Here is a 115,343-nt window from a genome sequence, read left to right as displayed (position 1 = left end):
CTGACGGAAAGCGGCGTGACATTACCTCAGGTGCCGGATACCGGTCATACTGTGGCATGCGTTGCGGTTGACGGCAAATATGCGGGAATGATAGCCCTTTCCGACAGCATAAAAGAGAGTGCGGCAGACGTTCTTAAATATCTGAGCGGAAAAGGCATTAAGGCTGTCATAATAACCGGCGACAACAGGTCTGCGGCTGAAAAACTGGTGGAAAAGCTCGGCATAAAAGGTCTTGAGTTCGTATCAGACGTCACACCTTTTCAAAAAGCGGATATAGTTAAGCACTATCAGAAAGATAACAAAATATGCGTTATGGTGGGAGACGGTATAAACGATGCCCCTGCCCTCACAACGGCAGACGTGGGAGTTGCCATCGGTCAGGGAACGGATATAGCCATTGAAAGCTCAGACATTGTGCTTATGCGTGATGAGCTTGGGCTTCTGACCACACTGCATCAAACATCGGTTAAAACATTGCGGGTAATAAAAGAAAACCTGTTCTGGGCATTTTCGTATAATATAATCATGGTTCCTCTGGCAATGGCGGGGATGATACACCCTGTGACCAGTGCCGCACTTATGAGCATCAGCAGTCTTCTGGTGGTGTTCAATTCCCTGCGCATAGGAAAATAGCTACATTCTGAATCCCGACCAGATGAAAAAGACTCCCATAACAATCATTATAACCAGTGAAAGTGCATTGAAAAAGCCACGGCGAGCCATGAGGAAGTTACCGAATATTGCCGCTGTGAGCATTGCTCCCATCGTACCTATGCCGTAAAACATCATTGAGAGAAGCCCTCTGAGAGCATCTGCGGAGGATGCAGAGGCAATTATGACCCCGTAAAGAGGGCCGCAGGGAAGCAGTCCCAGAACAACGCCTGTCAGATAAGGGGTTTTCGGCTGAAACCGCTTAAGCTGTTCGCCCACATCAACCCGCCCTATCCTGCTCTCCAGCTTGTTCATGAAATTATAACCGGAAAAAGCAAAGACACCGTAAAGCACCAGAAATACTCCGGCAATGACCGCCGCCGCCTTCTGTATGCCCATAAGGTTGCCGAAAACCTGTACAACACTTCCTGCAAGTCCGGCTATAAGTCCAAGAATGCTGTAAGTTGTTATTCTGCCGAGATTATATTTGAGATGAGGAAGAAACAGGGGCACATAGCCCTTTTTGCCTTTAACGAAACGGCCTGAGATATACAGAACAAACGGATGGCACATTGCCAGACAGTGCCCAAACCCCACGGAGAAGCCAAGGGTAAGAAACCCTATATAGGAAAGCTCCTCCACATTAATCCTTCATGTTAAAGAGAAAGACTTTTTCTATCTGTGCGCCTTCATGACCGAAGGAGAGTTTACCGTACCAGGTTTTGCCGCCCATTATGCATTTTGGGAGGGTAGCTTTCGCTGTGTAGCCTGTGCTTGCCTTCTGCAAAGGGGATTTATAAAGCCCCATATCCATGGACATATTAAACAGAACACTGCCCTGAGAAATGTTCACAGGCTTTCCGTCCTTGTCGATATGAACACGCAGAACAAGCTCCTCAAAAGGCTTTGCAGGGCGGTTCATATCTATTTTGATCAGATAGCCGTCCTGAGAAATAGTAACGGGATTTTCAGTCAGATCCAGTTTCTTATCATAATTTATAACAAACTTTTCGGCTGCAAAGCTGGGGGCAGTAAGACAGAATACGGCAAGAAGGAAAGAAATCACCCCAACAGCCATTCTTAAACGATTCATGGGATTCACCTCTGAAATATCATACCACAAAGGTATTAATAGTCAAAATCATTAGTTTTTCAATACTATAATTTCTTAAGGAGGGGTAAATTTTACAATTGCACAGCTAACGTCATATGATAATTGCCCAATAGAGTCACGGGGAAAGAGAATCTTAGTATCCAATAACAAGTCATTCTGAGTGAAACGAAGAATCTCTGTATTGTTGAGACTCTTCGCTGACACTCACTAGCCGAAGGCTGTATGAGTCAACTTTCAACTAATTGTCAAATAGAGTGACTATATTTGTACAGTCAGCATTCATGTACAGTGACAGGAAAGGAGAATGAAAAACAAAAAAAGCCCCGCACAAACGGCGGGGCTCCCTTTTTAACGATAGAACGATTAAACTATATCCGGAACGTTCCAGTCTTTGATCTTCATTGTGCCGTGTTTTGCAAGGTTCATCTGCATTTTGAAGCATCTGTCGAACAGCTGAGGTTCGTGGCCGATGCCTTTGCTCAGGCACTCTTTCTTAGCCATGTCGAAGTATTCCTGCATGATCGGCTTGTACTCGGGGTGTACGCACTTGTCGATGAGCATTTGTGCTCTGTCTTTGGGTGCGAGACCTCTGAGGTCGGCAAGACCCTGCTCTGTAACGAGAACGTCAAGGTCGTGCTCTGTATGGTCGATGTGGGGCGCTTTGGGAACCACACAAGTGATACCGTGGGGGTCTGTCTTGCTGGGACGGGTTGAGGGAGTGTGCATGATAGACAGGAAAGCGTTTCTCAGGAAGTCGCCGGAACCGCCCAGACCGTTGATCATTCTTGTACCGCCAACCAGTGTTGAGTTAGCGTGTGCATAGATGTCAAACTCAACGGGAGTGTTCATAGCTATACAGCCTAAGCGGCGGATAGGCTCGGGAGCGTTTGAGATTGACAGGGGACGAAGAGTGATCTTCGGAGCATATTTTTCGAAGTTAGCGAAAAATCTGGGGAAGCCGGGGTTCTCTGAAAGTGACAGAGAGCAAGAAGAAGCGGCATCCAGTTTACCGGAGTCGAACAGGTCAAGCATTGTGTCCTGAAGAACTTCAGTGTAAACGGTAAGGTTGCTGAAGGGGCCTTTTGCAAGTCCGCCCACAACTGCGTTAGCGATTGAACCAACGCCGGACTGGATGGGGAGCAGGTTTTTGGGAAGTCTGCCGCATTTAACTTCATACTGGAAGAAATCCATGATGTGGTTTGCGATAGCTTCTGAAGTGTCATCCTGCTCAGCGAACGCACGGCCTTTGTCGAGGTGTTTAGACTCAACGATGGCGATGATTTTATTGGGGTCGCAAGGGCAGTAAGTTGTACCGATGCGGCTGTCAGCTTTAGTGATGTTGAAAACCTGTCTGTTGGGGGGTGTTCCGGGAACGATGATGTCGTGCATGCCTTCGAAAGAGGGCTGGCCGGTGTTAACCTCAACGATAACCTTGTCGCAGATCATAAGGATTTCAGGGATAACACCGCAAGAAGAAGTGGGAACGAGTCCGCCGTCTTCAGTGATAGCTGAAACTTCGATGATAGCGAGGTCAAGTTTTCCTGTGGGAGTGTCTTTAGTATAGAATCCGTATCCGAGGTCCTGAGCGAAGAGAGAAAGGTGTTTGTCGCCCATGCGGATGCGGCCTTCGTTGATTCCTTTTGCGATGTCTTTACCTGTCTGATAGGGCCATCTGCGGTCTATCATGTCAAGCTGAGCCCATCTGTTTTCAGTTTCCGCACCGACGGATGCGCCGATGAAGAGGTTGAATCTCAGTTTGCCCTGAAGGTTGTTCTTTTCAACGTGATCAGCCAGAGCTATCGGAACAGCCTTGGGGTAGCCTGCGGGGGTGAAGCCTGACCAGCCGAGGTTCATTCCGTCTTTAAAATACTGGATAGTTTCCTCAACTTTAACAACTTTGCTGAGAAGACTTTTACATCTGATGCGTGACTCTAATTCGGACATTTCTTCCTCCATATTTGAGTAGTATCAACCGTTATTACATTTTAACCGAAAAACTCCCTGGCATCATAGAAACTGGGAATTTTTGTTCTAACATCCTCAACTATATTTTTATCTGCATAGGCACAAAATATTCCTTCTTCCGCAACGGGTTCAAACAGCGGTTCACCCCATGGGTCGAATGCAGCGGAAAAACCGCACGGCATATCTTTTTTCCCCTGCATCACGCTGGTGTTTGCTCCTGCCACATAGCACTGGTTTTCAATTGCCCGTGCGCGCATAAGCGTGAGCCAGTGTTCCTTTTTCATCTGAGGCCAGATTGCTGGCACGGCTATTATATCCGCTCCGGCAAACGCCGTCATACGAAACATCTCGGGGAATCTGACTTCATAACATAAGAGCAGGCCGATCTTCGATCCTTTAAAGTCGAAGACCGTAACCCCCCTGCCCCTATCTATGTATTCATCCTCCCTGGTGGGAGAAAAAAGGAAGTTCTTTCTGTAGGTTGCGGCGATTCCGTTTTTTGTCACCGCATACACAGCATTAAAAACCTTGTTTTGATTTCTTTCAGGTAGCGATGAGATTACAAGCGTATTATCATTTATGATACCTTGTATCTCCTCAACTACAGAGAGTGTTCTTTCGGAAATTTCAACCAGTCTGCCATAGTCGAAACCGCATGCCCACATCTCAGGCAGGATGATAATAGAATCTTCATTATCAACCACTTGCGATATGCCTTCTTTAAATCTCCGAAGGTTTTCATCGACCCTTGAAAGGCTTACAGGAAGCTGGAGCGAAATTATCTTCATACGACTCCCCTAAGTCTTCGGGATTTTAAAACATAATTTGTACCATGTCAAGACAGTAAATGTTCATTATTGGGATATAAAAGAGCGTGTGGTGTGAAAGTTTAGGAATGGTAAGGGGTGCGGGTGTCTTATCAATTATAAAACACCCGCAGAAAATTTTTATTTGCAGATATAATTGGCAGGGATGTAGTCGCAGAAGGGTTCTTCCGCCATGTAGTCACCGGAAACGGCATAGGCTCTCGCACGGCATCCGCCGCAAACGCCGAGGTGTTTGCAGACGCCGCATTTGCCTTCGTATTCCTTAAAGTTTCTCATGTCGTTCATGAGTTTTGAACCGTCCCAAATCTCCTTGAAGGGGGTTTCGAAAACGTTGCCCGCCGTAACAGGGAAATATGAGCAGGGAAGCACGTCGCCTTTGGAGTTGACCAGTGCGATTGTCTGGCCGGCGATACAGCCTTTTCCGCCGCCTGTTCCGAAGCTGAGGTTTCTGCGCTCTTTGTCCAGCCCAGCCTCTTTGCTGCGGTCGGCCCATATTCTGTAATACTGAGGTGCACAGGTGGGACGAACCATGATCTCGTCCTCTCCCCTCTCCATTTCATAGTGCCAGTTAAGGATCTCTTCGTAGTCCTCTTTGCTGATAAGCTCTTTCATCAGCTCTTCGCCTCTGCCTGTGGGTACGATAAGGAACATGTACCATGCCGTGGGCTTAAGTGATTTTGCCAGCCTGTATGTTGCCACTATGTCGTGCTGGTTTCTTTTAGCGAATGACGAGTTGATTATAAATTTGATATCGTGCTTGCGGAAGTATGCCGCTGCGTCCATAACCGCCTGAAAAGAGCCTTCCTGCTGACGGAAGTCATCGTGAACCGCAGGAGTGGAACCGTCGAGGCTGAGCGATACTATGCGTATCCCTGCCGCTTTGATCTTTTCGCAGGTCTCATCATTAACAAGGGTTCCGTTGGTGGCCATAGCCATGCGCAATCCCTTTTCTGTGCCGTATGCGGCGATGTCGAAGACATCCTCACGCATAAGAGGCTCTCCGCCAGTGAGCACCACCACAGGCTTGGCGAACTCTGTCAGTTCGTCGACAAATTTTTTCGCCTTCTCAAGGGTGAAGTCACCCACAGCGGAATGTATGCCTGAGGATGAACGGCAGTGCACACATTTCAGGTTGCATTTGGAGGTTATCTCCCATGCCATCCATTTCAGGTCCCAGATCTTTTCAGCCATATTTTTAAGCTCCGTAATTCATTAATAAAATCATGTATAACACAATACATTAACAGCCCCAAAGGATTTTTCAACGTTAAAGATGTTAAACGGCTATTTTTTTCTCAAAGAGGCTTTCAGTTCGGAATTTTCCTCTTGATTTGTCTGTTTTTTAGGTTATTCTTTGACCATCACATTAAATGACCTTATGCGGTCAAAGGGTTGTATATGAACATTTATGTAGGTAACATCAGCTATCAGACAAAAGAAGAGGATCTGGTAGAGCTTTTCTCCACTGCCGGAGCGGTGGACTCAGCACGCATCATCAAAGACAGAGAAACCGGACGTTCAAAAGGTTTCGGCTTTGTTGAAATGCCCAACAACGAAGAAGCTAAGGCGGCTATCGAAAAATTCAACGGAACCGAATTTTTAAGCAGAAACATAACTGTCAACGAAGCCAAGCCTAAAGAGGAAAGACCCGCAGGACGCGGACCCAGAGGCGGCGGCTTCGGCGGCGGCGGAAACAGAAGATATTAATTCTCTGATAAAAGAGTCTTTAAAGCGGGTCATTTCGACCCGCTTTTTTATTTTATTGATATTTTTTTATTTTCCCCTTGCTATTTATTTTTTACTCTGTATAGTAAGCACTGTCAGACCGAAACATCGGTTGCAGGTTGTTCGCAAATTTAAACCGGATTTTTGAACCGGACCCTGATCAGTATGCCGCTTTCTATTGATCCTTCAATATTTATCGTCAGAATTGTTCACCATCCCGTTTCTAAGTACGATGAAAGTCTTTGCACACCATTCCCGTTTACAGTTTTGACAAAATAAATATTTTAGAGGGTTCAAAATGAACATTTATGTAGGAAACCTTAGCTACAACACAACAGAAGACGATCTCACATCACTTTTCAGCAAAGCAGGCAGCGTTGACACAGCACGCATCGTTACTGACAGAGAAACCGGCCGTTCAAAAGGCTTCGGCTTCGTAGAAATGTCTAACAACGACGAAGCTAAAGCAGCTATCGAAAAATTCAACGGCGTTGAGTTTGACAACAGAAGCATCACAGTTAACGAAGCTAAACCCCGTGAAGAGGGTGGCAGAAGCGGCGGCTTCAACAGAGGCGGCGGCAGCAGCAGAGGCGGCTTCGGCGGCGGAAACAGCAGAGGCGGTTTCGGCGGCAAAAGATACTAACAACAACTAAGCGGGTCTAACGACCCGCTTTTTTTTGCCCAAATTCACGGGCATATTGATAATGTTAATTTTTCTATTGCTATTTATTTTTTAAGATGTATAGTTAGTATGTCAGACCGATATTTTGGTTGATGGTTGTTTGCAAATTGACCCGGATTTTGAACCGGACCCTGATCAGTTTTAGTGCCGTTGTCTATTGAGTTCTCAATATTAACCCGCATAATTGTTCATAAGTTCCGTTGATCTGTGAAACGTCCGTTTTGCACACCCCCAGAGAAAGTTTTGACAAATAATATTTTTGAGGAATTTAATATGAACATTTATGTAGGAAACCTTAGCTACGGAACAACTGAAGACGATCTTACGGCTCTTTTCGGCGGCGTTGGCAGCGTTGACTCCGCTCGCATCATCACAGACAGAGAGACTGGCCGTTCTAAAGGCTTCGGTTTCGTAGAAATGTCAAACAACGACGAAGCTAAAGCAGCTATCGAGCAGTTCAACGGCGCTGATTTCGGCGGCAGAAACATCACTGTTAACGAAGCTAAACCCCGTGAAGAGGGTGGCAACAGAGGCGGCGGTTTCGGCGGCAACAGAGGCGGCGGCAGAGGCGGCTTCGGCGGAAAAAGATATTAATCAGGTTTTTACAAACCTTTTTGAAAGCCGGACACACAATGTCCGGCTTTTTTATTTCAAAAACTACAAAAATATAGGTATAATTGCTCTATGACAGAGCAATACAGGAATATCAAAAACACCACTTTATTAAGGCTGGCGGTAACACTTGTATTCCTTCTCGCCGCATTCATATTCGCTTCATACCTTGGTTTCAAAGAGAAACTGGAAAATAAACTCTCCCACGAAACCGACCACCTGCGCTCCTTTTACAATTCCGAACTGAGCAGTCTGAACGTTCTCAACTTCACCCGCATATACAACCTCCTGGACAACACAGAGGTCATAGACGCCATCGAGTCCGGAGACCGCATAAAGCTTTACACGCTGGTAAAAAGAAACTTTGACCTTTTCGCAAGCGAAAGCAGTTTTTTTAAGAACATGCATTTCCATACGGAAAAGAACATCACTCTTCTGCGGGTTCACCTGCCTGAGGAATACGGAGACGATCTCACAAAAACACGGCCTCTCATCGCCAGAACAAACAGGGAAAAGATACCCCAGAGCGGACTGGAATCGGGATTCCACGGAATATACTACCGTATCGTTCAGCCAGTTTTCAACGGAAAGGGCAAGCATATCGGCTCTGTGGAATTCGGAATAGACCCTACATATTTCACTCACCTGCTGGGAAGCCAGCACGGAGACAAGAAACTGGCATTTGTTTTCACAGCCTCTTCTCTGAAAAATCTTGAGGAGAAGGATGAGCTGATAAAATTCGGAAACGGTTACCTCTTATCCGATTACAATAATTTTTTCAGGAAAGCCCTGCCCGAAATGCAGGACAAAAAATTCGGAACATACAAAGAGGACGGGCGCAATTATATGATAGCCCCTGTTCTCAAACTGAACAGCTATGAAGGAAAGAATATTGCCACACTGGTTGCCGCAATCGACATTACGTCCGATGTGGATGAGATCCGCTATGACATATTAATACTTATCATTTTCAGTATTCTGGCAGCCGCTGTGATACTTCTGATCACAAATATGGGCTTCAACATATACATACGGAAGCTGGATAAGACCAACGAAACCCTGAAACAGGCGATCGACGAACTTACATATACCCATAATATTATCGATCAGTATGTGATATATTCAGAAGCTGACGCAAACGGAACACTTACGGGTGTCAGCACTGCATTCTGCGATATCTCCGGCTACACCAGAGATGAGCTGATCGGAGCTGCACACACTATCATAAAACATCCGGATATCGACCAGAACCAGTCCCGACAGATATGGAACGCCGTTGTCAGCGGAAACTCATGGAACGGCGACATAAAGAACATTAAAAAGGACGGAACTGTCTTCTGGGTCAATGCCAATATTATCCCCAGAATGGACGATAAGGGCAATTTCATCGGCTATTCATCCATCATAACAGATATAACCGACAGAAAACGGGTCGAGGAACTGACTATCACAGACGAACACACTACCCTTTTCAACAAAAGCCACTTCAACAGGCTCCTTGAAAACGAGGTTCGCAGAGCACAGCGCAACAGGTCATTCCTGACTCTGGCCATAATCGACGTTGACTACTTCAAGGATTATAACGACACCTACGGCCACCTTAAGGGGGATAAAGTCCTCAGAAGAGTTGCAATGACGCTGAAAATGCTCCTGAAACGTGCGGGGGATCATGCATTCCGCATAGGCGGCGAGGAGTTTGCCGTCATATGCATCGACATGTCACCGAAGGAATCGTTTGAATTTTTTGAAACAATAAGAGAGCATATCTATAATCTCAAGATTGAACATGCGGCAAGCGGAGCTGATGAATATCTGACAATATCGGCAGGTGTTTACAGCGCTGTCCCTTCGCCGGATGACACGGCTAACAGCACCTTTTCAAAGGCGGATGCCGCTCTGTATATCTCAAAGCAGCAAGGCAGAAACAGGGTCACACTTCACGAAGACAGCGAAGTCTAAGAGATTATGCTGTTGGCTATTGCGATCGCCACCGCATGCTGGCGGTTTGTGGCGTTCAGTTTTCTCTTAATATTCTTTATGTGGAAGTTGACCGTATTTTCGCTGATATCAAGAATTTTTGATATTTCCCATGATGTTTTGCCTGCCTTAAGCCATCTCAGAACATCCATCTCACGCCCGCTGATCAGTCCGGGGTCGATATCGTTCATTTCGCTGAGTCTGTAATAGGCGTTTGCAAGGTGGGGATATATATAGTAGAGGAGTTCCTCTGTTCTTTCGTTTTTAAAAAACTCTCTGCCGCCGAACGAGATGACCGCTGTTCTGGATTTATCCGGAGCCACTTTGCTGAAACTGTAGCCGCAAAGGTTAGGTAGGCTGCTTTCAGTGCCCACAGCAGTAGTTATGGCCGGAGGAAGCTCCTCCCACCACATCATTGTCTTTCCGGCACTCACCATGTGATAGACCGGATCGTTGGGTGCGTGGCTGGTTGAATACTGATAGGGCGACCATTCCTTCATAACGTTCAGGTTGGTGTAGAAGGTCTGCATTTTCCATTCTTCCGAAAAATACACGGCGCCGATGTGGACAAAGTCGAATTCGAAAAGCCCCTTAAGCCCCATCACAGTGGACGTGAATCCGGAATATGTGCGCAGGTTGAGCAGTTCGAGAGAAAAATCCAGTATGGATGTCAGCTCTTTACGTTTAAGCATATATAAAATTTCCGTTTAATGTGATAAGGCATAAAAAAATGCCGTTGGAAGCAAAGCCCGGAAAATGTTGCCACCAACGGCCAATTGCGGGACACGGTTTGCACCGTGTATGACTTTTGCAAAAACTTGGTTTTGGTGAAGTTTTAGCTAACATTGGTATACTCCGTTTAACAACATTTTGATACTACCAGAAGTAGTGGCAAACTTTTGCTATCCTCGGAAAAGATTATACACAAAATGCGTTCGGATTGCCACAAGTATATGACATATATAAAAAATCATTAACTTATAACTACTTATTCATTCGGACAAAAAAAGAGGGAGCTTTCGCTCCCCCAAATTATTTTTTTGCTGCCGAACAGCTGCTTGAACAACCGCTGCATGCACATGTCATCGACTTGTCGCTTCTGGCCTGTTTATAAGCCTGCCAGACCTTATATCCGGCATAGCCAGCCGCCCATGCAACTATCACGAGCAGTATTATGTTAGATACCATATCTCACCTCCGTGAGGTTACGACAGAATCTGGAACGCTGCTATCGACGCTATGAACGCCACCAGTGTATACACCACCAGCGAGAACATCGCCCACTTGGTTGAGCCTGTCTCCTTGCGTATTGCAACAACAGTTACAAAACACGGAGAGTACAGCATTGTGAACACCAGAAGAGATATCGCATTGGCGGTTGTCCAGCCGGATTTAACCAGCTTGTCTGCCAGCGAATCTGTCTCTTCGGGGTCAACCTCTCCCAGTGAGTATGCGGTTCCGAGAGACGCAACCACGACCTCTTTTGCGGCAATACCCGCTATAAGAGCAATATTGGTTCTCCAGTCAAATCCTGCAAACTGAGTTACAGGTTCGAAAGATTTTCCGAGACGTCCGGCAAGAGAGTTCGCCAGTCCGTCTCCGGCTTCCCTTGCGTCAACCTCTGCGATAAGGTCTCGATATTCCTGAGCAGGGGCAGACACTTCCTCAGCATCGGAGCTGCCCTCTTCCACAACTGCGGGGTCGAGCTGTGCGGCGATCTCCTGACGCTGGTTCTCATATACTTCAAGCTGTTTTTCTGAAAGCTGGGGAAAGGTCATCATTGCCCAAAGAAGGATAGAGATGGCAAGGATAACTGTACCCGCCTTTCTGACGTACATCCAGCATCTTTCCCATGCATGGATGGTAAGGCCTTTCAGAGTGGGCATTCTGTAGGGAGGAAGCTCCATTACGAACGCCGAATCGGGTTCTTTAACAAAGAACGTTCCGAGGATCCTTGCTATACTGAGAGCAAGAAGCCAGCTGAGAAGAGTTATGCCGAGCATTGCTCCGGCTTCGTTCTCAGGGAAGAAAGCTTTTATAAGCAGTGCATAAACGGGAAGTTTTGCGCCGCAAGGCATGAAAGGTGCCGTAAGAATTGTTATAAGCCGTTCTTTTTCGCCTTTGATGGTTCTGGCCGCCATAACACCGGGAACTGCACATCCTCCTGCGATACCGCCGGAAACGATGTATGAAACAACCGAGTTCCCCTGAAGACCGAAAATACGGAACACCCTGTCAAGCATATAGGCAGTTCTTGCCATATAGCCTGAGTCCTCAAGGAACGCTATCGCAAAGAACATGAAGAGGATCAGAGGCGCAAAGCCCAGAACCCCGCCCACACCGTCGATGATACCGGAGGTTACAAGGGATTTAAGCAGCCCTTCGGACATGCCTGCATCTGCAACACCGCCGAGCCAGCCGAACAGGCTTTCAAGCCACATAACGGGATATTCGCTCGCCCAGAATGTGAACTCATATATAAGGTAAAGGAAACCGAGCATGATCATGGGGCCGAGCACCTTGTTGGTGAGCACCTGATCTATGCGGTCGCTGAGGTAAAGCCTGTCAAGGGGTGAATCCTCATGGCTAACCACAGACTTGAGGATTGAGCTGATATAGCCGTATCTGTAGTCGGCAATAAGGTTTTCAGCCGTTGTCTTCTGAGTGGTTTTGATGTGGCTGTTCAGTTTTTCTGCCATTGCGGAAAGCTCATGGTGAACGCCGCCAGTCTCCGCACCCTCGGAAACGATCTGCTCATCGTTCTCAAGGTATTTCAGAGCAACCCATCTGGGAAGGTATTTCGCAGTCATGAAGCCTGCATCTTTGATCTTGGTCTCCATTTTAACGAGAACTTCGTCGATGTCGGGACCGTAGGATATATCAAGGGGAGATGATTTCTTCTGGCTTGCGCCGAACTTGGCAACCTCATCCAGAAGCTCTTTCGTACCCTTGTTCTCACGGGCAACTGTCTCTATCACCGGAACGTTCAGTTTTTCGCCCAGTGCTTTGATATCGATGTTAATCTTTCTGAGTTTCGCAACGTCCACCATGTTCAGAGCGGCCATAACGGGTGCGCCCATCTCCATGAACTGAACGAACATATAAAGGTTTCTTTCTAGGTTTGAAGCATCCAGAACGTTTATGATTACGTCCGGTTTTTCGTTCACCACATAGTCTCTGGCTACTTTTTCTTCCAGAGAATAAGGGCTGAGGCTGTAGGTTCCGGGAAGATCCACAATAACGAACTCTTCGCCGTTATGTTTGATCTTCGCTTCCTTTTTCTCAACCGTCACACCGGGATAGTTTGCAACGTGGTAGTTAGCTCCGGTGATGTTGTTAAAGAGGGATGTTTTCCCGCAGTTCGGGTTGCCCGCAATTGCAACGCTTTTCATTAATCAATAACCTCCACTTCAATATGATCCGCTTCGTTGTTCCGCAGGGTGATGGTGAATCCCCTTATTTTGAGAGCAACAGGGTCAAAAAGCGGTGCACGGCCGATAACTTTAAACTCTGCTCCTGAGGTCAGACCCATGTCGTTGATCCGCTGACGAAGTTCGCCTTCGCAGTTGACCTTGACAATCCTGCCCTTTTGATTGTCCTTCATCTTTCTCATGGAAATAATCATTTCGATCTCCCTCATCTATTATAAAATTAAAAACACACTAAGTATGATGAAAACAATTATCATTATCACGACAGTGCGTCAAGGGAAAATGATATTCATTATCATTCAACTGTAGAATATGTTCAAAAAATTAATAATTCTTTGACCTGCATCAATAAGATAAAAATTCAGCTGATAAACGAAAAAAAGGCAGTTTTCTGCAAAACTGCCTTCATGAAAGCACCCGCAGGTGCCTTATATGCGGATTTAAAACGGATGGGATCCGTTAAAGGTTATATGTACCTTTTGAGAGCGTCTTCGTATACGCCTTTGGGCTGAACACCGATGAACTGTTCAACGACTTTGCCGTCTTTGAAAACCATAACTGTGGGTATGCTCATGATGCCGTATTTGGCTGCAAGCTGCTGATTTTCGTCAACGTTGACCTTAGCAACTTTGACTTTGCCTGCGTATTCTGAAGCGAGAGATTCTATTGTGGGAGTCAGCATTCTGCAAGGTCCGCACCAAACAGCCCAGAAATCCACAAGAACAGGCATGCCTGAATCAATCACTTCAGTTTGAAAACTAGCTTCGTTAAGTTCTGCTGCCATCGCAATCCTCCATAAGATACGTTCAAGTTTTATACTATACTTTTTTCATGCTTTGTCAATGCATGAGAGCACATTTTAAATGACTATATATCAATCTTTGAATACACATCCGGCGTTATGACCGCATGTTCCGCAAGCTATACTGCTCAGATACTTACAGCCGGAAACTATCCCCAGACGGGTGAGAGCAAAGTCATATTTTGCAGGGTCTTCGGGGTTCATATTCCTGAAAAAAGCACTCACTTTTTCCAGATTTGCCCTCGTTGCCGAGTCGTTAGTTAAAATTCCGTTGTTCTTCGCAAACCGCAGAATGTGGGTATCTATTATCATCATAAGTTCAGACGAGCTGAATTTTGTCCAGAGTCCGAAGTCCACCTCGTCCTTGCGTATCATCCAGCGCAGAAACATCCTCAGACGCTTTGAACCGGATGTCACCGGATTAGGGAACAGGAAATGGAAACCGGAGTCAGCATCCGCCGCATACTTCTTTATAAGCTCATGGAAAAGGAGGATCCCCTCCTCCAGCGTGTCCCTGTATGCGAAAATATTCTCGATGGAGCCGTATTCGCCGTAAAGCCTGCGCATAAGCTCCGCATAATACTCGATGTCGTTCTTCTTCTGAAACCTGTAATACAGACCGCCGGAGGGTTTTGCCGCCGCCAGAGGGTCTGTGCCGTAATAGTCCAGATATGACCTTATGAAGCCCTTTATGGCCTTTACGTTGCCGTAGGCGAACACTGCCGCCGTCAGTGCAACGTATTCTCTGTTTCCCTCATATGCATGAGGAAAGAACACAGGATCGGTGTCGATATATTTTATATTATTGTATTTTTGATAGATCTCTTCCAGAAATGCCTTATATATCGGTTCCGACCGCATCGTCCCCCTCTTTCGGCACCAGATACACGTTTCTGCGGACTATATCAACCGCCGGACGCTCATAGCCGAGGCTTTCGAAATATTCGAAACAGTTGAAGTTGCCCGTGGTTTCGGTTTTAAACACAACGTAGTCTTCACCCATGTGCGCAACGAAATCTTTGGAGTCCATCACCTTCGGCAGACCCTTCTTGTTGAGTTTATCATATTTTGCTTCGCCCGCTTCAAATTTTGCACGGAAGATGTCCATAAACTCCTTTCCGAAGCCGAAACGGACGTATACGTCAAAATGTCTGGGGTTCACAGGGAACTCCGTCATACTCTTTATGCGCACCCATCTGGGTAGAATATCATTCAGTTTATCTATCGCCGCCTGAACGTCGTCGATCTTTTCAGACTCGAATATCAGCACCTCGTTCAGCCCCTCAAGACCTGTTGAAGCCGCCTGAACGTAGCTGAGTTTCGGCTGGGGATTGAATCCCTGAGTGAATTTCAGCCCGAACTTTGAAATGGTCAGAACGTGAGTGAACAGCCTCTGGGTTTCGATAGCCGACAGAAGGCTCAGCCTCTCAGTCTTGGAAAACACCATGGCATATCTGGTGAATTTCTGATCATCCGTCTCCTGTGCAGGTTCGAACACTCGTTCGGACTTATCCGCAAAGGTGTTCTTTATCTCTTTGAAATCGCATACACCGCACATGTGGCACTGGCCGTCCGTACAGTCGGAGGTCAGCTCCAGAGACTGTGATTTCAGATACTCATCCCACAGGAAATCGTTCGTAACACCGGAATCGATATTCTCCCAGGGGAGTCTCTCCGTGCGCTTGTATGAGCGCTGGGCGAAGTCGGCAACGGTAAAGCCAAACTTGGCGAAAGCCTCCTCCCAGATGGAGAAGTTGAAGAACTCCGTCCATGCATCGAACATAGCACCCTTTTCAGAGGCGTATTCAATGACATCACAAAGCTCTTTTGAGCCTCTGGCGAACGCTCCCTCAAGAACGCTTGTTTTGATGCCGTGGAAGGCATGGGGAATCTTGTACTTTAACAGAAGTTCTTTGAGCTTCTGGCGTTTTTCATAAAATTCGTCGCCGCTGTTCTGTCCCCACCACTGATAAGGAGTATGGGGTTTCGGAACGAAGTTGGACACAGAGACCTTTATTGCGAACCTGCCCTTTCGCAGATATTTCGCTTTTCTGGCAAGCTCTGCAATGGCCAGAACGTCCTCAAGTGTCTCACCGGGAAGTCCCATCATAAAATAGAGCTTTGCACCGTTCCATCCGGCATCGGATGCCTTATGAACAGCTTCCAGAATGGTCTCCTCGGTCAGTCCTTTGTTAATGGAATCACGCATACGCTGCGAGCCGGCCTCGGGGGCTATTGTAAATCCCGCCTTGCGCACCTTTGAAAGCTCACGGAAGATATATTCCTTTATTCTGTCCGCACGGATTGAGGGCAGAGCCAGAGAGACCTTGCGCTCCTGAGTAAGCTGCGCCATGGTCACCAGCAGCTCTTCCAGCCTGCTGTAGTCAGAGGCGGAAAGGGACAGAAGGGACGTTTCCAGATATCCGGTCTTATCCAACTGATAGAGAGCATCGCAGGCGACGCTGTCCACACTGCGCTCACGGTTGGGGCGATAGATTATTCCCGCCTGACAGAACCTGCACCCTCTGGTGCACCCTCTGGATATTTCAACCGCCACCCTGTCCTGAACGGCAGGGATTGCGGGAACTATAAGATCCTTTATGGTGTAGTCGTCCGAAAAGCCTGTGTGTATGGAACGCTTCACATGCTTGTCGGGGTCTATTTCAGGCACATATGTGAAAGGAAGAGTATTCAGATAGGCTATCTTTTCAGCCCTCGTTGCACCCTTCATGCCGTGGATAGCCTTCATGGCTTCGGGCAGTGTCACTTCGGATTCGCCGACAAAAAACACGTCAACAAAAGCCGAAATGGGCATGGGGTTGACCACGCAGGGGCCGCCTGCGATTATTATAGGGTCGGACTCGCCTCTGTTCGCACTGCGCACGGCGATATCAGCCATTTTAAGGGTTTTGAGCATGTTGGTGTATGCAAGCTCATACTGGAAGCTGAAACCCACCGCATCGAAGTCTTTCAGATCTGTTGTGGATTCAAGGCTGACGAACATCTCCTTTCCATATTCGGTGATGGCGTCCGGCCAGGGCATAAAAAACCGCTCGCAGACAATCTCATCGCAGAGATTCAGCCTTTCATAGAGCATTTTAAAGCCGATATGGCTTATACCGACCTCATAAACATCGGGAAAGACAAGACAAAATGATGTCCTGCCCTCGTGCGTCTTATGGATTGAGTTGATTTCGCCGTTGATGTATCTGGCGGGTCTGGAAATTTTAAGGAGCTTTTTGTAATCTTTCATTATTCCTCACTGGGACTGTCAAAACGCCTCATGGCAACACTGTTCACTATTCCCAAGATAGCCATGAATGTAACAAGGGACGAACCTCCGTAGCTGACCATAGGCATGGGGATACCCACAACAGGCATCATGCCCACCGTCATAGCCATATTCACGAAAAACTGGAAGAAGAAGAGCGATGCAGCCGCAACACAGACCAGCTTTCCCGCTGACTCCTTGGAGTTCACCCCGATATAGATTATTCTGAAGACCAGACCGGAGAATATGAGTATCACCACACATCCTCCGACAAAGCCGAACTCCTCGGCAATAACGGCGAAAATAAAGTCTGTATGGCGTTCGGGGATGAACTTAAGGTGCGACTGGGTTCCGTTCATGAAACCCTTGCCGAAAAGTCCGCCCGAACCTATGGCGATCTTTGACTGAATAACGTGATATCCCGAACCGAAAGGATCGGCCTCGGGATTAAGAAATGTTTCAACCCTCTGCTTCTGATAGGGCTTCATGTGAGTCCAGAGAAGCGGAGCGGCAAAAACGAGGCTTGCGAGGATGATCATCAGCGTCACCCTTTTGATGCCTATGAAAAGCAGGACGATACCCCACACAGCCAGATAGGTTCCGCCCGTGCCAAGGTCGGGCTGGAGGAAAACCAGCAGGAAAGGAGGCATGGACATGAACAGTTTCTTTATTATGTCAAGCATGCCGTATTTGTTCATGGTGAAGTCGATATAGAGCCTCGCCAGAACTATTACCCAGATGAATTTGAAGAACTCCGAAGGCTGAATACGTATTCCCGCAACGGATATCCAGCGAACCGCACCCTTCCCTTCGTGCCCCATCAAAAGCACTGCGACCAGAATTAGAATCCCGAAAAAATATAATACATACGAATATTTTACAAGCCTTTTATAGCCGATTGCGCTGAAACCGAAAAAGAGAACGTATCCCAGAATCAGGAAATAGAACTGCTTCAGGTAAAATGTGCGCACCTTACCGTCAACAGGATCGAAACCTGCGCTGTAGATGGCAAAAATGCCCATGGTCGTAATTATAAAGAGAAGTACGAGCAGGACTACATCGAAATTTTCAATGTGTTTCCTGTCCAGTTTCACGCTTAACATAGCCCAGATCCGCCATTTTATTTACTAATGCGCCAACTATGGGCGCCGCACCTTTACTGCCCGCTCCGCCGTGTTCTATCATCGCCACGGCAACGTATTTCGGGTTGTCCGCAGGGAAGACCGCCGCAAACCACGAGTGGTCTCTGTAATGCTCGGGGATATCGTCCTCATTCATATCCTCGGTACGCTTAAGGCTCACCACCTGCGCAGTACCGGTTTTTCCGCCTATTGTCACGCCGGGAACCTTAGCACGGTAGCCGGTTGCTCTGTCGCCGTCCACAACCTTCACCATACCCTTCATGGCTACACCCGCCGCCCATTTGTCGATATGCACTTTCTGAACCGGATCATGCTCCGGCACTCTGGTATGCCCTGTGGCGGGATTTTCAAGATATCTCACCAGATTAGGGGTATAGATGTTTCCGCCGTTGAAGATACCGCCGAGCATGACGGCAATCTGGATCGGAGTGGTTGCTATATAGCCCTGACCGATGGATGTGATGATGGTTTCGCCGGGATACCAGCCCTCTTTCCGCACATCCCTCTTCCACTGTCTGCTGGGAAAAAATCCTGCTTTTTCGTTGGGCAGTGCTATTCCCGTCTTGTGTCCCAGAGAGAGCTTGTTGGAATAGTCGTAAATGGTGTCTATACCAAGTATGAGACCGAGATTATAGAAGTACACGTCGCATGATTCCTCAATGGCCTGCACGAGGTTGATTGTTCCGTGTCCGTCCTTTTTCCAGCATTTATATTTGAAGTTACCGTACTGCATTTCGCCTGTGCAGGTGAATCTGCTGTCCGGATTGATCTTTTTCTCCATAAGCCCCATGACGGCCATAAGAATCTTATAGACCGAACCGGGGGGATAGCGTCCCTCAATGGCTCTGTTGAGCAGGGGTTTTGTGGGATCTTTTATGATGGAAAGCCTCTCCTGAGAGGTCGCAAAGGGAGTGAACGACATAAGGTTGAACGTGGGGGCTGAATAGAGTGAAAGGACATCGAAGTTGTTGACATCCATGACCACCACAGCACCTTTTTTGCCATCCATAAGCCTGTGCAGAAAGGTCTGTATTTCATAATCTATTGTAAGGGTGATGTTTTCGCCCGGAATGCTTTGCTTTTCGGAGAGGATCTCCACAGGGCGGCCGTAGGAATCGACCTCCACCTGCTTCGCACCGTCAACACCTCTCAGCTGCTTCTCATATACCTTTTCAACTCCGGTCTTGCCTATCATATCGCCGGAGCGATAATAGTCGCTTCCCTGAAGCTCCTGCTCGTTCACTTCGGACATATAGCCCAGAACGTGGCTGAAAGCGTCGCTGTCCATGTAGCTTCTCACAGCCTCAAGACCTATCTCCACCCCCGCATAGTCGTCGGAGTGTTCCAGTATCTCGGCCACCTGATTAAAGGAAAGCCCTCTCAGGATAACCGCCGGCTCGTACAGATACGATTTCTCAACCTGCTTGATGGCGTATTTCTTATCGATGGGCAGAACCTTTTCCAGCTTATCCAGAATAGCGTTCAGATCCTGCACGTCCTCTTTCACTATCTTCAGCTCGTAGCTGGGGGAGTTTTTGACCAGAAGACGTCCCTTTATGTCCTTTATGAAGCCTCTGTCGGCCTTAGTGCGGACGATACGGATACGGTTGTTCTCGGAGAGCTGCTTGAACTTTTCATAGCTCACCACCTGCATATAGAAAAGACGCAGGGCAAGGAAGGCGAAGAAAAGCCCCAGAAAAACATAGCCGAACATTGCACGCTTTTTAAAATATTCAAGAATTTCGTCTTTAAGCGTTCTTAAAAGCACGTCTGTACTCCATGAACTTCACAATTCCTATGATTATAAGGACGTTGAGGATTGTCCTGCTGACAGCCATTATTGCTGTTGAGTCCGCATCATATCCCGAAAGTCCGGCATTGAAAACACAGTAGACCAGCGAAATGGCCGTATAAAGAAGAACCTTTGAGTTGAACTTGGTCATATCCATAACTATATCCGCTTTGAATCTGGCTATGGAAAACAGCAGAAACAGCATTACCCCGGGGCCGAAAAAACCGTTTCTGGCATAGTCGGTATAGATTCCGAAGAGCACCGAAAGCCAGATGTAGTTATCATCGTCTATCATTTCATAGATAAGCAGGAAGAGCACAACCAGAAAGTCGAATCTGGAAAATACAAGATCCGCCACCAGAGAAAGCACATGAAAAAGGATTATGATCAGAAAAAGGATCAGGTATGTGTACTTAAACCCTTTCATTGCTGTCTGATCACCAGAACATTCTCAAGTTTTTCAAACCTGACCTTCGAACTGATGGTCATGATCTTGAAAAGTCCGGTTTCCGCAGTTTTAACGTTGTCAACGTAGCCCACCACAAGCCCTTTGGGATATACCCCGCCCAGACCGGATGTTACCATTGTGTCGCCTTTTTTAACTCCGTCAAGCCTGTCGTAAAAATCCACCGTCATTCCGCCGTGGCCGTTTCCGCGAACCATACCCACAGTGCGGGTTCTGTTGTTCATAACGGATACGTTGCTGGCGGGGCTGAGCACAACCTCAACCTCGGCACTGTCCGGATATACCTCACGAACCATGCCCACCAGACCGTTGAAGCTGATGACCGGATCCTGACGTTTGATCCCGTCACGGCTGCCCCTGTCTATGACTATGAACTTGAGATAACCTTTAACGTTACGTCCGATGACTGTTGTGGGAACAAAGTCAAGATCTGAATAGTCTTTGAACTTGAGGAGTCTGGCTATGCGTCCGTGCTCCTTCACCTGCTCACGCAGAAGTGAATTTTCGAGCATGAGCTGACCGTTGGCCTCTTTCAGCCTGTCGTTCTGCCTGCGCACGTCCACCAGATTGATATACCCGCTCCATATATCGCTGAAAAAGCTGAAGCTCTTTTCAGTGTAATATACGAGGGGATTGACAAAATTGCCTATTATGCCCCTGAAAGGTCCTTTTATCTCAGGATTTCTCGCCTGAATGATAACAAGGATCAGCAGGGCGATAAAAGCAATAAGGGATTTTTTCCAAAGTTTCATCTGCCCCGCTGCCGATTACCCTAGTCTATTGTTACTTTTTTCAGAAGCTCGATGTTGTCAAGCACTTTTCCTGCGCCGATAGCAACGGCCAGAAGCGGATCGTCAGCCACTATGATGGGCAGTCCGGTTTCATGGGAAAGACGTTTGTCGAGTCCTTTAAGCAAAGCTCCGCCACCTGTCAGTACGATACCTCTGTCAACTATGTCCGCTGAAAGCTCAGGCGGAGTTTTCTCCAGAGCGATACGCACGGCATCAATAATTTTTGATACTGCTTCGTCCAGAGCTTCTCTGACTTCGGCATCTGTAATGTCAATAGTCTTAGGTATGCCCGTAACAAGATCCCGACCTTTTATCTTAATACTCATTTCGTTTTCCATGGGAAAACATGAGCCTATCTTCATCTTAATCTGTTCTGCCGTTCCGTTACCGATAAGCAGGTTATACTTTCGCTTCACGTAGCTGACAATTGAATCATCCATCTCATCCCCGCCCACACGAACGGAGTTAGAATAAACAATCCCTGAAAGAGAGATTACGGCAACTTCTGTGGTACCGCCGCCGATATCGACAACCATGTTGCCTGACGGATCTTCAATGGGAAGTCCCGCACCGATGGCCGCAGCCATAGGCTCTTCAACCAGATAAACCTCACGGGCGCCCGCCTGAATGGCTGAATCTTTAACTGCACGTTTCTCAACCTGTGTAACGCCTGAGGGAACGCATATTACTATTCTGGGTCTGACCAGTGATTTTCTGTTGTGAACTTTCTGAATGAGGTTCTTAAGCATGCGCTCTGTGACCTCAAAGTTTGCGATAACACCGTCTTTCATAGGGCGGATGGCAACTATGTTTGCGGGAGTACGTCCCAGCATGCTTTTTGCCTCGCTGCCCACAGCAAGAACCTCATTGTTAATGTTGTTGATGGCAACAACACTGGGTTCGGAACAGACAACCCCTTTGCCCTTTACATATATAAGAGTATTGGCTGTGCCAAGATCAATTGCTAAGTCATTGGAAAAAATGTCGAAAAGCCCCATTAGATTTAACACCCCCGATGTTTGGGTTTATTTGTTTATTCGAACACGATAATCTAGACTATACGCAGACAGATTTCAAGAGAATTAATAAGTCCGGCGCAAGAATTTATGTGTCGGTTTAGATTAGTAATTTTTAAATACTGTGTCAAATAAATAAAAGCATATTTGATGCATTTTTTAATTGCACAATCAGCCCATATATAGTTATTGTATAATCAGTCAAAACAAATCAACTTATCAGGAGACTATCGATTCAATGGAACAGCACCGTCTTGATAAAATGCAGAAGCTGAAAGAGCTTTCTGAGCAGCCGTTTGTCAATTATCATAAAGTTGAGCATGATATAGCCGAAGTGACTGCAAAATATGCCGAAACCGAAAAAGAAAACCTCCCCGCACAGGACGTATGGTTCGACGTTGCAGGAAGGATCATGGCTCTGCGCCCCTTCGGAAAAGCGGCTTTCATCACCATAAAGGACCGCACCGACATCATTCAGGTATATGTTAAAAAAGGAGAGATATCCGACGAGCAGTACGCTGTGTTCGATCTCACCGACGTCGGCGATATAGTCGGCATCAAAGGCTTCCTTTTCAAAACAAAAACAGGCGAACTGACCATCTGCGCAAAGGAATTCCGCCTGCTTACCAAAGCTCTGCGCGACCTGCCCGAAAAATGGCACGGTCTCAAAGACATTGAGACCCGCTACCGCCAGAGATATGTCGACCTTATAGTTAATGAGGACGTTAAAGAAACTTTCAAAAAAAGAAGCTTAATTGTTAACGAGGTCAGAAAATTCTTCCTGAACAGGGATTTCTTTGAAGTGGAAACGCCAATGATGCACCCCATTGTGGGCGGCGCAACGGCCAAACCCTTCATAACACACCACAATGCACTCGACATGCCCCTCTATCTGCGCATCGCTCCGGAGCTTTATCTTAAGCGTCTGGTGGTGGGCGGATTCGAGAGAATTTTTGAAATAAACCGAAATTTTAGAAATGAAGGATTATCAACACGACATAATCCTGAATTTACCATGATTGAGTGGTATAATGCTTACAATGACTATCACGGTCTTATGGACATGATTCAGGAAATGTGCCAGGGAATAGCTGAAAAGCTCTATGGCAAAAAAGAGATAACCTTTAACGGAAACGTGATAGACTTAAGCGGTAACTGGCCGAGACTCACAATGCAGGAGGCCATCGTCAAAGGCAGCAACATCACTGATGATATGCTGAAAGACAGGGCTTCTGCCGAAGCTGCTGCGGCCAAAATTGGTGTCAAAGTTCAGAAGGAATGGGGCAAAGGCAAGATAATAATGGAGATTTTTGAGGAACTGATTGAGCACACCCTCATCAACCCTACATTCATTATAGACTATCCCAAAGAGGTCTCCCCGCTGGCGAAGTCCAAAAAGGATGATCCTGAAACCACTGAAAGGTTCGAACTTTTCATGGGCGGATTTGAGCTTGCCAACGGCTTCAACGAACTTAACGACCCCATCGACCAGTACGAAAGATTTGCAAAACAGGTTGCGGCGAAAGAAGCCGGAGACGAGGAAGCCTGTATGATGGATACCGACTATATCCGTGCCCTTGAGTACGGTCTGCCCCCCACAGCGGGCGCAGGTCTGGGTATCGACAGGCTCGTTATGCTCTTCACCGACAGCCAGTCAATAAGGGACGTTGTATTATTTCCCCATATGAGGCCAGAGGATGCCGAATAACACAAAAGTAGTTGCAAGAGCCAAAACAGAGAGCATTAAGACTTATATTGAAAATATCTTTCCTCTGGCGGACTTTAAGTCCGTCAGAGAGATTGAGGATCTGAACAGGGAGATAGTTGTCTTCGAACTGAACGGCGAAGACAGCGCAGACTCCATCAAAGAACTGCTGAAAACCAACAACTTTTTTCTGTTCATTTCCGATATGCTCCACGATGAGCTTCTTCTGGAACTTTCCAGAGAGTACTACTTTGTTTTCTGTCTGAAAGAAGACCCCATGACCGAAATAGAGATACGATTCAACACCCTGCTTCAGCACAGAAGCATAAAGCTGGAACTGGAGACCAAATCGGAAGAACTGGAATCCACGATATTCGAACTGGCTTTCGCATCCACAAACGTTCTGGAACAGAACGAGTTCCTTGAGCAGATGGCCAAGAAAGACGGCCTCACCCTTCTCTATAACCATTCATATTTCAAAGACAAACTGAAAGACGAACTCCTGCGCTCGGAAAGGTACAACAACCATTTCTGCCTTGCGCTTCTTGATATCGACTTCTTCAAAAAGGTTAACGATAACTACGGACACCTCAAAGGTGACGAGGTTCTCAAGTCTTTTGCGGCAACCATTAAGGACTCCATCCGCACAACCGACCTTGCGTCACGCTACGGCGGCGAGGAGTTTGCGATAATCTTCACCGAAACCGACCTTGAACACGCAATAATGGCCATCGAAAGGATACGCACAAAACTTGCGGCCACCTATTTTGAAAGCGGCGGCGAAAAATTCAAAATAACCTTCAGCGCAGGCATAACGCCCTTTCACAAATGCTATCATGATGTTGAGTTTATGGTAGGAGTGGCGGACAAAGCTCTCTATCTGAGCAAATCCACCGGAAGGAACAAGTTTACCGTACTTACAGGCGAGGACGTCTGCGGCTAGGAGCCGATGAACTTAAGGTAGACCTTTCTCTGTCTGGGGCCGTCGAACTCGCAGAAATATATCCCCTGCCACGTTCCCAGCAACATCTTCCCATTCTCGACAATAATTGTCTCCGATGCACCCACCAGCGACGATTTTATATGACTGTCCGAATTACCTTCATAGTGACGAAATTCTTTAGCAGCAGGAATAAGTTTTGACAAAAATGCGTTCATATCCGTCTGAACGTCCGGATCTGCATTCTCATTTATGGTGATTGCTGATGTGGTGTGTGGAGTGAAGACGACCAGTATACCGTCGGACAGCCCGTGGGCTGCCAGTCTGCTTTCGATATCACGGGTGATATCCACAAACTGGCAGCGGGCCGATGTATTGATATTCAGTGTAAGCATTAAAGGGTGACGGTTTTTGCTTCTATCATACCGTCAAGTGCGAGTATCTCTTTGACAACATCTGCGGGGATCTTGTTGTCCACACGGACAAAGCCCACAGCCGTACCATCGTCTACTCTGGAAAGCTCGAAGTCGGCAATGTTTATGCTGTTGTTGCCGAGTATGGTTCCCAGTTTGCCTATCATGCCGGGTCTGTCCATGTTTTTGAAGTACAGGAAAGTACCTTCGCCGATAAGGTCGAGATAGTAGTTGTCGTATGTAAGAATGCGTCCTATGCCGTCATTGAAGACAGTACCGCCGAGGGTTTTTTCTTCTTTGTCGGTTTTGACCTTGATAACCACGAGGTCGTTGAACTTGCCATAGGAATGAGTTTTTGTTTCAAGCACGTCGATGCTGCGCTCTTTGGCAACATAGGGTGCGTTGATGAAAGACACGTTCTCTTTCACAGCCACTTCCATGAAGCCTTTCAGACCTGCAATTGAGAAGGGCTGGAAGTTGAAGGGGGTGTCGAAGGTTCTTTCGCCGAAATCCTCTTCAAACTTGGGGCCCACCATTGTAAATTCGATGCTTTCGGGTCTGCCTTTAACAACCTGCGCAGCAAGATGTCCCATGCTCTCCATCAGCTCGAAATATTTCTGCATCTCTTCGGGAAGCTGAGATTTCATGAAGGGGATATTCACTGCATTGCGGTATGAACGTCCGTGGAGGGCGTTTTTGACCTGCTCTGCGATAATAACGGCAACGCCGTACTGACCTTCGTGAGTGTTCGCTCCTATATGGGGTGTAACATAGATGTTGTCCACATCGAAGAAAGGATGGTTAACGGGGGGTTCTGTAACGAAAACGTCCAGACCTGCCGCCGCAACCTTGCCGGACTTACATGCTTCAACGAGGTCAAGCTCGTTTACTATGCCGCCCCTTGCGCAGTTGATTATTACAACTCCGTCCTTCATCTTGGCGATCTCTTTGGAAGTTATGAGGTTCTTCGTCTCATCAGTCAGGGGAGTGTGGAATGTGATAACATCCGCCTGAGCGATAGCCTCTTCCAGAGTGTCGCAAAGCTCAACGCCGAGAGATTCGGCTCTTGATTTTTTGATATAGGGGTCAAACGCAACAACTTTCATTTCGAAAGCTCTGCATCTTTTTGCCACGTTTCCGCCGATACGGCCGAGACCGATGACAGCGAGGGTCTTCTTGTAGAGCTGGATGCCCATGAACCTCTTTCTGTCCCATTCGCCGGCTTTTGTGATCTGGTTTGCGGTGGGTATCTTGCGCACCACGGAAAGCATCATACCCATTGTCAGCTCGCAGGCGGCAAGAGTGTTGCCGGTGGGAGCGTTCATAACGATAATGCCCTTCATGCTGGCGGCTTCGATGTCTACGTTGTCAAGCCCGACACCCGCACGGCCGATAATCTTCAGTTTCCCCGGATTTTCAATAAGTTCAGCGTCAACGGTTGTGCCGCTTCTCGTGATTATTGCGTCATATTCGCCGATTATCTTCTTGAGTTCGGCGTTTTTGATTCCCGCCATTATATCGACCTGAATATCACTGTCCGCTCTCAAAATGTCTATACCGTCCTGTGAGATGTGGTCGGTAACCAGAACTTTGAATTTAGCCATCATATCCCTCTATATGAAGATTTAGGAAAATGATAATACCAAAGGGCGGTGGATTACGCAACAATAACATACTAATTTTCTAGGAATCTTTTCCTTTTTAGGGGTTAATATTGTAAAAGAACTTGACAGTGAACGGTAATTAAGGAATCTATATACTATCATAAATATGGAGCAAAAGATGGCTTTCAACGATTTATTACTCAGAACTCTCAACGGCGAAAAAACGGACAGACCCCCTGTGTGGTTCATGCGTCAGGCAGGCCGATATATGAAAGAATACAGAGAGGTGCGCAGCAAAGTGACCTTTCTGGAACTCTGCAAATCACCCGAGCTCTGCACAGAAGTTACGCTGCAGCCCATCAGAGCTTTCGGGTTTGACAACGCCATTCTTTTTTCAGACATTCTGATTCCCGTGGAACCTATGGGAATAGAGCTGGATTTCAACCCCGCACCCTTAATAGCGAACCCCGTCCGCACACTGGCGGATGCAGATAAACTCCGTGAGATCGACCCTGCGAAGGACGTTCCCTTTGTTCTTGAAACAGTGAAAATGCTGGTCAAGGCTCTGGACGTTCCGCTCATCGGTTTCTCCGGCGCACCCTTCACCCTCGCATGCTATATGGTCGAGGGCAAAGGTTCCAAAAACTTCGAGCATATTAAAATAATGATGCACACAGAGCCTAAGGCATACGCTGTGCTTATGGAAAAACTTACCAACTCAACCCTGAAATACCTTCAGGCACAGGTTGACGCAGGCGCACACGTTGTTCAGATGTTCGACACATGGGCAGGCATTCTGTCGCCCTACGACTATGAAAAATTCGTGTTCCCCTACGTTAAATATATCGTGGACAACATCAAAGGCGCACCCATGATCTACTTCGCAAAAGACAGCTACAGCTTCTCCGACACCATGGGCAAGCTGAACTGTGCAGGAATGGGCGTTGACTGGAAAACAAAACTGGTCGATGCGGATGCGAAACTCGGCGCAGGAAAATACGTTCTTCAGGGTAACTTTGACCCGGTTCTGCTCTTCGGCACAAAAGAGGCCATAAAAGAGCAGGCTGACCAGATCCTTGCCGAAGGCAAAACCCTTAAAGGGCATATATTCAACCTCGGCCACGGAATCCTCCCCACAACACCCGTTGAAAACGTGGACTACCTCGTTAAACTGGTGAAAGGTCAGGCATGAAGAAAGACCTGCTCTATATAATGTATATGGGCGGGCCGGACAGCATTGAGGGCATAGAGGAGTTTCTTTATAACCTCTTTTCCGACCGCACGATAATAGACTTTCATGTGGGCGGGATGCTGCAGAATTTCATTGCGAAAAAAATAGCGAAAAAACGCTCCAAAAAGGTAGCACCGGAATATATGAAGCTGGGCGGGCAATCCCCCCAGCTTCCTCATTTAAAGTCACTACTTGAGAAGATACGCCCCGAATATCAGCGCATCACAGGCAGAGAGCTTGAGACCTCCATCGGCATGTGCTACTACCATCCGTACATAAAAGACTCGCTGAAGGAACTGGAAGGGCGTGAGTTTGAAAATATCTACGTCACAACCATGTATCCCCAGTATTCATACACCACCACAGGCGCATGCTTCGACAGATTTAACCCGCTTCCTAAGCCACGCGGAAACATGGTCATTAAAAAATTCTGGCACATGAACGAAAAATATAACAAATGCATAACCGACAGGATTTTCAAAGCGGCTGAAAAGCTTGGCAAACCTCTGTCCGAGTGCCATATTCTGTTCTCAGCGCACTCCCTGCCGGAATACACCGTGAAAAAGGGTGACGAATATACCATGCATATCAGGGAGCAGGCGAATTATCTCATATCAAAGACCAATCCGAGGTCATCCGGACTGGCATACCAGAGCCGCACGGGGCCTGTCAAATGGGTATCCCCCTACACCGATCAGGAGCTTGTCAGGCTGGCACAGGAGAAGGTGGACAACGTCATCGTTGTGCCTATCTCTTTCGTTTCAGACCACATAGAGACCCTTATCGAGCTGGACGAGCAGTACATCCCCGAATACGAAAAGAGCGGTCTGAACATTGTCCGCATAGAAAGCCTCAACGACAGCGACGATTTCGCAGAGGCCATACTGGATATAATACTAAACTAGTCTTCCTCCCTCCTTTAATAAAGGAGGGTCGGGGTGGATTTTCTTCAACGGTCAATGTAAATCCCCCTTAATCCCCCTTTGTAAAAGGGGGAAAAAGATGTTTCGGAGTAACGCAGTTGGAAAAATTAAAAACTTTCTTAAGCATGATAAAGGTTGAACACACCCTGTTCGCCCTGCCCTTCGCCTTCACTGGCATGTTTCTGGCGGCGGACGGACTGCCCGACCTGCGCACTGTGGGTCTGATAGCTCTTGCCGTTCTGGGAGCCAGAAGCGGCGCAATGGGTTTCAACCGCATAGCTGATGCAAAGATAGACGCACGCAACCCACGCACCGAAAAAAGAGATATCCCCGCCGGAAAAATTTCCGTTGTTGAGGCATCGCTTTACACTGTTCTCTCTTTCGCACTCTATTTCCTTGCGGCATACCTGCTTAATCCCCTGTGTTTCTACCTTTCCCCCGTACCGTTCATCGTTTTCATACTCTATTCATACACTAAGAGATTCACATTCCTCTGCCATATAGTATTGGGCGTTGCTTTGGGGATTGCCCCCATAGGCGCATGGGCAGCTGTCACTGGTGATATAAACCTCGGAATCAGCCTTCTGGGGCTTGCAGTTCTCTTCTGGGTCTCCGGATTCGATATAGTTTACGCATGTCAGGACATTGAGTTCGACAAAAGTGAAGGACTGTTCAGCATCCCCCGTTTTCTGGGGCTTTCAAGATCCCTGATGCTCGCCAGACTGTTCCACCTCACGGCCTTCGGACTGTTCTTCTACACATGGCACTATTTTCAGATGGGCTTCATCTATCTGGCGGGAATACTCCTTTCGGGCGGATTCATGGTCTATCAGCACGCAATAATAAAACCGTCCGACCTCTCCAGACTCGGCATGGCGTTTTTCAATCTCAACGCATATATTAGCGTTACCATCTGTATCTTTACTTTTGTGGACATCATGGTCAAGAGGATGATATGAGACGTGTTTTTCTGGGTGTTACGGGAGCAAGCGGTGCGGTTTATGCAAAAGACCTCATTACCCGTCTGCCCGAACACGACTGCGAACTGCATCTGTGCATCACCCCCGATGCACTGACCAACATAAACCTTGAACTGAAAAAGGAATACCTGACTCCTCAGCAGTTTATAAACGATATCGATGCAAAAGCTGTTCTGCACGATTATAAAAACTTTGCGGCTCCCGTTTCCAGCGGTTCCTTTATGGTTGATTCATACATAATCGCACCCGCATCCATGGGTTTTGTCGGAAGAGCGGCAGGCGGAATAAGCTCGAACCTAATAGAAAGATGCGCCGACGTGGCACTGAAAGAGCGCAGAAAACTTCTGATTCTGTTCCGTGAGATGCCGCTGAACCTCATCCATCTGGAAAATCTGACCCTGCTGACCCGTGCCGGAGCGGTAATTTTACCCGCCGCCCCCGGTTTTTATCACAATCCGTCGGGAATTGATGAACTTATCTCTTTCGTAACCGGAAAAATATTTGATATAATAGGAATAGAGCATAATTTATATAAGAGATGGGGCGATGAGCCCCAAAGCGTGTAAAGGGGGAAACCATGCCCACGAGCTGGCTGAAAGAGACTTTTGAAAAGGGTGTCGAAGAGATTCAGAAACTGGCAAAGACCGGAAGCATCAAGATCGACATCACAAACCTGAAGAAGAAGCGGGACGAGCGTGTTAAGCTCATCGGCAACAAGGTGCTGGAGATGATCCGCACCGGAGAGCTGAAAGCAGAAACTTTCGAACCCGATTATTCATACATCCTTGAGATGGACAAAAAGATCGAACTGAAAGAGCGTGAACTCACAGACGGCGACACCGCCGTATACCACGAAGAGAGACCTGCTCAAACAGCGTCCGCACAGCCCGCAGACCCCGCAAAGGAGCATACTCAGCTGCCAGCCCCTGCCGCTGTTGTCAGACAGGATAACGAAGACGACGACAAAGACCCCCACGAGGACTACATCAACCGACCGGGCTGATAAGGAGCCTGATATGAAAAAATATTTCCTGTTCCTGACGCTTTCCGCCGTGCTTCTTCTCTCAGGGTGCATAGACACCTCAATGAAGTACCGCCCGACATCCGACCTCATGGCTAAATATGACAACTATGTCAAAGACGACTATCTCACAGTCTATTATGAGCTGAAGGAAGGACCTGACGGCAAGCTTCTGATGATGAGTGTAAAGAACACCGGCAGCATCTTTATGCGGAATCTCAGCATTGTTTTTGACGAGGCGCAGGTAATGCGCACCGCCGGATATAACTACAAAAGTCTGGGCAGCCTGAAAAACAGAAGCGTGAAAGAGCTTTCTATCGCACTGCCGAAAGAGAACTTCCAGTCCCTTAAACTGGAATACAACTTCGTCCCCGTTCTTGAGGACGGATTCCTCAACCGTGACGTTCCTGTGGGACACGTCGATGTGGAACCCATAACGGGAACTATAACACTGTATTTTGATAAATAATCAATGAGGCAGGCCGAAAGGTCTGCCTTTCTTTTTACAATCAATATGCTATTATAAGACTATGTTCACTAACGTTAAATTTTTATTTGATTTTATGGGTACTTTCCGAAATAATGTTATATTCGAAAGATACCGCCGGAGTCCAGAATGAGCAAGATAGTTGAAAAACTTAAACATAATTTTTCCCATTATATCCGCTCGGAAATAACAGAACACGAGCTTAAACGTATCGAGTCCTTCAAAGATCATGCAGAAATGTACGATTATCTGGGCAGCCGCTTCCTTATCTGGGAAGACAAATTCAAGCAGTCTGTAACCCCTGATCTGACAGGTGGATACACCTTTTTCAAAGGCGGAAGGCTCTGCCCCCTGAAAAATATCCTCATCAAACACCTCAAAACCAACGCCAAGAACAAAGCGGCTATAATATGGGTCGGCAGCGACGGAACCCAGAGTGTCTATACATACCAGTCGCTCTACTCCGAAGTGGTCAAGTGCTCCGCCGCACTCATAAAGCTGGGCATAAAAAAAGGCGACAGGGTGCTCATCCACCTGCCCAACACACCGGAACTCATAATTCTTATGCTTGCCTGCTCCAGCATCGGCGCAGTTCACGTTCTCTACCATGCCAGCTACTCTGCGGAATCACTGGCCGGAAGGATCGCCAACTGCAAGCCTTCAATAGTGGTGACATCGGACGAATCCGTCACAGGCGGCCACGTCAACATGAAAGAAAAGCTGGACAACGCCCTTCACAAAAGCGAACACAACCCGAAATACTGCATAATAGTCAGCCGCACGGGAAAACGTGTCCACATGAAACCCCTGCGTGACCTCTGGTATCACGACCTTATTTCAGACGAAGTGCACACCGACGCATCCGAGCTGAAGCTGGAGCCTATGAACGCTGACGACACAATGTTCATGCTCTACACCTCAACAGCAATGGGCGAACCTCATGCCCTGACCTATTCCTACGGCGGATTTCTGCTCTGGGCATATATGTCTTACCTTATGATGTTCGACAAAAAGGAGACCGACACCTACTGGTGTACGGCAGATATCTCTTGGGTTACAGGCCATTCATACATAGTTTACGGGCCTCTCATGTCCGGCCAGACGGTTCTGGTTTTCGAAGACACCGTAAATATTGAGAATGCAAAAGATTTCTTCGATATATGCAGAAAATACAGCGTTAATAAGCTCTATACAACGCCTTCCGCTCTCCGGTCGCTCATGAACGCCAGCCAGAAGAAAAACATCTTCCTCGATCTGCCCGCTATTGAGATGGTTGCATCCGGCGGAGAGAAAATGCCCGCCGAAGTTTTAGAGTGGACGTCAGCAAAACTCTGTTCCAACAGAGCGGTCATTTTCGACATATATTCTTTAACAGAAGCGGGAGGAGCAATTTTCTCTTCACTGGCAGGATATTCCGACATCGAATATGGAACCGTCGGAAAACATTTACCGGGAGTGCCTGCGGTTTTACTGGACAAAACTTCAAAACATGTTATAGATACTATCAATACTCAAGGTGAAATAGTATTAAATGCCCCTTTCGCACCCCTTGCGAAATCTGTCCACGGACAGCCGGGCTTATTCGAAAAAATCTATTGGAAAAAAAATGCTCACTCAAAACCCTACTTCAGTACGGGTGACGGGGGGGCAGTACGACAACAATTATAATATGGTTCTAACAGGCCGTCTCGATGATGTTATGCATATCGGAGGGAAAAGAATGAGCCTGGTGGAAATCGAAGAAGCAGTCAGAACATATCCTAAGATAAAGGATTTTGCCCTGATCAACGTCACAGACGAAAAACGGGGAGAAAAACTGATAGCCTTCTGCGTTCTTAAAGACAAAAAGGACGAAAGCTACCACGACCAGATTATAAGAGAAATCAAAGAAACAATACTGAACGAAATAGGCGAAATCGCAATGCCCAGCGATATCAGGTTCACCAGAACCATCCCCAAGTCTCCGGACGGGGTCATTCTGCGTGACCTTCTGAAAGAGATCGCCATGCAGATGTAGCATAGGAGTGAGAATGAAAGTTCGTGACATTATGGCGACTAACATAGTCACCGCAGGTCCTGACGAGACCATTAAGGAAGTTATATTAAGAATACGCAGAAAAAATATCTCAGGACTGCCTGTTGTCGATAAAAACAACAAGGTTCTGGGAACTTTCAGCGAAGCGGATATCGCAAAGGCACTGCCGGATATCCTGAACGAAGCGCAGTTTATCCCCCTGATAGACGTGCGTGAGCTTACTGCGGAACCTGTTAAAAGGGTTATGCATATGCCCGCTGTAACCATCTCTCCCGATGCCACGGTTGAGGAAGCGGCAACAGTCGTTCTCGAAAAATACCGCCACAGACTCCCCGTTGTGGACGAAACAGGAAAGTTGGTGGGGCTTGTGTCTCTCGGCGACATTCTGAAAGCACTGCTGAACAAATTATAAAACCAAGGGGCTGAAAAGCCCCTTTTTTTATGTATTTTCAGTCACGTCATTCTACGAGACTCTTCGTTGCACTCAGAGTGACAGGAATATATATCCTTTCTCATTTTCTCAGAAAATATTTGTACACTACGAATACGTCATAAAAGTCATTTTGAACGAAGTGAAGAATCTCAGAAATGGTTATTCGTCTTTGCGAACCTCGAAGAGGTGAAGCAAGCTTCCAAACACAGACGAACTAAGGCGATATGATATCTAAAGTTGGAAGACTGCCACGGGCTAAAGCCCTCGCAGTGACGAAAAATATATGCCTATGGGTGATAAAAAAACTTGGTTTTTAGATACAATCAGAACAAGGAAGAAATGCGATGCGTTATAAACGATAAAAAAAGGGGTGCCTTGCGGGCACCCCTTTAAGATTATATGGAAAGAACTTCCTTAACTTCAGGAATCATGTCTTTCAGTCTTGCCTCAACACCGTGTTTCAGTGTCATGGTGCTGAAGGGGCAGGAGCCGCAAGCGCCTGTCAGCTGAACTTTTACTACGCCGTCTTCTGAAACGTCAAGCAGAGTGATATCTCCGCCGTCAGCCTGAAGGGTGGGTCTAACCTGATCCAGAACTTCTTCTACTCTTTCTCTAAGGCTCATTTTGTATCCTCCGTTAATTCTCTTTCTTTATTTTTGCTTTCATCTCTTCAATAATCGCAGGATCCTGACCCTTTGATATGAAGTAGTTTTTAAGTGCGTCTTCGATGGCCTCTTCAGCCATTACAGAACAGTGTATCTTAGCGGGGGGCAGTCCGTCAAGGGCATCTACGATGGCCTGATTTGTCAGGGCGAGCAGTTCCTCAACTTTTTTGCCTTTCATAAGCTCTGTTGCCATGGAGCTGGATGCGATAGCCGCGCCGCAGCCGAAAGTTTTGAATTTAACATCCTCAACTATCTGGTCGTCATTTATCTTAAGGAAGATCTTCATGACGTCGCCGCATGCGGGGTTGCCGACTTCCCCTACTCCGTTTGCTCCCTCTATTTCGCCCATGTTTCTGGGGTTCATGAAATGATCCATAACTTTATCGCTGTAAGGTCCTTTAGCCATTGTTCTCTCCTCCTGTAATTAGGAAAACTACTTTCTGTTGTACATAGGCGACATTTCGCACAGTCTCTGAACCGTTTCCGGCATAACTTTCAGGACGTTTTCGATGTCGTCTTGAGTATTATATTTCGACATAGACATACCGAGCGAACCTGCGCAGATGTCGTTGGGAACGCCTACCGCTGTAAGAACGTATGATGCGGCGAGATCTTCCTCGTCCTCCGCCAGAATGTTGGAGGAGCAGGCAGATCCGCTGGCGCATGCGAAGCCTTTAAGCGACAGCCACATGAGCAGTGATTCGCCTTCGATATACTCAATCCAGAAGCTGACGTGTCCGGGTCTGCGTCTGTCCTTGTTTCCTGTGAAGTGCAGGAAGTCGAACATTCCGCCCAGCCCGTCCCAGAGTTTTTTCTGGAGGCTTACAAGCTCGGGAACCCAAACGCCCATTTCGGCCTTTGCGATGCGAGCCGCCTCACCCATTCCAACTATAGCTGGAACGTTCTCTGTTCCGCTTCTGTAGCCTCTTTCCTGATGTCCGCCGTCAAGCAGTCCGCTGAGTTTGATGCCGTCTCTTATGTAGAGTGCGCCCGCACCTTTGGGTCCGTAGAAATTCTGCGATGCAATGGAGAGCATATCGCAGTTAAGCGCTTTGACATCCAGCTCAGAAAAACCCGCAGCCGCAACTGCGTCAACATGGAAAGCAACGTTGTTCTCCCGGCATATTGCGCCCAGAGCGTCTGTGTACTGAACAGTACCGATCTCAGGGTTCGTATGCTGAATGGAAACCAGCACAGTATCTTTTCTGAGGGCTTTTTTCAGGTCGTCAGGGTTAACAAGGCCTGTGTTGTCGACTCTGAGCTTGGTTATCTCATAGCCGTCATTTATAAGCTTTGTTACAGCCGAATCAACTGAAAAATGCTCTATCTCACTGATGATAATGTGTTTGCCCGTGTTCTTGGGGTTCTTGAGAAATCCCTTGATAGCGAGGTTATTAGATTCCGTTCCGCAGGAGGTGAAAACTATCTCCTCCGTTTTCGCATTTATAAAAGAGGCAACCTCTCCTCTTGCCGCTTCCATAGCCTCGAAAGCCTCTCTGCCGATGGGGTAGAAATGCGCTGACGGGTTTCCGTAGTGCTCGGTATAAAAAGGAAGCATTTTCTCAACCACTCTCTGGTCGGGCTTAGTTCCCGCAACATTGTCGAGATATATCATTTTCATTCTCCAATGATGTCTTTAAACGAATCCGTTATCTGTGCGCAGATGACGTTTATATAGTCTCCGGCTATGCTGATCCTGTTTTTTGACCGGAACACTGTGACAGGGCGCTTTCTGGAACACACGTCTGCCATCGTGGGGACAAATCCTACTGATTCAGTAATATATCCGAAGTCCTTATTTACATCTTTTTTAAAATATAAGTCAAGAACAAATCCGGTGGAAATCGCTCCCATTCTAATGTCGATATCCAGACCGGTGTCGGCTTTGAGCTTTTGTCTGAAACCCGCCAGCAGACCTGTTTCCATGTCGGAGAAAAACATATTGAACGCCAGACGCTCTTCAAAGACCTTAGTCTCTGTGTTTGTGAAAGCGAAAAGCTCTCTGGTCTGGTTTATCATGTCGTCAACACCACTCTTGCCGAAAACAGCCGCCGGAAGAAAAGCCGCAGCCTCCATGTCTTCCTTGTTAACCTGAACAGCGTTTACAAGGTAAGCAATGGGCTCTTCTATCTTATATACATCTTTTGCGGTAAAGGTTCCGGTAAAGTCGACTATGTCTCCTTCATATTCTTTCAGGGCTTCCATGTCGTCTTTGGGGTCAGAAAGAACGAGCAGAATGTCCTCGTCGTCTATCATTCCTGCCGGAAGAACGTCATATTCGTTTGTGGCTGTAGTCAGAGTGCTGTTCGCAAGACTGTTACCAAACACCTTGATACTTATAAGTGGGAATTCATTCTCCAGTTTCTCAAGAACCTCTGAGAGAATGAGATTTTCATTCGCATACACGGCCGCAGAAAATTGACGCATAAAAACACCTTTCTTGTCTTAATAGGATAGGATGATGTCGGATTATTTCAAGACTTATTTTACAATACTGTACTTAAGTGAACCTGTTTCGTTGGGTTCAAACTTAAGACCTTTCGCCGGCTGCTTATAGCCTCCGAGTCCTGAAATTACCTTACCGTTGAATGTCACAGAAGCCACAGCGGCGTTGCCCACGTCGAGCACAAAATATTTTTTGAACGCAATTTCTCTTTTGTTGCCTCTGCTGGCTATGAAATCAAGCTCTTCGCCTGTATCGGATTTAACGTGAACCCAGCAGACGTCGGCGAAGTTGAGGATCGCAACGTTGCCTGTGGGGAGCGCTTTCTTATCTTTTTCTTCTTTCAGCTTATCAGCTTCGATGGCCGTTTTGTCGGGTCTTATCACCCCGTCCTGAACAACCATTTTGTCAGCTTCTCCGGGCTTGGCCTCGCCCTCTGCGGCGGGAGTTGTGCCTTCGCCTGTCTGTTCTGCCGCAGTCACCTCTTCAATGGTCTTTTCAACTGTTTTAGGGTCGACAGTATTGAATGTGGTGTCCTCCTGCTGGGGGGCGGCGGGAGCTGGGGCCTGAGGCTGAACCTGTTCGGCTACAGGTGCGGTTTCAACCTTATTATTGCCTTTCAGAGCGAAGAACAGCTTTGTGCCCGCAAATATCACCAGAATGATAACCACAGTGGGGATGATATATTTCATTACAGGGACAGGCTCGCTTGCGGCTATCTCCTGCAGGGGTTCATTTGAGAAAACAATGGCAGTGTCACGGGTGAAGTCCGATCTGGTGCATTCCTCCGCAAGCATGGCGTTGACCTCTTCAATGTCCAGTCCGAGGTATTCCGCATAGTTCTTAACAAAGTTCTTAACGTGGTTATATGACGGGAGTGCCGCAAAACCGCCCTCTTCAAGCTGTTTTACGATGTCCTCGCTGAGTCTCGTTTCCTGTGTTACCTTTTCGATGGAAAGCCCTTGTGCCTCTCTGGCTTCTTTCAGAAATGTTCCGAGTCTGCTCATTTTAACCGCCGCTAATTAAAAATTTAATAGTTAAATATTCTTTTCGTATATGATCTTAAGACCCTCAAGGGTCAGGTTTGGTTCATACCTTTTGATGTATTTGCTCTCTTCTGCAAACACGCTTCCAAGTCCCCCCGTGGAAATGACGGGGATATTTTCGCCGTCGAACTCCTCTTCAAGGATGCGCCTGATGATACCGTCCACCATCTCCAGATATCCGTAATAGATTCCGGACTGGATGGAGTGGATGGTGTTTTTGCCGATGATGGTGTCCACACGTTCAATCTCCACCTCGGGCAGTTTTGCCGTGTTCGAGTGGAGGATCTGAGCTGAAAGCTTTATACCTGGCGAAATAACGCCTCCGATGTAGTCCCCGTTGCGGCTGATGACATCGAATGTCGTTGCGGTTCCGAAATCCACCACTATGGCCGGATATCCGTGTTTAACCTTAACGGCAACAGCGTTGACGATTCTGTCTGCGCCTACCTCTTTGGGGTTCTCCATCTTTATGGGTATACCTGTTTTAACGCCGGGTGCTATCACCAGTGCGTCCTTGTCCAGATATTTTCTCGCAAACTTGGTAAAGGTAAAGATAAGTCTGGGAACAACACTTGCAATAATAACACCGGAGATGTCGGAAGGTTTTACCCCTTCGCTCTCCATCAGTCGCATTATGATTGCGGCGTATTCGTCTGTTGTTCTGCTTGTGCTGGACTGCACCCTGAAGTTGCATACAATGTTATTGCTGCCCTTTTCGAAAATTCCGATCACAACGTTTGTGTTGCCAATGTCAACGGCAAAAATCATATCCGATGTCTCCGGTTACGATGGTTTCAGGTCTTCCGTACGCATTCTCCGCCAAAAGGCAGCCGAAAGCGTCGATACCCCTTTCAGTGTATTCTGTTTTCACACCATCTTTATGTAAAGAAATCTTTTTGTCAAGAAAAGCGGAATAAAACGGCCATAAATTTATCAAATTTATCCGACCTGTTATAAAATCATCATATTTTTCTTCCAGATTATTCATAAAAGAGGCTAAAATTTCTTCTCTGATGAAATTTCTACCTGAAATCTTTTTGAGAGAAGTTGCCATCCATGCGATATCTTCGGGAAAATCCTCTATATTGACGTTAAGGCCTATGCCCAGTACCGCCTTTTCCAGTTTTCCTCCGGAAAAGGACGTTTCCATGAGTATTCCCGCCAGTTTTTTTCCTTCGGCGATGATATCGTTCGGCCACTTTATCTTAACGTCGGCGATATCTTTCAGCGTGTCTGCAAGAATATAGCCCGCAAAAATGTTCATGGGGAGCAGTTTCTGAGGCTCGATATCGTTTAGAACTATAGAAAAATAGAGGTTAAGCCCCTCTGCGCTGTGCCATTTTCTCCCGCTTCTCCCACGCCCTGCGGTCTGGGATTCTGCGGTTACCACGGCAAAAGGCGGCAGATCGTTTGAAACTGCGTACGCATTGGTGGAATCAACCGTTTCAAGTGCAACTATCGTGCTGTGTTTTCCTCTGAAGCCTTCATAAAGCTTTGTGTCAAACATTGGCCAGTTCGGTAACCTTGCCGATAAGCTCCTCGATTCCGCCTGACTTGTGAACCACGGCGTTATATTTAACCCCGATGCGTTCTTTAAGTCTTTCTGCGTTTCCGGTGTATATGATAACGGGGACAGAGGGTGCCTGATTCTGAAGTTTCAGGGCTACTTCCTCCCCGCTGAGTTTGGGCATTTCAAGGTCGAGGACAACGACATCGATGTTCTGTTCGTTAAAGGCTACCAGACCTTCTTCTCCGTCTATTGCTGTAACGACATTATAACCAAGGTCGCAAAATTCATCACGCAGTATCAGCCTTATATCTTCATCGTCATCCACAACTAGTAACGTTTTCAAAATTACCTCCTGTCTAAACACTTGTATATTTCATTTTTAATGAAAAACTGAACAATGTCAATATCCAGAACGTTTCTTTCCGCTTCCTCAATCAGTATAGCACATGCTTTTTCCACGGGCATGGCTTTTTTGTAGGGTCTGTCCTGAGCTGTGAGGGCGTCATAAATATCTGCTATGGCCATTATGCGGCCGGGAATTACAACCTCTTCCCCTTTGAGACCAAATGGATAGCCGTTTCCGCTTATTCTTTCGTGATGCATTGCGGCAACCTCCGGAACCTGCTTCAACTCCTTTGTCCACGGGATCTTCTTAAGAAACTCATAAGTATGACGCACATGACTCATTATGACATCCCTTTCGGAATCTGTTAGCGAACCCCTTTTTATGCTGAGATATGAATATTCCTTTTCGGTGAGCAGTTGGTGTGTGTGCCCTTCCGTATCCTCGAAAAAATAGTGGAGGCATCTGTCCAGTCCTTCGGAGGTATCCGCATCCAGAACCGTCGGGATGTTGGCCATATAAACCTTTTCAAGCAGAGTGTTCAACTCGTCTGTTACACTCTGGGGTTTGCCTTCGGCTTTTGCAACAGCCTTTGCCATTGCAAACCTGTATTTTATAACATCCATCATGCCCGGATAGAGTTTATCAGCCTTCTGGAGTACGTTTTCGCTGATGACGAGTTTTCCGAAGTCGTGGAGCATGCATGAATATTTAAGGGAGCGAAGCTGTGCAGGGGTGAGGACGAAATCGGGAAATGTTTCATCATCATCGCTCATGGCTTCTGCTATTGCCATAGTAAGACTGGTGACACGTTCGCTGTGACCGCCTGTCACAGGGTCGCGGGAGTCTATCGCCGTCATGCAGGCCTGAATGAATCCCTCCCACATTGCCTCGATACTGTCGTAAAGCAGTGCGTTCTCCAGCGCCATGCCTATTATGCCGCTGAGAGAGTGGGCTGTGTGGGCATCCTCAACTGTGAAAACACCGACAGCCTCATCAGCAGTATCCTTATTTACAGGAACGTTCTTTTTGCGTTTGTTTATAAGCTGAAGCACACCGATAAGTCCGCCGCTGATATCCGTAATGGGGAAAACGAGCATGGATCTGGTGCAGTAGCCGGACATATCGTCGAAACTCTGATTAAAGCGGAACGGAAATTTGGGATCGAGGTCGTAAACGTCGTCAAGCCTGAGTATCTCCTTCCGCACTGCGCAGAAGCCCGCAATACTCTGCTCGTTGGCCTTCATCCTGAATTTTTTGAAGGGCAGATCCAGTGAGTCGTTCTGGGTGTAGCTGAATATCAGTTCGTCGTTCTCTTCGTCGTAAATAAATATGCTTCCGGCATCCGCAGAGAGCATGTTTCTGATACTTCCGAGCACAGTGTCGAGCAACTCATCCAGATTGCGTATTCTGACAAAAGTATACGCCAACTCAATAAAAGAGTTATCACTAATCATAAAGAATTCCCGTTAATTATTTATACGCATTATACCAGTTTTTACACTCTACTAAAATAAAAAAAATATCATGTATTTTGGTTTTCAATAATCCTTGATATATTACCTTAACTTTGCTAGTTATTAACTCTTAACAGTCGGAGGCTTTTGATGAAATATAATCCCGCAGAGACAGAAGAGAAATGGCAGAAGATATGGGAGGACAGAAAACTCTTTAAAGTTGCGACAGATAACAGCAAAGAGAAGTTCTACTGCCTTGAGATGTTCCCCTATCCGTCAGGAAAGATACACATGGGGCACGTCCGCAACTATGCCATCGGTGACGTTATCTCACGTTACAAATTCATGCAGGGATTCAACGTTCTTCACCCCATGGGGTGGGATGCCTTCGGTCTGCCCGCAGAAAACGCCGCAATAGAGAACTCAACACACCCCGCAGTTTGGACAAAGAACAACATTAGCTACATGAAGGCACAGCTTAAAAAGCTCGGCCTCTCCTACGACTGGGACAGGGAAGTGGCGACCTGCGATCCAGAATACTATAAATGGGAACAGATGGTCTTCATTCAGATGTATGAAAAAGGCCTTGTTTATAAAAAGAAATCACTGCTTAACTGGTGCGACGACTGCAACACGGTTCTTGCAAACGAACAGGTTGAGGACGGCGCATGCTGGAGATGCGGACACGAAGTGCGCATTAAGGAGCTTGACGGCTGGTATCTGAAGATAACCGATTATGCCGATGAGCTTCTGGATTTCACCGAAAAGCTGGACGGATGGCCTTCGAAGGTTCTCACAATGCAGCAGAACTGGATAGGCAAATCCTACGGCGCAGAGATAGACTTCGCCCTTACCCATTCAGACGAAAAAATAAAGGTATTCACCACCAGACCCGACACTCTGTTCGGAGCAACTTTCATGTCCCTTGCGCCCGAGCACCCCATGGCAAAGGCACTGCTGAAAGGCACAGAGCAGGAGAAAGAGGGGCTTGAGTTCATAGATGCCATCCTTAAAGACGACAAGGTCAACAGAATGGCTGACGACAAAGAGAAGAAAGGCGTGTTCACAGGCAGATATGCCATCAACCCCGTAACTGGATACCAGATGCCCATCTTCCTTGCCAACTTTGTTCTGATGGACTACGGAACAGGAGCGGTTATGGCTGTTCCCGCCCACGACCAGAGGGACTTTGAATTTGCTAAAAAATACGGCTGTGAACTGAAAATAGTCATAATGCCCAAAGAAGGTCTTGAGCTTGAAACAATGACCGAGGCCTACACAGGCGCAGGCACGCTGGTGAACTCCGGAGTTTTTGACGGCACAGACAACGAATCCGCCAAAAAAGCGATAGTGGACTACCTCGACACCCACAACCTCGGTAAGAGTACGGTAAACTACCGTCTGCGTGACTGGCAGATCTCCCGCCAGAGATACTGGGGCGCACCCATCCCCTTCATCCAGTGCGACTGCTGCGGAAGCGTTCCGGTTCCCTTCGATCAGCTTCCGGTTCAGCTTCCCGATGTTGATTTCAACCCCGAAATGCGAGGCAACCCGCTGGACAAGGTCGAATCCTTCGTGAACACCACATGCCCCAAATGCGGCAAACCCGCAAGACGTGAAACCGATACCATGGATACCTTCATGGAATCCTCATGGTATTTCTTAAGGTATACATCCCCGCAGTGCGACACTGCCCCGTTTAACAAAGATGATGCGAACTACTGGATGAACGTTGACCAGTACATTGGCGGAATCGAGCATGCGATCCTTCACCTGCTCTATGCACGCTTCTATACGAAAGTAATGCGTGACCTCGGCTACGTCTCTGTTGACGAGCCGTTCAAGAGACTGCTCACTCAGGGTATGGTCTGCAAAGAGACCTACAAATGCCCCGTTGACGGCTGGCTCTTCCCCGAGGAGTCCAAAGAGGGCAAATGCGCCAAATGCGGCGGCGACGTTGTTATCGGACGTGTTGAGAAGATGTCCAAATCCAAAAAGAACGTTATCGACCCCAATAAACTTATACAGACATACGGAGCTGACACGGCAAGGCTGTTCATCCTCTTCGCAAGCCCCCCCGAAAGAGAGCTTGAGTGGAGCGATTCCGGTGTCGAAGGCTCTTTCAGATTCCTGAACAGAGTCTACAGACTGGTTTTCAACAACCTTGAGCTTATCAAGGCCGACCATGCAGGCACAGCAGAGGACGCTCTGACAAAAGAGCTTCTTTATGCTCTGCACTCAACAGTTAAGAAGGTTACAGAGGATATCGAACGCTATCAGCTCAACACGGCAGTTGCGGCCATGATGGAGTTCGTAAACAGCCTCTATTCGGCAGAAGCAAACCTGACCGACGGGCACAAGGCTCTGTTTAAAGATTGTCTGCTGACCCTCATAAAAATTCTTGCTCCCTTCACTCCCCACCTCGCAGAGGAACTCTGGGAGATGACAGGTCAGGCGGAGCTTGTCTCCCGTGCAGAATGGGTGAAATTTGACGCCGCCCACACTCAGAAAGACGAGATAGTCGTTGCCGTTCAGGTGAACGGAAAGCTGAGAGGCCAGATCGGCATCTCCAGAAACATGGCTCAGGACGATGTTTTCGCCCTCGCACTGGCAAACGAGAACGTCTCCAAACACACAGACGGCATGACCTTCGTCAAGAAGATATACGTGCCTAACAAACTTGTTAACTTCGTGGTGAAATAACATGATAAAGAAAGCCGTTCTTTTAACACTGCTTATGACTGTTTTCGTGTACGGCTGCGGCTATAAAATGGCTGTGACCGGAACCAAGGCGGCTTTCAAAATCTATCCCGCATCCATTGAGAACGTATCGAAAGAGGCAAACATTGATCACCTGTTCGAAAACGAGGTCAAATCGTACTTCTCATCGATAAACGCTCTGGCTCCTCAAAGCACAGCCGACTACGTGGGCTATGTCACACTGACCGGCGTTTCCTCATCTGCGGCCGTTAAGCTGACATCCGGACAGACGGCGACATTCGACCTCTACGCCACGCTCAACATCACAGTTAAGGACAAAGCCGGAAACGAGATTTTCGTTAAAAGCCTCGGCTCAAGCGTAACCTATAACCAGACATCATCGCTGTCCGCATCGGTCAGCAACAGGAATAACGCCATAAAACAAGCTGTCAGAGACGCTCTGGAAACATTCAGATATGAATTCGAAAACAGGTAAACCTTTCTGGTATATAGCAGGAAGCCTCTTTTATCAGGAAGAGCAGTCAAAAAAACTCCTCGCTAAAATGGAGGACTGCGAAACGGAGATTTTCAACCCCGAAGACCTGTCGGGTGACAGTTTTTTCGGTTTCACAAGCTCTGCACCGCTTTTCAGCGAATCCAAAGCCGCCGTGGTCAAATCATTTGACTCGGTGAAAAACTCTGACCAGTTCATAAAATCCTGCGCGAACTGCATCGAATCCGCCATAATCATCATGACGGAAGAGACAAAAACAGATAAGAAACTGTCCGCCGCTCTTGATGCGGCCGGATTTAATCTGCTGATAGAGGAATCGAAAAAGCAGGATATCACAGCAAGGGTCATCAGAATGTTCTCCGAGGCGGGTTTCTCCATAGACACCGCCGCCGCAGGGCAGATAAACGAGCTTTTCGACGGCAACCTCTCCATGGTAAAGAGCGAAGTGGACAAGCTCACCGCATTTTTCGCCTACAAAAAACCTCAGACCCAGTCAGACATACTGAACGCCATCACGGCAAAACGTCAGGACAACATCTTTGTATTCATAGACAATTTTACCTATCGCAAAAGAAAGGAATGCTTCGTCCTGCTCACAGAGTTCATAGCGAGCGGCGAAAACCTGCGGATACTCATTAACCTGCTGTTCAAGCGGATGCGTGATGTATACGGAATGCAGGTTTCAAAGGATATGGTAAAGGAGAACAGATACTTTCTTCTGGACAGAATAAAGACAGGAGCAAAGGCATGGAAGAAGCAGGAACTTATCAACCTGTTCTCAGTGTTTGCCGAGCTTGACTATATGATGAAGACCGGACAGACGGATGATGAGGCATATCTGACACGTCTCATCGGTTTGCTTTAAACTCACCGCCCCTCACAAGTCTGACGGTCTCGTTTTCCATATCAAAATCAGTCATAACTGTTATAACGTTAAGCCCCTGCCCCACAGCATCATTCAGAGCTTTGTCATATTCATTGTCTATCTCAGAGGCGATTCTGAAAAACGGCCTGTCCACCTGACACACATATATCATGTAAGGGTCGTATCCTTCCGCCATGGCTTCAAGCAGAAGACCGATATGCTTTCTTCCCCGCTCCGTCACCGCATCGGGAAACATACAGAATTTTTCATCGAACAGGGTTGCATTCTTAACCTCGGCCAGAAACCTTCTGCCGCCCTTTTCCCCGTAGAAATCCAGGCGGCCGTCACCGTATTTATATTCACTTTTCAGGGCTGTCACCGTCTGAAGCTCCGCCACCTCGCCGTCGAGTATCCCTCTGCGGGCAACCGTGTTCATAAGAATGGTGTTTGTCAGCACCCACTTATCCTCCACCAGAAAGCCTTCCAGAGTATATTTCAGCTTGCGGTTCGGGTTGTCGGAAACGGAGAGGAGCACATCCCTGCCCTCTTCAATTATGCATTTCATAGTTCCGGTGTTCGGGTTGTGCGCAGTGACCACTTCACCGTCCATAAGCACATCTGCAAAAAATCTTTTATATCTTTTTATGAACTTGCCTCTCAATAACTTGGGGTATTTATACATTCTGTCATGCCTTCCGTTTAAAATTTTTCTCTTTACTTTTACATCGGGGATGAATATTTTGTGAACATCAAATATGCTCAAATACTTTACTATCGGGAATCATGTTCAACATAAGAATTACTAATAAGGCACAGAATACTCTTGCAGCGCTGTTCGTGTCTATAACTATTGTTGTTTTCGGCTTTCTGGTAATGAATGTGGTATATCTGACTGCCATAAGCTCCACAGTGGACAGAATAAGCTCCGAAAACACACTGGATTCAGAGAGTTACAGACAGTTCTCAAACAGCCTCGAAAATGAAAAACGCAGGCTCTCATTCGCCGCTCTGGTGATGGACATCAAAAACGTTCTTGAGATCTACCGACCCAACACTGGCGGCATGAACTATATGGACTTCGCCTATCTCATAGCTTCGGAATCCTTTGAAAAGGGAATCGACCCGTATCTGGTTCTGGCAGTCATCAAAACAGAAAGCTCCTTCCGCAGACACGTGGTGTCCAACAAGGGCGCAGTGGGCTTTATGCAGGTTCTGCCCGGAACGGCCTTTTATGTGTCCGATATGCACGAAAACATAAACCTCGGCAGCCGCTCAGAGCTTTTTGACCCTCAGAAGAACATCCGCATAGGTATAAGCTACCTCGCCTATCTGCTGAATAAATACGACAATCAGAAATATGCCCTCATAGCCTACAACATGGGTCCCGGCAACCTTCAGAAACAGATGAGAAGCGGCGGCGCAGTATCAGAAAAATACTACAAGGCCGTTATGTACAACTACGAGAGGATTTTGAGAATATCCAACAGGACAAGCTGATTTGGAAGGTATCAAGGTTCTTCTTTCAAACCCCGAAGGTGCTGTTAATCTCGGTTTCATAGCCCGTGCCATGGCAAACACAGGGTTCTCCGACCTTTCCTACTCAGGCAGACTGAACAGGCTCCACCCCACAGCTTTAAAATATGCGCTCATCGCCTCAGATATCCTTGAGAACGCAAGGCAGACCGAGGATTTTGACGGGCTTATCAAAGGTTCCGACAGAATAATCGGAATAAGCATGCGCACCCCGCAGACCGAAGCCCGGCACATACATCTCTCTGAGCTTAAAGGATGCCTGAACGACATCCGCTCAAAGGGGCTGACGGCCGGACTGCTTTTCGGAAACGAGAAGGCGGGGCTTTCAAACACTCAGCTTTCCTCATGCCACAGATATGTAAGCCTCGACACATCAGAAGCGTTTCCCAGCATGAACCTTGCTCAAGCGGTTATGGTGGTTCTCTGGGAGATAAAAGACATTCAGCCCGTACCCCACGAAGCCGACATAAAATATGCCGGCAGAGCCCTCATGGATGCCCTGACTGAAAAGATGCGCACGTTTCTGACAACCTTCGGATACCTGAACCCGCAGAACCCCGAAAAAATATTCGAGGAGATACGCCGCATGACAGAATCGAAAAATCTCACCGAAAGAGAGGTTCAGCTTATGCTCTCGGTGATGGGCAAATGCATGGGCGAACACAGCGCCGCTCTGAAGAAATCCCGAAATATCTGACACAAAACTCATAATTTTACATCTCTTTGACATCTTTTTCACAGGCATCTTACAGATTTTAATTATTGTTGTCCTGAAGCGATAGGTTCAATTTGCCCTAATCAATGTTATAATGGCAGATATACTCAATGACCTAAGCATTTATGAGGTGACAGCAAATGGCAGCAATCAGACAGGAAAAAGAATACATCCAGCTTAAGGGTATGCTTGCGGAAATGGCGACAACAGCGACAAAGATGGTTTCCGACTCCATCAAATCACTGGTGAACCGTGATCCGGAACTGGCTCTTAAGGTTATCGAAGAGGACGAGCGCCTCGACAGGCTGGATGTTGACATAGACGAGCACTGTGTAAAAATGCTCGCACTCTTTGAACCCAAAGCCATCGACCTGAGATACGTTATCACGGCAACACGCATAATAACCGACATCGAGCGAGTGGGCGATCACAGCGTCAGCATATGCAGAGACTCAATAAGGCTCTCCGAACAGCCCCAGCTCAAGCCCTACATCGACATCCCCAAGATGGCAGAGATCGCCACAGGAATGATACACGACTCGCTTGAGGCGTTCTTCAACTCCGACACAAAGCTGGCCTTTGACGTCATAAAGCGTGACGATTTGATAGATCAGCTGAACGATCAGGTCACAAGGGAACTGCTCACATACACTATGGAGGACGTTACCAAGCTCCACGCCGTTCTCTCCGTTCTCAACATCTCCCGAAGACTGGAGAGGATAGCCGACCACGCAACCAACATTGCAGAAATGGTTTACTATATGGTTGAAGGCAAGATCATCCGCCACACGGTATTGACCGTCGAAGAGGAGGAAGCATGATAAAAGTCCTTGTAATAGAAGATCATGAGGAGATAAGGGATCTTATCTCCTATAACCTTTCCAGAGAGAACTGCGAGACCATCTGTTTCGACAACGCAAACGAGGGTCTCATCCACCTTGAGAACAACGAGGTGGATATAATCCTCCTCGACCTCATGCTCCCCGGCCTCAAGGGAATGCAGTTTCTCCAGATCGTGCGGAACAACAAAAAATTCTCCGGCGTACCGATAATCATAATCTCCGCAAAGAACGCCGAGCAGGATATCATAAACGGTCTGGAGATGGGGGCTGACGACTACCTGACAAAACCGTTCAGCATAAAGATCCTCATCGCCAAGATAAACGCCATCCTCCGCAGAAACCCCGCCATCAAGTCAAAGGTCATTTCCATCAACGGAATAAACATTGACACCGGAAATTATACCGTTACAGTGGACGGAGAGGACGTGAGTCTTACGAACAAAGAGTATGAGCTTCTGCTGATGCTTCTGAAACATCCTAAAAGAGTCTTCACCAGAAACCAGATACTCAACGCCGTGTGGGGCTATGAGTCCGACGTATACACACGCACGGTGGACACACACGTTTCATCGCTCCGCAAAAAACTCGGCGACAAGGGCGCATTCATAAAATCCGTGCCCAAGATAGGTTACAGAGCAGACATATGAGATCGTACCTTAAAGTTTTCTTCGTAATTTACATTCCCATAGCCCTCATTCTGGGACTGGGCTGGCACATGAGCACCAAAAAGCTCATGCAGGCCGAACTGGTCAAGTTCGAGTCGGAAATGCGGAATAAAGCGGAGATACTGAAAGGTTACAAGTTCAAAAATACGTTCGATGAACAGACCCATTCCCAGCTTGCCGAGCTTTCCAAAAACACGGGAATCCGTGTCACCATTATCAGAAAAGACGGCACTGTTGTTGATGATTCCTATTTCGGCGAACAGCAGATAGAAAAAATGGAGAACCATTCACGAAGACCGGAAGTTGCCGATGCTTTCATCAGAGGCGAAGGGCACTCCATAAGAAGAAGCACCACAACTGAAAAGTCCATGAGCTATTTCGCAATGAAATACGACAGCGGGCTGGTGCTCAGGGTCTCCTACCCCATGTCCGACCTGAAAGCAATTCAGGACAACATGATAAAACAGAGCGTCTCGACCTATATCTTCCTTTTCATCGTGGTGGGGCTTATCTCGCTCTATCTTGCAAGACGCATAAGCAACCCCATCCATCAGCTCTCTCTGGTGGCCGACAGAATAGAGGCGGGCGAAACAAAGATATATTTCCCCTCCTTCAGCGACAAAACCCTCACAAAACTGGTAAGCGTAATCTACCGAATATACAACTCCATGCTCCAGAAGACAAAACAGCTTGAACACGAAAAACAGAAGCTGAACCATATCTTCGGAATCCTTGAAGAGGGCATAATCCTTCTGGACAGTAAAGATTCCGTTCTGCACTTCAACGAACGCACCGTTCAATACCTCGGCAGCAACCTTAAAGAGGGGCAGAACATCATTAAGCAGACAAACGACATGGAAGCTCTCTCCTTCCTGACGGACATTCTTACTGCCACCGACTCAAAACGAATTCAGAAGAGCCTAAGAGGGCGTATCTATGAAATATATATAAGGGTTTTCGACAACGAAAAGCTGATAGCCTTTTTCGACATAACAGAAAGAGCCGAATATGAGCAGTTTAAAGCGGAACTGATAGGCAACATCACCCACGAGCTTAAAACACCTCTGGCCATGATAATGGGCTACTCAGAGACCATAATGAACGACCCCGACATGGACAGGAAGTTCCACGACAAATTCATCAACATAATCTATAACAGCTCAAACAGGCTGAATCTGCTGATCAACGATATTCTTAAGCTCCACAGGCTTGAAATGCTCCGTGAGGACATAAACATTGAAGAACCGACGAACATTCAGGAGCTGAAAGAGGAGATAGAATCCTATTACGAAGACAGACCCCAGACAATCACCATGGAATCGAAAGCCGACGAGGCATACGTTCTGCGGGAACATCTGAACAGTATAATAACCAATCTGGTTGACAACGCAGTCAAATACTCCTCCGGCGAAACCATAAAGGTTTCACTGGAACAGTCGGAAGGCAAGGTCACACTGAACGTTGCGGACGAAGGTCCCGCAATACCCGTTGAAGAACAGCAGAGGATCTTCGAACGTTTCTACACTATGGACAAATCCAAAAACCAGCACTCCACAGGCACAGGCCTCGGTCTTTCAATAGTCAAGCACATAGTCTCACTCTACAATGGAAAAGTTTCCGTTCAGAACAATAAAAAAGGCGGCAACACTTTCACGGTAGTCCTTGAAGAAAAGAAGAAAATTGAGATTTGACAAAAATTTAACAACACAAAAACCTGACTTTTTTCTTGCATTTTTTTAACATCTCTGTATTCTGTCACTGATTTTATAAACAGTGGCGGTGACGTATGTTTGACTCCCTATGGGTTGAAATCCTGTTCGGCACGATGGGCGGACTGGGTATGTTCCTGTTCGGTATGAAGCTGATGTCCGAGGGGCTTCAGAAGAGTGCAGGAGAGGGTCTTAAAAGAATAATCGAAAAATTCACTTCTAACAGGTTCATCGGAACTATCGTCGGAACAGCAGTAACAGTTATTATCCAAAGTTCATCAGCAACAACAGTCATGGTGGTCGGCTTCGTTAACGCAGGGCTAATGAACCTTATGCAGGCTCTCAGCGTTGTTTTCGGAGCTAACATCGGAACAACAATCACAGCACAGCTTATCGCATTCAAGGTTACGGCCATTGCCATGCCCGCAATAGGTATCGGTGTTGTTTTTGCAATGTTCAGCACCAACTCAAAACTGAAATACTACGGAGAAATCATACTCGGCTTCGGTCTTCTCTTCTACGGAATGGAGGCCATGACAAAAGCTTTTGTGCCTCTGCGTGAGATGCAGGGATTTGTGGATATGTTTGTCTTCTTCGGCAAAAACCCAATAATAGCCTGTCTGGCCGGTGCTGTACTCACCATGGTGGTTCAGAGCAGTTCCGCAACAGTGGGTATAACTATTGCCCTCGCCTCCACAGGAGCACTGGATTTCACAGCCGCAGCAGCACTTGTTATGGGTGAAAACATAGGAACAACCATAACAGCGAATCTTGCCGCACTTGGCGCAAACAGAACTGCGAAACAGGCCGCACTGGGTCATTTCCTTTTCAACTTCATAGGTGTATGCTATATGCTGGTTCTCCTGCCGGTTCTCATCCATTTTGTGGATGCCATAACCCCTGGAGCAGTGGATTTTATCGCCGCTGACGGTTCCAAGCCCAACATCGCAAGACACATCGCAAATATTCATACATCATTCAATATTATAAACACTATAGTGTTCCTTCCCTTCCTTCCGCTTATAGCAAAACTTTGCGAAAAGCTGATCAAGCCTGAAGAAAACACTATGACAAAAATGCTCCGTCTGGATGCAAACATGCTCAAAACACCCTCAATAGCCATTGCTCAGGCCAGAAAAGAGGTTGTGAACATGTCCAGAATATCAATGGATATGCTGAATCTTGCAAAAGAATCCTACAGCACAAAAGTGTCTAAGACCGGAGAAATTAAGCTTATGGAAGTCAAGCTGGATCAGTATGAGAAAGAGTTCAACGATTTCCTCTCTCTGCTGTCCCGCCAGAACATAAGCTCTGAAACCGCCAAGACAATTGAGGAACTGGAAGTTGTTATCCAGAACCTTGAAAAACTCGGCGACAACGCAGACAACATCGCACGTTTCACCGACAGAATGCTCCGCAAGGAAATGGCATTCTCAGAAGAGGCTGACCGTGAGATCAAATACATGTTCGACGTGGTTCAGAGATTTGCAACCGCAACTCTGGCACACTACGGAACGGACAACGACATCCGTGAGATAGATCTGAACGACGAGGAGCTGGTGGACAGCCTCCGCAAGAAGTTCAAGAACAATCACATGCACAGGCTCAACGAGGGCAAATGCAATATCAACTCAGGGCTTATCTTCGTTGATATCATAAACAACCTCGAAAAGGCCGCAGACCATGTGTATAACGTCGCTCAGGTGATGGTATACGCTCAGGAAAAGGGCTTAAAATCCTCTTAAACTGTTCCAGCTGACGGGGATGCGGATTACCGCCCCCTCTTTAAGAACCGCATTAATAAAACCTCCTGTCATCCCATGGATCAGGAGGTTTTTTGTTACCTCCACATCCTTCTGACAGTATTCGGCTATCAGGTCTATCCTGCCCTGCCTGTACCACTCCAGAGCCTGCAGTCCGTCCGCAGTCTTCTGCGCACCGATGGTTGCTCCCGCCAGATTGTCCAGAGAGAACCTGCGTCCGGTGCTGTTCAGCACGTCGGCAAGCATATCGAACACTATTGTTTTTGAGAAATCAGGCTTCCTGTATCCGGTTATGACCTTGTTGTCAAACCCTATGTTGTTGAATCCTATTATTATCTTAGCACCCTCAAGCCGCTGTATGAATGCCTCTTCCTGCCCTTCGGCGTAGGTTTCGTATTCGTCTTTCTCAAACGAATAGACCACCGCAACCGATATCCCCATCCTGTCGGCATTCTTCCAGCCGCCGACCTCATCAGCCGACAGTTTAGTTTCAATATCGTAAACCAGCATATCCGTTCTGGGTGTTTCGGCTATTTCGGTTTTCTGCACGTCAAATCCCCCTTTCAGAAGCATCTCCATAATATGCACCGCCCCTGCCTTATCCAGAGGATAGTTGCCGCTGCCGCACTTTGGCGAATAGATGCATGCCGGACAGCCGCTTTCGCAGTCGCAGTCACGAACCAGTTCCAGAGTTCTTTCCATCAGTTTGTCTATGATTGAAAAGACACGCTCGTTTATACCTATTCCGCCGGGATATGCATCATACATGAACACTGCGGAGCTTTGTAGCTGAGGATGAAACGGATAGGATATGCCGCCGATGTCGTCCCTAGCCGCCAGACAGAAGGTTGGTATCACCGATATCATGGCATGCTCGAATGCGTGGATACTGCCCATGAAGCTGTAGCCCGCATCCTCAACCGACTGTTTAACGGCATCCGGAACCAGAACATACAGCCCCTTGGTGGCAAACTGGATCGGAACTTCCTCAAGCTCAACGTCAGAAATTTTCTCCCCTGTGCGTGTCGATATCCTTGAGAAGCCCGTGAGCTGTTCGGTTACCCTAAGTCCGCAGAAACAGGCGCTTATGCCCTTACGGACGGTCTCTCTTATGTTCTTCTCCACCATGGTCTGCTTAACTGTGACAGGCATGGTGTAGTAATTGCCGTTGAACGGCTCTGCGTGTATCTCCCGCTTGGCCTTGTCCACCGATTTTATGATGAAGTTGTTGCCCCGGTGCATGTATATCGCACCCTCAAAATTCTCCATATACGCTCTGCGGCCTGATGCCGTGGCTATGAGGGTGTTGTTACAGTGGATGGTATAGCTGTCGCCTGCCATGCGGAGGTCCACATCCATATAAGGGTATTTTGCCAGCGTAAAGAAGTCCGTACCCTCCCCGTTTACAAACAGGGCGCTGTCCAGAGCCATTTTATCGATAAGCTCTTTGTTCTTATGGTAATAGTCCTCACGGACGTTTATTGGTTTTTCATAGGCCGCACAGCGGATGTGAGCCTTGTTGACGTTCTCGTTCTCCGTGTCCAGCACCACGTTCTCAAAAGCAGATTCGTAGAGCTTTTCCGGATGTTTCACATAATACTGATCCAGAGCGTCGTTGCCGGCCAGCAGGATTATAAGGCTGTCCGAACCCCTTCTGCCGCTGCGCCCTGCTCTCTGCCAGAGGCTCATCAGCGATCCCGGATAGCCCGCCAGAAGGGTGCAGTCCACCCCGCCTATGTCTATCCCCAGCTCGAATGCTGATGTTGATATAACAGCTTTCAGTCGCCCCTCTGACAAGTCCTTCTCTATCTCCCTGCGCTCCTCCGGCAGAAAGCCCGCACGGTAGGATGAAACTGTCTTCGCATAACCGCTGTCGGAGTTGAGCAGATTTGCAAAGATCCGCTCTGTCTGCTTTCTGGATTTTGTGAAACAGATGGTTTTGAGCCCCGACTCAATGTTGGTTTTCAGCAGGAAACTGCTCATGGTGACAAGTGGGATATCGGGGCTTATCATCATGAAATGCCTGCGCCCCTGAGGTGCACCGTTTTTGTCTATATGGGTGAATTTTCTGCCGAACATTGTCTCCGCCAGTTCCAGCGGATTGCCTATGGTGGCGGAACAGCAGATTATCTGAACGTTCGGAAAAAGACGCATGAAGCGTGCGAAAAGGTTGTAAACGTGGTTGCCGAAAATACCTCTGTAGGTGTGCAGTTCATCAACTATTATGTATTTCAGACCAGCCAGAAACTCAGACCATTCGTCCCGCTTCGGCAGAACGGAATAGTGGATGATGTCGGGGTTGCTGAATATTATGTTCGGTCTGTCCTTCTGAATTTTACGGCGCAGTTTCTTGTCGGTGTCGCCGTCAACAACTGCTGTCTTTATCCCCGCACCAAGCGGGATATGGCTCAGGAAGTTGTCCAGATTGCGCATCTGGTCTCTGCCCAGTGCTTTCAGCGGGAAGAGATACAGCGCCGTTATGTTCCTGTCGTGGTAGATATCCTCTATGACCGGAAGGTTATAGCAAAGGGATTTGCCGGATGCCGTAGGGGTTGTGATGAGCACGTTCTCACCCCTGCGCACAGCCTCATAGCTTTCCGCCTGATGAGTGTACAGAGATTCTATCCCCGTATCCGAAAGGGCATCACGGATTATCCCCGACCTGATGACATCAAGGGGGCAGGTCTCGGCCGACTTAGCCTCAAAGACCTTGTTAAAACAGACATATTCGCCGAATCTGGATTTTTTTATATAGTTGACGATGTTCTCTACATTCTGCATTCAGGGATTGTATTACCCCGCAGAAAAGAGGTCAACCGTTTTCACCGCTGACGCCAGTCCTCCGCACCGCAGCAGGAACACTGACGCCTGTGGGGCGCATTCTTCTGGCCACAGTTTCGGCATGTCTTCATCACAACGAAGTAATATGGAATTATGATTGCGTAGGCTATCAGGATTATCAGCGCAACAAGCTGAAAAAATTTGAATTTGAAGCCCAGCAGAATTGAGACTATGAATATTATCGAGCCGGTCCAGAGCATATTAAACCGCCTTATGAATATAATATTTTATTATAGCATAAGATTCTTCTGACTGCCAGAGGATGGAGAATGGTGAGATTTCTGCAGTGCCGTGAAATCTGCCGTCATCCTGAGGCAAAAGCCGAAGGATCTCTGTCTTTATAATGAGATTCTTCGTTGCACTCAGAATGACACCATGTAACTGTCATCCTGAGGCTTAAGCCGAAGGATCTCAAACAACAGAGATTCTTCGCTACGCTCAGAATGACACCATCTAACCGTCATCCTGAGGCAAAAGCCGAAGGATCTCAAACAACAGAGATTCTTCGCTACGTTCAGAATGACACCATCTAACCGTCATCCTGAGGCTTAAGCCGAAGGATCTCTGTCTTTGCAATGAGATTCTTCGTTGCACTCAGAATGACATTTTAAGACTGCATTCTGCTCGTTTAATCGGCGGACTCTTCTTCTTCCTTCACTCTCTTCGTCCCTTCATACATTTCATACTCAAGGAGTCGGCACTCAATGTTTGAGTTGTGGAAGACGTGACGGCGGGCGGCTTTCAGACCGACCTTTTTTGCAAGGTTGGGGTTGCCGGTAAATATGAAACAGCGGCTGCCCTTGCACTTCTGTTTGAAAAAATCGCCCAATGCGGAATATATCGGTTCCAGAGCCTGTTCGTCGCCGAGGCGCATGCCGTATTCGGGGTTGACTATCAGGATGAACTGACCTGACTTGGGCAGGTGGCTCTCTCTGAAATCGCAACGCTGAACGTGGATGAGGTTCTCGAAACCAGCATTCTTAATGTTCTCCTGTGCCGCTATGATGGCATCACGGCTTACATCGGATGCCTGAATCTTTATCTCAGGTCTTTTGCGGATGCCGTCCATAGCTTTTCTGCGGACAGCTTCGAAATCCGCAGGATCATAACCTACGATATGCATGAAACCGAAATTTTTTCTGTATGCACCTGCGGGGGTGTTAGTAGCCACCATTGCCGCTTCGATGCTAAGAGTCGCACTTCCGCACATGGGGTTGACGAAACCTGTGGAGCCGTCATAGCCGGAAGCCATGATAACTGCCGCAGCGAGTGTCTCCTGCATGGGTGCTTTATTGGGGTTAATTCTGTAGCCTCTTTTTGAGAGGGGTTCGCCTGACGTATCCAGATAGATTGCACAGTCGTTCTCTTTCCAGTAAAGGAAAATAACCGTTTTTGTCTCAAGGGGACCTGAGTCCGGACGTGAGTTTGTTTGCTCACGCATACGGTCAACTATGGCATCTTTCAGTTTATAAGATGCGAAACGGGTATCCTTGATGGTGTCGTTAAGAACGGATGCGGAAACGCTGAAATATCCTTTCTGGGGGATAATATCCTCCCAGGGAAGTTTGCGTCCGTTTTTGTAGAGAACGTCGGGGTTCTGTATTCTGTATTTATCCAGACACCAGAGAACACGGTGTCCGGTTCTGATATGCATATTAAGGAACATGCAGTCTTTAAGCGTTCCTTCGGTGGCAACAGCGGCCTTGCGTGTATAAAGGATGGGGAAGCCCAGATTTTTCAGTTCCTGCTCAAGATATTGGGGAATCTCTTTGGGGCATGTAATAAGTATTTCACTTTTTTTGTCAAATTTCATTTTTTATCTCTCCGAGGATATGGACTATACAGAAAAAAAGAATAAAAGCAAGGATTGAAAAGGGATTCGGCAGGAAACAAAAAACTCCTGACAGGGTCAGGAGTTCAATATCTTTAATATATCAATTAGTTCAGCCCTGATCTCTTCATTTGCAGATTTTGCGGACGAGTCATCATCACCGCTGATGTCCTTGAGCCGTTTCTTCGCTCCTTCAATGGTGTATTTTTCTTCATACAACATCTTCATGAGCATACGGATAAGCTCAATATGCTTCTCGGTGTAAAACCGCTGACCGCCGCCTGACTTTGAAGGCCGAAGCTGTTTAAATTCTTTTTCCCAAAAGCGTAAAACAGATGGTCTAAGACCGGTAATCTCGCAGACTTCGCCTATTTTGTAATAGAGCTTAGTCATTTACCTCGTCTTTGAAGATCTGGCTGGGACGGAAAACAACAACAGTTCTGGGTTCGATAACAGTTTCGATTCCAGTTTTGGGGTTACGTCCGATTCTGCGGCCTCTTTTCTTCACTTCGAAGTTACCGAAACCGGAGATCTTTACATTAGTTTTTTCAAGGATTTTTGTACGGACTTCTGTGAAAAGCTCATCAACAACTTTTGCGATGTCTTTCTTTGTAAGTCCGAGACGCTCGTGAATCAGCTCAACAATATCAGCTTTAGTCATATAAACCTCCACGCTACTACTGAGTTTATCTGCTTAAATTCCTGTCGTCAACGGTTTTTATCGTTTTCGTTTAATATTTTATATTTAGATGAGCCGATTCCGCTTGCATTTGCCAGTTTTGTGGCCAGTTCCTCACTGGTGCAGCACACCTCGATGTCATACAGATCGGTCTTTGAAGTCTCTGGTAATATTAGACCTTTTATGCTGTTCGCCTCAAGGAAGACCATCGCCGAACCGCTATCATCGAAGCTTTTTACATAGCGCACTTTTCTTCCGGAAATTATCAGCGAAGATCTGTTATCAAACTTATAAACATGCCATTTTTTCTGTTCTTTGCGTTCCGAACCGACACGGGACATTTTAAGGTCGTTATTATCCGCCAGAGTTTTGACATCTCTGGAGGCCTGAGAATCTATCCCGCTGAACACTATTTTAAAACTTCCCGAATAGATGGGCAGAAGCTCCACATCCCTCTGGGGGATACGCTTGGGCGGTTCGCCTATGTTTGTTATGGGCGAAACCTTCTCCTCGGGTTTCTCCTCCTGCTCCTCCACAGGGGGAACAAAATCTGAAACGATTATAACACCCTGCTGTCCCTCTGTTTTCGGACTATCCGCAAGCTGTCCTATTTTTGAATACCCTTCCAGAACCATAGGGTCAGGCTTTTCAGGCACTTTCTCTTTTGTCGTTGAGGGCACGATGTTTTTCAGACTCTTATCTATGGCCGGAACGGCTAATTCGTGGTTTGCAATATATTTTGTATAGATTACGAAAGAAGGAGAGAGGGAGCACAGGAATGCGCAAAGAATTATAACAGGAAGGGACAGACCCTCACGTCTGCCCCCGCCTTTAACTTTTCCGCTGAAAACCACACGGCTGAAAAGATCATCCGTCAGTTCCCCGTTCAGGAGCATATGTATCTCTCTTGCGCTCCTGTTGTGATATTTCAGCAGATTTATTTCATTCATTTAAGCGAATCAAGCCCCTTTATTTTCGGCAATGACCTTGTCCACCAGATGGGAAGGCAGTTCTTCATAATGAGAGAACTCCATTGTGAACATTCCATGTCCGCCTGTCATACTACGCAAATCCGGAGCATATTTCAAGACCTCAGACATGGGAACCTGAGATCTTATGTGCTGGCCGTTGGTTTCCGGCTCAACGTTGGCTATGCGTCCCCTTCTGGCGTTCAGGTCGCCGATAACGGCACCCGTCATATCGTCGGGAACAAATACGTCCAGATTCATAATAGGTTCAAGTAACACAGGTTTGGCATCCAATGCAACCTTTTTAAACGCCATCGACCCTGCTATCATGAACGCCATTTCCGATGAGTCCACAGTATGATACGAACCATCGTAAAGCACAGCCTTGAAGTCTATCAGCGGGAACCCCGCCAGAACGCCCTCCTGAGCCGCCTCTATGATACCTTTTTCAACAGCGGGAATATATTGTCTGGGCACTGCGCCGCCGACAATATTATTAACGAACTCAAATCCGCTGCCGCTGTTGGGGTGCAGTTCGATATGCACATCACCGTACTGACCGCGGCCGCCGGACTGTTTCTTATATTTTCCCTGACCTTTGGCAGATTTGCGGATGGTCTCCATGTAGGGCACTTTGGGTGATTTCAGCTCGACACTTACGCCGAATTTGTTTTTCAGCTTCTCAACCACCACCTCGATATGCATCTGCCCCATGCCCTTTACAAGCAGGTCGCCCGTACGCTCATCCCTGTCCACACGCAGACCCACGTCCTCCTCCATAAGCCTGTGAACGCCGGAGGAAACCTTGTCCTCGTCGTCTTTTGATTTCGGCTTGATTGAATACGCAAGCAGAGGAGCCTGAAGCTCATATTTGGGGAAGGTTATCTTGCGTTTCGGGTCGCAAAGGGTGTCGAAGGTCTCTGTGTATCTCAGTTTGTTCACCATGCCTATCTGGCCTGCGGTGAGCCTGTCCACCTTGACGTGGTTTTTGCCCTGAAGCAGATAGAGCTGGGTTATCTTCTCTTTTTTACCCGCCTGAGTGTTGTAGACCTCCGAGTCGTTGGAAATCTCGCCGGAAACCACACGGAAAATAGTGAGTTTGCCCGCAAACGGGTCTATAAAGGTTTTGAACACATAGGCCGAAAACTCCTTGCTGAGGGGATCCACATGAATCTCCTCGCCCGTTTCCTCAACTATGGCCAGTCTGTGTTCCCTTTCAATCGGTGACGGCAGATATTTTATGATAGCTTCCAGAAGCAGCTTGCTTCCGATATTCTTAACAGCCGAACCGCAGATAACGGGGATGAAGCGTTTGGATATAGTACCCTCACGCAGACCTTTAGTTATCTCCTCTTCCGTAAGGTCGCCCTCTTCCAGATATTTTTCTATCAGAGCGTCGTCCGTCTCGCTGACAGCTTCGAGCAGCTTTATCCTGTATTTTTCGGCTTCGGGCAGAAGCTCCGCAGGGATATCATGCACTGTATAAGCCGCTGTGGGTTCTTCCGGATAGAGGTATGCCTTCATCTTCACGAGGTCGATGATACCTTTGAAATCCGTCTCCTTGCCGATGGGCAGGAAGATGGGAAGCGGGTCGATTTTGAATGATTTTTCGATGTCTCCGAGGGCTCGGAAGAAGTCCGCCCTGTCCTTGTCCATTTTGTTAACGAAAATAAGTTTTGCGAGGTCAAATTCTTCTGCGAATTTCCATACCCGCTGTGTTTCCGCCTTAACGCCGGTTATCGCCGATGCGATCACCACTGCTCCGCCGACTGCGGAAAGCCCTGCCCTTGTTTCGTGCAGGAAGTTTGCATATCCGGGAGTGTCCACAATGTTGATCTGGGTTTCCAGCCACTCGATTGAACTGACCTTTGCGTGGAGAGACAGATGTCTTTCGATCTCAACAGGGTCAAAGTCCATTACACTGGTTCCATTGTCCACACTGCCGATTCTGTTCGTTGCCTTGGCATTGAAAAGTATGGCTTCAACCAGACTTGTCTTGCCCGCACCTCCGTGGGAAATAAAAGCGACGTTTCGTATTCTCTTTATGTCCATAGGTCACCCTCCTGAAGAGTCGGATGCAATATTATCAATTATATCATGTGATATTGCGGAAACAACAAAACAGGAGAAAATATTAAGATAATGTCAGATACCGAGGAGGCTCAGTACTTTTTCGGGGGTGAGGTCTTTGTTGATATCGTCGGGGGATGCACTTCTGAGGGCATCGGCAATGCTTTGGGCGGCTTGTTCCGCCTGATATTCGGACATGATTTCAGCGGCAGATCTTTTTATGTTGTTTATGCGGACGTCGAAGGTTTCAACCTGAGCACCGCTCATGGCAAGTTTAGCGGCAACTTTGTTAAGGGCGCTGTTGATAAGCCCAACAGGGTCTCCGGCTTCAAGGTTGATGACCTCAAGCCCCAGTTGCCGTGAGTCCGCATCGCTTATTACAGGGGTTCCCTGAAACTGGGATGAGTTTGCGGTCTTGTCTATGGTGTAAAGCGTCTGCTCCGCCTGAGCAACGATAGCATCCTGCTCCGCCAGGGAGAGGTCGCCGGTCGTGTACTGCATGGCGAGACTGCGAAGACTCTTGAGCATGTTGTTGACGTCCATAAGGGCACTCTGGCGTGTCTGCTGATAGCTTACGCTGTCCTGAACGTCTCTGGCCTGAAGATATGCGGATGTCTGCCTGCCCTTGCTTAAGGCCGTCTGAGACCGCTGAGCGGTTTGAGATGATAAATCTTCCGTCTCTTCATGGCTGACTTTGGACGTAGCGGTATTCTGAATGTTCTGCTTCTTTCCGCTGCTTATGGAAGTTACGTTCGTCGGCGTTATTTTTTCTATCATTCTACTGCTCTGCGTTTAATATGAATGTTCGGGTGTAGCCGTTACTGTTAATGTCTTTGGCCTTTTGCGCTTTGTCACGAACATCAATTTTTATTCTGTACTGGCTTTTTCCCAGTGCCGAGTTTCCGGATATTTTAAGATGATGCCCCTGAACCCAGCTGGAAGAACCACCGTCAAGAGCAGTCCCTATCTGACTATCGTTGTAGTCCCTTCTGGTTACTGAAAATCCAAGAGCGTCAGTGTCTGTGAATCTCCATTCATATTCAGCCTGATTGCTTGTACCGTTGAAAGGAATCCCGCCTTCAACATAAAAATTGTATGAGTAAGAGGTACTTTTTTTAACGGCCGGCATCATCTGTGATGTGAATTTAATGTATTCGCCGTCACATCCTACCTTTGACCGCAGTTCGTTCAAAGATATCCAGTCGACTATGTCGTCATACCCTTCAGCACGGTTAGTGACTGTAGTGTTCGCATCAATCACACTCCCTTGCGGATATACCTTCACAACACCGCTTACATCGGCAGTCTGAAGATTTTTGTTATCACCGCCGCTTGCCATTACAAAAGCTACATTTTCTACTGTAGTTTTGTTGGTATCCGTATTATCACAGGCAGCTGTGGTACATATTATTACCTGAGTATTCGTATATGAGGCTCCGCATACTGAGTTAATTTCAGGTGATAATGAATCAAGCTCCCATGTGGACATAGATTTATCAAGTATAGGATCAACATAGTAATACAAATTTATATTATACCCGTCTGTGGGATAGGTCACGCTTCCAGAAAATTCATCCGTTGTCGGCAGTTCATAATTCGCCTGAACGTAACTTACAAGCGCATTTTTGTTGGCTTCCATCATCTGCCTTGTCTTCTCCGAGCCGCCCCTGTTTACAAAAAGAGTAAGAACAGACGATGCGGACGCAAGGACAAGGCCGAAGATAACCAGAACAATCGCCATCTCAAAAAGGGAGAATCCTCTTTCATTCTTTATCATGATACTATTATAGTATAATTTCCCTTTAAAAAAAAGCCCGACTTGATATATAATTAAATACTAAAGGGTGATTCGGGACATATCATGAACAAAAAAGCGTTTACACTGCTGGAGCTGGCCATAGTTCTGCTTATCATAGGCATCCTGTCCGCAGGGGCAATGCGCATGATGTCCGGCGCATTCACAAGCTCAAAATACACCCGCACAAAGAACTCCATAACACTGGCAGTTAAAGAGATTGCCGACTACACCGTCCGAGCCCGCAGGCTTCCGGCCTCAATTCAGGGCATAATTTCACAGGAAAGGGACGCTTTCAACACCAATCTGGAATATTTTGCAGACACCACCGCAACGACAACAGCATCAATATGCAATATGACGTCTACACCGCTCACAATAAATGTGTGCTCAACTGCCGACTGCTCCGGCGAAACCATTACGGAAAATAATGTCGCATTCATTCTGGCAAGCCATGGAGAGGACCAAGCACCGCAATATACCGTCAGCGGTACAACCTATACTTTCTACAAAGACGGTGTAAATGTTGATGAAGAGGAATCCGACGATGTTGTGGGCTGGATGACACTCAACACACTCAAGGCAATGGCGGGATGCGAAGGATCGCTGTCAATCGAACAGAACAAGCTGCCCGATGCCATAGCAATGAACACCTACAGCTACACCCTGACACCAAAAGGCGGAGTGGCACCTTATGACTGGTGTATTGAGACTAACAACCACCCGACCCTGCTCGGTGCTTTCTATTTCGGTTCCTCCGCTAACCTGAACGCCAAAAACGTCAATAGCAGAGGAGCATGCAGTTCGACCTCAAACTATGTTAACGATATAGGTGAGGTTATCCTAAATACAAACGGTGCCGCACTGGACACCAATAAACTTGGCGATGACAACTCCGGTTCATCACTGATAACTGTCCGTTTGAGGGATTCTGAGGGAACAGAATTTGTAAAACAATATGACCTGAGACTGCTCAGGCAGTTCGAAGTTGCCATGGATGCACCTGAATCTACAACAACACCGGGCGAAGGTTTCAGTGACTTTGAATCAAGCCTTGGTGAAACGATAAACAGCAACGGCGATCCGAATTCTGCATCTGTAATAATCAAAGAGGGCGAAATTCAGATAGTTCAGAATAACAAGAAAGATTCCGTATCCGTCTTCACCAGCTGCACCCCAGCGTCATGCCCGCCTTTTGCAAACAAAGGCAAGTTTGCGGCCTATTTTGTGTACAGCTATTCGAATCAGGCATCATGGCGGGAAGTTTTCGGGCTGACATTCGCCGTTATAAAAAGCTACAAACCCGGAACAAGCGCAACAGCCGCAAACACAACCCTCGGACTGACCGGCGACAGCGGTCCCGGAATGGGATATGGAGACAACGGGTGGATTGACGGAATAAACGGCGGAAACAGCTTCGGGGTGGAGTTTGACCTTTCTCAGGAGAGTTTCCAGATGGATCCCGACGACGATCATCTGGCAATAGTTTCCCGTGCGGATGTGAGAACCAACTGGAACACGCCGATGTACAGCTATTCAGCGGACAACTGGCCGATATATAACCCGCTTCAGGTCTATACATCCCATGCCCAGAATGTGCACAACACAACCATAAACAACAACCCCGACCAATACTGGTCTCACAACGATGCCAAAGGCACGTCCAAACAAACGGGCAAAGGGGTTTATTATGACAGTACGTCCGCTGTTATACCCAACAACTACAACGTTGCAACTCCCGTTAAATACGGAATAAGGGTTGAAGCACTCTCAGGCTGCAATTATAAATGTTCGGTATGCGACAAGCAGACAGGAAAGAACAACTACATATTCATAAACGTGTGGAGAGCATCGGAAAGTGCAATGGCGGCCAACTCGACTCTGGCCTCGAACATGCAGACAGTGGTATCCAAGCACCACACATATGACTATATAAACGCTCCGGCCGCAACAAGGGCATACCCTGCGAATCTGGGCACACCGCTGATGACAGACTGCGTGCCCGACGACACAACCACTAACCGGACTCTGGATACTATCCGCTACGGATTCACATCCGGAAAGTGGAGCTACAGCTACGACAATTATATCAAGTTCATAATCACCGATTTCAAGGCATCGGTGAGTCAATATTAATCCTCTTCGGGCATAGCCTCTTCTGAGTCAGCCTCTTTTTCGGGAGCGTTCTCACGAACGGGCATGGGAACAACCTTGCGGGCTTTGATAAGAAATGCGCTGTGGTTATACGTCCACATCTCAGGACGAACCGAACGGCCGTCTATCTTCCACGGGCGTTTTGTTATCTCAAAGGTCTCTATTTCTTCAAATATTCCGCTCGCCTTGAGGTGCTCCACAAGTGTCACAGCCTGAAGGATGGTGGGCAGGTAGCATACGATAAGACCGCCGTTGACAAGACCTGTGCCGCAATGTTTAACAACATGCCAAGGCTCAGGCAAATCGAGCACTATTCTGTCGAACTCGCCGTCAATGCCGTCGTAAACGCTTCTTATCTCAATTGAATGGTTAGGGGCATCGCCGTAATATTCGCCGATGAACTTTGCGGCATCCATTGCAAAATCCTCACGGATTTCGTAGCTGGTCAGCTGCCCTTTGCCGCCCAGAGCATGGAGCAGTGCTATGGACATTGCGCCCTGACCGATACCCGATTCCAGAACCCTCTGGTCGCCGTGGATATCGCCGGACATGATTATTGCCGCACTGTCCTTGGGATATATTATCTGCGCTCTGCGCTTGATGTTCATAACATAGTCGCTGTATGTGGGATAGAAAACACGGTAGGCCACGCCCTTCTGGGTGTAGGCAACGCCGCCGTCACCGGCCTTTATGATTTCTTCGTGGTCGATATAGCCGAACTGGGTGCTGAACCGCACGCCCTCTTTCATTCTCAGCAGGTGGCGTTTTCCCCTCACCTCGTCTATAACAAAAGCCAGTGAACCGAATTCAATTTTAGCCATTAAGTTTCTCCGTTAGTCTGCAGAAGGAACACATATCCAGATAGGACTCTGTCCCGCATTTTATGCATTTTTTTAATTCGCTGTCTTCATTTGAAACATAGGGAAATCTGTCCGCCGCCGCCCTGAAAAACTCCCCGTAAAAGAAATGCTTTGTACCGGGAATGGAGCTTTCAAGCTCGTTCAGCACCTCTTTGAACTTTATGGATGATGCGCCCTTGCTTTTGGGGCACTCATCGGGGATATAGTCTATCCCGTTCAGAAAGGCGTAGGCCGCAACCTCTTTCTCGGTGAGGCGTATCAGAGGCTTGACCTTGCGCTTCATGGTCTCGCCCTCTTCCGGCAGAACAGGACTCATCTTCGAAAGATGTTTTGTGTCCCAGCGCAAAACGTTTCCGAGCATTCTTGCGGTCTCGTCGTCCAGATTGTGCCCTGTGGCCGCCACAGTGAAGCCGCCGTCCAGAGCCGTTTTATTGAAATAATGCCTCTTCACCTGTCCGCAGACAGAGCAGTCGTTGCGCTTTGTCTTTGCCGCCAGCAGAGGAATGGGGCATCCCTCTTCGTCAAGATCTACTATTATAGCTTTAAGCCCGTGCTTTTCGGCAAAGGCGTTAACTTTTGCTTTGGAACGGATGGAATATTCGCCGATGCCGAGGCTCACATACATCCCGACAGTATCGTATCCCATCAGGTTAAGAACATGCCACAGCACCAGACTGTCCTTTCCGCCGGAAACACAGACCATTATCCTGTCGGTCTTTTTCAGCATTGAGTGGTCTTTAACAGCCGTTTCCACCTGTCTGTGGAAATACTCGGTGAAATGCTCTTTGCAGAATCCGGCATTATGCCTCATCATGCTGATTACGGCATTGGATTCACACTTAACACATTTCATCAGCCGCCGCTCACCACGGAAATCAGCTTTATGCGGGTATCCTTTTTGACCCATACGTCGGAAGTTACAAGGCAGTCGTCAACAACAACCAGAACGGCATTTTCGTTCTGACCGATATCCTTCAGAATATCCTTTATTCTGCTCTTTTCAGACTGTCTGACTGTTCCGTCGGGAAACTCTACTGTAACCATTGTTCCTCTTATGTTCGGGAATGCAAAGGTAGAGTATGGGGCGGGTTTTGTCAATATAATACAGCAGACACATAAAGAGCGGAAGTTGTGAGAAAGACCGTGTCTCTGCGAGCCGATTTATCGGCGTGGCAGTCTCATAACGTTTGTCGCCCTGAACCGTTGAGATTGCCACAGCCCTTACAGGGCTTCGCAATGACGAAGTCTATGATATTCAGCAATACGAAAGCCTTTTCATCTGTTCCCTGAAACGCTCCGTGTCAACCTCGATGATGATCCTGTTCGGTTCGCCCTCTTTAAGCTCGTGGGTTTTGTCCGTCAGGTTCTCGCCCTCTTCGGGGTTTATCTCAACAATGTTTATCTCGGCGGGAAAAACTATCTTATTGAATATTCTCAGAGCCTTAAAGTTATAGATAGCCTCGGTTATCTTCCAAAGTTCAAGGGAAGACCTGTCGAACAGTTCCTTAATGTCCACAGTGACCTCGCAGACTTTCTGAGACCAGTCCACCCTGCTCTCAATATAATGTCCGACAACCAGCATCACACGGGATTGATAGTGGGTCGAAGCTGAGATATTAAGCTCATTGAGCCTCTCAGCATAATTTTTTAAGACACGGTATGTCAGTTCGGAAGTACTGAACAGCCCCCTGATGAACATCTGATTCGGGCATTCCAGAGCCAGAAGTGCCAGAGATTTCGCTTTAACCGTTGCCGAGCGTTTATTATTCTCAAGAAAAGCACCCATTTCACCGACGATATCCCCGCCGCCCAGAACAGCCAGACGGTTCTCATTGCCGAACCTGTCAACCCTGACAACCTCTGCCTCTCCGCTGAGCAGGATATACACATGGTTAGCATACTCACCCTGACGTATGACACAGTCATCTTTCTCAAATTTTTTCAGTTTTCCATAGTTTTTAAAAAGATTGGTTATTTCCTGATTCACTTTAAGCGAGAATCCGGGCTTCTTCCTGTCCATAAATCACCCTCAGATGCATATTCCAGATTGTAGCTCCAATCAGAAGATACCGAAAGCAAAAATACATCAAAACCACCCGAAAGATCAGATAACCATAAAAATATAACAAAAAAATTAAAATAAATCTGACCAACTAAGATATTTATACCTTTTAAACTAAGTTTATAAGCTTATTAAAAAAACCTTTATACAAGAGACTCTCAGCACCACAGGAATCAAACATACACTCATATTTTCAGCATAACATTATTTTGTTATGCTTTTTGACCAATATTCCTAACTATTGAATTATTGACTTTTGTTTTTGTTCATTTTATAAGGTTGTAACGGAGGTAGAGTATGTGCAGAATAGGAGCAATCAAATCCAGAAACTACATACACCCCTCAAAGGCTCTTCAACTGATGAGATCTCAGCAGAAAGGGCACGATAATTCAGGCTTTGCTATGGTTATGCAGGACTTGGGAGGCAGATTTGCCAACTACAAGGAACTGCCCATCCTTTCCATGGCATGCACTGATGAGGGAGTGAAAATCGCAGAGGACATCCTTCACGAGGCCGGTTTCAGCCGTGTGATGCAGTGGAGTCCGGAGATCAACGAACAGGCGGGACTGAAGATAGAACCGATGCCTAATTATGTCTTTCAGGTTCTCCACTATCCCAAAAGCTATAAGTATGCACCGGCAAGCGAGAAGGAAGAGCTTCTTGTTGATATCCGCCTGCAGATAAGGGAGGCGCTGGAAGAAACGAACGACGGCTACGTCTATTCTTTCTGGCCGGACGTTCTCACCCTTAAAGAGATCGGCGATCCTACGGACATAGGAACATACTTCAACCTCTGGGAAGAGGACGAAGACTTCACAGCGAAGATAATCACCGCCCAGTGCCGTCAGAACACAAACTATGACATTGTACGCTATGCGGCTCACCCTTTCTTTCTGGAAGGTTATACAGCCCTTGCCAACGGTGAGAACACTTTCTATGAAAAGAACAAGAACTTTCAGAAAGGGCTTTACAAAGGATATATCGGGTTCGAGTCAGATTCGCAGTGTTTCCTTTATACACTGCACTATATCCACAAGATCCTCAAATGGCCCCTTCAGTATTACAAACATACAGTAACCCCCCTCCCTTATGACGTAGCAGAAAAACGTGAAGACCACGCAATCCTCCAGAACATCAGAGCAGTTCTCAGCAACCTTGAGCTTAACGGCCCGAACACCATAATCGCCGTTCTGCCCGACGGAACCATGCTTAACACCTGCGATGCGAAAAAACTCCGCCCCGTTGTGATAGGCAGAACAGCCGATACAGCGGTGATCTCATCCGAGGTGACAGGTCTGAACGAGATACTCCCCGATCGTGACTGGACAGAGGACATCTACACACACGAAAGGGAGATGATTGTTATCAACAACGATCTGGAGGTGGAAAGATGGCAACAATGAAAGTAAACCAGATATCCAGAGACGATCTGGACTGGCAGATACAATACAACACCGACAGATGCACCTTCTGCGGAAAATGCGTTGCGGCATGCCCCTTCAAGGCCATTGAGGCCGGCGTTGAAAAACGCAGAAAGGTCATAAGCGACCATTTCACACCCGAACCCAAGGTTCAGTTCAAAACAATTCCCGTTATCAGACAGACCGTCGGCGAACATACCTTCTGCCGCGGCTGCGGAATCTGCGAAAGGGTGTGCCCCAACGAGGCTATCAAGCCCGTTCGCAATGAGGATTCCAGATTCGGCGTAAAATACCGTGCGACACTGGCCGACCCCTTCAAAAGAGGCGGACGCTCAAACCTCGCCACAGAAAAACGTACACTTGATAAGATAAAGGTCGGACGTATCTCCCAGATGACCGACCCCTCACTGGATGCCTCCAGACACACATTCGACATGCTGGCTCCCTTCGGGCGAATCCTGCCCGCAGACGAGATGCCTTTCGATGTTGTGGACGGCAAACTGGTGATGAACAGAACTACCCCCAAGGTAAACTGGATATACCCCATAATCGTGGGCGACATGTCCATCGGTGCGCTCTCATGGCGTATGTGGGAGGCTATGGCCATCGCCGTTGCCTACCTTAACGAGGAAGTCGGTCTGCCCGTGCGCATGTGCTCCGGCGAAGGCGGCGTGCCCATCAGGCTGCTGAAATCCAGATACCTTAAATATATGATCCTCCAGATAGCTTCCGGTCACTTCGGCTGGAACCGTATCGTCAACTCCATGCCCCATATGCAGGAACTCCCCGGCGGCGTTCTCATAAAGATAGGTCAGGGAGCTAAACCCGGTGACGGCGGTCTGCTTCAGGCGAAAAAAGTCGCTTCTCACATCTCCGAGATAAGAGGTGTTCCGAAGGCCGACCTCCTGAGCCCCCCCAACCATCAGGGTCTCTACTCAATTGAGGAGAGCGTTCAGAAGATGTTCCTGTCTCTGAACTCAGCGTTCAAGTTTCAGGTGCCCGTGGCTATCAAAGTTGCGGCAAGCGCAACCTCCGTTTCCGTTTACAACAACCTTCTGCGTGACCCCTACAACATCGTGGGCGGTTTCTTTGTGGACGGTCTGGCGGGCGGAACAGGTGCCGCCAACGAAATATCCCTCGACCACACAGGTCACCCCATCGTGTCCAAACTGCGTGACTGCTACAATGCGGCCGTGCATCAGGGCAAACAGGGTCAGATACCTCTCTGGGCGGCAGGCGGACTGGGCGCAAACTGGAACCTTGCGGCGGATGCCTTCAAAATGATGGCTCTGGGCGCAAACGGCGTGTTCACAGGAAAACTGATGCTCCAGATAGCCGGATGTGTCGGCAACGACCACGGCAAGTGCAACGCATGCAACACGGGTCTCTGCCCCGTGGGTATCTGCACACAGAACCCCACTCTGGTCAAGCGTCTTGACATCGACAAGACAGCCGAGCAGATAGTCAACTACTTCATCGCCACAGACAACGAGCTGAAAAAGATGCTTGCTCCCATAGGCAACAGCTCTCTGCCCGTCGGCCGCTCAGACTGCCTCATCTCAGTCGACAGAGCAGTAGCTGAAAGACTTAACATTCAGTATTCATGTTAAGAAGGGGGAAGAGATGAGCGTTAAAACAGCAAAAATTCAAGGTATTATTGACGGGAAAAGGGTCTCCACCCAGAACCTGCTCAAAAGCGTATATGAGAAACTGGACGAAGGCATCACCGAGTTTGAGGTGGAGGCTTCCGGTCAGCATAACATCGGCGGCCCCCTCTGGACAACAGACGGAACACCGCTGAAGTTCACAGTAAAAAACCCCGGCCAGCGTGTCGGCTCCATGGGTATGCCCGGAACGGAGATTACAATCAACGGTTCCGCACCCGCCGATGTGGGCTGGCTGAACGCAGGCGCAACCATCATCCTGAAAGGTGACGGCGGCGACACCACCGCACACTGCGCCGCATCCGGCAAGATTTACGTTGCAGGCAGAACCGGAACACGTTCCGGCGCACTGATGAAACATGACCCCAAGTTCCCCGCTCCTGAGTTCTGGGTGCTTAAAACTGTCGGCTCGTTCAGCTTCGAGTTCATGGGCGGCGGCTATGCAGTTGTCTGCGGTCTCGGCGGCGAACAGCTCCCCTCAGTTCTGGGCGACAGAGGATGCGCAGGAATGGTTGGGGGCACGGTTTATGTCAGAGGCAGCGTAAGAGGCCTTGCAGAGGACGTGTGGCTGATGGAGCTTGACGACAGCGACAAGGATTTCCTGCTGTCCGGTCTGCCCGAATTCCTCGGTAAAATTGAGAGAACCGATGCTCTGGATCTGCTCTCCGACATGTCTCAGTGGAAAAAGATAGTTCCCAAGACATACGAGGAGAAAAAGGTCAAATCCCTTATGTCCACGAGAGATTTCCGTCTGGACAAATGGGTTGAGGGCGGAATATTCGGCGACCTCATTCAGGAAGACTACTATGTGGCAAAATATGTTGAAACAGGCGATCTGAGACTGAAATATCCCGAATGGCAGAACGCCAGATATTCAGCCCCCTGTGAATACAACTGCCCCGTTTTCATCCCCACACAGAAGCGTATCGCACTGCTTCGTCAGGGAAAAATAAAAGAAGCTCTGGAACTGGTGCTGGAATACAGCCCTTTCCCCGCTTCCGTCTGCGGACAGGTATGCCCCAACCTTTGCCAGGACATCTGCTCCCGTAAAAAGGTTGACATCCCCGTTAAGATCAAACAGCTCGGTCAGATGAGCAAAGAGGCCGATATCGCCTTCACAGCTCCCGAAAGGACTGAGAAAGTGGCTATAATCGGATCCGGTTCAGCAGGCCTCACAGCCGCATGGCACCTGCGCAAGCTCGGCTATCAGGTCGACGTTTACGAGCAGGACAGCGTCATCGGCGGAAAGCTGAAACAGGTAATTCCCAACGAGCGTCTGGCTCAGGAGATACTGCAAACCGAGATCAAACGCATTCTCGACAAGGGTGTCAACGTCAAAACCGACACTAAGGTCGACAAGGCACTCTTTGATAAACTGCGCAGCGACTACAGCGCTGTTATAGTTGCCATAGGCGCACACGTTCCCGTAGTCATCCCCTTCGAAGGGCACGAAAGACTCGTAAAAGGTCTGGACTTCCTGAAAGAAGTTAACAAAGGACTTAAACCCAAAGTGGGAGAAAAAGTTGTTGTTATCGGTGCGGGCAACGCCGCTATGGACGTTGTTATAGGCGCATATGAAATGGGTGCGAAAGAGGTTACGGCCATCGACATCCAGAAACCCGCCGCCTTCGAACACGAGATGGAACACGCCAGAAAACTCGGCGCAAAGATTCTCTGGCCTGTCTACACCCAGAAGGTCACAGAAGAAGGGGTTTTGACTAAAGACGGCAAACTTATCCCCGCTGATACTGTTATAATCGCAATCGGCGACCGCCCCGACTTCTCCTTCATCGACAAGTCATGGGCAAACGAAAAGGGATTTGTAAAGCTGAACGAATATCTCCAGTGTGAAGCTGACGAGAAAGTATTCGTTACAGGCGACGCCATCAAGCAGGGACTTTTCACCCACGCTCTTGGCGACGGACGCAAAGCAGCCATCAACGTGGACAGACTTATCAACGGCCGCAAGCTGAATAAGTTTGAAAAAGCACCCGTTATACCTCAGGACAAGGTGAGAGACGAATACTACCACCCCCTGAACCCCCAGCGTGTTGCCGAGCTTGAAGCGGAAGGCGAAACTGAAAGATGTATGAGCTGCGGTTTCTGCCGTGACTGCTCATTCTGTCTGGAGGTTTGCCCCGAACAGGCCATCACACGCAAACAGACTCAGGACGGCAAGTTTGAGTACGTTTCCAACCCTGCAAAATGCATCGGCTGCGGAATCTGCGCCGGAGTATGCCCCTGCGGTGTCTGGACAATGTACGAAATGACCGAAAAATATATCGAAAGCTAAAAATGGCATTTCTGATACAACAGATGTGGAAGATTGCGTCGCTGCGCTCGCAATGACGGTAGTTTTAAGTCACTGCGAGGAAGCCCTCAGGCTGACGCGGCAGTCTTCCAAGATAAGAATAATCGACTAACTAAGCCCCGCAAATGCGGGGCTTTTTTTGAATGGGATCCTTCGGTTATACCTCAGGATGACGATTTGTCATTCTGAGTGAAACGAAGAATCTCTATCTACTTAATTTCCTGCCAGACCCCTGTTTCCATCTGCTGCACATTCGTCCGCCCTCTTCTGCCCGACTGCGTGTACCATTTGCTGTTCACCATCTCCTGCGAAGCACCCTTAAAGTTACCCTTATCAAGGTTATCCAGCATCTTTTTAAACGCTTTGAACCCTTTGATGCCAAGCTGATATATCATGTCGATAACGACAGCCTGTCTGGCTTCGTTAAGTGTCTTAAAGAACGGAAACGCCTCAGCTTCCTTCATGCATCTCTGAAAATCTTTCACGATCAGCCTGTCCGCCATCTCTTTTGAAAACCCTTTCGCAAGTATCTCAGTGATATCGGATACCGAAAAACCTCTGTCCTCGTAATTGTAGCCGAAACCGATCGTCCATTTCTTCGCCGTGCACTGATAAGGCTTGTCGCTGTAGCCCTCATAGTCTTTGATACGCTGAATTATCTTCTCCATAACCCTCTCCTGTTTAAAAGTCTGAGGATTATAGCGAAATATGCTGAATGATATGATTAAGGCGGATACACGCTGTAATTCGGGATGTTTATTCGTCATTTATTTCTGCATGCACAGAACCTGCTAAAGCGACGGGCTGACTAAACCTGGGAGACTGCTTCACTGCGTTCGCAGTGACGAGAAATGATTATTTTTTTGAGGACAACGAAGAAATGCGAAGACAAAAAAAGGGCGGTTCCGAAGAACCGCCCCTCACTTATTACTTCTCTTCGATAGAGCAATCTACCTTAGCCAGTTCCTGATACAGTTTGAGTCTCTGACGGGACTTCATATCAGCAAACTTGACGATGGCATCTGCCTTGTCGGGGAACATTTTCTGAACCACACGGAATCTGTTCTCAGTAGCCATGAAGTCTTTAAGAGACATTGTGGGTTCTTTGCTGTCGATGGTCAGGGGGTTTTTGCCCTGTTCACGAAGCTCAGGGTTGAAGCGGAACAGCGGCCAGTAGCCGGAAGCCACAGCTTTTTTCTGTGCTTCAACGCCTTCGGTCATGTTGATACCGTGAGCGATACAGTGTGAGTATGCGATGATGATTGAAGGACCATCATGAGCTTCCGCTTCAACAAAGGCTTTGATAACCTGTGCGGGGTTGGCCAGAGCAACTCTGGCAACATATATGTGTCCGTATGTCATGCATATCATGGAAAGGTCTTTCTTCTCAGCAGCTTTACCGGAGAATGCGAACTTCGCCTGTGCGCCGATGGGGGTAGACTTGGAAGCCTGACCGCCTGTGTTCGAGTAAACTTCGGTATCCAGAACCAGAACATTGATGTTCTCGCCGGAAGCCAGAACGTGGTCGAGACCGCCGTAGCCGATGTCATACGCCCAGCCGTCACCGCCGACAACCCATACTGATTTCTTAACCAGATAGTCAGCGATTGAGATAAGGTTTTTAGCATCGGAATCGGAAACGCCTGCGAGAGCGGCTTTGAGTTTTTCAACTCTTGCTCTCTGAGCTTCGATCTGGAGCTGGTCTTTCTGCTCGGCAGTTTTTATCTCAGCAACAAGAGCGGCATCCAGTTTGTCTGCCAGTCTGTCCAGCAGTTCCAGAGCCATAGAGTTGAACTTGTCAACTGTCAGTCTCATACCGAAACCGAACTCTGCGTTGTCTTCGAACAGAGAGTTTGACCAGGCGGGGCCTTTGCCGTCACATCTTGTAGTGTAAGGCGTGGTGGGCAGGTTACCGCCGTAGATTGATGAACAGCCTGTTGCGTTGGCGATGAGTGCTCTGTCACCGAACAGCTGAGCAAGCAGTTTGATGTAGGGAGTTTCGCCGCAGCCTGCGCAAGCTCCGGAGAACTCGAACATGTGGGGAGCAAGCTGTGAACCCTTGAGAGTTGCCTTGTTGTATTTTTCGTTGGGCAGCTCGGGCAGTGTCAGGAAGAAATCGAAGTTTTTGATCTCCTGATCTCTGATGGTGAGCTGGTTGACCATATTGATGGCCTTGTGTTCGGGGTTTGTCTTGCTTTTTGCGGGGCAGTTGTAAACACATGCGCCGCAGCCTGTACAGTCTTCAGGAGCAACCTGAACTGTAAACTTCATTCCGTCGAACTCTTTGCCTTTTGCGTCCATTGATTTGAATGAAGCGGGGGCTTTTGAAAGTTCGGATGCGGGATATACCGATGTACGGATGGCAGCGTGCGGACAAACGAATGAGCAGATAGCACACTGGATGCAAAGTTCTGAGTCCCACTCAGGTATGTTGATGGCGATGTTACGTTTTTCAAACTTGGCAGTTCCCGTGGGGAAAGTTCCGTCGTTGGGAAGCTGGCTGACCTTCACCTCGTCGCCTCTCATAGCCACCAGCATGCTTGTGGTGTCTTTAACGAAATCTGTGGCGGAAGGATCGGTTATGCAGTTGTTGATAAGGGGGAACTCGATGGCTTCGCCGGAAACCGCTCCGCCCTGACCGGGGTATTTAACTTCCTGAAGGCCTGTTGAGCCGGCATCCACAGAGTCGTTGTTCATTTTAACGACTTTTTCGCCGTATCTGCCGTAGGTCTTCTTGTTAGCGTCTTTGATAGCTCCGATAACAGTGTCGAAATCGACGATGTTGGAGATTTTGAAGAATGCGGTCTGAAGGATAACGTTATAGCGTGAACCGAGACCGATCTTCTCGGCAAGATCAACAGCGTTGATGGTGTAAACCTTTGCCTGTTTTGCGACTATCTGCTTCTGAACAACAGCGGGGATGTGCGCCCAGATCTCGTCAGCTGAATACTGGCTGTTGAGCAGGAAAGTTCCGCCGGGTTTCAGATATTTCAGCATATCGTATTTGTCGAGGAAAGAGAAGTTGTGGCAGGCCACAAAATCTGCTTTCTGAACCAGATAGGAGCTTTTTATATTTCTTTTTCCAAAGCGCAGGTGAGATGTTGTCATTGAACCCGCTTTTTTGGAGTCATAAACAAAGTAAGCCTGAACAGTGTTGTCCGTCAGATCGCCGATGATCTTTGCGGAGTTCTTGTTCGCGCCGACAGTACCGTCGGAACCGAGACCGAAGAACATAGCGTTGAAAACGTCGTCCTGAGGAGTCAGCCAGTTTTCGTCATAGTTAAGGCTGAGACCGGTAACGTCGTCCATGATACCGACTGTGAAACCGTTCAGAGGCTCGTTTGCATCAAGGTTATCGAAAACAGCCTTGACCATAGCAGGGGTGAACTCTTTAGAGCCCAGACCATAGCGGCCGCCGACTATAATAGGATAGCCGTCGAAGCTGAACATCTTCTTCTGCATAGCTTCGCCGATTGCAGTGCGGACATCAAGATACATGGGTTCGCCGATTGAACCGGGTTCTTTTGTTCTGTCAAGAACAGCTATTTTCTTAACTGTCTTGGGAAGAGCGGCAATGAACTGGTCAAGGGGGAAGGGTCTGTAAAGTCTTATCTTAACAAGACCGACCTTCTCGCCGCATGCGTTCATATATTCGATGGCCTCTTCCGCAACGTCTGCACCGGAGCCCATGATAACCAGAACTTTTTCGGCATCGGGTGCGCCGAAGTAGTCAACCAGTTTGTAGGAGCGTCCTGTCATTTTTGCAAACTTGTCCATCTGAGACTGAACGATTGCAGGGAAAGCCTGATAGAACTTGTTGACCGTCTCCTTCGCCTGGAAGAAAACGTCGGGGTTCTGTGATGTACCTTTAATAGTGGGTGTATCGGGATTAAGAGCACGTTTTCTGTGGGCGATCACAAGATCGTCACAGATCATCTCTTTCATCTCTTCTTTTGTAAGTTCGATGGTTGTGCGAAGCTCGTGTGAGGTTCTGAAACCGTCGAAGAAGTGGAGAACGGGAACTCTGCCTTCAAGTGCGGCAGCCTGAGAAATAAGTGCGAAGTCCATAACCTCCTGAGGGTTGTTGGACGCAAGCATTGCCCAGCCGGTCTGACGGCAGGCCAGAACGTCCGAGTGGTCGCCGAAGATTGAAAGGGCGTGTGTTGCAAGCGCACGGGCGGAAACATGGAAAACCGTGGGAGTAAGCTCACCTGCGATTTTGTACATGTTGGGGATCATCAGCAGAAGACCCTGAGACGCTGTGAATGTTGTTGTCAGCGCACCTGCGGAAAGAGCACCGTGCACAGCACCGGATGCGCCGCCCTCGGACTGCAGTTCCACAACCTTGGGAACACTGCCCCATATGTTGGTTTCGCCCACAGCGGACTTTTCATCGGATATCTCGCCCATTACTGAAGAAGGGGTAATAGGATAGATAGCAATTACTTCGTTTGTCGCATGTGCAACGTGTGCGGCGGCGGTGTTGCCGTCGATAATCACTTTTCTGTTTTCAGCCATACCGTTCACTCCTGTAAAATTTAAGAATAAGCTCTTATTCGATGTTATTAAAAGTTAAAAGACTGTTTTACTATACATTTTTTCAATATCGCAGTCAACTAGATTTCTTGTTTTCTTCGCCAATAGAATGATATATAATCTGATTTATGAAACATTTCATAACAGCACTAGGACAAAAAGCCATAGCGTCGGTTCATTTTTTTATCGGCTACTTCTGGTTTACGGTTTCATTTTTCAAAGGGTGTTTTAATCCGCATATCCTCTATCCCTCTGTACAGCTTGTGTTTCTTCGCCAAATATATTTCACGGGCGTTCAGATACTTCCGATGTTCACAATTGTTTCCGTCGCACTGGGGCTCGCTCTCGTCGGCGGGCTTACAAACTTTATGGTGCAGTTCGGAGCACAGGATGCAGTGGGTCAGGTTCTTGTTTCCGTAACCATCAAACAGCTTGCTCCCGTAGTAACAATGATACTTTTAACACTAAGAACCTCGACAGCTGTCACCGCCGAAATTGCCCTGATGAAGATGAACAGAGAGATAGAAACACTTAAGTCGCTGTCAATTGACCCTTTTGTCTATCTTTACATACCAAGGATAGTCTCCGGAATCGTCTGTTTATCCGCCCTTTCCATCTTCTTTGTCTACATCTCAATAATAGGCGGATACCTTATATTAAGTTTTAATCTCAATATATCATTCGATTTCCTGATAACTACGATCTTCGACGCCTTTACTTTTAACACACTATTGGTTTTTGTTATAAAAGTAATACTTGGCGGTTACTTTCTCATGTCAATTCCCATATACACCGCTCTGCAGGCAGGAAATGCGGTAACGGAAATACCTATAGCACTACTCAGAGGAATGCAGCGCCTTTTTTATGCCATCATAGTTGTTGAGATCATCGGAGTTTTCCTATGAACAACTACCTTATATATTATGACGACAAAGATATCATGCAGACGTGGCTGGACAGCCTCACCGATCTTGCCCAGAAACAGCGCATCGGCCTGGTGTCCTCCTTTTTTCCCATAATAGGAAACCTGTCGGTGATTGAAAATATCCTGCTTCCGGCGGCGTACCACCACAGGATGAGCTATTCGGAGGGACTCCGAATGGCAGGACAGGATCTGGAAAGATACGGACTGACAGACCACCTGCACCTGAGAAGCAACGAACTGAACGATTTTGAAAAGATGATAGTCAAATACTTACAGGTTAAATATCTCAAAGCGGAATGGACTGTCTTTTTCAGCCCCAGACGCATGTTCATTGCGGAATATGAAGAGAAATTCCATCAATTTTTACGCTGTGAAGATTTGAAAAAATCGGTTATCATTGACCATGAGAACCACAGGCATCTTTTTGACGATATGAACGATTACACAGAAAAGGATTTTAACACATGGGTGACCCAAGATTTAAGAATATAGAGTTTAAAGTCGGTTTGTTTATTTTTGCATCCCTCATAATGTTCTTCGTGTTCCTGATTGGCTTTCTTGTCACTCAGAACTTCTTCATGTCAAAAGTTAAAGTGGTATTCATCTCCGAATCGGGAGAAGGCCTCAGCAAAAGTATGCCCGTTATGTATTCCGGCTTTCAGATAGCCAAGGTATACAGCATTGAACTGCGGGACGACGGTCTGGTGGAACTGCGTGCGAAGATACCCGAAAAATACAAAAAATGGGTCAAACCTGAATCCGAAGCAAAAATTCAGGCCCAGGGTGTGATAGGCGCAAACGCCATAGTTCTGAGCGGCGGACTTGACTCCAAAAACGATATTGACGACGGACAGACCTATAAACTGAAAAGGGAACAGGCCATAGCCGATCTTATAAAGAAATTCGAACCCATGCTGGACAACGTACGCAACATCCTTGTCAACGTTGATAAAACCACAACATCCGTTGCCGACAAGAGACAGAGCATAGAAGACCTGATGCAGGGGCTGGGCGACCTCGGCGGGGACGTTTCCAAAAAGCAGGGATCAGTGGGATTTCTCACCCGCTCGGACTACCTGAAGAACGAAGTGAAAGCTATCATGGACAGGCTGGCTGTCGCTCAGGAGAATCTGATAGAGATAACCAACAAGGTTGATACTGCCGTGGCAGGGGTAAACAACAGAGTTGACGAAACTCAGCCCGCCATAAAACACCTCGATGAAGGCATAGTCGCCATCAAAGAGGGAGCGGAGGATATCGGCAAGCTGGCACGCAACATTGACGACACTGTGACCAAGCTCCAGAAGACCGTCAACAATGCCAATAAGATATCCACTGACGTATCCGAAACCACAACTAACCTGAAAGACCTCCGTCAGCAGACGGATGATATACTGAACACATCCAACAGGGTGCTTCTGAATCTGGAGGAGAAATGGCCGTTCAACAGCTCCACTTCCAGAAAGGCAAACGAGAAGGTGCTGCTGCCATGAGAAACCTTTTAATAGTCACAGCTATTTCCCTGCTGATGTTATCATGTTCCGGCAAGCCCAAAAGCTCACCCGACTTCCTCTACGGAAGCAGATATTACAACGTTTATATGGAAAACTACCTGAAAGGCGAACCGAAAGTTGCTGAAAGCTATTTCTATAAAGCCGAGGCGCAGTTCCGCAGGGTGGATTCACTCTGCAACCTCTCAAGGCTCTATCTCGGACGTTATGTCCTTGAAGAGGGACAGGAGGATGCAGCAGTTCTGGAAATGGCTAAAAAGTATGCAGCTCTCGGACAGTGTCAGGAGGAGGCAGAAAGCGTGCTCTACCTGAGCGGACAGGCGCACGACAGAGATAAACTTCCTGAACCTTTCAGAACCATAAGCGGAGCCACACCCGAAAAACTGGCCTCCGCCGCAGAAAGCTCTAAGTTTGACGACGTCACAAAAACAAGACTGTTGAGAAAAGCCGCCATTGACTATATAATGGACAGTCCCGCCCTTTCTGAGGAACTCGCCGAAAAAGCTCTGGCCATCGACAAATATCACGGCTGGAGCCTTAATCTGCTGCGAGACCTCATAATTATCAAGAACGCCCGCATAAGGCAGGGCAAAAACGCAGAAGACATAATAACCAGAATTGAACTCGTTAAATCAGTCATGGTTAAAAAATAAGCAAATAGTGCCCATTAATTGACCATTCATGGAAATGTCATATCTATGAAAGCCCTTTCCTGACAGGGTTCTCAGTTTGGCATAGCGATTGCTCTCTATTGATGTGCTCACAACGGAGGTATAAGGTGAAAAAGATTGAAGCTGTCATCAAACCTTTTAAACTGGACGATGTCAAAGAAAAACTGACAGAAATCGGAATCAGAGGTATCACAATAAGCGAAGTCAAAGGCTTCGGAAGACAGAAAGGCCACACTGAACTCTACAGAGGTGCCGAATATGTCATCGACTTTATCCCCAAGATAAAGGTCGAAGTCGTTGTGTCTGACGAGCTTGTTGCTCAGGCTGTCGAAGTTATTCAGGAAGCAGCGAAAACAGGCCGCATCGGCGACGGCAAGATTTTCATCTTCTCCATTGATGAAGTGATCCGTATCCGCACAGGCGAAACAGGCGAAAACGCACTTTAATCCAAAATATATATATCCTATGGAGGCAATATGACACCGAAAGATGTTCTTAAGATGATTAAAGACAACGGGATCAAAATGGTTGACATGAAGTTCACGGATTTCCTTGGCACATGGCAGCACACCACAGTCCCCGCACATATGGTTGACGAAGATTTCTTCGAAAACGGTATGGGCTTTGACGGCTCTTCCATCCGCGGATGGCAGGCAATCAACAACTCTGACATGATCATGGTTCCGGATCCCTCAACTGCTAAGCTCGAGCCTTTCGCTGAGCTGCCGATCCTCTACATGATCTGCAACATCTTCGACCCGATCAGCAAAGAACCCTACTCAAGAGACCCCAGAAACATCGCTAAAAAAGCGGTTAAATATCTTCAGTCCACAGGTATCGCTGACACTGCATACTTCGGACCCGAAGCTGAATTCTTCCTTTTCGACAACATCCAGTTCGACTATACAAGAAACACCGGATACTTCTTCATCGATTCTGAAGAAGGCGACTGGAACACAGGCGCAGACGGCGTTAACCTTGGTTACAAAGTTGCTAACAAGGGCGGATATTTCCCCGCTCCTCCCGTTGACTCTCTTTGGGACATCCGTAACGAAATGGCTATGACAATGGAGTCACTCGGCCTCGTTATCGAAAACTCTCACCACGAAGTTGCGACAGGCGGCCAGTGCGAAATCGACATGAAGTTCGAAGAAATGCTGAAAATGGCTGACCAGCTGATGACTTTCAAATACGTTGTAAGAAACGTAGCAAGAGCTCACGGCAAAACCGCAACTTTCATGCCCAAGCCTATTCACGGCGACAACGGTTCCGGTATGCACGTTCACCAGTCACTCTGGAAAGACGGCAAACCTCTGTTCGCTGGCGAGCAGTATGCAGGAATGAGCGAAATGGCTCTTTACTACATCGGCGGTATCATCAAACACGCCAACACTATCGCTGCTTTCACCAACCCTACAACTAACTCTTACAAGAGACTTGTACCCGGATTCGAAGCTCCCGTTTCTCTGGCTTACTCCTCCAGAAACAGATCAGCTTCCATCAGAATCCCCATGTACTCTCCCTCTCCCAAGGCTAAGCGTATTGAGGTCAGATTCCCTGATCCTCTCTGCAACCCCTATCTGGCGTTCTCCGTTATGCTTCTTGCAGGTCTTGACGGTATCCAGAACAAAATCGATCCGGGCGAGCCTATGGACAAAAACCTGTACGACCTCGATCCTATCGAGCTGTCTGCAATTCCCCAGATGCCCTCTTCTCTTGCGCAGTCTATCAATGCGCTTGAAAAAGACCACGACTTCCTGCTTAAAGGCGACGTTTTCACAGAAGACGTTATCGCAAGCTGGATCGAGTACAAGAGAGCAAACGAGATCTCTGCCATCGACAGCAGACCTCACCCCTACGAGTTCAAACTCTACTTCGACGCTTAATAAGCAAGTCGGAACAAATATTAAAAAGGCGTCTTCGGACGCCTTTTTTGTTGCGCTGATACAAATAATTATAAACCTGCCAATGCGGCGAACTACCTGAACTTGGAAGACTGCTTCACCTGCGTTCGCAGTGACGCAGTTTAGGGTCTTTCTGAGCGCAGCGAAGAATCTCATGCTCTTGTGACGTGAAATATATCCATGAGTATGCTATAATCCCCACATGGAAATACGAATCATAACAGACAACTACACCGACAGCCTCGGACTTCTGGCCGAGCACGGCTTCTCATGCCTCATAAAAGTCAAAGACAGAACAATCCTCTTCGACACAGGACAGGGCGAAGGGTTCATCAATAACATCAGGCTCATGGACATAAGAAAGGCGGACGCAATCGTCCTTTCCCACGGGCACTACGACCACACCGGCGGGCTTTCAAAACATCTGGCTGAGTGCGCTGAGATTTCAAAAGATATATACGCCTCAAAATACGTCTTCGACAACCACCTGAAGATGGACGACGGCAAGACCTATGACTTCATAGGTTTCGGCGGCCAGAGGTCTGAGGTCGAACGCAGATTCAGGCTGCATCTGAACACGGAGATGACAGAGATTTTTCCGGACATCTTTCTTTCGGGAACCATCGAGCGGAGTTTTGAATTTGACTCCGACGGCAAACTCTATGCAGAGATAGACGGAGTAACAGCCAAAGACAGGTTCAGAGACGAACAGTATATGATAATCAGGGACAACGATGGCATACACCTCATAACCGGATGCACCCACTGCGGCCCTGAAAACCTTATAAACCATGCAAAAAAGCTGTTTCCTGAGCAAAAGATACTATCTCTCACAGGCGGACTGCACCTGTTCCGCTCTGACGGAAGCTACACCGAAAAGGTAATTTCAGTCCTCAGAAACGAAGATATAAAGACCATAGCGACCGGACACTGCACAGGTATCGATGCGGTGTTTGCCATGAAGAAGGCTCTTGGCGACAGAGTGCATTTCACAAAGGCAGGAATGAAGATAAGCTTTTAAAGCGAAAAGATGATTTTAAGCGAGCCTGCGGCATACAGGATATACGAGATATATTCGTGATGGGGGATCTGTGAACCCTGAACGAAGAACGCAGTTACTATTATGAGAATACCTGCGAATATGGGTCTCAGATATTTTTTCAGAGCCAGTTTCAATGACTCCTTGTCCTCCGGCGAAATATGCACCTCCAGGTTGTTTCCGCTAAGGTCGTTTATTACCTTCTTAACCTTTTTAAAAGTCAGCGGCAGTTCCAGAGTCTCACGTTTCGCAGTCTCCCAAAGTCCGTCTGTAAAACCGAGAGCTTCGGGCATGCGTTCTTTCAGAATGGGCAGAATATCTTTTATTCCGTTGAAGTTTTCAATATAGTTAGTGCCGAGTCCTTCAATGATGGAGCTCATGCGCATCAGATAAACGGCCTCCTGCGGCAGTTTATACGGCACTTTTTTCAGTGAATCCATCAGTGCGAAAGCAAGCGACTGCATGCTCTGCGCCGAAAGGGCGTTGTTGTCCAGTATGTCGAAAACCTGCTCCGCAAGATCCTGCAAACCGAACTCCGGCGCATCAATGGAGATTATCCCCAGCTTCTTAGCACACTTGATATATTCCTCAAAATCCCTTTCGTTGGCGGCTTTCACCAGCGAGATGATATTCTGTCTGGTCTTTGAGGGGATCCTCTGCACCATACCGAAATCCAGCAGCACAAGCTCTCCGTCTTCCGTCACCAGAAGGTTGCCCGGATGCGGGTCGGCATGGAAAAAGCCCTTGATGAACGACTGGTCAACATAGAAATTCACCAGTTTTACCATAAGCTTTTCGAAGCTGATATTCAGCTTTCTGAGGTTCTCCTTGTCGTCAAACCTGTATCCCCGCTCAAACGACATCACAAGCGCATCGGAGCAGGAGCATTCCGGATAACCCATTGGGAATCGCACACCGCTGTTCGGGTAAAGCTCCCAGAATTTCTGGAGGTTCAGAAGCTCGATATTCAGGTCGACCTCTTTCATTATCATGCGGCTGAACTCAACGATAACGGCATCCAGAGAGTTCTTTGTGTTCTCGGAGAACATGGGGCGGAACAGCTTCTGGAAAAAGTCCAGAATGCGGATATCGGCTTTTATGACGTTTTCAATGTCATATCTGCGCAGTTTGACAGCAACCTCTGTTCCGTCGATAAGCAGAGCCCTGTGCACCTGCCCGATGGAAGCACTTGCTATTGGTTTCCTGTCGAAATCCCTGAAACAAATCCGCCCGCCGAACGCTCTTTGATATATCTTATCAAAGTCCGCAGGGGACATGGGCGGAATCTCGTCGTGGAGCTGACGCAGATAGAACAGATATTCATCCGGAAAGAAATCCGCACGGGTGGCCAGAACCTGAGCCAGTTTGATAAAGCTCGCACCGAGATTGTTGATCTTGCTTTTGAGTTTTTCGGGGGACAGAGGCTTGATGAACAGAAAACTCTTGCTCCCCCTGATAATCAGAAAAACGGTCAGGATAACCCTGAAAACATGGTACACCCTGACCGGAGAATAGTATCTTATGAAATTCCGCAAGTTATTTGTCGTTGATCATCTTTTTCAGTTCTTCGATGTCCTCTTTGGTGGCAAGCCCCATTTCGGACAGCGCATCTTTCACAACATTTTTAAACTTCTCGCTGAACTCCTTCTCTTCCTCTTTCGCTTTCTTTTTTGCCTTAGCCAGAAACTCAGCCTGCTGTTCCCTTGTTATCTTGCCCTTTTCGGCAAGCTCCTTGATCTCTTCCTCGATCTTCTCTTTCGCAATAAGCGCAGAACCCAGTCCCAGATAAAAAAGGTCTTTGATGTCAGCCATTTTATCCTCCGTTTCAGCCAAGCTGATTTAGTTTTTCCTCATATTCGGCAGTGAGTGTCTCCAGTTTTTCGGAAACTTCCAGAAACTCCTCAAGCAGATCGTCCACTCTTTTTTTGGCTTCGTCCAGTTCCTTTGAGAGCTTCATTATCTCCGCCGGGTCACCCTTTGACGATGCCTCTATAAGTCCCGTATTTAAAATCTCTATCTTATTCTCAATAAGTGCAATATCTTTTTCAAGCCTGTCGTGTGCATCCTGAATGGGTTTCAAAACTTTTCCTTTCTCAGCAACGATTTCCGAGCGAAGTTTTCTCTGTTCCTTTTTGCTGTTGGCAGAAACCTGAACAGAGGGCTTGTCGGAAAACTCCTCCTGCCAGCCCACCTTCTCCAGAAACTCCTCATATCCGCCCTCGAAAACCTCTATGGTGTCGTTGCGGAACACTATCAGCCTTTCGGCTATGGCGTTCAGGAACATCTCGTTGTGGGTGACCATTACCACTGTTCCCTTGAACTGGTCGATGGCCTCAAGGAGCGAGTCGCACGACTGCATGTCAAGGTGGTTGGTCGGTTCATCCAGAAACAGTATGTTTGAAGGCTGGAGGATTGCCTTTGCCAGCATAACACGGCTCTTTTCGCCTCCGGACAGCACAGCTATCTTTTTAAGGGCGTCGTCACCTGAAAACATCATGGTTCCAGCGGCGTCTCTGGCTTTCTGCCTGTCGATGGAATAATCCACCTCGATAAGCTCCTGCTCTATTGTGTTTTGCAGGCCGAGCCTCTGAACGTTTGTCTGCTCATAAACGGCGGGTTTCAGCTGGGCATGGAACGCAACCTCGCCGCTGTCGGGTTCGGAGATGCCGCAGAGCAGTTTCAGCAGGGTGGTTTTACCCTTTCCGTTCTTACCTATTATACATATTTTTTCACCCGCACCGATGGTTACGGTAAAGTTTTTTATTAGCGGAGCAGATTTATCATAGCCGAACGTAACGTTTCTGGCATTTATAAGCTCTTTCGCCCTGATGTCGGTATAGTTGAAGCAGAAGTCAAGGTCTTCGATGTTCTCCAGTTTGTCCTTCTGCACCATCTTCTCAAGCATTTTGACACGGGACTGGACACGGCTTGCAAGACTGGCTTTGGATTTGAAGCGGGTTATGAAAAGCTCCACCTCTTTGCGTCTCTGCTCGTCGTTCTGGCGGGTCTTTTCATATATCTCTTCATCTTTGGCTATCTGCTCATAGAACTTGCCTGTGTCGCCCTTTATTTTGCGAATCTGAAGACGGTGGATGCCCAGAGTATGGGTGACAACCCTGTCCATGAAAGATCTGTCGTGGGTGATGAGCATCAGCTCCCCTTTCCACTTTATGAGGAACTGCTCAAGCCACCTTATTGAAGTGATGTCAAGATAGTTGGTCGGTTCGTCCAGAAGGAGCATATCCGGCTCTGAAAGCAGAAGTTTTGCAAGGTTCAGACGCACCTGATATCCGCCTGAGAACTCAGAGGGGGACTTGTCCATATCCTCATCGGAAAAACCGAGACCGGAAAGTATCTTTTCCGCTTTCCAGACGTCGTCCTTCTCCGATTCCTTAAGGCCGGAAGCGGCCTCGTCTCTGGCTGTTTTATGTTTGAAATCTATTGTCTGTTTCAGATAACCCAGAGTATAGTTGCGGGGAACGCTGATTATTCCGTCGTCCTGCTCCTGCTCTCCGGTGAGAATACGCATCAGGGTGGTCTTTCCGTGGCCGTTTCTGCCCACCAACCCAACACGTTCGCCGGAATTTACTCTGAAACTGATATCTTTAAATAATGTCCTGGGTCCATAGCTTTTGGACAGGTTTTCAACGCTTAACACATTCGCCTCTTGGAGATTTTTTTATTGATTTAACACAAAGAGAGGGATGAAGGCAAAAGAAAAAGGGGAGGCTGACCTCCCCCGGTGATTATTTTATTTGTCTGACGTGGAACAGCTCGATAAGGCTCAGCTGATCCAGCAGAGCATAGAGTCTTTCGTCCCAAACGTTAACGTTGAGCGATACGCCGTCAACGTTGATTATCTTAATAAAAAAACCGATCACTGAAGAGACCATAGACAGAGAATCTTTAACATTGACAGTCAGATTCTTCGTCCCGTTGCTGATAAGCTGCTGGATCGTCATTTTGATCTCATTGTAGTGATCAAGTGATTTGATGTTTCCAAGAATCTCAACAGTATGGTTGTCGATGACCTTAATTTCCATGTCCCCGTCTCCGTTAATTTAACATTGTATGTATAAACCGCAGGAATAAACCGAATATGCCAAACCTGCTTCACATGTTCTATCACATGTCACAAAATATGGCAATACGGGTAATTACAGTATTTCTGCGGCTATTGTAGCCAGTCGGCTCCGCTCGCCTTTGTCCAGATAAATGGTTGATGCATGCTTATATCTGGCATAGGTAAATTTTTCCGAAGCGTTAACAAGTCCGTTATCCCTCTCGTTCAGATAGGGGTTGTCTATCTGCTTAAGGTCGCCTGTGAAAACCAGTTTGGAGTTGATGCCCGCTCTGGTTATGATGGTCTTTATCTCGTGGGGGCTGAGGTTCTGCGCCTCGTCAACCACAAGGAAGGTCTCCATCAGCGTGCGTCCTCTGATGTATGTCAGAGCCTCTATCTCAAGCATTTTGGAAGCCTTGAGATAGTCTATGGTTGCCTCATGCATCTGATTTTTGGAGAGGTATTCGTCTTTTACCTCGATCCTGCCCTTGTCCATCATGTAAACGATAAATTCCATGTTATCGTAGATGGGTTTAAGCCACGGATCGAGTTTTTCGTTTATGTTGCCGGGGAGATATCCGAGGTCACGCCCCATGGGGATGGGGGAACGGGTTACAACGAGTCTTTTATATCTGTCGTTGAGAACGGAATGAAGCCCCGCACAGAGTGCGAGAAGGGTTTTTCCAGTACCTGCGATACCTATTGCAAATACCACGTCGATGTCAGGGTCGAGCAGAGAATCCATGAGATAAATCTGCTTTCTGTTGGCGGGAGTGACGCCCAGAATGGGTTCGTTCTGGTGGAGCAGTTTGAAAGCTCCGTCCAGCGGGTTTCCGTTGCCGACATAGCGCACAAGGGCACTCTTCTGAGGGCTGATTTCACCTTTCAGGATGAAATATTCGTTCATTCTGGGGGCGAAAACCTCGCCGTCCTGCCTGCGCACGCCATCGGGAATAGGCAGTTCCTTCTCCTGATAGAGCGTGTTTATGTAGTCGTCCATAACGAACAGCGTGTCGTCAGACTGATCGATGAACGATGTGGTCTTTTCATGGTAATAGTCCTCGGCATCCAGCCCCACGGCGTTTGCCTTGATGCGCAGATTAACGTCTTTGGAAACGATTATCGTCTCCATTTTCGAATCCTGCTTGATCTGAAGAGCAGTAGCGAGGATTATGTTGTCGTTTTTGCTGAGGTCGAATCCTGCGGGGATAAGTCCTCTTGTCTTCTCATCCTGAAAGCGGATGGTGAATGTGCCGCCGGAATCGAGTTTGATGCCTTTCAGCAGATCGCCCTCTTTCTCCTCCCTGTACTTTTCCACAATACGGATGAAACTTCTGGCGTTATAGCCGTTCAGGTCAAGATTCTTTTTAAACGAATCCACCTCTTCCAGAACAACAGCGGGAAGAATTATGTTGTTGTTGTCGAATGTTTCGAGACAGTTGGGAGAGTAGAGGATAACGTTTGTGTCGATGATGAAGTTTTTGACTTTTTTTGATGCCATGCAGTAATACTCCGGTTAGGATTACGGAAAACTAAGAATAATATACCTGATAAACATATGTCAGGCAATACAAATAAACTTGACATCTAGCTTATGGATGCCTTTATGTCTGCGGGTTTTCCGAAGTACATCCACGAGGTTACGAGCATATCCGCCCCCGTTGCGGCATATTCTGCGGCGTTGTCGATGCTTATGCCGCCTGCGGCCAGAACTTTTACAGCCGGATTCAAAACCTTCACCAGCTTCACTGTCTCAGCCACCTGCGAAGGGGTCATTTTGTCCGTCTGAATGCTGTCCACACCCGCCTTAACTGCTTTTTCAATGTCAGAGAGCTTTTCAAGCTCTATTTCTATCTTCTTTTCAAGGCATTTCAGGCGTATTTCGGGCATTTTTTCAAGCAGAGCATCCAGTCCGCCGGCGTTGTCGTAGTGAGCAGAAAAAAACAGCACCGTCTCGGAAAGGCCAAGCCTGTGGGGGACTGCCCCGCCAGCCATCAGAGCCTGAACGGAGAGCCTGCGTGTGCCGGGAAAGGCTTTGCGTGTGCCGCTGACAACAATATCCGGATTGACGGCCTTTGCCGCCGTCACAAGTTTTTTAGTTCGTGTTGCTATGCCGGAGGAATATTCCATCAGGTTGAGAGACACCCGCCATCCTGTGTGCACAGCCTGCGGCGTTCCTTCCGCCTCGATGATAAGCTCTCCGGCAGAAACGCTGTCCCCGCTTCTGCGTGCAGAATGCACCTGACAGCCTGTCTTTTCAAGCACACGCACCGCCGCCTCGCATGCGCTCAGCGTAATGCTGTCCCTTGCGGTATATTTAATATTCAGCCTGTCTTTTGAAAAATCAGTGAGGGTGGTTGTCAGGTCTATGTAGGGGATATCCTCTTCTATCCATCTGTCTATATCATTTTCAGTGAAAAACATTTTAAACGCTCCTTGTCTCCATCCTCCTCAGAAGGGTAAAGAGGATAACGGAGACTCCCAGAAGTATAACGCAGAGAACCCCCGCACGCAAATAATTACCGTCGAAAACGGCATTATATATTTCCAGCGAAAGGGTATTTGTCTTACCGATTATATTGCCGCCTATCATAAGGGTTATGCCCACCTCCCCCATTGATCTGCCGACACCGAGGGCAAGCCCCGCAAAGATACTCTTTCTTACGTTTGGCACAACGACACGGATAAATGTGGTCAGTCTGCTTTTGCCGAGGGTCAGAGAGGCTTCGATGAGGTTTTTTGCGGATGAGGCTATGGCCGACTGAATGGGCTTGACCACCAGAGGCAGTCCGGCTGTGAACGCAGCCAATACCAGAGCCTTCTGGGTAAAGATTATCTCAACGCCCAGCGGCTGAAGATATTTCCCCAGAACTCCGAATCTGCCGAAGACCATCAGCAGAAGAAAGCCCGTTGCGATGGGAGGAAAAACAAGCGGAAATGAGATTATTATATTGATAACGTTTCTGAACGGGGCTTTCTCACTGCTCAGATACCACGCAAGGAGTATTCCGAAGAACCCGTGCAGGAGAAAAGCCCAGAAGCAGACCTTTGCCGTCAGAAATATCGAAAAGATAATCTGCTGGCTGGTCAGCTCGTTCAGAAACAGATCCATTTATATCAGTCCGTGTTTCTTGGCTGTCTTTTTACCGTCCGGCGAGCTGATTGCATCGAGGAAGGATTTCACTTCATCAGTCAGCCTGCAGTCGGGCAGTGTTGCGGCGTTAATCTCAAGAGGGCTGTAGCCCTTTTCGATATCTATTACGGAACCGAGATTATCCTTGTTCGCACCTGCAAACGTGGTGTTTACGAATGCGGCGTCAACCTCTCCGGAAAGTGCGTATGCACCCGACTGAGGCACTGTTGCGGCAGGGATTATCCTTTTTTCAACGTCAGCATAAAGCCCTGTGCTTTTCAGGAACTGAAGCCCTGCTTTCCCGTATATTGCCTTCTCAGTATCAGGAAGTGCTATTTTAGCAAATTCAGGTTTTCTGATGTCCTCCGGCGTTTTGGCAGTAAGGCCTTTTCTGGTGACAAGGGTCAGAACACCCTTTCCGATGGGAGTGTAAGAGCTGTAGGCCACTCCGGAAGCCTTGAGAAACGCCTCCTCGCCTATCACAAGGCAGATTCCGCCGCCCAGTTTAACCTGAGCCGCAACCTGTCCCATGTTGCCGTACATCCGTTCGGCTTTTTTGCCTGTTTTGGCTTCGTAGATGGCAGCAAGGTCTTCCACAAGGTTTTTGTATCCTGCGCCAGCGGCTATGCGAAGATCTTCCGCATAAGCGCTGAAGCTGAACACAGCCACAGCAAGAACCGTTAAAAGTATCTTTTTCATTTTCCCCTCCGTTATGTCTTTAGTTATATAACGATAGACGTTATATATCATCAGAAATAACGCTTGTCAAACGATTATTGGGAAGGGATTTTTTGTGAAATTAACTCTCTGAGCGAAGCTGTTCGTATACGGGAAGGGCTGTTGAGCGGCCTTCTGCGTCTATGCGGCAGAAGGTTATGTTGGTTGAAAAGACCTCTTTTTCTATGACACCGCCCGGCTCGTCGGCAAAAACGTTCACCGTGTAGGTGATGGATTTTGTGCCTATCTTTTTGGGTTTGGTCTCAAATCTCAGGATGGAACCGTTCACCACCTGATGCTTAAAAACGATGCTGTCCATGGCCACTGTGACCATTTTGCACCCGGGAAAGTCCAGAGACGCAGTCATCCATGCGGCCTCATCTATCCATTTCAGCATCACGCCGCCGAAAAGCTTTCCGTAATGGTTCAGGTGTTCAGGTCGAACCTGCCAGAAGGTGTTCATTAGTTAAGGAAGTCCTGTAATTTATTTTTCATGGCTTTTTTGCGGAGTTTTGCCAGCGCACGGGTCTCAAGCTGACGCACACGCTCACGGCTTATCTGCATCTTTTCGCCTATCTCTTCCAGTGTTCTGGGAGCTTCGCCGTCCAGACCGAAACGCCATGAGATTATCTGTGACTCACGCTCGTCCAGTTCGTCAACGATATCGTCCAGAGCGGCTTTCAGCGTTTTGGCGATGATATCTTCCTCAATATCTGCGGAACCTGACTCAAGCAGGTCGATGAACGAACGATCCTCACCGTCCTTTATGGGAGCTTCCAGAGAAAGGTAGTTTCTGGAAACACGGAGAACGTTTTCGATGTCCTCCTCCTCCATTTTAAGGTATTCCGCAAGTTCGTGGGAATTCGGCTCACGGTTCAGCTGTTTGTTCAGCTTCTCTATTGCGCCGTTTATCTTGTAGAGGATCCCCGCCTGTTTGATGGGCAGTTTTACAGTGCCCGACTGCTCCGCCAGAGCCTGAATTATGGACTGACGTATCCACCAGACGGCATAGGATATGAATTTGACGTCTTTTGTGTGGTCGAAGCGTTTCGCCGCCTCCACCAGACCGAGGTTGCCCTGATTGATAAGGTCTGATATGGGCAGTCCCGTATTTTTGTATCTGTTCGCTATTGAAACGACGAATTTAAGGTTTGAGAGGATGAGCTTGTTCAGCGCTTCCTGATCGCCCCCGGCGATGCGCACACCTAGATCGTACTCCTGTTCTTTCGTAAGGGGTTTATATCGTGAGATGCTGTTGAGATACTGTTTCAGCGAGTTTTCGCTGACGGGAGCAGGCATCTCTGCCTGCTCCGCAGCCTCTTCTATCTCTTCTTCATCAAGTTGTTCGGTTTCGTCCAGAGTCTCTTCTGTTTCTTCGCTCATAGTCCCCTGCCATATCCGGATTATAACACATATATGCACAATCCGGCATTAACATTTAGGATAAAATAATCTGCATGCCGCCATTCGTGAACGAAAGCTGAGCTTTATCACCCTGTTTCAGCTCGCCTCTGATTATCTTCTCCGCTACAAAGTTTTCAACCAGACGCCTGATGGCACGCTTCATGGGTCTTGCGCCGTATGACGGATCAAAACCTGCCTTTATTATCTCATCAATGACAGATTTGTCCCATGAAAGTTCAATGTTGTTCTCGGCCACCCTTTTGGCGAATCCCTGCATAAGTATCTCTGCTATATCGGCGATATGCTCCATTCCGAGAGGATGGAAAACGATGATATCATCGATACGGTTCAGGAACTCAGGCCTGAAGAACATCGAAAGCTGTCCGGTTGCTATTTTCTGTATCTCGCCGTATTTCTCCTGCCAGCTGCCCTCTTTTGCAAACGATTCATGGATGAGGTCGCTTGCTATGTTCGAGGTCATTATCACCACGCAGTTTTTAAAGGACACCGTACGTCCTTTGCTGTCGGTGAGCCTGCCGTCGTCAAGAAGCTGAAGCAGAACGTTGAACACGTCCGGATGCGCCTTTTCTATCTCGTCAAGAAGTATGACGCAATAGGGTCTTCTGCGCACGGCCTCGGTGAGCTGTCCGCCCTCTTCGTATCCGACGTATCCGGGGGGTGCTCCGATGAGCCTTGCAACGGCGTGTTTCTCCATATATTCGCTCATATCGATACGGACGATTGCATCCTCCGAATCGAAAAGGAACTCGGCCAGTGATTTCGCAAGCTCTGTCTTACCCACACCTGTGGGGCCGAGGAAAATGAACGAACCCAGCGGTTTGTTAGGGTCGTTAAGCCCCGCCCTGCTTCGTCTGACAGATTCGCAGACGGCGGCGATGGCGTTATCCTGACCTATCACACGCTTGTGAAGGTATTTTTCCATGTTTATGAGCTTGTCGGCCTCAGCCTCCAGCAGTTTTGTGGCGGGGATTCCCGTCCATTTGCTGATAACTGCGGCGATATCCTCCTCATCAACCTCCTCTTTCAGCATGCGCTTGCTCTTCTGAAGCTCGGTAAGTTTCAGGTTTGCAGTCTCCATGTCCTTATTAAGGTTCACGAGGGTTCCGTATTTTATCTCAGACGCCTTTTGCAGATCGCCGAAGCGTTCCGCCTGCGCCATGTCGTGCTTAGCCTGTTCTATCTGCTCTTTAATGGTGCGCACCTGCTGAATGACGTTCTTTTCGTTCTGCCATGCCATACGCATTGCGGATGCCTGCTCTCTCAGGTTTGCAAGCTCGTTTTCAAGCTTCTCAAGCCTCTGTCTGCTGGCGGCATCCTGCTCCTTCTTAAGAGCCTGTTTGTCTATCTCAAGCTGAGTTATCTTTCTTTCAAGCTCGTCCAGTTCCGTGGGCAGACTGTCTATCTCCATACGGATTCTGGCCGTAGCCTCGTCTATCAGGTCTATCGCCTTGTCGGGCATGAACCTGTCGCTGATGTATTTGTCGGCAAGATGTGCGGCGGCAACCAGTGCGCTGTCCTTGATGCGCACACCGTGGTGCACCTCGTAACGCTCTTTAAGTCCCCTCAGAATGGAAACAGTGTCCTCCACTGTGGGTTCTTTGACATACACCGGCTGGAATCTGCGCTCAAGTGCGGAATCCTTCTCAACGTATTTTTTGTATTCGTCAAGTGTCGTTGCGCCGATGCAGTGGAGTTCGCCCCTTGCCAGTGCGGGTTTAAGCAGGTTTGCGGCATCCATTGCGCCGTCGGATTTACCTGCGCCCACAAGAGTGTGCATCTCGTCTATAAAGAGCACAATCTCGCCCTCACGCTCTTTGATTGCATTCAGAATCGCTTTGAGCCTGTCCTCAAACTCGCCCCTGAACTTTGTTCCGGCTATGAGTGCGCCCATGTCGAGCACTGCCACAGTTCGGTTTTTCAGGGATTCCGGCACGTCGCCGTTAATGATTCGCTGGGCAAGTCCTTCGGCTATGGCTGTTTTACCTACGCCCGGCTCGCCTATCAGCACAGGGTTATTCTTTGTTCGTCTGGAGAGAACGTGTATCACACGTCTTATCTCTTCGTCCCTGCCTATTACAGGGTCAAGTTTGCCCTTTCTGGCGGCTTCCGTCAGGTCTATGGTATATTTATCCAGAACGTTCATCTTGTCTTCAGGGTTCTGGTCGGTCACACGGCTTGAGCCTTTGGTGGCCTCATATGCCTTGAGTATCGTATTAAGGGAATATCCGCAGGATGAAAGAGCGGTGCGCAGGTCATAACCCGCATTTTCGCCCACACCCATGAGGATATGCTCGGTGGAGACGTATTCGTCCCCGAATTTCTTAAGGCTGTTAAAGGCATAATCCAGAGCCTTTTTCGCCTCCTGCGACATATAAAGCTGAACACTGCCCTCAACCTTGGGCTGTTTGTTTATGATTCGTTCAGTTTCGTCCAGAAGCTTGCTTACGTTCACTCCCGCCTTATGCAGAAGGGGGGTTACTATTCCGTCTTCCTGTTTTATGAGCGCAAAGAGAAGATGTTCCGGCAGAAGCTGCTGGTGATTGCGGCTCTCCGCATCGTCCAGAGCGGCCTGAACAGCCTCCTGTGCTTTAATGGTCATTTTGTTGAAGTTAATCATGATATCCTCCTGATCACTCCTTTTCGATTCTGACCTTGATTATCCTGTTCTCCTTAACGGGAACAAGTCCCTCACGTTTTGCGTTTATGCTGTCTGCGTTCTCCATTATGAATCTGCGCATGGTATCGTTCTGGGCTTTAAGTTCCTCTATCTGGTTTTTCATGTTCATGATAACTTCCACTCCGGCCAGATTTACCCCCATGTCTTTGGTGAGGGTAAGGATGAATTTCAAGGTTTCAAGGTCCTCGTCAGAGTATAATCTTGTGTTTCCCTGAGAGCGCTGGGGGTTTATGAATCCCAGCCTTTCATACTGCCGGAGGGTCTGCGGGTGCAGATCGAACATCTCCGACACAATACTTATGACGTAGAGGGGCTTACTTCTCATGGCTACAGCCTCGCTTTGTCTATGAGTCTCTGTCTGGCATCATCTGAATATCTGTGCTGCATGTCGCTCAGGGCTTCACGGTCTTTCTCTACCGCAACCTGAGGCACACGCACCTTGATAACGACATAAAGGTCGCCTGCGGCGCTGCCTTTGAGACTCGGAACACCTTTGTTTTTGACACGGAAGGTCTGCCCGGGCTGTGTGCCTGCGGGAATGTTCATGCTTATGGTGCCGTATGGGGTGGGAAGGTTTATCTTCGTTCCCAGTGCGGCTTCGAACATATCGACCTCAACGTTCACATAAATGTTGTCGCCCTTTCTCTCGAAGACATCGTGATCCTGCACGTTTGTGATGATATAAAGATCACCCTGCGGTCCGCCGTTCCGCCCCGCATTTCCTTTTCCTGCCACACGGATCTTCGAGTTCTTATCCACACCCTTGGGGATGCGGACCTTTATCTTTTCCTGCACGTTCTTATATCCGCTGCCTTTGCACACGGAGCAGACGTTTTTAGATATCTGGCCGTGCCCTTTGCATGTGGGGCATGCGGAAACCGAGAACATTCCGCCTCTCTGGTTCATACTCTGGCCTGAACCGTTGCAGGTGGGACAGGTAACCTTGTCGCCGCCCTTGCCGTTGCAGGAGGCGCATTTTTCTGTATGGTTCACGGATATCTCATATTCGTTTCCGAACACAGCATCTTTGAAGGGAACCTGAACAGTGAGGTTGATATCCTCGCCCTGAACGGGGGTGTCGGAGCGGCGGCGGCCTCCGCCGCCAAATCCGCCGCCGAACATGTTCCCGAATATATCGTTCATGTCGAAACCGCCGAAGTGGTTTCTTATGTCTTCAAAGTTTGCACCGGAGAAATCGTATCCGTGTCCTCCGTTTTTAAATGCGTCATGCCCCAGAGAGTCGTACTGCTTGCGTTTCTCGGCATCGGACAGAACGCCATAGGCCTCGGATATCTCCTTGAATTTGTCCTCGGCGGATTTGTCGCCGGGGTTCACATCAGGGTGATATTTCCTTGCCAGCTTTCTGTATGCTTTTTTGATTTCGTCCTCAGTGGCGGATTTCGCCACGCCGAGGATAGCGTAATAGTCTTGGGACATCTTATTTCACCGTAATTTATTCAGTTTCTACTTTGATAACCTTGGGCTGAACCTCTGTGCGTTTCTGAAGGGTTATCTTCAGAAGTCCGTCTTTCAGCGATGCCTTAACGCTGTTGACATCAACGTTGTTGGGGATTGCGAAAGAGCGGTTAAATTTTCCGTATGAACGCTCCAGCCTGTAATAGTTGTCGCTGTCGCCGTCCACGGGATATTTCTTTTCGCCCTTGAGAACCAGAACACCGTCAGCCATCTGAATATCCAGTTCGTCCTCTTTAACACCGGGCAGTTCCGCTATGATGACTATCTCCGAATCTGTTTCGTAGATATCCACAGGGGGGAGCCAGTCGCCATAGCTTCCGTGAGCGGTTTTGCTCAGGGTTTCGTCAAAGATTTTGTTCATTCTGTCGTGCATTGTCATCAGGTCTTTCAGGGGATCCCATCTTACGATTGCCATAGTTTAGCCTCCTATTGAGTAATATTTGCTTATGAGCGTATAATAAGACTTGAGTCTCCTCGTGTCAAGTTCTTTTATCCTGTGTACAGCACAGAACTTTTTACCATTAATCCCGTCTTGTAAATAAATAAATCAAAGAGTATCTTTCTTTAATGCGTTACATATTCTGGGTATTTCTGCTTATCTCATTTCTGCTGCACCTTTTTCTGCTGGATGTCCTGCATCTGCCGCAGGGGGAGAAAAAGCGTGAAAAGCCCGTAGACATACAGATCATCCCTAAGGAAAAGCCGAAAGAGAAAACCGGACAGCCCGAACCCTCACCAAAACGGTATGTGCCCCCCACCCATCTGGACGAACAGAAGGAGACACACATCGAAGAGGACAGACCTTCGCCTCCTAAACAGCAGAAAAAAGCCGCTGTTAAAAACGGCGAGGACAGAAAAAAATCTCCGGACAGAACCCCCGCGCAGAAACCCTCAGCCGCTGAAGAAAAACCCGCACCTCAGCCGCCGACCGCTCTTCCTCCCAAGAGCACAGCGGATATGCCGAAGGTATCGCCCGACACCCCTAAGCAGTCCATACCGTCCACAGCAGACAGGGATGCGGAGAGAAAGCGTATTGACAGCATAATGAACCCCAAGGATGTCATTGAGAAATACGCCACGGGCGGTTCAGAAGTGACAGGCGAGGACACAGTCTCCATGCAGTATGTCAAAATGCGGTATCAGTCGTATTTTTACAAGTTTGCATCAAGGCTTTACAGAGTATGGACATATCCGCCGGAAGCGGCAATGCGGGGTGAAGGCGGAATAGTTCAGGCATCGTTCATAGTCTCCCGTGACGGGAGCATCTCAAGCATCAGGATAATTCGTTCCAGCGGCTATCCCGATCTTGACAACGAAGTAATAACCGCTCTTAAAAAGATGTCCGGCGTTCCACTGCCGGAATCATACAATCTGGACAATCTAAAGGTCGATGCATTTTTCCACTACATAAACGGCAATAGATTCAGAGTATACTGAAAAAGGCCTCCCGAAGGAGGCCTTAGGTTGTTGACAAAGTCTTAGTGTTATGAGATTGCCACGTCACTTCGTTCCTCGCAATGACGTAAATAACTGTCACTGCGAGCGTAGCGCGGCAGTCTCATCAAGGTGTGTGCCTGAAACTTCAGTTTGTCATCAGTCTGAGGCCTCCCGAAGGAGGCCTTAATATTGTCATTCTGAATGAAGTGAAGAATCTCTGAGATTCCTGAACTTACTCCTCAGACAGATTCAGATATCTCTCAGCCGCAAGAAACAGCGCACAGCAGAGCAGTATAGCGCCTGCCACAATGCTTATCTCAGAGAAGCTGGGGGCATAGCTCGCCAGTCCGCCGGCGAAATCCTCGGCATTGCGCATGGGAACAAGCTGTCCCGCAACCACAAGGTCATAGCGCATGAAGAAGATACCCACCACTGCGAAACAAGCCGCCATGAGAGCTTTTTTCACACTGTTTCCCTTTGAGAACAGTATAAGTCCGAAGGGGATCAGCATACCTATCAGCACCTCGAACAGCCAGAAGTTCACCGAAAGAGGCCCGGCTATAAGGGTCATCACCGTTTCGTACTTCTCAGGCGGAGTGCCGTAGAGAGAGGTTATTATCTTCCAGATATCAAAGAAGATTATTATTCCCAACAGCAGACCGAACAGCTTTGAGAGGCTCAGAACCGCATTCTTCGCCTTTTCGCTGAGTTTTGAGGGGCCGCCGTAGGCTATGTTCATTATGATTATAATGAGCGCAGTACCCGATATCAGTGCCGAAAGGATGAAGTATATCGGCAGATAGGGGCCGTGCCAGAAGGGTCTGGCCTCAAGGAATCCGAACACCGCACCGAGGTTCGAGTGGGCGGAGATCCCCGCTATGAAGCCCGCCAGTCCTGCATAGAAAGCTCCCTTGTGGTTATGCTTCATCAGGAAGTAGAACTCAATGATGATGCAGACCATGTAAACGCTGTAGAGCGTACCCATCCACCATATGGCGGAGGTCAGGTTGGGCGATATAACGTTATAGATGGCCATGCGCAGAGGGTGCCCCACCTCCATCCCTATCACTCCGAAACCGCAGAGAAGGGTCAGGATTGCAAGGACGATGGCTCTTTTGCCGATGACCTCATATTTCTCTATGCCGAAAACGTGCCCCATTGATGATATAAGGCAGAGTCCGGTGCTGGAGACCACAAAAAACACATATGTGGAGATGAGCAGTCCCCACGGAACGCTTCTGGTAACTCCCAGAGAAGAGGCATGACCGTTTATCAGGATGTTTCCCACGCCGTAAAGCCCAACAAGGCTGAACGCCGCAAGGACTATTATCAGCGGCATGGGGATGCTTCTGTTGCCGCAGAACATATCTGAACTGCATTTTACCGCTTCGGTATTTTCCGACATTGCTGTCCTCCTTATCTTAAATAGTAGAGCTTCGGCTTGGTTCCCTTTTCGGGCTTAAGAACATCGTAGTCGGCCAAAGCGAGCTGTTTTACCGTCTCGTCGTTCTGATCTTCAAGATCGACGAACACCCTGACCTTTGTGGGACAGGTTTCAACGCATGCCGTAGGTTTGCCTTCGGGCAGTCTGTGGTAGCAGAAGGTGCATTTGTCAACCGCCTTTATCAGATGGTTCTCAAACCTTGCATCATAGGGGCATGCGGTCATGCAGTATTTGCAGAGTATGCATTTTTTGCTGTCAACAAGCACAACACCGTCCGCCGTCTGATATGAGGCCTTTGTGGGGCACACATGGACGCAGGGAGGATTTTCACACTGCTGACACTGGGAGGGCAGATAGCTCTGGGCGAGGTTCGGAAACTTTCCTTTAAGGGGAAGTTCGTTAACCCATATCCTGTACTGATCGTCGCCCACCTCAACGTGGTTTTCGAACTTGCAGGCAACTGTGCAGGCCTTGCAGTTCAGACATTTTTTTGTATCAAATACAATTGCGTATTTTTTCATCTGTCGCCCTCCGTTAAGCCTTTGCGATGCTTACGAACGTTTCGTGCATCGCCGAATTGCCAGAGATAGGCTCTATATAGTCCTCAAGGATGGCCGCCTGAGAGGCTCCCTTTTTATAGACCAGACTGAGCTGGGGTGAGAGGCGTCCGTAGCCGTGGGCATAGAACACGCAGTCTCTGCGTATCTTCTCGGTGGCGTAGACCATTACGGTCTGCTCACCAACTGCGCTTGTAACCTTTACATAGTCGCCTGTGGCTATGCCGAGTTTCTTTGCCTCTTCTGTGTTTATCCAGAGTTGGTTCTCTTTCTGAATTTCCCAGAGGAATCCGTTGTTCTGGGTTCCTGTGTGAGTGTTGTACCCGTGGCGGCCGAGGATGAAGCGGTATTTTCCGGCCTCAGGCTGACGGGGTCTTTCGTACAGAGGCAGAGAATGCAGGCCTTTTTCCGCATACTTAACGTTGGCAAGCTCAATCTTTCCGGTTCTGGTCTTGAACCTGAACTCAGGATTGGTGCGTGTACTGCCGTAGGTGGCCTCTTCTTTCAGATAGAAAACTCCGTCCTTCATCATCATTTCATATGCGCCCGGCTGATCAGCCAGCTGACGCTTAATGTATTCCTGCATGGGCTGAGCGAAGATATCCTCAACCACATCCAGCTTGAAATCCTCAACCTCTTCGGGATCGGCATCGTCCCACAGCTCAGGGAGTTTCAGCATTTCATTGATGACCCCTCCCGCTATCTCAAACATGGACTTTGTGCCGAACACAGGCTCTATTGCAGGCTGACGGAAGGTTGCGATGGGCTGGATTCCTGCGAGGTTGTGAACAGAGTCCCAACGCTCAAGATAGGTTGATTCAGGAATAACAAGGTCGGCAAAATATGCAACTTCTGTCATCTGAATATCTATAACGGCCATGAAGTCTATCTTTTTCAGCATCTCCATAGTTTTGGCTCGGTTGGGAACCGCCTCTATGAAGTTCTGCTTATAGACAACAAGTGCGTCGACCTTATAAGGATCTTCCGCCAGAACTGAATCCCTGAACCTGAGCCAGCTTCCGTCCTTTTCGCCCATGTAAGCCACCTCTGCGGCGGGCAAAGCGGCGGAGCGTGCGTCCTTAGGCATTCTGTTCTTCACACTGCCGTAAGATGCCTGATCGATACGGTCGTCCGTCTTTTCGAAATAGGGAAAGAGCGGGTCAAGGTTTTTAACGGGAACCGACGCCTTGGGGCAGATTCCACCGGGAACATCCCAGCATCCGCAGATTGCCGTAAGGATCGCGCAGGCACGGCGGAAATATACGTCGTTGACATACCAGCTCGTTCTTCTGCCGGGATAGACCACGGCAGCGGGAGCGGCTTTGGCATACTCCTTTGCGACCCAGCGGATCTCGGCGGCGGGAATTTCGCATTCCTTCTCCGCCCATTCGGGGGTATAGGGAACTATCATCGCCTGAAGATCTGCGAATCCGTCACAGAACTGCTCAACGAATGCCGCATCATAAAGGTTTTCAGTGATTATCACGTTTATAACGCCAAGGATGAACGCAAGGTCTGTTCCGGGTTTAACGGGATACCACTTGTCGGCCTTTGCCGCCATATTCGTAAATCTGGGGTCGAGGTATACAACCTTCTGCCCCTCAGGCTTGTTCTTCTGAAAATCTATTGTGTCGGGGGTGATTATCGCTTCCGCCCTGTTCGAACCGAACATAAGGACGAATTTTGAGTTTCTGATGTCAGCATCCGGATACACTCCATATACGGATGACCAGCCCTGAATAACGGACGACAGACACAGGGTGGGGTGGCGCACTGTGTTTGTGGAACCGTATGACTGGACAAGATAGTGGAATATCTCCTCCTGAAATCCTTCGGAAGAGATGAAAGCCACAGAGTTTCTGTTGTCGTTTTTAACTTTGTGTTCCGCAAGTTTCTTGGCGAGGAGAACGTATGCCTCCTCATATGATATCTCTTTCCACTTGCCCTCCCCTCTTTCGCCCACACGGACAAGGGGTTTTGTGAGCCTTTCGGGGTTATAAGGCTCCTCCGCTCCGGCGTTGCCTCTGGCGCAAAGCATCGCACGGCTTTTGAAAAACTTTGGATTGGGATTCAGTTTTTTAACCCTGCCGTCAACGACGTGGGCTATAAGGCCGCATTTGTTCACGCACATTTCACAGCTGGACGCTATATGCTTTGAAACACCTGCAACCTTCTTCGTCTCCTGAACATCCGCAACAGCCTTGACAGCTTTAAGGCCTGAGCCGAGAGCCGCAGCAGCCGCAACAGAACCGCCAACGGCAAGGAAACGGCGCCGTGACAGCTTAGGACTGAACATTGACATAATACTGACCTCCGATAAAGGTAGATGAAACTAGATATGCAGATATTAAGATATAACTAAGAATAGGTCAACGAAATTTCTTTTTACACATCAGTAGTTTATGGCATATGCCAATAATTATTCATTCAGCAATATACAAAAATAATTGAATATTTAGTTTATGGCATTTGCTCAATTTAAAAATGATCGCAGAAATACGGTCAGACTATAATAACGAAGGGATAACGGAGTATCAGCGTTTGTTTACACGAAGGGGGCACTCGCAGTATTTACCGCAGCGCTTCATTTTGATTATCTCCAGAGAGCCGCACTTTTCGCAGGTTGTGGCCTCGGCGGTCTCGTTGAAACCGTGGCACCACTCATGCCCGCATTCAATGCATTTCAGGTCTCTGTCGCATATCTGAACGTTCTCGTCATATACTATCTTAAGGACATAGCCGTTTATCAGCGCCAGAGTGACCGACTGTCTGGCCTGTTCGATTATGCGGCCGAAGGTCTGGCGGGAAACACCCATAAGGTCTGCCGCCTCGTTGTGCGACATTCCCTCAAGATCCGCCAGACGCATTGCCTCCAGCTGATCCACAGGTATGTTTATTATCTTGCAGTTCTGATTTTCGGGAACGGCCACAGGGCCGAAATCTTTGAATGTCAGCCTGTGTTTCACAAGCCTCTTTTTTACCGGGCGGGCCATATTAAATCCTCTGATGTGTTATTCTGAAATTATAATACCCATATTGGCATTCGTCAATTAATTATATAACGCTATTTTATTTTGAGCCAATTACCAAAACCATATCAGCCCAAAACCAACAAGTCCTGAACATCGCTCAGGTTGGCATATGCCACAAAACCTGTACTGTTTGTCTATCTTAAGTCAGACTATCATAGCACTAAAGTGATGAGAGATTCTATAGATTTTAAAGATTATGCGGAATTACAGACTAAGGATGGTCACTGAAACAAAAAAGGCGGCACAGTGGCCGCCTTTTGCAATGTGATATCAGTGATGATCGGGAGTTTTGAGATCAAGGAACTTTTCTGCGCTGAAATACAGCACCATTGCAGTTCCTATTCCCAGAAGGAATATCCCCCACTCAGCTATCGAGGGCGAATAGAAGGCCAAACCGTTGATGTCCGCTGTTACGCCGGAACCGTCGGTAGCCTGACGCATAACGGGAAGCTGACCCGCAACAATGTAGTTAACCCTTGTGAAATACAGACCAATCATGAACACAAGGCCTGCGATTCCGTACTTCTTAGTATCCCCTTTTGCAGTGAGCAGAAGGACAAGGGGAATTATGACCGCAAGAAGCATCTCGCCTATCCAGAAGTTAGCCGCAAGGGGGCCTGCTATGAGCGCCATTGCAGACTGATACGAACCTTCGGGCTGAGTGAATATGGAGGTCAGGAACTTCCACAGATACATAAGCATCATTATTCCGATACCGCCGCCCATTAGTTTCGCAAGGGCGTTCATTGAGGGTTTGTACTCTTCGGGAATGCTGAACCTGTATGCGATGTTATGCACCAGAAGCAGAAGAGCCGCACCGGCAGTTATACCGGAAACAACAAGAAACAGCGGGAAATGTACGCCATAGAGCCAGGGACGAGCATTCAGCGAACCGAACACGAATCCGAGGTTCGATGTTGCAAGGGTACCCACAACCATGGCGGCAAAGCCGAGCATTGCGGCAGTCTGATGGTCTTTTGCAGTGGGATGGGCTTTAAAAGCGTAGTAAAGCTCAAATCCGAGGATCACAAGCTCTATCGTGTAGAACACGCCCATCCAGAGGATAGGAGCTGTGATATTGGGAGAGAGCATCATCCAGATGATCATACGGACGGGGTGTCCCAGTTCCATAAGAATCTGAGTGAAACCTGCCAGCAGAACCAGTGTGGCGAGCACAACTATGCGTCTGCCTATCTTGGCAAAATTCTCAAATCCGAATGCATGGCCGAGACCGCCGATGAAAGCCAGTCCGGTGGATGTTATAACAAAGTATGCATAGGTGCCGATGAGCATTCCCCACGGAACCTCACGGTTAACGGCGTACATGGCCTCGTGACCTTTTACAAGCACCACCACCGCAGTGACGGCGCCTATTCCCGCAAGAACCAGACCTATGATGATAAGCGGCATTACGGGGATGTCTTTATTAAAGGTTATCAAACCTTTAAGGGTTGATATCAAACCCTCTTTAACTTCAGTTTCAGTATCGTGAGCTGACATTTTTTTTCCTCCGTCCTTACCTGATGTAAAAAAGTCTGGGTCTGGTGTTCTTCTCAGGCTTAAGCTGATAAGAATCGTTCTCTGCAAGCAGTTTCGATGCCTTTGACTCAGGGTCGTTCAGGTCGCCGAACACCCTTACCTTTGTGGGGCAGGTCTCCACGCATGCAGGCTCTCTGCCTTCGGGCAGCCTGTGGTAGCAGAAGGTGCACTTTTCAATGGCATGGTTGACCTCGCTGACAAACCTTGCGTCATAGGGACATGCAGTCATGCAGGCTTTGCAGATGATGCATTTTTTATAGTCGATAAGAACCACACCCTCTGCGGTTTTGTAGGTCGCGCTGGTGGGGCACACGCTGGCGCAGGGTGTGTTCTCGCAGTGCTGACACTGTGAGGGTTCAAAATCCAGACGGAGCTTTGGGAAAGTGCCTTTCAGCTCCTTCTCGGCAACCCAGATCCTGTATTGCTCGCTTTCGGGCTCCACATGGTTTTCAAACTTGCAGGCCACTGTACATGCCTTGCAGTTAAGGCAATTTTTGGCATTCAGAACTATGCCGTATTTTTTGTTACTCATGTCCGCCTCCCCTTATGCCTTTGTAATTGTCACGAAAGTTTCGTGCATTGCGGCGTTGCCCGAGATAGGCTCAAGATAGTCCTCAAGGATGGCCGCCTGTGATGCGCCTTTTTTATAAACAAGGCTGAGCTGAGGAGAAAGGCGTCCGAAGCCGTGGGCGAAGAAAACGCAGTCTTTGCGTATCCTTTCGGTGGCGAAAACCTTTATGGTCTGCTCTCCCACAGAGCTTGCAACCTTTACATAGTCACCGGAAACAACGCCCAGTTTCTTGGCTTCTGCCGTGTTGATCCAGATTTCGTTCTCTTTCTGGATCTCCCAGAGATATTCGTTGTTCTGTGTGCCGGTGTGGGTGTTGAACCCGTGGCGGCCGAGGATCATACGATATTTACCCGGCTCAGGCTGACGGGGAGCAACGTATATCGGCAGAGGGCTTAAGCCCTTGTCTGCATACTTAACGTTGGCAAGCTCTATCTTTCCTGTTCTTGTCTTGAAACGAAACTCAGGATTGCGGGTGGTTCCGTATTTAGGCTCGTCGGAAAGATAGAAAACGCCGTCCTTCATCATCTGCTCATACGCACCGGGATGGTCGGCAAGCTGACGCTTGATGTATTCCTGCATAGGCTGAGCAAAGATATCCTCAACCACGTCATATTTGAAATCTTCCACTTCCATAGGATCGGCATCGTCCCAGAGTTCGGGCAGTTTCAGCATTTCGTTGATGATTCCGCCGGCTATCTCAAACATTGACTTGGTGCCGAAAACAGGCTCAACCACAGGCTGACGGAAAGTTGCGATGGGCCAGATACCTGCGAGGTTGTGGACAGAGTCCCAACGCTCAAGATAGGTTGATTCGGGAATGACGAGGTCGGCAAAGTATGCGACTTCGGTCATCTGGATATCTATAACGGCCATGAATTTGATCTTTTTAAGCATCTCCATTGTCTTGGCACGGTTGGGCACTGCCTCGATGAAGTTCTGCTTATAGACTATCATCGCCTCCACAGGATAAGGATCCTGAGCGATGATGGCATCTCTGAATCTCAGCCAGCTTCCGTCCTTTTCTCCCAGATACGCCACAGAATCCGTGGGCATATTCTCAGACCTTTTGTCCTTGGGCAGATTGTTCTTAACGCTTGAGGCCGCATCGATACGGTCGTCAGTCATTTCGAAATAAGGGAAAAGCGGGTCGAGGTTTTTAACGGGTACTGACGCCTTAGGGCAGATTCCGCCGGGAGCATCCCAGCATCCGCAGATGGCCGTCAGGATTGCGCAGGCACGGCGGAAATATACGTCGTTCACATACCAGCTGGTACGTCTGCCAGGGTATGCAACGGCAGCGGGTGCGGCCTTGGCAAACTCTCTGGCTGTCCAGCGTATCTCGGCTGCGGGAATTTCGCACTCCTTCTCCGCCCATTCGGGTGTGTGGGGAGCTATCATAGCCTGCAGGTCGGCGAAACCGTCGCAGAACTGCTCAACAAACGCCGCATCATAAAGATTTTCGGTGATTATCACGTTTATAAGGCCAAGCACGAACGCAAGGTCTGTGCCGGGTTTAACGGGGAACCACTTGTCGGCTTTTGCCGCCGTGTTTGTGAAGCGGGGATCCAGATAGATAAGTTTTGAGCCTGCGGGCTTATATTTCACAAAGTCTATAGTGTCGGGTGTAACGATGGCTTCCGCCCTGTTGGCACCGAACATAAGGACAAATTTTGAATTTTTGAGGTCGGCATCAGGATATACCCCGTAAACCGAAGACCAGCCCTGAATAACGGACGACAGACACAGGGTGGGGTGGCGCACTGTGTTTGTTGAACCATAGGACTGCACGAGATACTGGAAAATCTCCTCCTGAAAACCTTCTGAGGATGCAAAGGCGACGGAACATCTGTTCTCGTTCTTAACCTTGAACTCTTTCAGTTTCTCGGCAACGAGTCTGAAAGCCTCCTCATAGGATATCTCTTTCCACTTGCCCTCCCCTCTTTCGCCTACACGCAGAAGGGGTTTTGTGAGTCTTTCGGGGTTATAGGGTTCTTCTGCTCCTGCGTTTCCTCTGGCACAGAGCATGGCGCGGCTTTTAAAGAACTTGGGGTTGGGGTTAAGTTTTTTAAGCCTGCCGTCAACGACATGAGCAAAAAAACCGCATTTGTTGACGCACATCTCACAGCTTGAAGCTATGTGCTTTTCTCCTTTGCCGGCTTCTTTTGAGGGGGCGCTTGCAACAGCTTTGATAGTGGACAGGTTGGCAGCTACCAGTCCTGCGGCCACAGCACCTCCGGAGGCGGCAAGGAACTTTCTGCGGCTGATATTCATACCGGAAAGCGTCATAGGGGAACCTCCTGAATTTTGCAACAACATCAATATTTTATCGATACTATTCATACATTTCTATGTATACAGTACACAATATACAGATTTTCATACATTTAAGCAAGGGATTTTTAGCATTTGCCACTATCAACACGCATTCCAAACAATTTCTTTTGATTTATTAAGTGGTTCATAACGAAGAATTAAAACAGGACAAGATGACTATTCTTAAAGAAAGTTTACAGAGGTTTTGAGCGTAAACAAGATAATACCGCTAATTACTATTGTTTTATATTAATACCATAACGGACTTATTCACAATAATTGACGAATTATTACATTTTTTCCAACAATCCTGCGAAAAAAAATTTTCAGACCCGAATGATAACTAAGGCTTAATTTTTGATATTAAAGAAAATAAAAATATTAAAATAATCGAATAAATGAATTATGTTCAATATGGCATATGCTCGGAATTTAACAGATGTTATTTGGCAAGTGAAAATGGAGAATGATAATAAACTATTCGGAGGATTTTCTGATGAAGTCCATATCCTCATCCATGGATATTCCCTTCACCGTGAGATAGTCGCCCACCATAATTCCGCTGGCTCCAGCCCTCAGAACCTTTTCAGCGCTCCTTTCGGAAAATACTATGCTTCTGCCCCCGCAAACCCTTATGCTTCTGTCGGGCAGCAGGAACCTGTAGACCGCAAGGATGCGCAGAGCTTCGTCCTCGCCGAGAACGGAAGTTCCCTCTTTGGGCGTTCCCTTTATTGGGTTCAGAAAATTCATGGGAACGGAATGCACCCCAAGCTCACGCAGGGTCATAGCCAGTTCGTATCTGTGCGCCCATGTTTCACCAAGCCCGAAAATGCCGCCAGAGCAGACATAAAGCCCGGCTCGCACCGATTCACGGACGGTCTCAACGTCCGTTTCATAGTCGTGGGTTGTGCATATCTCAGGGAAAAAGCTTCTTGCGACCTCAAGGTTGTGATGGTAGGCATCAAGCCCGACCTCTTTCAGTTCCATCAGTTTTTCATAGCTGAGACAGCCCACCGAGGCATCAGGTTTCAGCCTGTATTTTTTGATTATTTTAAGGGATTCCTTTATCTTCTGAAACTCTTCATCGTCGGGAACCAGCCCGCTGGTTACAATGCTGAACCGCTCAACTCCTCTGGCCGCCAGATCCTTCGCCGCCGCCTCGATTCGCTCAAGCTCTATATATTTATAGACAGGTGCACCGGTGGAAAAATGTGAGGACTGGGCACAGAAGGCGCAGTTTTCAGAGCAGAGGCCGCTTCTGGCATTAATTATGGCACAGGTCTGGGGAGCGGAACCCATATATTTCAGCTTTATCCGTTCAGCGCAGGAAATGAGTTCATCAAGGTCGGCATTCACCAGAACATTGAACTCGTCAGCGGTTATTTCTATGTTATTCAGTGATTTTTTGAAAATTTCATTGAGCATGTTCATTCCGAGGATATTACAAATTTTGAGTCAACAAATCCGGTGTAGTCCTGAGTTTTGATACGGAGCCAGTTGTCGCCCTCGTTCTTGACTGCGCCGAGGATGGTCACCTGCTGCCAGGCTATCAGAACTTCCTGAACGTCGGAGTTTTTCGTAGGAGCTTTCCAGAGGATAACACCGTCTTTCACCACATAGCCGAATCCGGTCTTTGTGGTGTCTATGTTCACCCCTGTGGTGTACTTCCGTCCGCCCTTATCGGGTTCAGGAACGGGCTTCACCAGAGGCTGAATCTTCGTCACACCGTTCTCTTTCTTCGTCACAACGTTTATCTGGGTGCTGTCGGCCTCTTTAACAGCCTTGGCGATCTCTTCCTTTTTGTCGGGGATAGTGGCCGTTTCAAGCTTGAGCACAGTCTCTTTCATAACATCAAGGGTTTCCACCAGAAGCTGCTGGTTCTTCTTGGCAACCTCAATGTCCTTCGACTGCCTGTCGATATTTTCGCCGACAACGTCAACGGACGTCTTCAGGGTCACAAGCTCGTTGCGCATCTGATCCGTTATCAGACGGATATTGCGTACGTCGGAACGGATATCATCCAGCTGTCGGTCATAGCTTCTGAACTTAGCCTTTGTTCCGCATCCTGACATCAGCAGAGCAAAGATAATAAGCAGAATGAAGGGTTTTGTTCTGATCAGCGGCACTCCCCGGATTCAGTGGGTTTGACAAACTCCGCAAACATGTAGCCCTCGACACCTTTAAAGCGCACCTGCCACCATTCGCCGTCATCCGTATGGCTTATAAGGACAACTTTCGATCTGTAAGGCGCATTTCCTATGCTGGCGGCGTTTCTGGAGGGTGTTTTGCGTATTTTAAGACCGCTTCCGGCAGTGACACAGCCAAACTCAGGATGTGCAGGCACTACAGCGGCGGGCGGTTCCTCTTTTACAGGTTCGGGCTTAACGGGTTCCGGTTCGGGTTCAACAGCAGGAGCTTCCGCAACAGGTGGCTGAACAGCCTCTTCCGCAGGTGCGGCTGGCTCTTCAACAACAGGAGCCTGTTCCTGAGTGACAGCAGGCGGCTCAACGATGGCCACCTCGTCTTTTCTGCCGTCTCTCATCAGCAGATAGACCACCAGAGCCGTCATCAGCAGGAATACTGCGGCAACAGGCATAACATTGACCGTTCTGCGTCTGCTGACACCGTAAAGCATGGCGGCGGCCTGTTTAACATGTGCGGCGTTCACTCTGGAGGCTTTGCTGTCGTTGGCTATCTCAATTGCCTTCTGAGCGACGCGGTTTATTTCCGAGGGGATGCCCTTGGTGTAGTGATATATTTCGACGTAGGAGCTTTTTCTGAAGAGCGGAAACTCATCTCCGAGGGCTTTCTTAAGCCTGTGCTCAACGTAGTCCGCAGTATCCTTCAGGGAGAGTGCGGCCAGCTCAACTGTGAATGTGAATTTGGGACCAAGACGGCTGCTGACGTTCTTCAGCCTGTCGTGGAGTGCAGGGGAACCGCAGAGAATGACCTGAACCAGCTTGCACTGTTCAATCTCGATATCCAGAAAGCTGTTGAGCAGCTCAAGACTCTCGTCTGATATGCCCTCGGCATCGTCTATTATTATAAGGTTGTTTCTTCCGTCCTTATATTCGCCCACAAAGAAATCCATAAGGCAGCCGAAAGCAGACTGAGAGCATGACGAAGCTCTGTCCAGTCCGAAACCGGAGCAGATGTCCTCAAGAAGTTTTCCCGGCTCTTTTATTCCGGACGAAACCACAACGGTATTGACACCTGAAAGCCCCTCTCTGAGGATGCTGCAGGTCATGGTCTTTCCGGTGCCCTTAAGCCCTGTGAGAAGCATAAAGCCTTTGCGGCTGTTGATGCCGTATTCCAGCAGGGTTATAGCTCTGTCATGGGAAATGGATGAAAAAAAATACCTGTTGTCGGGGTGAACACTGAAAGGCTCAACTTTAAACCCGAAAAAGTCTCTGCTCATACCGCCTCTGCAATTTTCTACCGATATTTCACACAGTAAACTTCGATTATAAAGCAATACAAACAACTTGTCCAGCCATTCAAGGCTATTTGTTTAACAATAATAAATGTAAAATAATTTTACTCTACATGTCAAATATACCATACAAAGGCAAATCAGCAATAAAAAAAGCCCTCGGCATCTCTGCGAAGGGCTTTTATACGAAAACTATTCAAAAATATCGTCTTAGCCGATGGAATCTTTGAAAAGCTTGCCGGCAGTAAATTTGGGAACTTTTTTAGAGGGAATAGTCATTTCTTTTCCGCTCTGGGGGTTCCTGCCTTTACGCTCTTTTCTTTCAGATACAGAGAAAGTTCCGAAACCAACAAGTGTAACCTTGTCGTTAGCTTTCAGTGCTTCTACTGTAGCTTCTTCGAAAGCTTTCAGTGCTTTCTCAGCGTCGGATTTTTTAAGACCTGACAGCTCTGCGATCTTCTCAATAAGCTCTTTCTTGTTCACTACAACCTCCTAACATCAAGAAGTTAAAATTATATACACACATGAACCCCTAAAATCAAGCAATTATTGATTCACAACGCACATCATCCCTATTATTATTAATAACTAATGAAAATACGTCCGAAAACCATTCATAAACGCTCGTCTTGTATTAACAAGGTTCATCAAATCGCCTAAATTAATATCACTTAATTTGCCTAGTATCAAGTGAAGTTACTATATACGCAAAAAAATTTCCCCGGTCCGGCTGGAGCCGGGGAAATTGTTACTCAAATCGGGTCAACAGTAATTATTTTATCAGCAATTCTGCTATTTGTACAGCGTTTGTGGCGGCTCCTTTACGAAGCTGGTCGCCCACAACCCAAAAAGCAAGGCTGTTGGGTCTGGAAATGTCTGTTCTGATACGTCCCACGAAGCAGTCGTCGCCGCCGGCAACGAACAGGGGCATGGGATATTTATTGTTTGAGGGGTCGTCAAGAAGCTGAAGACCGGGAGCCTTCGCAAAAAGCTCTCTGGCTTTTTCGGGGCTGATGGGGTCTACGGTTTCAATGGTGACCGACTCGGAGTGGGCAGACAGAGTGGGAACACGCACACACGTTGCGCTAACCAGTATCTCGTCGTCATGGAGCATCTTTCTTGTTTCGTTGAACATCTTCATCTCTTCTTTGGTGTATCCGTTGTCAGTGAACGAATCCACATGGGGGATAACGTTGAAGAGTATCTGATGAGCAAATTTCTCAACAGTGATGTCCTCGCCTTTCGCCCAGGCCTTTGTCTGGTTCATAAGCTCTTCCATGGCCTGTGCGCCAGCGCCTGATGTTGACTGATAGGACGAAACAACAACGCTCTTCACTTTTGAGTAGTCATACAGGGGTTTGAGAGCCACAAGCATGATTATGGTTGTGCAGTTGGGGTTTGCGATGATGCCTTTGTGTTTGAATGCATCTTCGGGGTTTACCTCCGGCACAACAAGGGGTACGTCCTTGTCCATACGGTAGGCTGAGGAGTTGTCGATTACAACCGCTCCGGCTTTAACCGCACTGGGAGCGTATTCAAGGCTTCTGCCGCCGCCTGCGCTGAAAAGTGCGATGTCCACACCCTCGAAACAGTCGTGCGTGAGCTCTTCAACTTTATATGTTTTGCCCTTGAACGTCAGTTCCTTGCCCACTGAGCGTTTGGAAGCCAGAAGCTTCAGCTCTGCGATGGGGAAGTTCCTCTCTTCAAGTATCTGCAAAAATGTTTCGCCGACTGCGCCTGTTGCGCCGGCAATTGCCACGTTATAGGCTGCTTTCTTCTTTAATTCTGCCACGTTGCACCTCGCATACAAAGTTGATGGATACAATTATGATGAAAGAGCCCTATTGTCAACGAATTTTACTCTTTTTCATTATATTATTGCTTTTACTATGGTGCATATGCTAACCCATTTATCATATGGAAAGACGAATACATGAAATTCCGCTTAAAAACGGCCGCACCGCAAGGATTTATCAGGGTGCGTTCGGCAGCGGCGAACACGAGACCACAAAGGCCTGTATCGCACATCTGGAGCGGATGGAGCTTTCGGGCAAAAAGATGCTTGATGTCGGCTGCGGAACGGGCATTCTGGGCATCTGCGCATCCCTTCTGGGTGCGGGTTCTGTGGTCGGCTATGACGTTTCATTCGATGCCTGTGCAACGGCGAAACTCTGCAACGAGCTGAACGATATAGATAACAACCATATCGTATGCGGATTTGAAACCTGCATAAAAGGCACTTTCGATATCATCTTCGCCAATATATATTATGACATACTGACAGCCATCTCAGATTTCATATACGGCTCACTGGCCGAAAACGGTCTGCTGGTTCTCTCCGGCGTCCCCGTTGAGGAGCACTACGACATACGCAGACATTATATGAAGTATGGACTGGAAGTTCTTGACTTGCAGATACATGAAGATTATTGTACTGTTCTTTTCAGCAAAGGGCGATTAGCTCATTAGGATAGAGTGCAGGCCTCCGAAGCCTGAGGTAGTGGGTTCGACTCCCGCATCGCCCGTTAAATTTCCCCCTTATCTACAAAGACTTTCTTTTTATGAAGGCAGCCATATTTACTCCGGAACAAATTTTGAAATCCCTGATTTGCAAAAGCTTATAAAACAAATAGGGGCGCATAAAGCACCCCAATAATTATATCTTCTTATCTGCAAGAGTTTAAGTCAAAACAATCACTGTCCGACACGAACACACCTAACGTAGTTATAGCTGGGCATTCGGTCTCCATAAGAGTTCCCCTCGCTAAATTTGACTATCCACAAAAAATCATCATTTGTTACTCTGGTAGATGACCAGTGGTAATTCAAGCCTGACCCCACATGAACAAATACCGGATATATTGCGGGGTAAGATCTGCCTCTATCGACGATGGAAAGCTGCTCACGTATATTTGGGAGTCTCCAGTCTCTGTAGCCTCCAAGCCTCTTGTCAAAGCAATAATTAATGGCATCTCCCCAGCTTTTGACTCCTAACTCATCATCCTGCCACATAAGCCCAGTACGTTTGTCTACAACAATCTGTGTTGCGCTGTCTCTAACAAATTCTGCATCGGGGTAAGCAGTTCCGCGGACACACATGACGTTGTTGTTACTATTCTTACCATCTTTGCTGGAAAATCCATTCTTAAAGTTGATACGCCATGCATAAAAGGAATTCACATGGGCAGTATGCGACCAGTATGTGTTCGAAGCAGTCCTAACAAATATTGGATCTATTGCCGGATCATAGTGTCCATAGTCAATTATTGATTCAATTTCTTCTATAGTAGGCAGCCTCCAGTCATCGTATCCGCCCAGAGACAGATCCTCACATGTTGCGATAGCTGTTTCCCATTGCATTGATGAACTCAAGACATTATCCTGCCACATGAGACCAGTAACATTATCTGTCACAATACCTGTTTCGCTGTCTCTTGTATAACTTGGTGTAACACCTCTCTGAAAATATCCGTCATC

109 protein-coding genes and 1 tRNA gene (2 of these 110 running past the window's edge) are annotated in these 115,343 nt (G+C 47.9%); 39 read left to right on the top strand and 71 right to left on the bottom strand.

Translation table 11 applies throughout. The features are described 5' to 3' along the window. Positions 1-633: the 3' portion of a heavy metal translocating P-type ATPase gene (locus C8D98_RS07675; RefSeq protein WP_165871235.1), read on the top strand. It extends 1,776 nt beyond the left edge of the window; the window shows 633 of its 2,409 coding nt (coding positions 1,777-2,409); the start codon falls outside the window, past its left edge; its stop codon occupies positions 631-633. On the opposite strand, the gene C8D98_RS07670 is transcribed toward C8D98_RS07675, so the two are convergent. The 5 genes from C8D98_RS07670 to C8D98_RS07650 form a co-directional block, all read right to left on the bottom strand. Next, complete coding sequence (locus C8D98_RS07670; RefSeq protein ID WP_132873545.1) at positions 634-1,293, bottom strand: sulfite exporter TauE/SafE family protein; 660 nt, start codon at positions 1,291-1,293, stop codon at positions 634-636. Position 1,294: 1 nt separating this feature from the next. After that, positions 1,295-1,744 carry a hypothetical protein gene (locus tag C8D98_RS07665; RefSeq protein WP_132873544.1) on the bottom strand — a complete coding sequence of 150 codons (450 nt, stop codon included), beginning with the start codon at positions 1,742-1,744 and terminating at the stop codon, positions 1,295-1,297. A 384-nt stretch (positions 1,745-2,128) separates the two neighbouring features. Then, complete coding sequence (scpC, locus tag C8D98_RS07660; protein WP_132873543.1) at positions 2,129-3,709, bottom strand: succinyl-CoA:acetate CoA-transferase ScpC; 1,581 nt, start codon at positions 3,707-3,709, stop codon at positions 2,129-2,131. 41 nt (positions 3,710-3,750) lie between these two features. Further along, positions 3,751-4,518, bottom strand: a complete 768-nt coding sequence (locus C8D98_RS07655) for a nitrilase-related carbon-nitrogen hydrolase (RefSeq protein ID WP_132873542.1) — start codon at positions 4,516-4,518, stop codon at positions 3,751-3,753. A gap of 159 nt (positions 4,519-4,677) precedes the next feature. Beyond that, positions 4,678-5,748 (bottom strand): radical SAM/SPASM domain-containing protein, encoded by a 1,071-nt coding sequence (locus C8D98_RS07650; protein WP_132873541.1) that lies wholly within the window; start codon positions 5,746-5,748, stop codon positions 4,678-4,680. A 207-nt stretch (positions 5,749-5,955) separates the two neighbouring features. Between C8D98_RS07650 and rbp (C8D98_RS07645) the strand changes: the two genes are divergently transcribed. The 4 genes from rbp (C8D98_RS07645) to C8D98_RS07630 all read left to right on the top strand — a co-directional run bounded on the left by rbp (C8D98_RS07645) (position 5,956) and on the right by C8D98_RS07630 (position 9,535). Further along, a complete protein-coding gene (gene rbp / locus C8D98_RS07645) occupies positions 5,956-6,264 on the top strand; it encodes an RNA-binding regulator (protein ID WP_132873540.1) in 309 nt (102 codons plus the stop codon). A 316-nt stretch (positions 6,265-6,580) separates the two neighbouring features. Beyond that, positions 6,581-6,925, top strand: coding sequence for an RNA-binding regulator (gene rbp, locus C8D98_RS07640; RefSeq protein ID WP_132873539.1), 345 nt, complete (start codon positions 6,581-6,583; stop codon positions 6,923-6,925). 312 nt (positions 6,926-7,237) lie between these two features. After that, positions 7,238-7,558 (top strand): RNA-binding regulator, encoded by a 321-nt coding sequence (gene rbp, locus C8D98_RS07635; protein WP_132873538.1) that lies wholly within the window; start codon positions 7,238-7,240, stop codon positions 7,556-7,558. 90 nt (positions 7,559-7,648) lie between these two features. Continuing rightward, a complete protein-coding gene (locus tag C8D98_RS07630) occupies positions 7,649-9,535 on the top strand; it encodes a sensor domain-containing diguanylate cyclase (RefSeq protein ID WP_132873537.1) in 1,887 nt (628 codons plus the stop codon). On the opposite strand, the gene C8D98_RS07625 is transcribed toward C8D98_RS07630, so the two are convergent. The 12 genes from C8D98_RS07625 to C8D98_RS07570 form a co-directional block, all read right to left on the bottom strand. Continuing rightward, positions 9,532-10,245 (bottom strand): helix-turn-helix domain-containing protein, encoded by a 714-nt coding sequence (locus C8D98_RS07625; protein ID WP_132873536.1) that lies wholly within the window; start codon positions 10,243-10,245, stop codon positions 9,532-9,534. The two genes, C8D98_RS07630 and C8D98_RS07625, sit on opposite strands and share 4 nt — an antisense overlap. A 340-nt stretch (positions 10,246-10,585) precedes the next feature. Further along, positions 10,586-10,741: a FeoB-associated Cys-rich membrane protein gene (locus C8D98_RS07620; RefSeq protein ID WP_132873535.1), complete on the bottom strand. Its 156-nt coding sequence runs from the start codon at positions 10,739-10,741 to the stop codon at positions 10,586-10,588. 17 nt (positions 10,742-10,758) lie between these two features. Beyond that, positions 10,759-12,945, bottom strand: a complete 2,187-nt coding sequence (gene feoB, locus C8D98_RS07615; RefSeq protein ID WP_132873534.1) for a ferrous iron transport protein B — start codon at positions 12,943-12,945, stop codon at positions 10,759-10,761. Beyond that, positions 12,945-13,178, bottom strand: a complete 234-nt coding sequence (locus C8D98_RS07610; protein WP_132873533.1) for a FeoA family protein — start codon at positions 13,176-13,178, stop codon at positions 12,945-12,947. Before C8D98_RS07610 ends, feoB begins: the two co-directional genes overlap by 1 nt. Positions 13,179-13,450: 272 nt before the next feature. Beyond that, on the bottom strand, positions 13,451-13,768 hold the full coding sequence (trxA, locus tag C8D98_RS07605; protein WP_132873532.1) for a thioredoxin: 318 nt from the start codon (positions 13,766-13,768) through the stop codon (positions 13,451-13,453). 90 nt (positions 13,769-13,858) lie between these two features. Further along, positions 13,859-14,647, bottom strand: coding sequence for a TIGR02757 family protein (locus C8D98_RS07600; protein WP_132873531.1), 789 nt, complete (start codon positions 14,645-14,647; stop codon positions 13,859-13,861). Continuing rightward, entirely contained in the window at positions 14,625-17,039 is a 2,415-nt protein-coding gene (locus C8D98_RS07595) for a TIGR03960 family B12-binding radical SAM protein (RefSeq protein WP_132873530.1), read from the bottom strand. The genes C8D98_RS07600 and C8D98_RS07595 overlap by 23 nt, the downstream gene beginning before the upstream one ends. Beyond that, positions 17,039-18,160 carry a rod shape-determining protein RodA gene (gene rodA, locus C8D98_RS07590; RefSeq protein ID WP_132873529.1) on the bottom strand — a complete coding sequence of 374 codons (1,122 nt, stop codon included), beginning with the start codon at positions 18,158-18,160 and terminating at the stop codon, positions 17,039-17,041. Before rodA ends, C8D98_RS07595 begins: the two co-directional genes overlap by 1 nt. Further along, positions 18,126-19,967 (bottom strand): penicillin-binding protein 2, encoded by a 1,842-nt coding sequence (mrdA, locus tag C8D98_RS07585; RefSeq protein ID WP_132873528.1) that lies wholly within the window; start codon positions 19,965-19,967, stop codon positions 18,126-18,128. The genes rodA and mrdA overlap by 35 nt, the downstream gene beginning before the upstream one ends. Next, positions 19,948-20,418 (bottom strand): hypothetical protein, encoded by a 471-nt coding sequence (locus tag C8D98_RS07580; protein WP_132873527.1) that lies wholly within the window; start codon positions 20,416-20,418, stop codon positions 19,948-19,950. Before C8D98_RS07580 ends, mrdA begins: the two co-directional genes overlap by 20 nt. Beyond that, a complete protein-coding gene (mreC, locus tag C8D98_RS07575; RefSeq protein WP_132873526.1) occupies positions 20,415-21,209 on the bottom strand; it encodes a rod shape-determining protein MreC in 795 nt (264 codons plus the stop codon). Before mreC ends, C8D98_RS07580 begins: the two co-directional genes overlap by 4 nt. A gap of 20 nt (positions 21,210-21,229) precedes the next feature. Next, entirely contained in the window at positions 21,230-22,246 is a 1,017-nt protein-coding gene (locus C8D98_RS07570; RefSeq protein ID WP_132873524.1) for a rod shape-determining protein, read from the bottom strand. Positions 22,247-22,502: 256 nt separating this feature from the next. On the opposite strand from C8D98_RS07570, the gene lysS reads away from it, so the two are divergent. After that, positions 22,503-23,972 (top strand): lysine--tRNA ligase, encoded by a 1,470-nt coding sequence (lysS, locus tag C8D98_RS07565; RefSeq protein WP_132873522.1) that lies wholly within the window; start codon positions 22,503-22,505, stop codon positions 23,970-23,972. Further along, positions 23,962-24,912 carry a GGDEF domain-containing protein gene (locus tag C8D98_RS07560; RefSeq protein ID WP_132873520.1) on the top strand — a complete coding sequence of 317 codons (951 nt, stop codon included), beginning with the start codon at positions 23,962-23,964 and terminating at the stop codon, positions 24,910-24,912. The genes lysS and C8D98_RS07560 overlap by 11 nt, the downstream gene beginning before the upstream one ends. Here C8D98_RS07560 and C8D98_RS07555 read toward each other — a convergent pair. Both C8D98_RS07555 and serA read right to left on the bottom strand, forming a co-directional pair. After that, the gene (locus C8D98_RS07555) at positions 24,909-25,304 is read right to left on the bottom strand and encodes a secondary thiamine-phosphate synthase enzyme YjbQ (protein WP_132873518.1); all 396 of its coding nucleotides are present in this window, start codon (positions 25,302-25,304) and stop codon (positions 24,909-24,911) included. The genes C8D98_RS07560 and C8D98_RS07555 overlap by 4 nt on opposite strands. Beyond that, positions 25,304-26,926, bottom strand: coding sequence for a phosphoglycerate dehydrogenase (serA, locus tag C8D98_RS07550; protein ID WP_132873516.1), 1,623 nt, complete (start codon positions 26,924-26,926; stop codon positions 25,304-25,306). The genes C8D98_RS07555 and serA overlap by 1 nt, the downstream gene beginning before the upstream one ends. 178 nt (positions 26,927-27,104) lie before the next feature. Here serA and hemE point away from each other — a divergent pair, with 178 nt between their 5' ends. From hemE to C8D98_RS07505, 9 genes are all read left to right on the top strand, one after another. Beyond that, complete coding sequence (hemE, locus tag C8D98_RS07545; protein WP_132873514.1) at positions 27,105-28,118, top strand: uroporphyrinogen decarboxylase; 1,014 nt, start codon at positions 27,105-27,107, stop codon at positions 28,116-28,118. Next, on the top strand, positions 28,115-29,062 hold the full coding sequence (gene hemH, locus C8D98_RS07540; RefSeq protein ID WP_132873512.1) for a ferrochelatase: 948 nt from the start codon (positions 28,115-28,117) through the stop codon (positions 29,060-29,062). The genes hemE and hemH overlap by 4 nt, the downstream gene beginning before the upstream one ends. Before the next feature lie 116 nt (positions 29,063-29,178). Then, the gene (locus tag C8D98_RS07535) at positions 29,179-30,039 is read left to right on the top strand and encodes a UbiA-like polyprenyltransferase (RefSeq protein ID WP_132873510.1); all 861 of its coding nucleotides are present in this window, start codon (positions 29,179-29,181) and stop codon (positions 30,037-30,039) included. Next, positions 30,036-30,626, top strand: a complete 591-nt coding sequence (locus C8D98_RS07530) for a UbiX family flavin prenyltransferase (protein WP_132873508.1) — start codon at positions 30,036-30,038, stop codon at positions 30,624-30,626. Before C8D98_RS07535 ends, C8D98_RS07530 begins: the two co-directional genes overlap by 4 nt. Positions 30,627-30,637: 11 nt before the next feature. After that, positions 30,638-31,063: a hypothetical protein gene (locus C8D98_RS07525; RefSeq protein WP_132873506.1), complete on the top strand. Its 426-nt coding sequence runs from the start codon at positions 30,638-30,640 to the stop codon at positions 31,061-31,063. 13 nt (positions 31,064-31,076) lie between these two features. Beyond that, entirely contained in the window at positions 31,077-31,550 is a 474-nt protein-coding gene (locus C8D98_RS07520) for a hypothetical protein (protein ID WP_132873504.1), read from the top strand. 147 nt (positions 31,551-31,697) lie between these two features. After that, complete coding sequence (locus tag C8D98_RS07515) at positions 31,698-33,236, top strand: AMP-binding protein (RefSeq protein WP_132873502.1); 1,539 nt, start codon at positions 31,698-31,700, stop codon at positions 33,234-33,236. A gap of 52 nt (positions 33,237-33,288) precedes the next feature. Continuing rightward, positions 33,289-33,585: an AMP-binding enzyme gene (locus C8D98_RS13740; protein WP_165871234.1), complete on the top strand. Its 297-nt coding sequence runs from the start codon at positions 33,289-33,291 to the stop codon at positions 33,583-33,585. Between the two features lie 13 nt (positions 33,586-33,598). After that, positions 33,599-34,015 (top strand): CBS domain-containing protein, encoded by a 417-nt coding sequence (locus tag C8D98_RS07505; RefSeq protein WP_132873498.1) that lies wholly within the window; start codon positions 33,599-33,601, stop codon positions 34,013-34,015. Positions 34,016-34,431: 416 nt separating this feature from the next. On the opposite strand, the gene C8D98_RS07500 is transcribed toward C8D98_RS07505, so the two are convergent. From C8D98_RS07500 to C8D98_RS07460, 9 genes are read right to left on the bottom strand one after another with little or no spacing between them, the layout of a single operon-like run. Beyond that, the gene (locus tag C8D98_RS07500; RefSeq protein WP_132873496.1) at positions 34,432-34,659 is read right to left on the bottom strand and encodes a NifU family protein; all 228 of its coding nucleotides are present in this window, start codon (positions 34,657-34,659) and stop codon (positions 34,432-34,434) included. A 13-nt stretch (positions 34,660-34,672) separates the two neighbouring features. Further along, positions 34,673-35,107, bottom strand: a complete 435-nt coding sequence (gene nifU / locus C8D98_RS07495; protein ID WP_132873494.1) for a Fe-S cluster assembly scaffold protein NifU — start codon at positions 35,105-35,107, stop codon at positions 34,673-34,675. A 27-nt stretch (positions 35,108-35,134) separates the two neighbouring features. Then, positions 35,135-36,316 carry a cysteine desulfurase family protein gene (locus tag C8D98_RS07490; protein ID WP_132873492.1) on the bottom strand — a complete coding sequence of 394 codons (1,182 nt, stop codon included), beginning with the start codon at positions 36,314-36,316 and terminating at the stop codon, positions 35,135-35,137. Positions 36,317-36,318: 2 nt separating this feature from the next. Beyond that, entirely contained in the window at positions 36,319-37,128 is an 810-nt protein-coding gene (locus C8D98_RS07485; RefSeq protein WP_132873490.1) for a hypothetical protein, read from the bottom strand. A gap of 54 nt (positions 37,129-37,182) precedes the next feature. After that, positions 37,183-38,151 (bottom strand): helix-turn-helix domain-containing protein, encoded by a 969-nt coding sequence (locus C8D98_RS07480; protein ID WP_132873488.1) that lies wholly within the window; start codon positions 38,149-38,151, stop codon positions 37,183-37,185. Between the two features lie 30 nt (positions 38,152-38,181). Next, positions 38,182-38,958, bottom strand: a complete 777-nt coding sequence (locus tag C8D98_RS07475) for a type III pantothenate kinase (protein ID WP_132873486.1) — start codon at positions 38,956-38,958, stop codon at positions 38,182-38,184. After that, positions 38,942-39,697, bottom strand: coding sequence for a biotin--[acetyl-CoA-carboxylase] ligase (locus C8D98_RS07470; RefSeq protein WP_132873484.1), 756 nt, complete (start codon positions 39,695-39,697; stop codon positions 38,942-38,944). The genes C8D98_RS07475 and C8D98_RS07470 overlap by 17 nt, the downstream gene beginning before the upstream one ends. Continuing rightward, positions 39,690-40,043: a response regulator gene (locus C8D98_RS07465; protein ID WP_132873483.1), complete on the bottom strand. Its 354-nt coding sequence runs from the start codon at positions 40,041-40,043 to the stop codon at positions 39,690-39,692. Before C8D98_RS07465 ends, C8D98_RS07470 begins: the two co-directional genes overlap by 8 nt. A 2-nt stretch (positions 40,044-40,045) precedes the next feature. After that, positions 40,046-41,500, bottom strand: a complete 1,455-nt coding sequence (locus tag C8D98_RS07460; protein WP_132873481.1) for an HD-GYP domain-containing protein — start codon at positions 41,498-41,500, stop codon at positions 40,046-40,048. Positions 41,501-41,650: 150 nt separating this feature from the next. On the opposite strand from C8D98_RS07460, the gene leuS reads away from it, so the two are divergent. The 3 genes from leuS to holA are packed head-to-tail and all read left to right on the top strand — an operon-like array spanning position 41,651 to position 45,579. Further along, positions 41,651-44,203: a leucine--tRNA ligase gene (gene leuS, locus C8D98_RS07455; RefSeq protein WP_132873479.1), complete on the top strand. Its 2,553-nt coding sequence runs from the start codon at positions 41,651-41,653 to the stop codon at positions 44,201-44,203. A 1-nt stretch (position 44,204) separates the two neighbouring features. Continuing rightward, positions 44,205-44,696 (top strand): LPS assembly lipoprotein LptE, encoded by a 492-nt coding sequence (gene lptE, locus C8D98_RS07450; protein WP_132873477.1) that lies wholly within the window; start codon positions 44,205-44,207, stop codon positions 44,694-44,696. After that, positions 44,677-45,579, top strand: coding sequence for a DNA polymerase III subunit delta (holA, locus tag C8D98_RS07445; RefSeq protein ID WP_132873475.1), 903 nt, complete (start codon positions 44,677-44,679; stop codon positions 45,577-45,579). The genes lptE and holA overlap by 20 nt, the downstream gene beginning before the upstream one ends. Here the strand turns inward: holA and sfsA are convergent. Further along, on the bottom strand, positions 45,563-46,261 hold the full coding sequence (sfsA, locus tag C8D98_RS07440; protein ID WP_132873473.1) for a DNA/RNA nuclease SfsA: 699 nt from the start codon (positions 46,259-46,261) through the stop codon (positions 45,563-45,565). The genes holA and sfsA overlap by 17 nt on opposite strands. A 155-nt stretch (positions 46,262-46,416) precedes the next feature. Here sfsA and C8D98_RS07435 point away from each other — a divergent pair, with 155 nt between their 5' ends. The 6 genes from C8D98_RS07435 (at position 46,417) to C8D98_RS07410 (ending at position 52,788) form a co-directional block, all read left to right on the top strand. After that, entirely contained in the window at positions 46,417-47,076 is a 660-nt protein-coding gene (locus tag C8D98_RS07435; protein WP_165871233.1) for a lytic transglycosylase domain-containing protein, read from the top strand. Position 47,077: 1 nt separating this feature from the next. After that, on the top strand, positions 47,078-47,809 hold the full coding sequence (locus C8D98_RS07430; RefSeq protein WP_132873469.1) for an RNA methyltransferase: 732 nt from the start codon (positions 47,078-47,080) through the stop codon (positions 47,807-47,809). A 158-nt stretch (positions 47,810-47,967) separates the two neighbouring features. Further along, positions 47,968-48,648, top strand: a complete 681-nt coding sequence (phoU, locus tag C8D98_RS07425; protein ID WP_132873467.1) for a phosphate signaling complex protein PhoU — start codon at positions 47,968-47,970, stop codon at positions 48,646-48,648. Next, positions 48,645-49,316 (top strand): response regulator transcription factor, encoded by a 672-nt coding sequence (locus tag C8D98_RS07420; RefSeq protein ID WP_132873465.1) that lies wholly within the window; start codon positions 48,645-48,647, stop codon positions 49,314-49,316. The genes phoU and C8D98_RS07420 overlap by 4 nt, the downstream gene beginning before the upstream one ends. Further along, positions 49,313-51,025, top strand: coding sequence for a sensor histidine kinase (locus C8D98_RS07415; protein WP_132873463.1), 1,713 nt, complete (start codon positions 49,313-49,315; stop codon positions 51,023-51,025). Before C8D98_RS07420 ends, C8D98_RS07415 begins: the two co-directional genes overlap by 4 nt. Before the next feature lie 95 nt (positions 51,026-51,120). Beyond that, entirely contained in the window at positions 51,121-52,788 is a 1,668-nt protein-coding gene (locus tag C8D98_RS07410; protein ID WP_132873461.1) for a Na/Pi cotransporter family protein, read from the top strand. Here the strand turns inward: C8D98_RS07410 and C8D98_RS07405 are convergent. The 9 genes from C8D98_RS07405 to C8D98_RS07365 all read right to left on the bottom strand — a co-directional run bounded on the left by C8D98_RS07405 (position 52,774) and on the right by C8D98_RS07365 (position 62,972). Beyond that, complete coding sequence (locus C8D98_RS07405) at positions 52,774-55,587, bottom strand: DEAD/DEAH box helicase (RefSeq protein WP_132873459.1); 2,814 nt, start codon at positions 55,585-55,587, stop codon at positions 52,774-52,776. The two genes, C8D98_RS07410 and C8D98_RS07405, sit on opposite strands and share 15 nt — an antisense overlap. A 41-nt stretch (positions 55,588-55,628) precedes the next feature. Continuing rightward, positions 55,629-55,847: a hypothetical protein gene (locus tag C8D98_RS07400; RefSeq protein WP_132873457.1), complete on the bottom strand. Its 219-nt coding sequence runs from the start codon at positions 55,845-55,847 to the stop codon at positions 55,629-55,631. Between the two features lie 428 nt (positions 55,848-56,275). Further along, on the bottom strand, positions 56,276-57,460 hold the full coding sequence (locus tag C8D98_RS07395) for a THUMP domain-containing class I SAM-dependent RNA methyltransferase (protein ID WP_132873455.1): 1,185 nt from the start codon (positions 57,458-57,460) through the stop codon (positions 56,276-56,278). Between the two features lie 96 nt (positions 57,461-57,556). Continuing rightward, a complete protein-coding gene (locus C8D98_RS07390; protein ID WP_132873453.1) occupies positions 57,557-57,871 on the bottom strand; it encodes a MerR family transcriptional regulator in 315 nt (104 codons plus the stop codon). Then, a complete protein-coding gene (locus tag C8D98_RS07385; protein WP_132873451.1) occupies positions 57,864-58,139 on the bottom strand; it encodes an integration host factor subunit alpha in 276 nt (91 codons plus the stop codon). The genes C8D98_RS07390 and C8D98_RS07385 overlap by 8 nt, the downstream gene beginning before the upstream one ends. 47 nt (positions 58,140-58,186) lie before the next feature. Next, positions 58,187-59,107, bottom strand: a complete 921-nt coding sequence (locus tag C8D98_RS07380; protein WP_132873449.1) for a hypothetical protein — start codon at positions 59,105-59,107, stop codon at positions 58,187-58,189. A 9-nt stretch (positions 59,108-59,116) separates the two neighbouring features. Further along, on the bottom strand, positions 59,117-61,177 hold the full coding sequence (gene fusA / locus C8D98_RS07375) for an elongation factor G (protein ID WP_132873447.1): 2,061 nt from the start codon (positions 61,175-61,177) through the stop codon (positions 59,117-59,119). Between the two features lie 93 nt (positions 61,178-61,270). Then, the gene (locus C8D98_RS07370; protein ID WP_132873445.1) at positions 61,271-61,972 is read right to left on the bottom strand and encodes a flagellin; all 702 of its coding nucleotides are present in this window, start codon (positions 61,970-61,972) and stop codon (positions 61,271-61,273) included. Position 61,973: 1 nt separating this feature from the next. Continuing rightward, positions 61,974-62,972: a type II secretion system protein gene (locus tag C8D98_RS07365; protein WP_132873443.1), complete on the bottom strand. Its 999-nt coding sequence runs from the start codon at positions 62,970-62,972 to the stop codon at positions 61,974-61,976. 84 nt (positions 62,973-63,056) lie between these two features. Here C8D98_RS07365 and C8D98_RS07360 point away from each other — a divergent pair, with 84 nt between their 5' ends. After that, the gene (locus C8D98_RS07360; protein WP_132873441.1) at positions 63,057-65,126 is read left to right on the top strand and encodes a prepilin-type N-terminal cleavage/methylation domain-containing protein; all 2,070 of its coding nucleotides are present in this window, start codon (positions 63,057-63,059) and stop codon (positions 65,124-65,126) included. On the opposite strand, the gene C8D98_RS07355 is transcribed toward C8D98_RS07360, so the two are convergent. The 4 genes from C8D98_RS07355 to C8D98_RS07340 form a co-directional block, all read right to left on the bottom strand. Continuing rightward, positions 65,123-65,965: a tRNA (adenine-N1)-methyltransferase gene (locus tag C8D98_RS07355; protein WP_132873439.1), complete on the bottom strand. Its 843-nt coding sequence runs from the start codon at positions 65,963-65,965 to the stop codon at positions 65,123-65,125. The genes C8D98_RS07360 and C8D98_RS07355 overlap by 4 nt on opposite strands. Further along, the gene (locus tag C8D98_RS07350) at positions 65,958-66,857 is read right to left on the bottom strand and encodes a PP-loop family protein (RefSeq protein ID WP_132873437.1); all 900 of its coding nucleotides are present in this window, start codon (positions 66,855-66,857) and stop codon (positions 65,958-65,960) included. The genes C8D98_RS07355 and C8D98_RS07350 overlap by 8 nt, the downstream gene beginning before the upstream one ends. Further along, positions 66,857-67,048, bottom strand: coding sequence for a thiamine biosynthesis protein ThiS (locus tag C8D98_RS07345; protein WP_132873435.1), 192 nt, complete (start codon positions 67,046-67,048; stop codon positions 66,857-66,859). The genes C8D98_RS07350 and C8D98_RS07345 overlap by 1 nt, the downstream gene beginning before the upstream one ends. 211 nt (positions 67,049-67,259) lie before the next feature. Further along, positions 67,260-68,024 (bottom strand): cyclic nucleotide-binding domain-containing protein, encoded by a 765-nt coding sequence (locus tag C8D98_RS07340; protein WP_132873433.1) that lies wholly within the window; start codon positions 68,022-68,024, stop codon positions 67,260-67,262. A 339-nt stretch (positions 68,025-68,363) separates the two neighbouring features. Between C8D98_RS07340 and C8D98_RS07335 the strand changes: the two genes are divergently transcribed. From C8D98_RS07335 to C8D98_RS07325, 3 genes are read left to right on the top strand one after another with little or no spacing between them, the layout of a single operon-like run. Then, positions 68,364-69,470, top strand: a complete 1,107-nt coding sequence (locus C8D98_RS07335; protein WP_132873431.1) for a class II glutamine amidotransferase domain-containing protein — start codon at positions 68,364-68,366, stop codon at positions 69,468-69,470. Further along, complete coding sequence (locus C8D98_RS07330) at positions 69,458-71,098, top strand: glutamate synthase-related protein (protein WP_132873429.1); 1,641 nt, start codon at positions 69,458-69,460, stop codon at positions 71,096-71,098. The genes C8D98_RS07335 and C8D98_RS07330 overlap by 13 nt, the downstream gene beginning before the upstream one ends. 13 nt (positions 71,099-71,111) lie before the next feature. Further along, complete coding sequence (locus C8D98_RS07325) at positions 71,112-73,445, top strand: FAD-dependent oxidoreductase (RefSeq protein WP_132873427.1); 2,334 nt, start codon at positions 71,112-71,114, stop codon at positions 73,443-73,445. Positions 73,446-73,672: 227 nt separating this feature from the next. Here the strand turns inward: C8D98_RS07325 and C8D98_RS07320 are convergent, their stop codons facing one another. Together C8D98_RS07320 and nifJ are read right to left on the bottom strand one after the other, a co-directional pair. Next, positions 73,673-74,131, bottom strand: coding sequence for a glycoside hydrolase family protein (locus tag C8D98_RS07320; protein WP_132873425.1), 459 nt, complete (start codon positions 74,129-74,131; stop codon positions 73,673-73,675). 259 nt (positions 74,132-74,390) lie between these two features. Beyond that, positions 74,391-77,981 carry a pyruvate:ferredoxin (flavodoxin) oxidoreductase gene (gene nifJ, locus C8D98_RS07315; protein ID WP_132873423.1) on the bottom strand — a complete coding sequence of 1,197 codons (3,591 nt, stop codon included), beginning with the start codon at positions 77,979-77,981 and terminating at the stop codon, positions 74,391-74,393. A gap of 146 nt (positions 77,982-78,127) precedes the next feature. On the opposite strand from nifJ, the gene C8D98_RS07310 reads away from it, so the two are divergent. The 7 genes from C8D98_RS07310 (at position 78,128) to C8D98_RS07280 (ending at position 84,031) form a co-directional block, all read left to right on the top strand. Next, positions 78,128-78,904 carry an MlaE family ABC transporter permease gene (locus C8D98_RS07310; RefSeq protein WP_132873421.1) on the top strand — a complete coding sequence of 259 codons (777 nt, stop codon included), beginning with the start codon at positions 78,128-78,130 and terminating at the stop codon, positions 78,902-78,904. Then, positions 78,901-79,416, top strand: coding sequence for a P-loop NTPase family protein (locus tag C8D98_RS07305; RefSeq protein ID WP_132873419.1), 516 nt, complete (start codon positions 78,901-78,903; stop codon positions 79,414-79,416). Before C8D98_RS07310 ends, C8D98_RS07305 begins: the two co-directional genes overlap by 4 nt. After that, positions 79,389-80,417 (top strand): MlaD family protein, encoded by a 1,029-nt coding sequence (locus C8D98_RS07300; protein ID WP_132873417.1) that lies wholly within the window; start codon positions 79,389-79,391, stop codon positions 80,415-80,417. Before C8D98_RS07305 ends, C8D98_RS07300 begins: the two co-directional genes overlap by 28 nt. Then, positions 80,414-81,088, top strand: a complete 675-nt coding sequence (locus C8D98_RS07295) for a hypothetical protein (RefSeq protein ID WP_132873415.1) — start codon at positions 80,414-80,416, stop codon at positions 81,086-81,088. The genes C8D98_RS07300 and C8D98_RS07295 overlap by 4 nt, the downstream gene beginning before the upstream one ends. 125 nt (positions 81,089-81,213) lie before the next feature. After that, positions 81,214-81,552: a P-II family nitrogen regulator gene (locus tag C8D98_RS07290; protein WP_132873414.1), complete on the top strand. Its 339-nt coding sequence runs from the start codon at positions 81,214-81,216 to the stop codon at positions 81,550-81,552. A gap of 30 nt (positions 81,553-81,582) precedes the next feature. After that, a complete protein-coding gene (glnA, locus tag C8D98_RS07285; RefSeq protein ID WP_132873412.1) occupies positions 81,583-82,992 on the top strand; it encodes a type I glutamate--ammonia ligase in 1,410 nt (469 codons plus the stop codon). 220 nt (positions 82,993-83,212) lie between these two features. After that, entirely contained in the window at positions 83,213-84,031 is an 819-nt protein-coding gene (locus C8D98_RS07280) for an MBL fold metallo-hydrolase (protein WP_132873410.1), read from the top strand. On the opposite strand, the gene C8D98_RS07275 is transcribed toward C8D98_RS07280, so the two are convergent. From C8D98_RS07275 to C8D98_RS07210, 14 genes are all read right to left on the bottom strand, one after another. Then, positions 84,028-85,584 (bottom strand): ABC1 kinase family protein, encoded by a 1,557-nt coding sequence (locus tag C8D98_RS07275; protein WP_132873408.1) that lies wholly within the window; start codon positions 85,582-85,584, stop codon positions 84,028-84,030. The two genes, C8D98_RS07280 and C8D98_RS07275, sit on opposite strands and share 4 nt — an antisense overlap. A 1-nt stretch (position 85,585) precedes the next feature. Continuing rightward, on the bottom strand, positions 85,586-85,861 hold the full coding sequence (locus tag C8D98_RS07270; RefSeq protein WP_132873407.1) for a hypothetical protein: 276 nt from the start codon (positions 85,859-85,861) through the stop codon (positions 85,586-85,588). Between the two features lie 13 nt (positions 85,862-85,874). After that, entirely contained in the window at positions 85,875-87,707 is a 1,833-nt protein-coding gene (locus tag C8D98_RS07265; RefSeq protein WP_132873405.1) for an ABC-F family ATP-binding cassette domain-containing protein, read from the bottom strand. Between the two features lie 88 nt (positions 87,708-87,795). Continuing rightward, a complete protein-coding gene (locus tag C8D98_RS07260; protein WP_132873403.1) occupies positions 87,796-88,092 on the bottom strand; it encodes a hypothetical protein in 297 nt (98 codons plus the stop codon). Between the two features lie 114 nt (positions 88,093-88,206). Continuing rightward, positions 88,207-89,613: a PhoH family protein gene (locus C8D98_RS07255; RefSeq protein ID WP_132873402.1), complete on the bottom strand. Its 1,407-nt coding sequence runs from the start codon at positions 89,611-89,613 to the stop codon at positions 88,207-88,209. Between the two features lie 86 nt (positions 89,614-89,699). Further along, positions 89,700-90,536, bottom strand: coding sequence for a ModD protein (gene modD, locus C8D98_RS07250; RefSeq protein ID WP_132873400.1), 837 nt, complete (start codon positions 90,534-90,536; stop codon positions 89,700-89,702). Between the two features lies 1 nt (position 90,537). After that, the gene (locus tag C8D98_RS07245) at positions 90,538-91,224 is read right to left on the bottom strand and encodes a molybdate ABC transporter permease subunit (protein WP_132873398.1); all 687 of its coding nucleotides are present in this window, start codon (positions 91,222-91,224) and stop codon (positions 90,538-90,540) included. Beyond that, positions 91,225-91,944 carry a molybdate ABC transporter substrate-binding protein gene (gene modA / locus C8D98_RS07240; RefSeq protein ID WP_165871232.1) on the bottom strand — a complete coding sequence of 240 codons (720 nt, stop codon included), beginning with the start codon at positions 91,942-91,944 and terminating at the stop codon, positions 91,225-91,227. Positions 91,945-92,044: 100 nt separating this feature from the next. Continuing rightward, on the bottom strand, positions 92,045-92,425 hold the full coding sequence (locus C8D98_RS07235; protein WP_132873395.1) for an acyl-CoA thioesterase: 381 nt from the start codon (positions 92,423-92,425) through the stop codon (positions 92,045-92,047). After that, a complete protein-coding gene (locus C8D98_RS07230) occupies positions 92,425-93,345 on the bottom strand; it encodes a sigma-70 family RNA polymerase sigma factor (protein WP_132873393.1) in 921 nt (306 codons plus the stop codon). Before C8D98_RS07230 ends, C8D98_RS07235 begins: the two co-directional genes overlap by 1 nt. Before the next feature lie 55 nt (positions 93,346-93,400). Continuing rightward, complete coding sequence (gene clpB, locus C8D98_RS07225; RefSeq protein WP_132873391.1) at positions 93,401-96,004, bottom strand: ATP-dependent chaperone ClpB; 2,604 nt, start codon at positions 96,002-96,004, stop codon at positions 93,401-93,403. Positions 96,005-96,017: 13 nt separating this feature from the next. Then, the gene (locus C8D98_RS07220; RefSeq protein WP_132873389.1) at positions 96,018-96,389 is read right to left on the bottom strand and encodes a heat shock protein transcriptional repressor HspR; all 372 of its coding nucleotides are present in this window, start codon (positions 96,387-96,389) and stop codon (positions 96,018-96,020) included. 2 nt (positions 96,390-96,391) lie between these two features. After that, positions 96,392-97,501 (bottom strand): molecular chaperone DnaJ, encoded by a 1,110-nt coding sequence (gene dnaJ / locus C8D98_RS07215; protein WP_132873387.1) that lies wholly within the window; start codon positions 97,499-97,501, stop codon positions 96,392-96,394. A gap of 16 nt (positions 97,502-97,517) precedes the next feature. Beyond that, entirely contained in the window at positions 97,518-97,955 is a 438-nt protein-coding gene (locus C8D98_RS07210; protein WP_132873386.1) for an Hsp20/alpha crystallin family protein, read from the bottom strand. 152 nt (positions 97,956-98,107) lie between these two features. Between C8D98_RS07210 and C8D98_RS07205 the strand changes: the two genes are divergently transcribed. Then, positions 98,108-98,977, top strand: a complete 870-nt coding sequence (locus tag C8D98_RS07205) for an energy transducer TonB (protein ID WP_132873384.1) — start codon at positions 98,108-98,110, stop codon at positions 98,975-98,977. A gap of 232 nt (positions 98,978-99,209) precedes the next feature. Here the strand turns inward: C8D98_RS07205 and nrfD (C8D98_RS07200) are convergent, their stop codons facing one another. From nrfD (C8D98_RS07200) to C8D98_RS07145, 12 genes are all read right to left on the bottom strand, one after another. Beyond that, positions 99,210-100,382, bottom strand: a complete 1,173-nt coding sequence (nrfD, locus tag C8D98_RS07200; protein ID WP_243640937.1) for an NrfD/PsrC family molybdoenzyme membrane anchor subunit — start codon at positions 100,380-100,382, stop codon at positions 99,210-99,212. Between the two features lie 11 nt (positions 100,383-100,393). Then, on the bottom strand, positions 100,394-100,942 hold the full coding sequence (locus C8D98_RS07195) for a 4Fe-4S dicluster domain-containing protein (RefSeq protein ID WP_132873383.1): 549 nt from the start codon (positions 100,940-100,942) through the stop codon (positions 100,394-100,396). Between the two features lie 13 nt (positions 100,943-100,955). Further along, positions 100,956-103,280, bottom strand: coding sequence for a molybdopterin-containing oxidoreductase family protein (locus C8D98_RS07190; protein ID WP_132873382.1), 2,325 nt, complete (start codon positions 103,278-103,280; stop codon positions 100,956-100,958). A 232-nt stretch (positions 103,281-103,512) separates the two neighbouring features. Beyond that, complete coding sequence (locus C8D98_RS07185; RefSeq protein ID WP_132873380.1) at positions 103,513-103,971, bottom strand: DUF134 domain-containing protein; 459 nt, start codon at positions 103,969-103,971, stop codon at positions 103,513-103,515. A 309-nt stretch (positions 103,972-104,280) separates the two neighbouring features. Next, positions 104,281-105,510, bottom strand: coding sequence for an NrfD/PsrC family molybdoenzyme membrane anchor subunit (nrfD, locus tag C8D98_RS07180; protein ID WP_132873378.1), 1,230 nt, complete (start codon positions 105,508-105,510; stop codon positions 104,281-104,283). A 16-nt stretch (positions 105,511-105,526) separates the two neighbouring features. Further along, on the bottom strand, positions 105,527-106,081 hold the full coding sequence (locus C8D98_RS07175) for a 4Fe-4S dicluster domain-containing protein (protein WP_132873377.1): 555 nt from the start codon (positions 106,079-106,081) through the stop codon (positions 105,527-105,529). A gap of 12 nt (positions 106,082-106,093) precedes the next feature. After that, complete coding sequence (locus C8D98_RS07170) at positions 106,094-108,406, bottom strand: molybdopterin-containing oxidoreductase family protein (protein WP_132873375.1); 2,313 nt, start codon at positions 108,404-108,406, stop codon at positions 106,094-106,096. Positions 108,407-108,910: 504 nt separating this feature from the next. Then, the gene (bioB, locus tag C8D98_RS07165; protein ID WP_186434678.1) at positions 108,911-109,858 is read right to left on the bottom strand and encodes a biotin synthase BioB; all 948 of its coding nucleotides are present in this window, start codon (positions 109,856-109,858) and stop codon (positions 108,911-108,913) included. Positions 109,859-109,860: 2 nt separating this feature from the next. Then, positions 109,861-110,559 (bottom strand): SH3 domain-containing protein, encoded by a 699-nt coding sequence (locus tag C8D98_RS07160; protein WP_132873371.1) that lies wholly within the window; start codon positions 110,557-110,559, stop codon positions 109,861-109,863. Next, positions 110,550-111,851 (bottom strand): AAA family ATPase, encoded by a 1,302-nt coding sequence (locus C8D98_RS07155; RefSeq protein WP_132873370.1) that lies wholly within the window; start codon positions 111,849-111,851, stop codon positions 110,550-110,552. Before C8D98_RS07155 ends, C8D98_RS07160 begins: the two co-directional genes overlap by 10 nt. A 225-nt stretch (positions 111,852-112,076) precedes the next feature. Next, a complete protein-coding gene (locus C8D98_RS07150; RefSeq protein WP_132873369.1) occupies positions 112,077-112,349 on the bottom strand; it encodes an HU family DNA-binding protein in 273 nt (90 codons plus the stop codon). 289 nt (positions 112,350-112,638) lie between these two features. Next, entirely contained in the window at positions 112,639-113,658 is a 1,020-nt protein-coding gene (locus C8D98_RS07145; protein WP_132873368.1) for an aspartate-semialdehyde dehydrogenase, read from the bottom strand. A gap of 125 nt (positions 113,659-113,783) precedes the next feature. Here C8D98_RS07145 and C8D98_RS07140 point away from each other — a divergent pair, with 125 nt between their 5' ends. Both C8D98_RS07140 and C8D98_RS07135 read left to right on the top strand, forming a co-directional pair. Next, a complete protein-coding gene (locus C8D98_RS07140) occupies positions 113,784-114,335 on the top strand; it encodes a 50S ribosomal protein L11 methyltransferase (RefSeq protein ID WP_132873367.1) in 552 nt (183 codons plus the stop codon). After that, positions 114,318-114,391 (top strand) — tRNA-Arg (locus C8D98_RS07135). Before C8D98_RS07140 ends, C8D98_RS07135 begins: the two co-directional genes overlap by 18 nt. Before the next feature lie 169 nt (positions 114,392-114,560). On the opposite strand, the gene C8D98_RS07130 is transcribed toward C8D98_RS07135, so the two are convergent. Beyond that, positions 114,561-115,343: the 3' portion of an Lcl C-terminal domain-containing protein gene (locus tag C8D98_RS07130; protein WP_165871231.1), read on the bottom strand. It continues 147 nt past the right edge of the window; only the last 783 of its 930 coding nucleotides appear in the window; the start codon falls outside the window, past its right edge; its stop codon occupies positions 114,561-114,563.

Source organism: Seleniivibrio woodruffii (assembly GCF_004339245.1).
Lineage (GTDB): Bacteria > Chrysiogenota > Deferribacteres > Deferribacterales > Geovibrionaceae > Seleniivibrio > Seleniivibrio woodruffii.
Note: the sequence above shows the minus strand (reverse complement) of the source record. Positions and strands in the feature narration are given on the sequence as shown.

Excerpts from the sequence above, each read along its gene's own strand:
- C8D98_RS07665 (WP_132873544.1), bottom strand. The coding sequence starts at position 1,744 with ATGAATCGTTTAAGAATGGCTGTTGGGGTGATTTCTTTCCTTCTTGCC.
- scpC (WP_132873543.1), bottom strand. The coding sequence starts at position 3,709 with ATGTCCGAATTAGAGTCACGCATCAGATGTAAAAGTCTTCTCAGCAAA.
- C8D98_RS07655 (WP_132873542.1), bottom strand. The coding sequence starts at position 4,518 with ATGAAGATAATTTCGCTCCAGCTTCCTGTAAGCCTTTCAAGGGTCGAT.
- C8D98_RS07650 (WP_132873541.1), bottom strand. The coding sequence starts at position 5,748 with ATGGCTGAAAAGATCTGGGACCTGAAATGGATGGCATGGGAGATAACC.
- rbp (WP_132873540.1), top strand. The coding sequence starts at position 5,956 with ATGAACATTTATGTAGGTAACATCAGCTATCAGACAAAAGAAGAGGAT.
- rbp (WP_132873539.1), top strand. The coding sequence starts at position 6,581 with ATGAACATTTATGTAGGAAACCTTAGCTACAACACAACAGAAGACGAT.
- rbp (WP_132873538.1), top strand. The coding sequence starts at position 7,238 with ATGAACATTTATGTAGGAAACCTTAGCTACGGAACAACTGAAGACGAT.
- C8D98_RS07630 (WP_132873537.1), top strand. The coding sequence starts at position 7,649 with ATGACAGAGCAATACAGGAATATCAAAAACACCACTTTATTAAGGCTG.
- C8D98_RS07625 (WP_132873536.1), bottom strand. The coding sequence starts at position 10,245 with ATGCTTAAACGTAAAGAGCTGACATCCATACTGGATTTTTCTCTCGAA.
- C8D98_RS07620 (WP_132873535.1), bottom strand. The coding sequence starts at position 10,741 with ATGGTATCTAACATAATACTGCTCGTGATAGTTGCATGGGCGGCTGGC.
- feoB (WP_132873534.1), bottom strand. The coding sequence starts at position 12,945 with ATGAAAAGCGTTGCAATTGCGGGCAACCCGAACTGCGGGAAAACATCC.
- C8D98_RS07610 (WP_132873533.1), bottom strand. The coding sequence starts at position 13,178 with ATGATTATTTCCATGAGAAAGATGAAGGACAATCAAAAGGGCAGGATT.
- trxA (WP_132873532.1), bottom strand. The coding sequence starts at position 13,768 with ATGGCAGCAGAACTTAACGAAGCTAGTTTTCAAACTGAAGTGATTGAT.
- C8D98_RS07600 (WP_132873531.1), bottom strand. The coding sequence starts at position 14,647 with ATGCGGTCGGAACCGATATATAAGGCATTTCTGGAAGAGATCTATCAA.
- C8D98_RS07595 (WP_132873530.1), bottom strand. The coding sequence starts at position 17,039 with ATGAAAGATTACAAAAAGCTCCTTAAAATTTCCAGACCCGCCAGATAC.
- rodA (WP_132873529.1), bottom strand. The coding sequence starts at position 18,160 with ATGTTAAGCGTGAAACTGGACAGGAAACACATTGAAAATTTCGATGTA.
- C8D98_RS07580 (WP_132873527.1), bottom strand. The coding sequence starts at position 20,418 with ATGAAAGGGTTTAAGTACACATACCTGATCCTTTTTCTGATCATAATC.
- mreC (WP_132873526.1), bottom strand. The coding sequence starts at position 21,209 with ATGAAACTTTGGAAAAAATCCCTTATTGCTTTTATCGCCCTGCTGATC.
- C8D98_RS07570 (WP_132873524.1), bottom strand. The coding sequence starts at position 22,246 with ATGGGGCTTTTCGACATTTTTTCCAATGACTTAGCAATTGATCTTGGC.
- lysS (WP_132873522.1), top strand. The coding sequence starts at position 22,503 with ATGGAACAGCACCGTCTTGATAAAATGCAGAAGCTGAAAGAGCTTTCT.
- C8D98_RS07560 (WP_132873520.1), top strand. The coding sequence starts at position 23,962 with ATGCCGAATAACACAAAAGTAGTTGCAAGAGCCAAAACAGAGAGCATT.
- C8D98_RS07555 (WP_132873518.1), bottom strand. The coding sequence starts at position 25,304 with ATGCTTACACTGAATATCAATACATCGGCCCGCTGCCAGTTTGTGGAT.
- serA (WP_132873516.1), bottom strand. The coding sequence starts at position 26,926 with ATGGCTAAATTCAAAGTTCTGGTTACCGACCACATCTCACAGGACGGT.
- hemE (WP_132873514.1), top strand. The coding sequence starts at position 27,105 with ATGGCTTTCAACGATTTATTACTCAGAACTCTCAACGGCGAAAAAACG.
- hemH (WP_132873512.1), top strand. The coding sequence starts at position 28,115 with ATGAAGAAAGACCTGCTCTATATAATGTATATGGGCGGGCCGGACAGC.
- C8D98_RS07530 (WP_132873508.1), top strand. The coding sequence starts at position 30,036 with ATGAGACGTGTTTTTCTGGGTGTTACGGGAGCAAGCGGTGCGGTTTAT.
- C8D98_RS07525 (WP_132873506.1), top strand. The coding sequence starts at position 30,638 with ATGCCCACGAGCTGGCTGAAAGAGACTTTTGAAAAGGGTGTCGAAGAG.
- C8D98_RS07520 (WP_132873504.1), top strand. The coding sequence starts at position 31,077 with ATGAAAAAATATTTCCTGTTCCTGACGCTTTCCGCCGTGCTTCTTCTC.
- C8D98_RS07515 (WP_132873502.1), top strand. The coding sequence starts at position 31,698 with ATGAGCAAGATAGTTGAAAAACTTAAACATAATTTTTCCCATTATATC.
- C8D98_RS13740 (WP_165871234.1), top strand. The coding sequence starts at position 33,289 with ATGAGCCTGGTGGAAATCGAAGAAGCAGTCAGAACATATCCTAAGATA.
- C8D98_RS07505 (WP_132873498.1), top strand. The coding sequence starts at position 33,599 with ATGAAAGTTCGTGACATTATGGCGACTAACATAGTCACCGCAGGTCCT.
- C8D98_RS07500 (WP_132873496.1), bottom strand. The coding sequence starts at position 34,659 with ATGAGCCTTAGAGAAAGAGTAGAAGAAGTTCTGGATCAGGTTAGACCC.
- nifU (WP_132873494.1), bottom strand. The coding sequence starts at position 35,107 with ATGGCTAAAGGACCTTACAGCGATAAAGTTATGGATCATTTCATGAAC.
- C8D98_RS07490 (WP_132873492.1), bottom strand. The coding sequence starts at position 36,316 with ATGATATATCTCGACAATGTTGCGGGAACTAAGCCCGACCAGAGAGTG.
- C8D98_RS07485 (WP_132873490.1), bottom strand. The coding sequence starts at position 37,128 with ATGCGTCAATTTTCTGCGGCCGTGTATGCGAATGAAAATCTCATTCTC.
- C8D98_RS07480 (WP_132873488.1), bottom strand. The coding sequence starts at position 38,151 with ATGAGCAGACTCGGAACATTTCTGAAAGAAGCCAGAGAGGCACAAGGG.
- C8D98_RS07475 (WP_132873486.1), bottom strand. The coding sequence starts at position 38,958 with ATGATTTTTGCCGTTGACATTGGCAACACAAACGTTGTGATCGGAATT.
- C8D98_RS07470 (WP_132873484.1), bottom strand. The coding sequence starts at position 39,697 with ATGTTTGACACAAAGCTTTATGAAGGCTTCAGAGGAAAACACAGCACG.
- C8D98_RS07460 (WP_132873481.1), bottom strand. The coding sequence starts at position 41,500 with ATGATTAGTGATAACTCTTTTATTGAGTTGGCGTATACTTTTGTCAGA.
- leuS (WP_132873479.1), top strand. The coding sequence starts at position 41,651 with ATGAAATATAATCCCGCAGAGACAGAAGAGAAATGGCAGAAGATATGG.
- lptE (WP_132873477.1), top strand. The coding sequence starts at position 44,205 with ATGATAAAGAAAGCCGTTCTTTTAACACTGCTTATGACTGTTTTCGTG.
- holA (WP_132873475.1), top strand. The coding sequence starts at position 44,677 with ATGAATTCGAAAACAGGTAAACCTTTCTGGTATATAGCAGGAAGCCTC.
- sfsA (WP_132873473.1), bottom strand. The coding sequence starts at position 46,261 with ATGTATAAATACCCCAAGTTATTGAGAGGCAAGTTCATAAAAAGATAT.
- phoU (WP_132873467.1), top strand. The coding sequence starts at position 47,968 with ATGGCAGCAATCAGACAGGAAAAAGAATACATCCAGCTTAAGGGTATG.
- C8D98_RS07420 (WP_132873465.1), top strand. The coding sequence starts at position 48,645 with ATGATAAAAGTCCTTGTAATAGAAGATCATGAGGAGATAAGGGATCTT.
- C8D98_RS07415 (WP_132873463.1), top strand. The coding sequence starts at position 49,313 with ATGAGATCGTACCTTAAAGTTTTCTTCGTAATTTACATTCCCATAGCC.
- C8D98_RS07410 (WP_132873461.1), top strand. The coding sequence starts at position 51,121 with ATGTTTGACTCCCTATGGGTTGAAATCCTGTTCGGCACGATGGGCGGA.
- C8D98_RS07405 (WP_132873459.1), bottom strand. The coding sequence starts at position 55,587 with ATGCAGAATGTAGAGAACATCGTCAACTATATAAAAAAATCCAGATTC.
- C8D98_RS07400 (WP_132873457.1), bottom strand. The coding sequence starts at position 55,847 with ATGCTCTGGACCGGCTCGATAATATTCATAGTCTCAATTCTGCTGGGC.
- C8D98_RS07395 (WP_132873455.1), bottom strand. The coding sequence starts at position 57,460 with ATGAAATTTGACAAAAAAAGTGAAATACTTATTACATGCCCCAAAGAG.
- C8D98_RS07390 (WP_132873453.1), bottom strand. The coding sequence starts at position 57,871 with ATGACTAAGCTCTATTACAAAATAGGCGAAGTCTGCGAGATTACCGGT.
- C8D98_RS07385 (WP_132873451.1), bottom strand. The coding sequence starts at position 58,139 with ATGACTAAAGCTGATATTGTTGAGCTGATTCACGAGCGTCTCGGACTT.
- C8D98_RS07380 (WP_132873449.1), bottom strand. The coding sequence starts at position 59,107 with ATGAATGAAATAAATCTGCTGAAATATCACAACAGGAGCGCAAGAGAG.
- fusA (WP_132873447.1), bottom strand. The coding sequence starts at position 61,177 with ATGGACATAAAGAGAATACGAAACGTCGCTTTTATTTCCCACGGAGGT.
- C8D98_RS07370 (WP_132873445.1), bottom strand. The coding sequence starts at position 61,972 with ATGATAGAAAAAATAACGCCGACGAACGTAACTTCCATAAGCAGCGGA.
- C8D98_RS07365 (WP_132873443.1), bottom strand. The coding sequence starts at position 62,972 with ATGATAAAGAATGAAAGAGGATTCTCCCTTTTTGAGATGGCGATTGTT.
- C8D98_RS07360 (WP_132873441.1), top strand. The coding sequence starts at position 63,057 with ATGAACAAAAAAGCGTTTACACTGCTGGAGCTGGCCATAGTTCTGCTT.
- C8D98_RS07355 (WP_132873439.1), bottom strand. The coding sequence starts at position 65,965 with ATGGCTAAAATTGAATTCGGTTCACTGGCTTTTGTTATAGACGAGGTG.
- C8D98_RS07350 (WP_132873437.1), bottom strand. The coding sequence starts at position 66,857 with ATGAAATGTGTTAAGTGTGAATCCAATGCCGTAATCAGCATGATGAGG.
- C8D98_RS07345 (WP_132873435.1), bottom strand. The coding sequence starts at position 67,048 with ATGGTTACAGTAGAGTTTCCCGACGGAACAGTCAGACAGTCTGAAAAG.
- C8D98_RS07340 (WP_132873433.1), bottom strand. The coding sequence starts at position 68,024 with ATGGACAGGAAGAAGCCCGGATTCTCGCTTAAAGTGAATCAGGAAATA.
- C8D98_RS07335 (WP_132873431.1), top strand. The coding sequence starts at position 68,364 with ATGTGCAGAATAGGAGCAATCAAATCCAGAAACTACATACACCCCTCA.
- C8D98_RS07330 (WP_132873429.1), top strand. The coding sequence starts at position 69,458 with ATGGCAACAATGAAAGTAAACCAGATATCCAGAGACGATCTGGACTGG.
- C8D98_RS07325 (WP_132873427.1), top strand. The coding sequence starts at position 71,112 with ATGAGCGTTAAAACAGCAAAAATTCAAGGTATTATTGACGGGAAAAGG.
- C8D98_RS07320 (WP_132873425.1), bottom strand. The coding sequence starts at position 74,131 with ATGGAGAAGATAATTCAGCGTATCAAAGACTATGAGGGCTACAGCGAC.
- nifJ (WP_132873423.1), bottom strand. The coding sequence starts at position 77,981 with ATGGCTGAAAACAGAAAAGTGATTATCGACGGCAACACCGCCGCCGCA.
- C8D98_RS07310 (WP_132873421.1), top strand. The coding sequence starts at position 78,128 with ATGAAACATTTCATAACAGCACTAGGACAAAAAGCCATAGCGTCGGTT.
- C8D98_RS07305 (WP_132873419.1), top strand. The coding sequence starts at position 78,901 with ATGAACAACTACCTTATATATTATGACGACAAAGATATCATGCAGACG.
- C8D98_RS07300 (WP_132873417.1), top strand. The coding sequence starts at position 79,389 with ATGGGTGACCCAAGATTTAAGAATATAGAGTTTAAAGTCGGTTTGTTT.
- C8D98_RS07295 (WP_132873415.1), top strand. The coding sequence starts at position 80,414 with ATGAGAAACCTTTTAATAGTCACAGCTATTTCCCTGCTGATGTTATCA.
- glnA (WP_132873412.1), top strand. The coding sequence starts at position 81,583 with ATGACACCGAAAGATGTTCTTAAGATGATTAAAGACAACGGGATCAAA.
- C8D98_RS07280 (WP_132873410.1), top strand. The coding sequence starts at position 83,213 with ATGGAAATACGAATCATAACAGACAACTACACCGACAGCCTCGGACTT.
- C8D98_RS07270 (WP_132873407.1), bottom strand. The coding sequence starts at position 85,861 with ATGGCTGACATCAAAGACCTTTTTTATCTGGGACTGGGTTCTGCGCTT.
- C8D98_RS07260 (WP_132873403.1), bottom strand. The coding sequence starts at position 88,092 with ATGGAAATTAAGGTCATCGACAACCATACTGTTGAGATTCTTGGAAAC.
- C8D98_RS07255 (WP_132873402.1), bottom strand. The coding sequence starts at position 89,613 with ATGGCATCAAAAAAAGTCAAAAACTTCATCATCGACACAAACGTTATC.
- modD (WP_132873400.1), bottom strand. The coding sequence starts at position 90,536 with ATGTTTTTCACTGAAAATGATATAGACAGATGGATAGAAGAGGATATC.
- C8D98_RS07245 (WP_132873398.1), bottom strand. The coding sequence starts at position 91,224 with ATGGATCTGTTTCTGAACGAGCTGACCAGCCAGCAGATTATCTTTTCG.
- modA (WP_165871232.1), bottom strand. The coding sequence starts at position 91,944 with ATGAAAAAGATACTTTTAACGGTTCTTGCTGTGGCTGTGTTCAGCTTC.
- C8D98_RS07235 (WP_132873395.1), bottom strand. The coding sequence starts at position 92,425 with ATGAACACCTTCTGGCAGGTTCGACCTGAACACCTGAACCATTACGGA.
- C8D98_RS07230 (WP_132873393.1), bottom strand. The coding sequence starts at position 93,345 with ATGAGCGAAGAAACAGAAGAGACTCTGGACGAAACCGAACAACTTGAT.
- clpB (WP_132873391.1), bottom strand. The coding sequence starts at position 96,004 with ATGATTAACTTCAACAAAATGACCATTAAAGCACAGGAGGCTGTTCAG.
- C8D98_RS07220 (WP_132873389.1), bottom strand. The coding sequence starts at position 96,389 with ATGAGAAGTAAGCCCCTCTACGTCATAAGTATTGTGTCGGAGATGTTC.
- dnaJ (WP_132873387.1), bottom strand. The coding sequence starts at position 97,501 with ATGTCCCAAGACTATTACGCTATCCTCGGCGTGGCGAAATCCGCCACT.
- C8D98_RS07210 (WP_132873386.1), bottom strand. The coding sequence starts at position 97,955 with ATGGCAATCGTAAGATGGGATCCCCTGAAAGACCTGATGACAATGCAC.
- C8D98_RS07205 (WP_132873384.1), top strand. The coding sequence starts at position 98,108 with ATGCGTTACATATTCTGGGTATTTCTGCTTATCTCATTTCTGCTGCAC.
- nrfD (WP_243640937.1), bottom strand. The coding sequence starts at position 100,382 with ATGTCGGAAAATACCGAAGCGGTAAAATGCAGTTCAGATATGTTCTGC.
- C8D98_RS07195 (WP_132873383.1), bottom strand. The coding sequence starts at position 100,942 with ATGAAAAAATACGCAATTGTATTTGATACAAAAAAATGTCTGAACTGC.
- C8D98_RS07190 (WP_132873382.1), bottom strand. The coding sequence starts at position 103,280 with ATGTCAATGTTCAGTCCTAAGCTGTCACGGCGCCGTTTCCTTGCCGTT.
- C8D98_RS07185 (WP_132873380.1), bottom strand. The coding sequence starts at position 103,971 with ATGGCCCGCCCGGTAAAAAAGAGGCTTGTGAAACACAGGCTGACATTC.
- nrfD (WP_132873378.1), bottom strand. The coding sequence starts at position 105,510 with ATGTCAGCTCACGATACTGAAACTGAAGTTAAAGAGGGTTTGATATCA.
- C8D98_RS07175 (WP_132873377.1), bottom strand. The coding sequence starts at position 106,081 with ATGAGTAACAAAAAATACGGCATAGTTCTGAATGCCAAAAATTGCCTT.
- C8D98_RS07170 (WP_132873375.1), bottom strand. The coding sequence starts at position 108,406 with ATGACGCTTTCCGGTATGAATATCAGCCGCAGAAAGTTCCTTGCCGCC.
- bioB (WP_186434678.1), bottom strand. The coding sequence starts at position 109,858 with ATGCTCAATGAAATTTTCAAAAAATCACTGAATAACATAGAAATAACC.
- C8D98_RS07155 (WP_132873370.1), bottom strand. The coding sequence starts at position 111,851 with ATGAGCAGAGACTTTTTCGGGTTTAAAGTTGAGCCTTTCAGTGTTCAC.
- C8D98_RS07140 (WP_132873367.1), top strand. The coding sequence starts at position 113,784 with ATGGAAAGACGAATACATGAAATTCCGCTTAAAAACGGCCGCACCGCA.